104 protein-coding genes and 2 riboswitches (1 of these 106 only partly in view) are annotated in these 114,369 nt (G+C 72.2%); of the genes, 37 read left to right on the top strand and 67 right to left on the bottom strand.

Annotated features, from left to right (window positions below):
* Window positions 1-1,110, bottom strand: partial view of a histidinol-phosphate transaminase gene (locus tag ACF08W_RS08180; protein ID WP_392278791.1) — the 5' portion only. Its footprint begins 12 nt before the window's first position; only the first 1,110 of its 1,122 coding nucleotides appear in the window; the start codon lies at window positions 1,108-1,110; its stop codon lies off the left edge, out of view.
* Window positions 1,107-2,429, bottom strand: coding sequence for a histidinol dehydrogenase (gene hisD, locus ACF08W_RS08175; protein WP_392278790.1), 1,323 nt, complete (start codon window positions 2,427-2,429; stop codon window positions 1,107-1,109). The genes ACF08W_RS08180 and hisD overlap by 4 nt, the downstream gene beginning before the upstream one ends.
* A gap of 138 nt (window positions 2,430-2,567) precedes the next feature.
* Between hisD and ACF08W_RS08170 the strand changes: the two genes are divergently transcribed.
* From ACF08W_RS08170 to ybaK, 4 genes are all read left to right on the top strand, one after another.
* The gene (locus ACF08W_RS08170; protein WP_392278789.1) at window positions 2,568-4,169 is read left to right on the top strand and encodes an oxidoreductase; all 1,602 of its coding nucleotides are present in this window, start codon (window positions 2,568-2,570) and stop codon (window positions 4,167-4,169) included.
* 233 nt (window positions 4,170-4,402) lie between these two features.
* Entirely contained in the window at window positions 4,403-5,443 is a 1,041-nt protein-coding gene (locus tag ACF08W_RS08165) for a hypothetical protein (RefSeq protein WP_392278788.1), read from the top strand.
* 5 nt (window positions 5,444-5,448) lie between these two features.
* A complete protein-coding gene (locus ACF08W_RS08160; protein ID WP_352274925.1) occupies window positions 5,449-6,192 on the top strand; it encodes an LON peptidase substrate-binding domain-containing protein in 744 nt (247 codons plus the stop codon).
* A gap of 18 nt (window positions 6,193-6,210) precedes the next feature.
* Window positions 6,211-6,717, top strand: a complete 507-nt coding sequence (ybaK, locus tag ACF08W_RS08155) for a Cys-tRNA(Pro) deacylase (protein WP_392278787.1) — start codon at window positions 6,211-6,213, stop codon at window positions 6,715-6,717.
* Between the two features lie 166 nt (window positions 6,718-6,883).
* On the opposite strand, the gene ACF08W_RS08150 is transcribed toward ybaK, so the two are convergent.
* The 4 genes from ACF08W_RS08150 to ACF08W_RS08135 form a co-directional block, all read right to left on the bottom strand.
* Window positions 6,884-7,618 carry an ABC transporter permease gene (locus tag ACF08W_RS08150; RefSeq protein ID WP_392278786.1) on the bottom strand — a complete coding sequence of 245 codons (735 nt, stop codon included), beginning with the start codon at window positions 7,616-7,618 and terminating at the stop codon, window positions 6,884-6,886.
* Window positions 7,619-7,652: 34 nt separating this feature from the next.
* Complete coding sequence (locus ACF08W_RS08145) at window positions 7,653-8,465, bottom strand: ABC transporter permease (protein ID WP_392278865.1); 813 nt, start codon at window positions 8,463-8,465, stop codon at window positions 7,653-7,655.
* Window positions 8,466-8,535: 70 nt separating this feature from the next.
* Window positions 8,536-9,510 carry an ABC transporter ATP-binding protein gene (locus tag ACF08W_RS08140; protein ID WP_392278864.1) on the bottom strand — a complete coding sequence of 325 codons (975 nt, stop codon included), beginning with the start codon at window positions 9,508-9,510 and terminating at the stop codon, window positions 8,536-8,538.
* Window positions 9,511-9,651: 141 nt separating this feature from the next.
* A complete protein-coding gene (locus ACF08W_RS08135) occupies window positions 9,652-10,938 on the bottom strand; it encodes an NYN domain-containing protein (protein WP_392278785.1) in 1,287 nt (428 codons plus the stop codon).
* 224 nt (window positions 10,939-11,162) lie between these two features.
* Here ACF08W_RS08135 and ACF08W_RS08130 point away from each other — a divergent pair, with 224 nt between their 5' ends.
* Window positions 11,163-11,342 carry a hypothetical protein gene (locus ACF08W_RS08130; protein ID WP_385211302.1) on the top strand — a complete coding sequence of 60 codons (180 nt, stop codon included), beginning with the start codon at window positions 11,163-11,165 and terminating at the stop codon, window positions 11,340-11,342.
* A 90-nt stretch (window positions 11,343-11,432) separates the two neighbouring features.
* Here ACF08W_RS08130 and dnaE read toward each other — a convergent pair whose 3' ends face one another.
* The gene (gene dnaE / locus ACF08W_RS08125; protein ID WP_392278784.1) at window positions 11,433-14,972 is read right to left on the bottom strand and encodes a DNA polymerase III subunit alpha; all 3,540 of its coding nucleotides are present in this window, start codon (window positions 14,970-14,972) and stop codon (window positions 11,433-11,435) included.
* 284 nt (window positions 14,973-15,256) lie between these two features.
* Between dnaE and ACF08W_RS08120 the strand changes: the two genes are divergently transcribed.
* The 5 genes from ACF08W_RS08120 to ACF08W_RS08100 all read left to right on the top strand — a co-directional run bounded on the left by ACF08W_RS08120 (window position 15,257) and on the right by ACF08W_RS08100 (window position 20,449).
* On the top strand, window positions 15,257-15,610 hold the full coding sequence (locus tag ACF08W_RS08120) for a hypothetical protein (protein ID WP_385211296.1): 354 nt from the start codon (window positions 15,257-15,259) through the stop codon (window positions 15,608-15,610).
* Between the two features lie 245 nt (window positions 15,611-15,855).
* Window positions 15,856-16,515: a hypothetical protein gene (locus ACF08W_RS08115; RefSeq protein WP_392278783.1), complete on the top strand. Its 660-nt coding sequence runs from the start codon at window positions 15,856-15,858 to the stop codon at window positions 16,513-16,515.
* A 55-nt stretch (window positions 16,516-16,570) separates the two neighbouring features.
* A complete protein-coding gene (locus tag ACF08W_RS08110) occupies window positions 16,571-17,389 on the top strand; it encodes a thioredoxin domain-containing protein (protein ID WP_352274917.1) in 819 nt (272 codons plus the stop codon).
* 98 nt (window positions 17,390-17,487) lie between these two features.
* A complete protein-coding gene (locus tag ACF08W_RS08105) occupies window positions 17,488-19,161 on the top strand; it encodes an alkaline phosphatase D family protein (protein ID WP_392278782.1) in 1,674 nt (557 codons plus the stop codon).
* Between the two features lie 325 nt (window positions 19,162-19,486).
* Window positions 19,487-20,449, top strand: coding sequence for a zinc metalloprotease (locus ACF08W_RS08100; protein WP_352275099.1), 963 nt, complete (start codon window positions 19,487-19,489; stop codon window positions 20,447-20,449).
* Between the two features lie 61 nt (window positions 20,450-20,510).
* Here ACF08W_RS08100 and ACF08W_RS08095 read toward each other — a convergent pair whose 3' ends face one another.
* The 6 genes from ACF08W_RS08095 to ACF08W_RS08070 all read right to left on the bottom strand — a co-directional run bounded on the left by ACF08W_RS08095 (window position 20,511) and on the right by ACF08W_RS08070 (window position 25,689).
* The gene (locus ACF08W_RS08095; protein WP_352274915.1) at window positions 20,511-21,089 is read right to left on the bottom strand and encodes a dienelactone hydrolase family protein; all 579 of its coding nucleotides are present in this window, start codon (window positions 21,087-21,089) and stop codon (window positions 20,511-20,513) included.
* Window positions 21,090-21,106: 17 nt separating this feature from the next.
* Window positions 21,107-22,693, bottom strand: a complete 1,587-nt coding sequence (locus tag ACF08W_RS08090; RefSeq protein WP_352274914.1) for a Na+/H+ antiporter — start codon at window positions 22,691-22,693, stop codon at window positions 21,107-21,109.
* 180 nt (window positions 22,694-22,873) lie between these two features.
* Complete coding sequence (locus ACF08W_RS08085) at window positions 22,874-23,356, bottom strand: GNAT family N-acetyltransferase (RefSeq protein WP_352274913.1); 483 nt, start codon at window positions 23,354-23,356, stop codon at window positions 22,874-22,876.
* A complete protein-coding gene (locus ACF08W_RS08080; RefSeq protein ID WP_392278781.1) occupies window positions 23,353-24,294 on the bottom strand; it encodes an RluA family pseudouridine synthase in 942 nt (313 codons plus the stop codon). The genes ACF08W_RS08085 and ACF08W_RS08080 overlap by 4 nt, the downstream gene beginning before the upstream one ends.
* Window positions 24,295-24,317: 23 nt before the next feature.
* Window positions 24,318-24,920, bottom strand: coding sequence for a signal peptidase II (gene lspA, locus ACF08W_RS08075; protein ID WP_385211286.1), 603 nt, complete (start codon window positions 24,918-24,920; stop codon window positions 24,318-24,320).
* Between the two features lie 58 nt (window positions 24,921-24,978).
* The gene (locus tag ACF08W_RS08070; RefSeq protein WP_392278780.1) at window positions 24,979-25,689 is read right to left on the bottom strand and encodes a TraR/DksA family transcriptional regulator; all 711 of its coding nucleotides are present in this window, start codon (window positions 25,687-25,689) and stop codon (window positions 24,979-24,981) included.
* A gap of 528 nt (window positions 25,690-26,217) precedes the next feature.
* Here ACF08W_RS08070 and ileS point away from each other — a divergent pair.
* On the top strand, window positions 26,218-29,367 hold the full coding sequence (gene ileS / locus ACF08W_RS08065; protein ID WP_392278779.1) for an isoleucine--tRNA ligase: 3,150 nt from the start codon (window positions 26,218-26,220) through the stop codon (window positions 29,365-29,367).
* A gap of 175 nt (window positions 29,368-29,542) precedes the next feature.
* On the opposite strand, the gene ACF08W_RS08060 is transcribed toward ileS, so the two are convergent.
* From ACF08W_RS08060 to rsmH, 16 genes are all read right to left on the bottom strand, one after another.
* A complete protein-coding gene (locus ACF08W_RS08060; protein ID WP_392278778.1) occupies window positions 29,543-30,661 on the bottom strand; it encodes a DivIVA domain-containing protein in 1,119 nt (372 codons plus the stop codon).
* 49 nt (window positions 30,662-30,710) lie between these two features.
* Window positions 30,711-30,995, bottom strand: a complete 285-nt coding sequence (locus ACF08W_RS08055; protein ID WP_352274907.1) for a YggT family protein — start codon at window positions 30,993-30,995, stop codon at window positions 30,711-30,713.
* A gap of 71 nt (window positions 30,996-31,066) precedes the next feature.
* Window positions 31,067-31,672, bottom strand: coding sequence for a cell division protein SepF (locus ACF08W_RS08050; protein ID WP_392278777.1), 606 nt, complete (start codon window positions 31,670-31,672; stop codon window positions 31,067-31,069).
* Window positions 31,673-31,798: 126 nt separating this feature from the next.
* Window positions 31,799-32,518, bottom strand: coding sequence for a YggS family pyridoxal phosphate-dependent enzyme (locus ACF08W_RS08045; RefSeq protein WP_352274905.1), 720 nt, complete (start codon window positions 32,516-32,518; stop codon window positions 31,799-31,801).
* 3 nt (window positions 32,519-32,521) lie between these two features.
* Window positions 32,522-33,265, bottom strand: coding sequence for a peptidoglycan editing factor PgeF (gene pgeF, locus ACF08W_RS08040; protein ID WP_392278776.1), 744 nt, complete (start codon window positions 33,263-33,265; stop codon window positions 32,522-32,524).
* The gene (ftsZ, locus tag ACF08W_RS08035) at window positions 33,262-34,479 is read right to left on the bottom strand and encodes a cell division protein FtsZ (protein ID WP_392278775.1); all 1,218 of its coding nucleotides are present in this window, start codon (window positions 34,477-34,479) and stop codon (window positions 33,262-33,264) included. The genes pgeF and ftsZ overlap by 4 nt, the downstream gene beginning before the upstream one ends.
* 277 nt (window positions 34,480-34,756) lie before the next feature.
* Window positions 34,757-35,545: a cell division protein FtsQ/DivIB gene (locus tag ACF08W_RS08030; RefSeq protein ID WP_392278774.1), complete on the bottom strand. Its 789-nt coding sequence runs from the start codon at window positions 35,543-35,545 to the stop codon at window positions 34,757-34,759.
* A 59-nt stretch (window positions 35,546-35,604) separates the two neighbouring features.
* On the bottom strand, window positions 35,605-36,690 hold the full coding sequence (gene murG / locus ACF08W_RS08025; protein ID WP_352274901.1) for an undecaprenyldiphospho-muramoylpentapeptide beta-N-acetylglucosaminyltransferase: 1,086 nt from the start codon (window positions 36,688-36,690) through the stop codon (window positions 35,605-35,607).
* 6 nt (window positions 36,691-36,696) lie between these two features.
* The gene (ftsW, locus tag ACF08W_RS08020) at window positions 36,697-38,160 is read right to left on the bottom strand and encodes a putative lipid II flippase FtsW (protein WP_385211265.1); all 1,464 of its coding nucleotides are present in this window, start codon (window positions 38,158-38,160) and stop codon (window positions 36,697-36,699) included.
* Between the two features lie 83 nt (window positions 38,161-38,243).
* Window positions 38,244-39,662 (bottom strand): UDP-N-acetylmuramoyl-L-alanine--D-glutamate ligase, encoded by a 1,419-nt coding sequence (gene murD, locus ACF08W_RS08015; protein ID WP_392278863.1) that lies wholly within the window; start codon window positions 39,660-39,662, stop codon window positions 38,244-38,246.
* Window positions 39,659-40,729 carry a phospho-N-acetylmuramoyl-pentapeptide-transferase gene (mraY, locus tag ACF08W_RS08010; protein WP_352274899.1) on the bottom strand — a complete coding sequence of 357 codons (1,071 nt, stop codon included), beginning with the start codon at window positions 40,727-40,729 and terminating at the stop codon, window positions 39,659-39,661. Before mraY ends, murD begins: the two co-directional genes overlap by 4 nt.
* Window positions 40,726-42,132, bottom strand: a complete 1,407-nt coding sequence (gene murF, locus ACF08W_RS08005) for a UDP-N-acetylmuramoyl-tripeptide--D-alanyl-D-alanine ligase (protein WP_352274898.1) — start codon at window positions 42,130-42,132, stop codon at window positions 40,726-40,728. The genes mraY and murF overlap by 4 nt, the downstream gene beginning before the upstream one ends.
* A gap of 4 nt (window positions 42,133-42,136) precedes the next feature.
* Window positions 42,137-43,864 carry a UDP-N-acetylmuramoyl-L-alanyl-D-glutamate--2,6-diaminopimelate ligase gene (locus ACF08W_RS08000; RefSeq protein WP_385211261.1) on the bottom strand — a complete coding sequence of 576 codons (1,728 nt, stop codon included), beginning with the start codon at window positions 43,862-43,864 and terminating at the stop codon, window positions 42,137-42,139.
* 17 nt (window positions 43,865-43,881) lie between these two features.
* Window positions 43,882-45,861: a penicillin-binding transpeptidase domain-containing protein gene (locus tag ACF08W_RS07995; protein WP_392278773.1), complete on the bottom strand. Its 1,980-nt coding sequence runs from the start codon at window positions 45,859-45,861 to the stop codon at window positions 43,882-43,884.
* Window positions 45,862-45,865: 4 nt separating this feature from the next.
* Window positions 45,866-46,441: a septum formation initiator family protein gene (locus tag ACF08W_RS07990; protein ID WP_392278772.1), complete on the bottom strand. Its 576-nt coding sequence runs from the start codon at window positions 46,439-46,441 to the stop codon at window positions 45,866-45,868.
* A 34-nt stretch (window positions 46,442-46,475) separates the two neighbouring features.
* Window positions 46,476-47,441 (bottom strand): 16S rRNA (cytosine(1402)-N(4))-methyltransferase RsmH, encoded by a 966-nt coding sequence (gene rsmH, locus ACF08W_RS07985; RefSeq protein WP_352274894.1) that lies wholly within the window; start codon window positions 47,439-47,441, stop codon window positions 46,476-46,478.
* Window positions 47,442-47,822: 381 nt separating this feature from the next.
* Between rsmH and ACF08W_RS07980 the strand changes: the two genes are divergently transcribed.
* From ACF08W_RS07980 to ACF08W_RS07965, 4 genes are all read left to right on the top strand, one after another.
* Entirely contained in the window at window positions 47,823-48,362 is a 540-nt protein-coding gene (locus ACF08W_RS07980; RefSeq protein ID WP_352274893.1) for a carbonic anhydrase, read from the top strand.
* Window positions 48,363-48,606: 244 nt separating this feature from the next.
* Window positions 48,607-49,656 (top strand): AAA family ATPase, encoded by a 1,050-nt coding sequence (locus ACF08W_RS07975; protein ID WP_392278771.1) that lies wholly within the window; start codon window positions 48,607-48,609, stop codon window positions 49,654-49,656.
* A complete protein-coding gene (locus tag ACF08W_RS07970) occupies window positions 49,656-51,032 on the top strand; it encodes a DUF58 domain-containing protein (RefSeq protein WP_392278770.1) in 1,377 nt (458 codons plus the stop codon). Before ACF08W_RS07975 ends, ACF08W_RS07970 begins: the two co-directional genes overlap by 1 nt.
* Window positions 51,029-53,521 (top strand): DUF3488 and DUF4129 domain-containing transglutaminase family protein, encoded by a 2,493-nt coding sequence (locus tag ACF08W_RS07965; protein ID WP_392278769.1) that lies wholly within the window; start codon window positions 51,029-51,031, stop codon window positions 53,519-53,521. Before ACF08W_RS07970 ends, ACF08W_RS07965 begins: the two co-directional genes overlap by 4 nt.
* Window positions 53,522-53,691: 170 nt before the next feature.
* On the opposite strand, the gene ACF08W_RS07960 is transcribed toward ACF08W_RS07965, so the two are convergent.
* The 3 genes from ACF08W_RS07960 to ACF08W_RS07950 all read right to left on the bottom strand — a co-directional run bounded on the left by ACF08W_RS07960 (window position 53,692) and on the right by ACF08W_RS07950 (window position 55,763).
* Window positions 53,692-54,081, bottom strand: a complete 390-nt coding sequence (locus tag ACF08W_RS07960) for a DUF3040 domain-containing protein (protein WP_352274889.1) — start codon at window positions 54,079-54,081, stop codon at window positions 53,692-53,694.
* A 291-nt stretch (window positions 54,082-54,372) separates the two neighbouring features.
* Entirely contained in the window at window positions 54,373-55,131 is a 759-nt protein-coding gene (locus ACF08W_RS07955; protein WP_385211244.1) for a class I SAM-dependent methyltransferase, read from the bottom strand.
* A 104-nt stretch (window positions 55,132-55,235) separates the two neighbouring features.
* The gene (locus ACF08W_RS07950; protein ID WP_385211241.1) at window positions 55,236-55,763 is read right to left on the bottom strand and encodes an SAV_6107 family HEPN domain-containing protein; all 528 of its coding nucleotides are present in this window, start codon (window positions 55,761-55,763) and stop codon (window positions 55,236-55,238) included.
* Window positions 55,764-55,931: 168 nt separating this feature from the next.
* Between ACF08W_RS07950 and ACF08W_RS07945 the strand changes: the two genes are divergently transcribed.
* The 5 genes from ACF08W_RS07945 to ACF08W_RS07925 all read left to right on the top strand — a co-directional run bounded on the left by ACF08W_RS07945 (window position 55,932) and on the right by ACF08W_RS07925 (window position 61,967).
* A complete protein-coding gene (locus tag ACF08W_RS07945) occupies window positions 55,932-56,732 on the top strand; it encodes an ATP-binding cassette domain-containing protein (RefSeq protein WP_392278768.1) in 801 nt (266 codons plus the stop codon).
* Complete coding sequence (locus ACF08W_RS07940; RefSeq protein ID WP_392278767.1) at window positions 56,704-58,791, top strand: YhgE/Pip family protein; 2,088 nt, start codon at window positions 56,704-56,706, stop codon at window positions 58,789-58,791. Before ACF08W_RS07945 ends, ACF08W_RS07940 begins: the two co-directional genes overlap by 29 nt.
* A 29-nt stretch (window positions 58,792-58,820) precedes the next feature.
* A complete protein-coding gene (locus ACF08W_RS07935; protein WP_352274884.1) occupies window positions 58,821-59,432 on the top strand; it encodes a TetR/AcrR family transcriptional regulator in 612 nt (203 codons plus the stop codon).
* 366 nt (window positions 59,433-59,798) lie between these two features.
* Window positions 59,799-60,419, top strand: coding sequence for a DUF4126 domain-containing protein (locus ACF08W_RS07930; RefSeq protein WP_385211217.1), 621 nt, complete (start codon window positions 59,799-59,801; stop codon window positions 60,417-60,419).
* A gap of 30 nt (window positions 60,420-60,449) precedes the next feature.
* A complete protein-coding gene (locus tag ACF08W_RS07925; RefSeq protein WP_392278766.1) occupies window positions 60,450-61,967 on the top strand; it encodes a phytoene desaturase family protein in 1,518 nt (505 codons plus the stop codon).
* A gap of 13 nt (window positions 61,968-61,980) precedes the next feature.
* Here ACF08W_RS07925 and ACF08W_RS07920 read toward each other — a convergent pair whose 3' ends face one another.
* From ACF08W_RS07920 to ACF08W_RS07900, 5 genes are all read right to left on the bottom strand, one after another.
* On the bottom strand, window positions 61,981-62,874 hold the full coding sequence (locus ACF08W_RS07920; RefSeq protein ID WP_392278765.1) for a hypothetical protein: 894 nt from the start codon (window positions 62,872-62,874) through the stop codon (window positions 61,981-61,983).
* 50 nt (window positions 62,875-62,924) lie between these two features.
* Window positions 62,925-63,842, bottom strand: coding sequence for a methylenetetrahydrofolate reductase [NAD(P)H] (gene metF, locus ACF08W_RS07915; protein ID WP_352274880.1), 918 nt, complete (start codon window positions 63,840-63,842; stop codon window positions 62,925-62,927).
* Window positions 63,843-63,942: 100 nt separating this feature from the next.
* Window positions 63,943-64,596 (bottom strand): thiamine phosphate synthase, encoded by a 654-nt coding sequence (thiE, locus tag ACF08W_RS07910; RefSeq protein WP_392278764.1) that lies wholly within the window; start codon window positions 64,594-64,596, stop codon window positions 63,943-63,945.
* 104 nt (window positions 64,597-64,700) lie between these two features.
* Window positions 64,701-65,066 (bottom strand): Rv2175c family DNA-binding protein, encoded by a 366-nt coding sequence (locus ACF08W_RS07905; protein WP_352274878.1) that lies wholly within the window; start codon window positions 65,064-65,066, stop codon window positions 64,701-64,703.
* Window positions 65,067-65,128: 62 nt separating this feature from the next.
* Window positions 65,129-66,388, bottom strand: coding sequence for an NAD(P)/FAD-dependent oxidoreductase (locus ACF08W_RS07900; protein ID WP_392278763.1), 1,260 nt, complete (start codon window positions 66,386-66,388; stop codon window positions 65,129-65,131).
* Window positions 66,389-66,472: 84 nt separating this feature from the next.
* Window positions 66,473-66,585: riboswitch (TPP riboswitch) on the top strand.
* Between ACF08W_RS07900 and thiO the strand changes: the two genes are divergently transcribed.
* From thiO to ACF08W_RS07875, 5 genes are all read left to right on the top strand, one after another.
* Window positions 66,583-67,797: a glycine oxidase ThiO gene (thiO, locus tag ACF08W_RS07895; RefSeq protein WP_392278762.1), complete on the top strand. Its 1,215-nt coding sequence runs from the start codon at window positions 66,583-66,585 to the stop codon at window positions 67,795-67,797. (Overlaps the previous riboswitch by 3 nt.)
* Window positions 67,794-68,024 (top strand): sulfur carrier protein ThiS, encoded by a 231-nt coding sequence (gene thiS, locus ACF08W_RS07890; protein WP_385211202.1) that lies wholly within the window; start codon window positions 67,794-67,796, stop codon window positions 68,022-68,024. Before thiO ends, thiS begins: the two co-directional genes overlap by 4 nt.
* 2 nt (window positions 68,025-68,026) lie before the next feature.
* Window positions 68,027-68,821: a thiazole synthase gene (locus ACF08W_RS07885; protein ID WP_392278761.1), complete on the top strand. Its 795-nt coding sequence runs from the start codon at window positions 68,027-68,029 to the stop codon at window positions 68,819-68,821.
* A 108-nt stretch (window positions 68,822-68,929) separates the two neighbouring features.
* Window positions 68,930-70,846 carry a Stk1 family PASTA domain-containing Ser/Thr kinase gene (gene pknB / locus ACF08W_RS07880; protein WP_392278760.1) on the top strand — a complete coding sequence of 639 codons (1,917 nt, stop codon included), beginning with the start codon at window positions 68,930-68,932 and terminating at the stop codon, window positions 70,844-70,846.
* A 6-nt stretch (window positions 70,847-70,852) separates the two neighbouring features.
* The gene (locus ACF08W_RS07875; RefSeq protein ID WP_392278759.1) at window positions 70,853-71,713 is read left to right on the top strand and encodes a deoxyribonuclease IV; all 861 of its coding nucleotides are present in this window, start codon (window positions 70,853-70,855) and stop codon (window positions 71,711-71,713) included.
* Window positions 71,714-71,741: 28 nt separating this feature from the next.
* Here the strand turns inward: ACF08W_RS07875 and ACF08W_RS07870 are convergent, their stop codons facing one another.
* On the bottom strand, window positions 71,742-72,374 hold the full coding sequence (locus ACF08W_RS07870) for a sulfite oxidase-like oxidoreductase (protein ID WP_385211189.1): 633 nt from the start codon (window positions 72,372-72,374) through the stop codon (window positions 71,742-71,744).
* 154 nt (window positions 72,375-72,528) lie between these two features.
* Here ACF08W_RS07870 and bfr point away from each other — a divergent pair, with 154 nt between their 5' ends.
* Entirely contained in the window at window positions 72,529-73,008 is a 480-nt protein-coding gene (bfr, locus tag ACF08W_RS07865) for a bacterioferritin (RefSeq protein ID WP_352274871.1), read from the top strand.
* Between the two features lie 22 nt (window positions 73,009-73,030).
* On the opposite strand, the gene ACF08W_RS07860 is transcribed toward bfr, so the two are convergent.
* Together ACF08W_RS07860 and ACF08W_RS07855 are read right to left on the bottom strand one after the other, a co-directional pair.
* A complete protein-coding gene (locus ACF08W_RS07860) occupies window positions 73,031-73,252 on the bottom strand; it encodes a bacterioferritin-associated ferredoxin (protein ID WP_385211185.1) in 222 nt (73 codons plus the stop codon).
* A gap of 166 nt (window positions 73,253-73,418) precedes the next feature.
* Complete coding sequence (locus tag ACF08W_RS07855; RefSeq protein WP_385211181.1) at window positions 73,419-74,771, bottom strand: class II 3-deoxy-7-phosphoheptulonate synthase; 1,353 nt, start codon at window positions 74,769-74,771, stop codon at window positions 73,419-73,421.
* 98 nt (window positions 74,772-74,869) lie between these two features.
* On the opposite strand from ACF08W_RS07855, the gene ACF08W_RS07850 reads away from it, so the two are divergent.
* Together ACF08W_RS07850 and ACF08W_RS07845 are read left to right on the top strand one after the other, a co-directional pair.
* On the top strand, window positions 74,870-74,926 hold the full coding sequence (locus tag ACF08W_RS07850; protein ID WP_078513512.1) for a trp operon leader peptide: 57 nt from the start codon (window positions 74,870-74,872) through the stop codon (window positions 74,924-74,926).
* Window positions 74,927-75,019: 93 nt separating this feature from the next.
* The gene (locus tag ACF08W_RS07845) at window positions 75,020-76,924 is read left to right on the top strand and encodes an anthranilate synthase family protein (RefSeq protein WP_392278758.1); all 1,905 of its coding nucleotides are present in this window, start codon (window positions 75,020-75,022) and stop codon (window positions 76,922-76,924) included.
* A gap of 21 nt (window positions 76,925-76,945) precedes the next feature.
* On the opposite strand, the gene ACF08W_RS07840 is transcribed toward ACF08W_RS07845, so the two are convergent.
* The 4 genes from ACF08W_RS07840 to ACF08W_RS07825 all read right to left on the bottom strand — a co-directional run bounded on the left by ACF08W_RS07840 (window position 76,946) and on the right by ACF08W_RS07825 (window position 80,803).
* Entirely contained in the window at window positions 76,946-77,950 is a 1,005-nt protein-coding gene (locus ACF08W_RS07840) for a 2-hydroxyacid dehydrogenase (RefSeq protein ID WP_385211175.1), read from the bottom strand.
* 144 nt (window positions 77,951-78,094) lie between these two features.
* Window positions 78,095-78,787 carry a response regulator transcription factor gene (locus tag ACF08W_RS07835; RefSeq protein ID WP_352274866.1) on the bottom strand — a complete coding sequence of 231 codons (693 nt, stop codon included), beginning with the start codon at window positions 78,785-78,787 and terminating at the stop codon, window positions 78,095-78,097.
* On the bottom strand, window positions 78,784-80,007 hold the full coding sequence (gene macS / locus ACF08W_RS07830) for a MacS family sensor histidine kinase (RefSeq protein ID WP_385211172.1): 1,224 nt from the start codon (window positions 80,005-80,007) through the stop codon (window positions 78,784-78,786). Before macS ends, ACF08W_RS07835 begins: the two co-directional genes overlap by 4 nt.
* A 52-nt stretch (window positions 80,008-80,059) precedes the next feature.
* Window positions 80,060-80,803, bottom strand: a complete 744-nt coding sequence (locus ACF08W_RS07825) for a lysophospholipid acyltransferase family protein (RefSeq protein WP_352274864.1) — start codon at window positions 80,801-80,803, stop codon at window positions 80,060-80,062.
* 213 nt (window positions 80,804-81,016) lie between these two features.
* Between ACF08W_RS07825 and ACF08W_RS07820 the strand changes: the two genes are divergently transcribed.
* Complete coding sequence (locus ACF08W_RS07820; RefSeq protein ID WP_385211168.1) at window positions 81,017-81,796, top strand: alpha/beta hydrolase; 780 nt, start codon at window positions 81,017-81,019, stop codon at window positions 81,794-81,796.
* Window positions 81,789-82,469: a hypothetical protein gene (locus ACF08W_RS07815; RefSeq protein ID WP_385211166.1), complete on the top strand. Its 681-nt coding sequence runs from the start codon at window positions 81,789-81,791 to the stop codon at window positions 82,467-82,469. Before ACF08W_RS07820 ends, ACF08W_RS07815 begins: the two co-directional genes overlap by 8 nt.
* Window positions 82,470-82,482: 13 nt before the next feature.
* On the opposite strand, the gene ACF08W_RS07810 is transcribed toward ACF08W_RS07815, so the two are convergent.
* The 6 genes from ACF08W_RS07810 to ACF08W_RS07785 all read right to left on the bottom strand — a co-directional run bounded on the left by ACF08W_RS07810 (window position 82,483) and on the right by ACF08W_RS07785 (window position 87,525).
* Complete coding sequence (locus ACF08W_RS07810; RefSeq protein WP_392278757.1) at window positions 82,483-83,241, bottom strand: endonuclease/exonuclease/phosphatase family protein; 759 nt, start codon at window positions 83,239-83,241, stop codon at window positions 82,483-82,485.
* 80 nt (window positions 83,242-83,321) lie between these two features.
* Window positions 83,322-84,263, bottom strand: a complete 942-nt coding sequence (locus ACF08W_RS07805) for an ROK family glucokinase (protein WP_385211163.1) — start codon at window positions 84,261-84,263, stop codon at window positions 83,322-83,324.
* Window positions 84,264-84,335: 72 nt separating this feature from the next.
* Window positions 84,336-84,809: a DUF5304 domain-containing protein gene (locus ACF08W_RS07800; protein ID WP_392278756.1), complete on the bottom strand. Its 474-nt coding sequence runs from the start codon at window positions 84,807-84,809 to the stop codon at window positions 84,336-84,338.
* Between the two features lie 82 nt (window positions 84,810-84,891).
* A complete protein-coding gene (locus ACF08W_RS07795) occupies window positions 84,892-86,160 on the bottom strand; it encodes an ArsA family ATPase (protein WP_392278755.1) in 1,269 nt (422 codons plus the stop codon).
* A 5-nt stretch (window positions 86,161-86,165) separates the two neighbouring features.
* Entirely contained in the window at window positions 86,166-86,612 is a 447-nt protein-coding gene (locus ACF08W_RS07790; protein ID WP_352274857.1) for an SRPBCC family protein, read from the bottom strand.
* A gap of 109 nt (window positions 86,613-86,721) precedes the next feature.
* Complete coding sequence (locus ACF08W_RS07785) at window positions 86,722-87,525, bottom strand: metallophosphoesterase family protein (protein WP_352274856.1); 804 nt, start codon at window positions 87,523-87,525, stop codon at window positions 86,722-86,724.
* 458 nt (window positions 87,526-87,983) lie between these two features.
* Here ACF08W_RS07785 and ACF08W_RS07780 point away from each other — a divergent pair, with 458 nt between their 5' ends.
* Window positions 87,984-89,780 carry an AMP-dependent synthetase/ligase gene (locus tag ACF08W_RS07780; protein WP_385211154.1) on the top strand — a complete coding sequence of 599 codons (1,797 nt, stop codon included), beginning with the start codon at window positions 87,984-87,986 and terminating at the stop codon, window positions 89,778-89,780.
* Window positions 89,781-89,842: 62 nt separating this feature from the next.
* Here ACF08W_RS07780 and ACF08W_RS07775 read toward each other — a convergent pair whose 3' ends face one another.
* Window positions 89,843-90,985: a glycosyltransferase family 4 protein gene (locus ACF08W_RS07775; protein ID WP_352274854.1), complete on the bottom strand. Its 1,143-nt coding sequence runs from the start codon at window positions 90,983-90,985 to the stop codon at window positions 89,843-89,845.
* Between the two features lie 108 nt (window positions 90,986-91,093).
* On the opposite strand from ACF08W_RS07775, the gene ACF08W_RS07770 reads away from it, so the two are divergent.
* Window positions 91,094-92,326 carry a glycosyltransferase 87 family protein gene (locus ACF08W_RS07770; RefSeq protein WP_392278754.1) on the top strand — a complete coding sequence of 411 codons (1,233 nt, stop codon included), beginning with the start codon at window positions 91,094-91,096 and terminating at the stop codon, window positions 92,324-92,326.
* Between the two features lie 7 nt (window positions 92,327-92,333).
* Here the strand turns inward: ACF08W_RS07770 and ACF08W_RS07765 are convergent, their stop codons facing one another.
* From ACF08W_RS07765 to ACF08W_RS07745, 5 genes are all read right to left on the bottom strand, one after another.
* Window positions 92,334-93,524: a hypothetical protein gene (locus tag ACF08W_RS07765; RefSeq protein WP_392278862.1), complete on the bottom strand. Its 1,191-nt coding sequence runs from the start codon at window positions 93,522-93,524 to the stop codon at window positions 92,334-92,336.
* Between the two features lie 103 nt (window positions 93,525-93,627).
* Window positions 93,628-94,659, bottom strand: a complete 1,032-nt coding sequence (locus ACF08W_RS07760) for an NlpC/P60 family protein (protein ID WP_385211148.1) — start codon at window positions 94,657-94,659, stop codon at window positions 93,628-93,630.
* A 239-nt stretch (window positions 94,660-94,898) separates the two neighbouring features.
* Window positions 94,899-95,927 (bottom strand): NlpC/P60 family protein, encoded by a 1,029-nt coding sequence (locus ACF08W_RS07755; protein ID WP_352274850.1) that lies wholly within the window; start codon window positions 95,925-95,927, stop codon window positions 94,899-94,901.
* Between the two features lie 294 nt (window positions 95,928-96,221).
* Complete coding sequence (locus ACF08W_RS07750) at window positions 96,222-97,586, bottom strand: NYN domain-containing protein (RefSeq protein WP_352275096.1); 1,365 nt, start codon at window positions 97,584-97,586, stop codon at window positions 96,222-96,224.
* Between the two features lie 37 nt (window positions 97,587-97,623).
* Window positions 97,624-97,866 carry a hypothetical protein gene (locus ACF08W_RS07745; RefSeq protein WP_030933560.1) on the bottom strand — a complete coding sequence of 81 codons (243 nt, stop codon included), beginning with the start codon at window positions 97,864-97,866 and terminating at the stop codon, window positions 97,624-97,626.
* 162 nt (window positions 97,867-98,028) lie between these two features.
* Here ACF08W_RS07745 and ACF08W_RS07740 point away from each other — a divergent pair, with 162 nt between their 5' ends.
* A complete protein-coding gene (locus tag ACF08W_RS07740) occupies window positions 98,029-98,781 on the top strand; it encodes a rhomboid family intramembrane serine protease (protein WP_352274849.1) in 753 nt (250 codons plus the stop codon).
* Window positions 98,778-99,059: an Lrp/AsnC ligand binding domain-containing protein gene (locus ACF08W_RS07735; protein ID WP_352274848.1), complete on the top strand. Its 282-nt coding sequence runs from the start codon at window positions 98,778-98,780 to the stop codon at window positions 99,057-99,059. The genes ACF08W_RS07740 and ACF08W_RS07735 overlap by 4 nt, the downstream gene beginning before the upstream one ends.
* A 66-nt stretch (window positions 99,060-99,125) precedes the next feature.
* Here ACF08W_RS07735 and ACF08W_RS07730 read toward each other — a convergent pair whose 3' ends face one another.
* The 6 genes from ACF08W_RS07730 to ACF08W_RS07705 all read right to left on the bottom strand — a co-directional run bounded on the left by ACF08W_RS07730 (window position 99,126) and on the right by ACF08W_RS07705 (window position 106,230).
* Complete coding sequence (locus tag ACF08W_RS07730) at window positions 99,126-100,502, bottom strand: aminotransferase class V-fold PLP-dependent enzyme (RefSeq protein ID WP_392278753.1); 1,377 nt, start codon at window positions 100,500-100,502, stop codon at window positions 99,126-99,128.
* Window positions 100,503-100,679: 177 nt separating this feature from the next.
* A riboswitch (SAM riboswitch) is annotated at window positions 100,680-100,797 on the bottom strand.
* Window positions 100,798-100,879: 82 nt separating this feature from the next.
* A complete protein-coding gene (gene trpD / locus ACF08W_RS07725; protein WP_352274846.1) occupies window positions 100,880-101,944 on the bottom strand; it encodes an anthranilate phosphoribosyltransferase in 1,065 nt (354 codons plus the stop codon).
* 122 nt (window positions 101,945-102,066) lie between these two features.
* A complete protein-coding gene (locus tag ACF08W_RS07720) occupies window positions 102,067-103,692 on the bottom strand; it encodes a ubiquinol-cytochrome c reductase cytochrome b subunit (RefSeq protein ID WP_352274845.1) in 1,626 nt (541 codons plus the stop codon).
* Complete coding sequence (locus tag ACF08W_RS07715; protein ID WP_352274844.1) at window positions 103,689-104,741, bottom strand: Rieske 2Fe-2S domain-containing protein; 1,053 nt, start codon at window positions 104,739-104,741, stop codon at window positions 103,689-103,691. Before ACF08W_RS07715 ends, ACF08W_RS07720 begins: the two co-directional genes overlap by 4 nt.
* Window positions 104,738-105,547 carry a c-type cytochrome gene (locus ACF08W_RS07710; protein ID WP_352274843.1) on the bottom strand — a complete coding sequence of 270 codons (810 nt, stop codon included), beginning with the start codon at window positions 105,545-105,547 and terminating at the stop codon, window positions 104,738-104,740. Before ACF08W_RS07710 ends, ACF08W_RS07715 begins: the two co-directional genes overlap by 4 nt.
* A gap of 62 nt (window positions 105,548-105,609) precedes the next feature.
* Window positions 105,610-106,230, bottom strand: coding sequence for a heme-copper oxidase subunit III (locus ACF08W_RS07705; protein WP_352274842.1), 621 nt, complete (start codon window positions 106,228-106,230; stop codon window positions 105,610-105,612).
* A gap of 187 nt (window positions 106,231-106,417) precedes the next feature.
* On the opposite strand from ACF08W_RS07705, the gene ACF08W_RS07700 reads away from it, so the two are divergent.
* Window positions 106,418-106,819: a hypothetical protein gene (locus ACF08W_RS07700; RefSeq protein ID WP_352274841.1), complete on the top strand. Its 402-nt coding sequence runs from the start codon at window positions 106,418-106,420 to the stop codon at window positions 106,817-106,819.
* Between the two features lie 47 nt (window positions 106,820-106,866).
* Here ACF08W_RS07700 and ACF08W_RS07695 read toward each other — a convergent pair whose 3' ends face one another.
* The 4 genes from ACF08W_RS07695 to coxB all read right to left on the bottom strand — a co-directional run bounded on the left by ACF08W_RS07695 (window position 106,867) and on the right by coxB (window position 111,327).
* Complete coding sequence (locus ACF08W_RS07695; RefSeq protein WP_385211135.1) at window positions 106,867-108,123, bottom strand: Ig-like domain-containing protein; 1,257 nt, start codon at window positions 108,121-108,123, stop codon at window positions 106,867-106,869.
* 116 nt (window positions 108,124-108,239) lie between these two features.
* Entirely contained in the window at window positions 108,240-108,638 is a 399-nt protein-coding gene (locus ACF08W_RS07690) for a cytochrome c oxidase subunit 4 (protein WP_352274839.1), read from the bottom strand.
* Window positions 108,635-110,368: a cytochrome c oxidase subunit I gene (gene ctaD, locus ACF08W_RS07685; protein ID WP_392278752.1), complete on the bottom strand. Its 1,734-nt coding sequence runs from the start codon at window positions 110,366-110,368 to the stop codon at window positions 108,635-108,637. The genes ACF08W_RS07690 and ctaD overlap by 4 nt, the downstream gene beginning before the upstream one ends.
* The gene (gene coxB / locus ACF08W_RS07680; protein ID WP_352274837.1) at window positions 110,365-111,327 is read right to left on the bottom strand and encodes a cytochrome c oxidase subunit II; all 963 of its coding nucleotides are present in this window, start codon (window positions 111,325-111,327) and stop codon (window positions 110,365-110,367) included. Before coxB ends, ctaD begins: the two co-directional genes overlap by 4 nt.
* Before the next feature lie 259 nt (window positions 111,328-111,586).
* Between coxB and ACF08W_RS07675 the strand changes: the two genes are divergently transcribed.
* Window positions 111,587-112,966 (top strand): cysteine desulfurase/sulfurtransferase TusA family protein, encoded by a 1,380-nt coding sequence (locus ACF08W_RS07675; RefSeq protein ID WP_392278751.1) that lies wholly within the window; start codon window positions 111,587-111,589, stop codon window positions 112,964-112,966.
* Window positions 112,967-112,980: 14 nt separating this feature from the next.
* On the opposite strand, the gene ACF08W_RS07670 is transcribed toward ACF08W_RS07675, so the two are convergent.
* Entirely contained in the window at window positions 112,981-113,955 is a 975-nt protein-coding gene (locus ACF08W_RS07670) for a carbohydrate kinase family protein (protein ID WP_352274835.1), read from the bottom strand.
* A gap of 158 nt (window positions 113,956-114,113) precedes the next feature.
* On the opposite strand from ACF08W_RS07670, the gene ACF08W_RS07665 reads away from it, so the two are divergent.
* On the top strand, window positions 114,114-114,311 hold the full coding sequence (locus ACF08W_RS07665) for a hypothetical protein (protein ID WP_385211128.1): 198 nt from the start codon (window positions 114,114-114,116) through the stop codon (window positions 114,309-114,311).
* Window positions 114,312-114,369 lie beyond the last annotated feature (58 nt).

The raw sequence follows: 114,369 nt of genomic DNA, 5'->3' as shown, positions 1-114,369 counted from the left end.
CTCCTTCTTGAGTTCGCGTACCGCATCGAGGAACGCGTCGTTCTCCGCCGGGGTGCCCGCGGAGACCCGCAGCCATCCCGGTACGCCGTTGTCCCGGACCAGGACGCCCCGGTCGAGGATGCGCTGCCAGACGGTGTGGCTGTCGGTGAAGCGGCCGAACTGGACGAAGTTCGCATCCGATTCGGTCACCTCGTAGCCGAGGGCGCGCAGTTCGGTGACGATCCGGTCGCGCTCGCTCTTGACCTGCGCGACGTATCCGAGCAGCGTATCGGTGTGCTCCAGGGCGGCGAGCGCGGTGGCCTGGGTGATCGAGGAGAGGTGGTACGGCAGCCGCACCAGCTGCACGGCGTCCACCACGGCCGGGTCGGCGGCCAGGTAGCCCAGGCGGAGCCCGGCGGCGCCGAACGCCTTGGACATGGTGCGCGAGAGGACCAGGTTCGGGCGGCCCTCGATCAGCGGGAGCAGCGAGGGGTGGTGGCTGAACTCGCCGTACGCCTCGTCGACGACGACCATCGACGGGCCGGCCGCCTGGGCGGCCTCGTACAGCGCGAGGACGGTCTCCGCGTCGACGGCGGTGCCGGTGGGGTTGTTGGGGGAGGTGATGAAGACGACGTCGGGGCGGCGCTCGGCGACGACCGCGCGGGCGGCCTCGACGTCGATGGTGAAGTCCTCGTTGCGCGGCCCGGAGATCCAGCCGGTGCCGGTGCCCCGGGCGATGAGGGCGTGCATCGAGTACGAGGGCTCGAAGCCGATCGCGGTGCGGCCGGGGCCGCCGAAGGTCTGCAGCAGTTGCTGGAGGACCTCGTTGGAGCCGTTGGCCGCCCAGACGTTGGCGAGGGAGACCTCGTGGCCGGCGGTGCGGCTGAGGTAGCGGGCGAGCTCGGTGCGGAGTTCGACGGCGTCCCGGTCGGGGTAGCGGTTGAGGTCGCGGGCGGCCTCGCGGACCCGCTCGGCGATCCGGTCGACCAGCGCCTCGGGCAGCGGGTAGGGGTTCTCGTTGGTGTTCAGCCGCACCGGTACGTCGAGCTGGGGCGCCCCGTACGGGGACTTGCCGCGCAGTTCGTCGCGGACGGGGAGGTCGTCGATGCGGGTGGGACGGGCGTGCGTCACTGCTGCGGTACCTTCCAGCCGAACCTGGCCTTGAGCGCGGCACCGTGGGCGGGGAGGTCCTCCGCCTCGGCGAGGGTCACGACGTGGTGGGCGACCTCGGCGAGCGCGTCGCGCGTGTAGTCGACGATGTGGATGCCGCGCAGGAAGGACTGCACCGACAGGCCCGAGGAGTGGCAGGCGCAGCCGCCGGTGGGCAGCACGTGGTTGGAGCCCGCGCAGTAGTCGCCGAGCGAGACCGGGGACCAGGGGCCGACGAAGATCGCGCCGGCGTTGCGGACCCGGGCGGCGACGGCGGAGGCGTCGGCGGTCTGGATCTCCAGGTGCTCGGCGGCGTAGGCGTCGACGACCTTGAGGCCGGCCGCCAGGTCGTCGACGAGGACGATCGCGGACTGGCGTCCGGCCAGCGCGGGCTCGATCCGGTCGGTGACGTGCTTGGTCGCGGCGATCTGCGGCGCCAGCTCGGCCTCGGTGGCGGCGGCCAGCTCCGCGGAGTCGGTGACCAGGACGGCGGCGGCCATCGGGTCGTGCTCGGCCTGGCTGATCAGGTCGGCGGCGACGTGCACCGGGTCGGCGGTGCCGTCGGCGAGGATCGCGATCTCGGTGGGGCCCGCCTCGGCGTCGATGCCGATGCGGCCCTTGAGGAGGCGCTTGGCGGCGGCGACGTAGATGTTGCCGGGGCCGGTGACCAGGTTGACCGACGGGCAGTCGGCCGTGCCGTACGCGAACATCGCGACCGCCTGGGCGCCGCCGGCCGCGTACACCTCGTCGACGCCGAGCAGGGCGCAGGCGGCGAGGATCGTGGGGTGCGGCAGGCCGCCGAACTCCTTCTGCGGCGGGGAGGCGACGGCGATGCCCTCGACGCCCGCCTCCTGGGCCGGTACGACGTTCATGACCACGGACGAGGGGTAGACGGAGCGCCCGCCTGGGACGTACAGCCCGACGCGCTCGACCGGCACCCACTTCTCGGTGACGGTGCCGCCGGGGACGACCTGGGTGGTGTGCGTGGTGCGGCGCTGCTCGCGGTGGACGAGCCGGGCGCGGCGGATCGACTCCTCCAGGGCGGCCCGGACGGCAGGATCCAGCCGCTCGGCGGCGTCGGCGATCGCGGCGGCCGGGACCCGCACGGACCCGACCCGTACGCCGTCGAACTTCTCGCCCCACTCGATCACTGCCTCGGAGCCTCGATGGCGTACGTCCTCGCAGATGGGCCGCACCGTCTCCAGAGCGGCTTCCACGTCGAACTCGGCACGGGGCAGCAGGTCGCGCAGGGCTCCACCCTCGGGAAGGGCGGTGCCGCGCAGATCGATTCGAGAGATCACACCGCAATTCTCGCAGACCGCCCGCGCCGCCCGAGCGCCCGTATCACTGGCTGATACATGCCTTGGATGTCACTGGTGACCAATAGCTTTCACCAGGTCACTCAGAGGGAAGAACAGCTCCGAGCGGAAGGGGCACCCGTGACCGAGCCGCACGATGGCGATTTTCCGGACGGTCTGAGCGCTGCCGAGCTGGGCATGTGGCAGAGCTTCCGGAACGGCAGTACCTACGATCTGCGCGCCCGCGACCCCGCGCAGGACGACCCGTTCGCCCCGGTGGTCTGGGGACCGGAGCGCAGCGTGGACGGGCGTGTCGTCGCCCGACTGCTGCTCTCCGGCCCGCCGCCGAGGCCCGGCCGGGTCGCGGCGCTGAAGCTCCGGGGCGTGCGGATCACCGGAACGCTCGACCTCGCGGGCGGGCGGGTCGCGCCGTACGTGGAGATGACCGGCTGCCGCTTCGAGCGCGAGGTGGTGCTGCCGGAATGCCACTTCACGACGTTGCGGATCGTCGGCTGCGCGATGCCGAGGCTGGAGGCGGCGCGGCTGCGCACCGAGGGCGATCTGCATCTGCCGCGCTGCCGCATCCCGTACGGCCTCCGGCTCACCGACGCCCAGATCGGGACCGATCTGCTGCTCAGCCAGATCGAGCTGGGCCCCGACCGCACCGGGCGCGCCCTGGCCGCGGACGGGATGTCGGTCGCCCAGGACCTCCAGGCGGAGTTGGTCGAGGCGCGCGGCGAGCTGAGTCTGCGCGGGGCGAAGGTCGGCGGTTCGCTGAGCCTGCGCGGCAGCCGGCTGCGGAGCACCGAGGGGCGGCGCGCGCTGAACGCCCCGCAGCTCTCGGTGGAGCGCACGCTGTACATGAGCGAGGCGTGGGTGAGCGTCGACACCGGCGTCCAGGGCACCACTCCCCCGTACGGCACGCTCATGGCGTCGACGCCGGCGAGCGGGACGCGTTCGCAGATCCTGGAGTGCCGGGGCGGGGTGCGGCTCGACGACGGGCGGTTCGGCGACGCGGTCGACCTGCACCGGGCGCGGTTCGTGCTGGGCCGGCACGAGGAGCTGTCGCTGCGCAGGATCGTCACGCCGGAGCTGCGGTTCAACGCGGAGCGGCCGGAGGAGGGCCGGGTCGTGCTGAACGGCGCCCGGGTGGTCACGCTGATCGACGTGTCGACCAGCTGGCCGGGGCCGGGCGGGCTGGCCATGGGCGGCTTCGTCTACGAGAACCTCGTCCCGTACGGGCACTTCCCGCTCTCCCGGCGCCTGGAGTGGGTGGCGGCGGCGACCCCGGAGTACGTGCCGGAGCCGTACGAGCGGCTGGCGACGGTGCTCCGCAACTGCGGGGAGGACGCGGACGCCCGGGAGGTGCAGCTGGCCAAGCAGCGGCGGAGACGCGAGACGCTGCCGCTCGCCGCGAAGCTGTGGGGCTACCTCCAGGACTGGACGGTGGCGTACGGCTACCGGCCGGGGCGGGCCGCTTTGTGGATGGCGCTGCTGTGGGCGGCGGGGACGCTGGCCTTCATGCAGCAGGTGCCGGAGGCGATCAAGCAGGACGAGCATCCGGACTGGAACCCCGCCCTGTACGCGCTCGATCTGCTGATCCCGGTGATCAATCTGGGCCAGGACGGGTACTGGCGGATGGAGGGCGGCTGGCAGTGGGGTTCGGCGGTGCTCATCCTGCTCGGCTGGATACTCGCCACGACCGTCGCGACGGGCGCCTCGCGGCTGCTCCGCCGGGGCTGACGTGATCCGGCCATTCCGGGGCGGGTGGTGGCCGCACCGCCCGTTCCGGGAACACCGTCGAACGGCCGCCCGAGCCGCGTCCGGGCGGTCGGGCACCCTTGGCCCGAGCAATGACATCCAGCCATATTCCGCGCATTCCTTTACCTCTTCTTGACTCGCGCGGATGCAACCCCTCCACTCGGCACCAAAGCTTCACAGCGCCCCTCTGGCGCCGCCCCCACCAGCGCTTTTCAATGGTCTGCACCATGCCAATCCTTCGTGCTCTGCTCCGCGCCGCGGGTACGGCCCGGCGCCCTCCGCGGGAGACGTCCACCGGACTGCCCGCAGACGACGAGGTGCTGCTCGACGCCCCCGACGAACGGCTCTCCCCGGCGCTGGTCGCCGCGGCCCTCGGCGAGTACGGCCCGGCCGCCGCTCTTCTCGCCGCCACCCGGGACCGCGCCGAGTGGGAGAACCGCGACCGCTATCTCGGCCGGCTCGTCACCTTCGCCCGCAGCCGCGACGACTGGCTGGCCGCCTGGCTCACCGACGCCCCGCACGACCCGGACGCGGCGCTGGTCAAGGCCGAGCTGTCGGTCCGCCGGGCCTGGGAGTCGCCCGCCCGCGCCGAGCAGCTGCGCGAGGTCGGGCCGCTGATCACGGCGGCGGCCGAGGGCGACCCGCGCGATCCGGTGCCCTGGCGCCTGGCCCTCGACCACGCGCGCGGCACCCACGCCACGCACACCGTGTTCGAAGCCCTGTGGGAACAGGCGGTGCGCCGCTCCTCGCACCACTACGGCTGCCATGTGTCGGCGCTGCGCTACCTCTCCGCCGCCTGGTACGGCTCGCACCGCGAGTGCTTCGACTTCGCCGAGCGGGCCGCCGAGGACGCGCTGCCCGGCTCGCTGGTGCAGGCGCTGCCGCTGCGGGCCGCCTTCGCCCTGCTGGCCGACGGACCGAGGGCGCGGCCCAACTCGGTGCAGGAGGCCCGGATCGACACGGCGGCGGACCTGGGCATCGCGCTGTCCGCCGGGTACCCGCCGGGCGGGCCCTGGCTCGCCGAGGCGCGCAATCTCCTGGCGTTCGTGCTGATCGCCCGGGGCCGCTGGGCGGAGGCGCTGGAGCAGTTCCGGCGGATCGGGCCGTACGCCGCCTCGTTCCCGTGGTCGTCGGTGGCCGAGGATCCGCTCGGCGGCTTCCTCGCGGCACGGGACGACACCCGGGTCCGGGCGGCCTGTACCGCACCGTTCCCGGGACGGACCGGCCGGGGACGGCCCGGCGGCCATTACGCTTGACCGCTGTGACCACCGCCCGACTGCCCCTGTTCCCGCTGAACGCGGTGCTGTTCCCCGGCCTCGTGCTGCCGCTGAACGTCTTCGAGGAGCGATATCGCGCCATGATGCGCGAGCTGCTGAAGACCGACGAGGACGAACCCCGCCGCTTCGCCGTCGTCGCGATCCGCGACGGCCACGAGACCGCCCGCACCGGGACCGGGATGCCCGACGCCCTGAACGGCCCCGCCGAACGGGGCCCGGCGGAGGGGTTCGGCGCCGATCCGGCGCGGACCTTCCACGAGATCGGCTGCATCGCCGACGCGGCGAAGATCCGGGAGCGGCCGGACGGCACCTTCGAGGTCCTGGCGACCGGCACCACCCGGATCAGGCTGCTCTCCGTCGAGACCGGCGGCCCCTTCCTGACGGCCGAGGTCGAGGAGCTGGCCGAGGAGAGCGGCGAGGAGGCGGGCGCGCTGGCCGAGGGCGTCCTGCGGGCCTTCCGCACGTATCAGAAGCGGCTGGCCGGGGCGAGCGAGCGGTCCCTGACGACCGGTGCGGAGCTGCCGGACGACCCGGCCGTCGTCTCGTACCTGGTCGCGGCGGCGGCCGTGCTCGGCGTACCGGCCAAGCAGCGGCTGCTCCAGGCGCCCGACACGGCGAGCCGGCTGCGCGAGGAGCTGACGCTGCTGCGCACCGAGACCGCCGTCATCCGCCATCTGCCGTCCCTGCCCGCGGTGGACCTGACCCGCGCGCCGACCCACCTCAACTGATCCGAGGACCTCTCCCCCGTGGCGAAGAAGCCGAAGAAGCAGCAGCAGTCCGGCGGCACCCCGGCGACGGTCGCCCTGACCGCGTCCGGCACCCCGTTCACCGTCCGCTCCTACGAGCACGACCCGGCCGCCGCCTCCTACGGCGAGGAGGCGGCCGAGGCCCTGGGCGTCTCCCCCGACCGGGTCTTCAAGACGCTGGTCGCGGAGGTCGACGGCGCGCTGACCGTGGCGGTCGTCCCGGTGGCCGGCACGCTGGACCTGAAGGCGCTGGCCGCCGCGGTGGGCGGCAAGCGGGCCGCCATGGCCGACCCGGCCGCCGCCGAGCGCACCACCGGCTACGTACGGGGCGGCATCTCCCCGCTGGGCCAGCGCAAGCGGCTGCGCACGGTGCTGGACGCCTCGGCGCGCGACCACGGGACGATCTGCGTCTCGGCGGGCCGCCGCGGGCTGGAGGTCGAACTCGCCCCCGAGGACCTGGCGGCGCTGACGGGGGCGGTGTTCGCGGAGATCGGCCGGGGGGACTGAGCCGTAGGGCCTGTCCGCGGCTCGGGGCGGGCACCGGTGCGGTGCGTCGCGGGGCGCAGGAGCGTTCTCCCCGGGGTCTTTTCCTGCTCGAACGGGGCGGAGGGCCCGGGGAAGGAGCCACACCGTGCCGGAGCCGCGACCCCGGCCGTGATCCGGCGGACCCGCCCTACGGCTGCGCGGGGCCCTGCGGCGTCCGGCCGTCCACGGGCGCGCCGGGCGGCGCGGGCGTCCCGGGCGCCGGGGGCCACGGCGCGGGCCCGCCCGGGAACACGCCCCACTCCGGCTCCGGGTCGCGCGGCCCGAACAGCCCGGTCAGCCCGAGGTGGACCGCCATCGCGCCCACCGGCGCCGCCAGCAGCGCCACCTTCGACCGCAGTTCGAGCGGCGCGTCGAAGACCACGCCCTTGCCGACCGCCCGCGCGTGCGCGACCACGTCCGAGGTCGGCCCGAGAGCCACCCCCAGCCACCAGGCCACCAGCGAACCGAGCAGACCGCCCACCGCGAGCGCCACCACCAGCGCGATGCCGCCGCTGCGCCGGAACCAGAAGACCAGGGCCGCGGAGACCGCCCCGAAGGCCAGCCCCAGCAGCACGAACGTGCCGTCGGCGCCGATCGCCTCCTCGCCCTCGCTGTCGTTCAGGAAGACGGCGGTGCTGTCCGAGATCAGCGGCACCCGGGGCGCCAGCCAGAGCCAGAGCAGCCCGAACGCCACGCCGAGGACGGTGACGAGCAGGGCGACGACCGCCGCCTGCGCCAGTTCCTGGGCGAGCCCCTTCTCCCCGGGCGCTTTCGGGTCGCCCGTCCCGGCCAGGTGGGATCCCCCGGGGCCGCCCCCGTCCGGCGGGGTCTGCCAGGGGTCGTTCGGCGAGGGCTGGTGAGGCGGCGTCAGGGGTGCGGTCACCGTGCCATCGTGCCAGGCGTCCCTGGGCCGCGCCTCACCGGACCGCCGCCCTGCGGTACGCCCAGGTCGCCACGGCCAGCGAGAGGACCCCGACGACGGCGCAGACGGCGAGGTCCAGCACGACGACCGCCCAGTCGGGCCGGGCGTCGAAGGACCGCGCGAGCGCCTCCACCCCGTACGTCGAGGGCAGCAGGTCGCGCGCCCAGCCGACCGGTGCGGGCAGCCGGTCCGCCGGGAGCACCCCGAGCAGCAGCGCCGCCGACATGCCCAGCTGGCCCAGGAGCGTGGCCAGCTCCTGCCGGGGCGCGAGCAGCCCCAGCGCCGCGCCCAGCCCGGCCAGCGCCGCCCCGGCGAGCGGGATCACGGCGACCAGCACCCACAGATGGGCCAGCGGCAGCCCGAAGAGAACGCTGCCGGCGACCGCCGTGACCACCGTGCCGGGCACGGTGAAGGAGGCGTACGCCCCGGCCGCCCCGAGCACCACCGCGGCCGGCGGCACCGGCAGGGTCGCGTAGTGGTCGAGCCCGCCGCCGGCCCGCAGCTGCCCGAAGTACTGGGCGAGGAGGTTGAGCGCGACGAAGGCGACCACCAGCACCGCCGATCCGGCCACGACGGCCCGGGACTCCGCCTCCCCGTCGACGACCCCGCGCATCAGGACCATGATCCCGACCGACTGGAACGTCGCGACGAAGAGCAGCGGGATCCGGGCGACCCTGGCCCGGGAGAGCTGGGCGCGGTAGACGGCCGCGAGCGCGGGGAACAGCCGGGCCCGGGGCGCGAGCGGCGCGGGCTCCCCGCCGTGGGCCGGGCGGTCGTCCGGGCCGGTCACCGCGTCCGCGGGCACGATGCTCGTCACCTGGTGCTGCTCCTGTTCGTTCGCTGCCCGGCCGCGCGGACGCGCCCGGGGGTCCCGCCGGTCATGCCTTCACCAGCCCGGCGGTGGTGTCCCCGCCGAGCGCGAGGTAGACGTCCTCCAGGCTGGGCGTGGCCACGGCGAAGTCGTCGAGCGCGGCGAAGGCGGTGGAGCCGGTCACTGCGGCGACCGCCGCCCGCGCCCGGTCGGGGCCGAGCCGGAGCACCCAGCGCCGCCCGGACTCCTCGGCGAGGGGGCGCAGCGCGGCGACCTCGGGCACGTCCAGCGGCGCCCGCTCCCGCCACACCAGCTCGACGCGGACCTCGCCCGCGACGCGTTCCTTCAGCCCGACCGGGGTGTCGCAGGCGATGACCCGGCCGTGGTCGATCACGGCGACCCGGTCGAGGACCGTCTCGGCCTCGATGACGTTGTGGGTGACGAGCAGCACCGTGGCGCCGCGCTCGGCCCGGCGCCGGTCCACCGCCGCCCAGACGGCGCGCCGCGCCACCGGGTCCATGCCGGTCGTCGGCTCGTCCAGCACCAGGACGGGGCGCTCGCCGACCAGGGCCGCGGCGAAGCAGGCGAGCCGCCGCTGCCCGCCGGAGAGCTTCTTCAGGGGGCGTCCCGCGATCCCGGTGAGCCCCAGTTCGTCGAGGACGGCGTCGCGCTCGGCGCGGGCGTCCGCCGCCGCGAGGCCGCGCAGCCGCCCGGTGGTCTCGGCGGCGAGCGCGACGGTCAGCTCGTCCAGCGCGGTGGACTCCTGCCCGAGGTAGCCGATCAGCCGGGCCGCCCGGTCGGGGTGGCGGACCAGGTCATGGCCCAGCACCGTCACGGCGCCCGAATCGGGGCGCATCAGTCCGGTGAGCTGGCGTACCAGGGTTGACTTGCCGGCGCCGTTGGGGCCGAGGAGGCCGAAGATCTCACCGCGCCGGATGTCCAGGCTGATCCCGTCGGTGGCCCGCACCTCGGGGGTGGCCGGTGTGCCCCGGCGGCCGCGTGCGGCGGGATAGGTCTTGACCAGATCACGCACCGCGCACACGGTTCCGGCCGCCTGCTGCGCCTGTGCTGTGCCCGTACTCACGAGGTACGAGGGTACGGGGTCGGACGCCCCCGGCCGCGCCCGGGGCCGGGCCGGGCGGGTGCCGGGGAGCGGGTCCGCGGCGGTCGGGCGGGACGGCCGTCAGCCCGCGGACGGGCCGGTCCGCTCGGCGGCGGGGGTGTGCTCGGCGGCGGCGCGCACGTCGATCTCCCGCCAGAATCCCGCCCGGATCGCGTACCGGTCGTGCTCGTCGATCTGGTCGTCCTTGTGGGCGAGCAGACCGAACCGGGCCGCGTACCGCAGCAGCTCGCCGTCGATGCGGTGCGGGATGCGCGGGTACATGGTGGAGAGCTGCTGGAGGTGGGCGTTCTCCGGGAGCCGTTCCAGCCAGCGGCGGGCGAAGACCTGGCCGACCTCGAAGGGGTCGCCGCCGACGGTGGTGATGTCCTCCTCGCGGTCCGCCCAGCGCTGCTCGGCGCTGGTGAGCTGGGCGAGCGTGGGCAGCGAGGCGGTCTCGGCGGGCTCGCCCAGGGGGCCGCCGCGGTCCGTCCAGCTCTTGTCGGAGGACCAGCGCAGGGTGGCACCGGCCTGGGTGGGCTGCGGGAGGTGCCGCTCGGGCGGGGCGGCGGGGACGGGGCCGCGCAGGCTGCCCGCCAGGTCCTTGGGGGTGGGTACGGCGCGGCCGCCGGGCACCGGCCGGTCGGGGGCGGTGGCCCCCTCGGGCGGGGCGGCGGTGCCGTTGGCCGCGGCGGCGCGGGCCTCGGAGGCCCGCTCGGCGGAGGCGGCGAGGGCGGCCTCCGGGAGCGGCGCGGAGAGGATCGCGGCGATCTCCGGGCGGGGGACGGGCGGCGGGGCGCAGACGCCGCCGGTCTCCTTGGCGCGTACGGCCTGGGTGATCCAGGCCCGGTCGAGGACCCGGCGTTCGTCGGCCTCGGCCACCAGGTCCTCGGACTGGTTGTAGTCGCCGTCGGCGGCCTGGACGGCCCACAGATGGACGGCGACGCCGTGCTCCTTGGCGGACATCAGGCCGGGCAGCAGGTCCCCGTCGCCGGTCACCAGCACCACGTCGGAGCAGGCCCGGTTCCGGGCCAGCTCGGTGAGCTCGGCGTGCATCGCGGCGTCGACGCCCTTCTGCGCCCAGCGCCCGTCGCTGCGGGTCAGCGCGCCGAGCCGGACGGTCACCCGGGGCATCACGCGCAGTCTGCGGTGCTCGGGCTGGGGCACCCGGTCGGGGGCGCCGTCGAACCAGTAGATCCGCAGCAGCGGCTGCTCCGTGTCGGCCTCGGCCCGCTCGCGCAGCCCCCGGACGAGGGCCGTGTGGTCGACCGTGATGCGGGACCGGGCGGGTTCCCCGGCCAGCAGGCTCGCGGCCGCGCCCAGCAGATAACCGGCGTCCACCAGGACGACGCAACGGTCCACGCGATCCACCCTCTTCCAGAAGTTCGGGTGCGGTCCTTGCCATGGGTTTGCTCCGAGTCTGCCCGACCCTGCGGGGCTTGACGTCCGGAACTCGATCATCGGCGTGGCGGAACGGAAGAACGACGCGTCTCCTACCCCCGCTACGCACGGTAATGATCCAACATGCACGGTTTATACCGTCATGTGAATCTGAACGCGGTCCTGGCCCCGAGAGTCCCCACAGGAGGAAGACCATGGCCAAGAACAAGAACCGCAAGCAGGGCGGCCAGCAGAACCGCGCGGCGGGTCCGCAGCGCGGCGCGGAAGAGACGCGTTCGACCGGATACGAGTCGCAGATACAGCCTCAGTCGCAGGCCCAGGGCAGCCCTGCCGATGTTGCGCGTAAGCACCAGCGGCGGTTCGGGCACAACTGACCCGGGCGCCGTCGGCCCGGTGACGGGCCGGTTGGCACGAGGGGGCGCACCGCTTTCGCGGGGCGCCCCCTCGTCGTGTCCCGGCTCGGGTCAGCCGGCCAGGCAGGACGGGCCGAGCAGCACCTTCAGGTCACCGTAGAGGGCCGGGTCGGCCTTGACCCGGTGGCGGTCGAGCCGGAGCACGGTGGTCTTGCGGGGGCCCTGGAGCCTGATCCGTACCTCGGTGTCGCCCCGGTGGCTGGCGAGGACCTCGCCGAGGCGGCTGACCATGGGCGGGGTGATCTTGACGGTGGGGATGGTCAGCACCACGGGGGCGTTGGTGCCCGCGTTGGAGATGTCGGGCACCTGCATCTCCATGGCGACGAGCCGGGGCACGTCCTCCCGCTTGTCCAGCCGGCCCTTGACGAAGACGACGGTGTCCTCGACGAGCTGGGTGGAGACCAGCTGGTAGGTGGCCGGGAAGAACATGCACTCGATGGAGCCGGCCAGGTCCTCGACGGTGGCGATGGCCCAGGCGTTGCCCTGCTTGGTCATCTTGCGCTGGAGACCGGAGATGATGCCGCCGACGGTGACGACCGCGCCGTCGCTGTGCTCGCCGCCGGTCAGCTGGGAGATCGAGGCGTCGGCCTTGTCCGAGAGCACGTGCTCCAGGCCGAAGAGCGGGTGGTCCGAGACGTACAGGCCGAGCATCTCGCGCTCCTGGGCGAGCAGGTAGGCCTTCTCCCACTCGACGTCGGAGAACTCCACGTCCAGCCCGAAGCCCGGCTCGTCGCTCTCCTCGTCGCCCATACCGCCGAAGAGGTCGAACTGCCCCTCGGCCTCCTTGCGCTTGACCTGCACCACGTTGTCGATCATCGGCTCGTGGTGGGCGACCAGGCCCTTGCGGGTGTGGCCCATCTCGTCGAAGGCGCCGGCCTTGATCAGGGACTCGACGGTGCGCTTGTTGCAGACGACCGCCTCGACCTTGTCCAGGAAGTCGGGGAAGGAGCTGTACTTCCCCTTCGCCTTGCGGCACCGGATGATCGAGTCGACGACGTTCTGGCCGACGTTGCGCACGGCGGTGAGACCGAAGAGGATCACGTCGTCGCCCTGGGCCGCGAAGTTCGACAGCGACTCGTTGACGTTGGGCGGGAGCACCTTGATGCCCATGCGCCGGCACTCGTTGAGGTAGACGGCCGACTTGTCCTTGTCGTCCTTGACCGAGGTGAGCAGCGCCGCCATGTACTCGGCGGGGTAGTTCGCCTTGAGGTACGCGGTCCAGTAGGTGACCAGGCCGTACGCGGAGGAGTGCGCCTTGTTGAAGGCGTACCCGGCGAACGGCACCAGCACGTCCCACAGGGCCTTGATCGCCTCGTCGGAGAAGCCCTTCTTCTTGGCGCCCGCCTCGAAGAGGACGAAGTTCTTCGCCAGCTCCTCGGGCTTCTTCTTGCCCATCACGCGGCGCAGGATGTCGGCCTCGCCGAGCGAGTACCCGGCGACGATCTGGGCCGCCTTCTGCACCTGCTCCTGGTACACGATCAGGCCGTAGGTGAGGCCGAGGACCTCCTTGAGGGGCTCCTCCAGCTCCGGGTGGATCGGGGTGATCTCCTGGCGGCCGTTCTTGCGCTCGGCGTAGTTCGTGTGCGAGTTCATTCCCATCGGGCCCGGCCGGTAGAGGGCCGAGACGGCGGAGATGTCCTCGAAGTTGTCGGGCTGCATCTGGCGCAGCAGGGAGCGCATCGGCCCGCCGTCGAACTGGAACACGCCGAGCGTGTCGCCGCGGCAGAGCATCTCGTAGGTCTTGGGGTCGTCCAGCGGGAGGGCCAGCAGGTCCAGCTTGACGTGTTTGTTGGACTCCACCATCTTCACGGCGTCGTCCATGATGGTGAGGTTGCGCAGGCCCAGGAAGTCCATCTTCAGCAGGCCGAGCGACTCGCACTGCGGGTAGTCCCACTGGGTGATGGTGACGCCGTCGGTGTGCCGCACCCAGATCGGGGCGTGGTCGACGATCGGCTCGCTGGACATGATGACGCCGGCGGCGTGCACGCCCATCTGGCGGACCAGGCCCTCGACGCCCTTGGCGGTGTCGATGACCTTCTTGACGTCCGGCTCGTTCTCGTACATCCCCCGGATCTCGCCCGCCTCGCTGTAGCGCGGGTGCTTGGGGTCGGTGATGCCGTTGAGGTCGATGCCCTTGCCGAGGACGTCGGCGGGCATGGCCTTGGTGAGCCGGTCGCCCATCGCGTACGGGTAGCCGAGGACGCGGGCGGAGTCCTTGATGGCGTTCTTCGCCTTGATCTTTCCGTACGTGCCGATCATGGCGACCTTGTCGGCGCCGTACTTCTCCGTCACGTACCTGATCACCTCGACGCGCCGACGCTCGTCGAAGTCGATGTCGACGTCGGGCATGGAGACGCGCTCGGGGTTGAGGAACCGCTCGAAGATCAGCCCGTGCTCGATCGGGTCGAGGTCGGTGATGCCCATCGCGTACGCCACGATCGAACCGGCCGCGGAGCCCCGGCCGGGGCCGACGGCGATGCCGTTGTTCTTGGCCCACATGATGAAGTCGGCGACGACCAGGAAGTACCCCGGGAACCCCATCTGGATGATGATGTCCATCTCGTACTCGACCTGCTTCTGCCGGTCCTCGGGGACGCCGCCCGGGAAGCGGCGCTCCATGCCGGCCCGGACCTCCTCCTGGAACCAGGTGATCTCCGTGTAGCCGTCCGGGATGTCGAACTTCGGCATCAGGTCGCGCTTCTCGAACATCCCGGTGGTGTCGATCTGCTCGGCGACCAGCAGGGTGTTGCGGCATCCCTCCTGCCAGGCGTCGGAGGAGTCGACGGCGTACATCTCGTCGGTGGACTTGATGTAGTAGCCGGTGCCGTCGAAGCGGAAGCGGTCCGGGTCGGAGAGGTTCTTGCCGGTCTGGATGCAGAGCAGGGCGTCGTGCGCGGTGGCCTCGTGCGCGTAGGTGTAGTGCGAGTCGTTGGTCACCAGCGGCGGGATGCCGAGCTTCTTGCCGATCTCCAGCAGTCCGTCGCGGACCCGGCGCTCGATCTCGATGCCGTGGTCCATCAGCTCCAGGAAGTACCTGCCCTCGCCGAAGATGTCCTTGTAGTCGGAGGCCGCCTGGACCGCCTCGTCGAACTGGCCGAGCCGCAGCCGGGTCTGGACCTCGCCGGAGGGGCAGCCGGTGGAGGCGATCAGCCCCTCGGACCACTGGGCGATGGTCTCCTTGTCCATCCGGGGCCACTTCTGGAGCCAGCCCTCGGCGTACGCGTCCGAGGACAGCTTGAAGAGGTTGTGCAGCCCGGTCACGTTCGACGCCCAGATCGTCTTGTGGGTGTAACCACCCGAACCGGAGACGTCGTCGCGCTTCTGGTGCGGCTGGCCCCACTGGATCTTCCGCTTGTGCTTGCGGGACTCGGGGGCGACGTACGCCTCGATGCCGATGATGGGCGTCACGCCCGCCTTCTGCGCCGAGTGGAAGAAGTCGTAGGCCCCGTGCAGGTTGCCGTGGTCCGTCATCGCGATGTGGGACATGCCCATCTCGTTGCAGGCGGCGAACATGTCCTTGAGCCGCGCCGCACCGTCCAGCAGCGAGTACTGGGTGTGGACGTGCAGGTGCGTGAAGGGCGGCTTGGTCACGGCGCTGTTCCTCCGGAAGAACGGACGACGGCTGGGTGGGGGGACAGCGTGGAAGTCTACGTCTCCGGGCGGCCGGACGAGGGGGCTCGCCGACCACGGTCACACACGGTCGCCGTGATGGACGTCACCGCGACAAAACATGACACCCCGCACCATCCCCCTCGGGAATATGGCGATTTTCCTGAATCCTGATTCCCGCCCGCATCCGTTAACCCATTGCCCCGCCTCCCGACAGGCGTTAGCATCCCCTCGTTCCGAAATAGTGAAGGAAATCGGTGGGGGATATGAACGTCAAGAAGGCTCTGGTTTCGATAGCCGCCACGACCGCGGTCCTGGGGGGCTTCACCATCGGTACCGCGTCGTCCGCGAGCGCCGCCGGCTACGGCTGCGGGAGCGTCGGCCACAACAACTCCGACGCCGTCCACAAGGTCGTGGTCGGCCACCTGCGCAACGGACCTGCCGAAACGTGCGCCCAGACCCTTTCGGTGGTGCCCGGCACCACGTTCTACGCCTGGTGCGGCGTCTACAACAAGTACGGGAACCTCTGGGTGTACGGACGTCTGGCCGGGGGCGAGACGAAGGGCTGGATCTACTCCAAGAACCTGACCCTGGAATCCGGTTCCGTAAAGATTTGCTGACCCGCCCCGGAAAAGGTCCGCCCGAATAAAGGCGGGCCTTTTCCAATTCCACATCCTTGATTCACGCCGTAATGCGCACGGGTTTCGATCCGCGTCTCCCGCGCATCGGCGCCACCCCGGACGCGACACGACTTCACACCTCCCAGACATCGGTAATTTCGGCGATTTCAGCCACGATCCGGGCAACTGAATCCCTACCGCCGGGCCCTCTGTCCTCCGGGAACCGGCATGGCAGAATTACCGCGATGGACACGCAGACGACCGGCCTCCGGGCGGCACGGGCAGCGCTCTTCACCGCGCTGTGCCTCACGCTGTCCACGGGCGCCCACGTCCTGCTCTCCTCGGTACCGCTGCCCCTGTCGCTGATCGCGCCGATCGGCGTGGCCGTCTTCGTGCTGGCCTTCGCCCTGGCGGGCGGGCGCGAGCGGGGCTTCTGGCCCATCGCCGCGCTGCTCGTCCCGCTCGAACTCGCGGCGGACACGGTGTTCACCAGCGGCCAGCACGCCTGCTACGGCCCGGAGGGCGGGCCCGTGGCGGGGTCGTTGCGGTCCATGGGCTGGGACCTGATCTGCGGCGGCGAACCGCTCGGTACGCCGTTGACGCATGTCGCCGCGCCCGGCGCCGGTTCCGCGTCGGCGACCCCCTGGCTGCTGCTCGCCGCGCACGTCTCGGTCGGGCTCCTCGCGGCGGCCTGGCTGTGGCGCGGCGAGGTGGCGCTCGCCCGGCTGCTGCGCGCGGTGGCCGCCGCCACGTTCCGGCCGCTGCTGATCGCCGTCGCCGCGGTCACGGCCCGCCGGGAGCCCGCCCGGCTCCGCCAACGCCCGGCACCGCGCGCGCCCGTCCTGCGCGGCCGCCTCCTCGCGTACTCCGTCGGTCTGCGCGGACCGCCCTGCCGGGTCCACTGACCCCCGAGCACGGCAGTCCCACCCCTTCACCAGATCCACGGAGAGTCGATCCATCATGAGCAAGCGCAACACTCAGCAGGCGAAGACCGCGGCCCGTGAGCGGCTGCGCGCCGAACGCGAGCGCCAGGCCAAGCGGGACAAGACGCGGCGGCAGGCCATAGTCGCCGGTTCGGTCGTCGCCGTCCTGGCGATAGCCGGCGGCGCGGGCTACCTGGTGATGCAGAGCCTGAAGCCCTCCCAGTGGGAGGCCGCGAAGGACAAGGCGCTGGTCGCCCCCAAGAACACCACCGGCAAGAACCACACGACGGTCACCCTCGGCGAGGAGACCGCCAAGAAGACGATCATCGCGTACGAGGACCCGCGCTGCCCCATCTGCGCCACGTTCGAGCAGACGATCGGCCCGACGATCACGAAGGACCTGAAGGACGGCAAGTACAAGGTCCAGTACGTGGGGGCCACCTTCCTCGACAACAACCTCCCCGGCGAGGGCTCCCGCAACGCGCTCAGCGCGCTCGGCGCCGCCCTCAACGTCTCCAAGGACGCCTTCTCCTCCTACAAGGAGGCCCTCTACTCGGCGAAGTACCACCCCGAGGAGACGGACGACAAGTTCAAGGACGACTCGTACCTCATCGAGATCGCGGACACCGTCTCCGAGCTCAAGAACAACAAGACGTTCCAGAAGGACGTCAAGGACGGCACCTTCGATCGCTGGGCGATCGAGATGTCGAAGAACTTCAACGACAACAAGTACGACGTCCAAGGCACTCCGTCCTTCGTCATGGACGGCAAGAAGATCACCGGTCCGGACGGCAAGAACGCGCCGATGACCGTCGAGGACTGGAACACCGCCGTCGACAAGGCCCTGAAGGGCTGACACGGCGCGCGGGAGCGTAAGGACGCGGCGCGAAAGAGCGGGTGAACTCTTCGGATTCACCCGCTCTTTGAGCGTACTAGTCAGTAGTCTGATCGCCTGTGACCAGTCGCATACCTTCAGACGCCCGGCCGGACCGCTCCGGCCCCCACGCCCCGCGCCGTCGCACGGTCGTCAAGGCCGCCGCGGCCGGCGCCGTGCTCGCCGCCCCGCTCCTCTCGGCGGCCACCGCGCACGCCTCCGACGACGACCCCGCCTTCCTGCACGGCGTCGCCTCCGGCGACCCGCTGCCCGACGGCATCCTGCTCTGGACCCGGGTGACGCCGGACGCGACGGCGGTCCCCGGCTCGGGCAACGGCCCCGACGTACGGGTGGACTGGGAGATCGCCCAGGACAAGGAGTTCCGCACGGTCGTGGCCCGCGGGACGGCCACCGCGAGCGCCGCCCACGACCACACCGTGAAGGCGGACGTGCGGGGGCTCGCCCCGGCGAGCACGTACTACTACCGCTTCGCGGCGGGCACCGCCCTCTCCCCCGTGGGCCGCACCCGGACGGCCCCGGCGGCCGGCGCCGCCACTCCCGGGGTGCGGTTCGGCGTGGTCTCCTGCGCCAACTGGGAGGCCGGCTACTTCTCCCCCTACCGCCACCTCGCCGCCCGCGCGGACCTCGACGCGGTCCTCCACCTCGGCGACTACATCTACGAGTACGCCTCCGGCGGCTACCCGGCGGCGAAGTACACCGTGCGGCCGCACGAGCCGAGGCACGAGATCCTCACCCTCGCCGACTACCGGCTCCGGCACGCCACGTACAAGACGGACGCCGATCTCCAGGAGCTGCACGCGGTCCACCCGGTCATCGCGATCTGGGACGACCACGAGTTCGCCAACGACGCCTGGTCGGGCGGGGCCGAGAACCACACCCCGGGGACGGAGGGCGCCTGGGCGGACCGGGTGGCCGCCGCCAAGCAGGCGTACTTCGAGTGGATGCCGGTCCGCGCCTCCACCGAGGGCACCGTCTACCGGCGGCTGCGCTTCGGCAGGCTCGCCGAGCTGCACCTCCTGGACCTGCGCAGCTTCCGCTCCCAGCAGGCGTCGATCGGCAGCGGCGCGGTCGACGACCCGGAGCGCACGATCACCGGTCGGGCACAGCTCGACTGGCTGAAGTCGGGGCTGGCCGCGTCGGACGCGGCCTGGAAGCTGGTCGGCACCTCGGTGATGATCTCGCCGGTCGCCTTCGGCTCCCTGCCCGCCGAGCTGCTGGCACCGCTGGCCAAGCTGCTCGGCCTGCCCCAGGAGGGGCTGGCCGTCAACGTCGACCAGTGGGACGGCTACACCGACGACCGCAAGGAGCTGATCGCCCACCTGCGGGACCGGTCGATCACCAACACGGTCTTCCTGACCGGTGACATCCACATGGCGTGGGCCAACGACGTGCCGGTGAAGGCGGCGACGTATCCGCTCTCCGCCTCGGCCGCCACCGAGTTCGTGGTGACGTCGGTGACCTCGGACAACGTCGACGACATCCTGCACGTGGCCCCGCAGACCGTCTCGCTGGTCGCGGCCGCGGCGGTCAAGGCCGCCAACCGCCACGTGAAGTGGGTCGACATGGACTCGCACGGCTACGGGGTCCTCGACGTGACCGCCGAGCGCTCGCAGATGGACTACTACGCCGTCTCCGACCGGACGAAGCGGGACGCCACCGCCACGTGGACGCGCTCGTACCGGACGCTCAACGGAACGCAGAAGGTCGAGCGGGTGAACAGCCCGGTGCTCTGAGGAATCACTTTCGGCCACCCCGTCATTCACTGACGGTTCATCACATCACTACGGCGGGTGGCGTGTTCCGGACCCCAAAGGGGACACACCACCCGCCGGGGTGACTCCCGCGCACGCACCGCCGTCCCAAACTCCTGGACCACCGAAAAGATTCGTCCTGGTTCCACCCCTTTGACACGTGCCGGATCGGGCTTGATCATTCCTCTTCCAGGAATGACATGCACACGTAATCTCCTGGTGGCGGGCGAGGGCCCGCCTCACCCTCACACCCGGAGGAGTCCCCGTGCGCGCTCTCGGCCGTATATCGCCGCGTCTGCGAAACCGGATGCTCGGCACCGCCGCCCTGGCCGGAACCCTGGCCCTGGCACCGCTCACCGCCCCGTCCGGCGCCTCCGCCTCGGCGGCTCCGACGGCCGCCCGGACGTCCGCCGCCCAGAAGTGCGCGGACGGTACGAGCGCGGGCACGAGCGCCACGGCGCGCGAGGCCCGTCCCTCGGGCAAGGCGCACGCCGCCGACCCCAACGAGGTGACGCCGGCCCGTGCCAAGGCCATGGAGGAGCAGCTGAAGCAGAGACTCGCGGAGCGCCGGACGAGCGGCCCCGCGCTCGCCGCGGGCGCGACCATCCCGGTCTACTTCCACGTCATCCACTCCGGGACGACCGGAAAGCTCAGCGCGTCCGCGATCAGCAACCAGATGAACGTGCTGAACGCCGCCTACGCCGGACAGGGCTCGGGCAACACCAGCACCGGCTTCCAGTTCACGCTGGCCGGCACGGACTACACGGACAACAGCACCTGGTACAACGTCTCCCCAGACACCACCACCGAGAAGACCATGAAGTCCGCGCTGCGCAAGGGCGGGGCGAACGCGCTCAACATCTACACCGCCAACCTCGGCGGCGGGCTGCTGGGCTGGGCCACCTTCCCCAGCTCCTACAAGTCCAGCCCCTCGAACGACGGGGTGGTCATCCTCGACGCCTCGCTGCCCGGCGGCTCCGCCACCAACTACAACCAGGGCGACACCGCCACCCACGAGGTCGGCCACTGGATGGGGCTTTACCACACCTTCCAGGGCGGCTGTAACGGCAACGGCGACTACGTGGCCGACACCCCGGCCGAGGCGAGCCCCGCGTACGAGTGCCCCACCGGCCGCGACTCCTGCACCACCAAGACCGGGCTCGACCCGATCCACAACTTCATGGACTACACCTACGACTCGTGCATGACCCAGTTCACCCCGGGCCAGGTCCAGCGGATGAGCGACAGCTGGACCGCCTACCGCGGCTGACCCCGCGCGACGTACGGCACGAAGGGCCCCGCGGCCGACACCGCGGGGCTCTTTCCGCCGTCTACAGGGTGGCGAGGAAGCCGAGCCCGACCTTCCAGGCCAGCTCGGCCGACGCCTGGTCGAAGTCCGGGAGTTCGGGATCGGTGAAGAGGTGGCCGGCGCCCGGGTAGCGGTAGATCTCGACGTCGGCGCCGGTCCGCTGCATCCCGAGGTACCAGGAGTTCAGCCAGTCGTGCGTCTCGAACGGGTCCGGGTCCGCGACGTGCAGCTGTACGGGCAGCTCGTCCACCGAGGCGTTCTCGGCGATGTCCGAGGTGCCGTGGAACATCAGCAGACCGCGCGCCTTCTCGTCGCCGAGCGCCAGGGTCTGCGCGGTCGAGGCGCCGAAGGAGAAGCCCGCGTAGACCAGGCCGCGGTCCGAGTAGGGCGCGGCGGCCAGCACGGCCCGCCTCAGCAGCTCGTCCTTGCCCACCTCTTCCTTGAAGGCCAGCCCCTTCTCGGCGGTGTCGAAGGTGCGCCCCTCGAACAGGTCGGGCACCTGCACCTCGTGTCCGGCGGCGCGCAGCCGGTCGGCCGCCGCGTGCACCGCGGGGCGCAGCCCGTACGTCGAGTGGAAAAGGATGATGTTCATGAGGTCCATGGTGCCAGCCGGCCGGCTCAGCGCAGGCTGCGGACGTCCAGCTGCCGCAGGACCCGGTCGACGATCTCCGGGTCCGATCCCGCCTCGTTGCGGGCCGACAGCACCGCGTGGCGGGCGGCCGACATCATCTCCCGCTGGACCCGGCTGATCGCCCGGAAGCGCTCGGCCCGCTGGGCGTAGGCCTCGCGCCGCTCGTCGTCGACCATGTCGGGGCTGATCCGCGCCCCCATGTCGTACGCGAGCCGCTGGAGCCGCTCGGTGACCTCGTCCGGGAACTCCTCGACCTCCTGGATCTCCTTCAGGCGCTGCTTGGCGGCCCTGGCGGCGCGGATCGCGAGCTCCTTCTCCAGCGCCTCCTCGGCGTCGGTGTCGGCCTTGACCCGGAGCTTGCGGACCAGCCAGGGCAGGCTGAGCCCCTGGACGACGAGGGTGGCCATGATCACGGCGAAGGCGATGAAGACGATCTCGTCCCGGCCCGGGAAGGGCTTCCCGTCGTCGGTCGTCAGCGGGATCGCCAGGGCCAGCGCGACCGAGGCCACCCCGCGCATCCCGGACCACCACATGACGACGGTCTCCCGCCAGCTGGTGGGGATCTCCTCGCTGACGTCGCGCCGGGTGTGCAGCCGCTTGGCGAGCCAGGTGGCGGGCAGCAGGTACAGCAGCCGCACGCCGACGACCACCACGACCACGGCGAGCCCCCAGCCCAGCATCTCCAGCTCGCGGCCGTCGGCCGTCCCGAAGACGTTGTGCAGTTCGAGGCCGATCAGCCCGAAGGCGATCCCGGTGACCAGGGTGTCGACGATCTCCCAGAAGGTACGGCCGGTGAGCCGCCCGAGGACGTCGTCGGCGTCGGCGGTGTGCTCGGCGAGGAAGAGCGCGGTGGTGAGGACGGCGAGCACGCCCGAGCCCATCAGCTCCTCGGCGAGGACGTAGCTGACGAACGGCACCAGCAGCGTGAGGCCGACCTGGAGCGTGGCATCGCCCAGCATCCCCATCAGCTTGATGGTCAGCCAGCCGAGCACCAGTCCCACCACCACGGCCACCACGGCGGAGAGGATCAGCAGCCCGAAGGCCTCCGGCAGCGAGAAGCTCCCGCTCACCGCCGCGGCGATCGCCACGTGGTAGAGCACGATCGCGGTGACGTCGTTGAACAGCCCCTCGCCCTCCAGGATGGAGACGAGCCGGCGCGGCAGCCCGACCGAACCGGCGACGGCCGTCGCGGCGATCGGGTCGGGCGGGGCGACGAGCGCGCCGAGCGCCACGGCGGCCGCGATGGGCAGCCCGGGGACTATCGCGTTGGCGACGGCGGCGACGGCCGCGGTGGTGACGAAGACCAGCGCCACGGCCAGCAGAAAGATCGGGCGTTTATTCGCGGCGAACTGCCGCCAGGAGGTCCGCTGCACCGAGGCGTAGAGCAGCGGCGGCAGCAGCGCCGGAAGAATGATCTCCGGCGGGATGTCCACGTTCGGCACGAAGCTGAGGAAGGCCAGCCCGACCCCGAAGAGTGTCATCAGCACCGGCGCGGGAAGCCCGAGGCGCTGGCCCAGGGGGACCGTGACCACAGCCCCGAGCAAGAGCAGGAGGAGCAGTGCCATTTGGTCCACGGGATGCCTTCCGGAGCGCGGCGCGCCGATCCGGGTGATCGACGGACGGGGACCACAGCCTGTCACGCAAGCTGGGCAATCCAGACAACACCCCCCTCGTCCCCACCCCCGCGGCCGTCACTCCTCCGATGTCCGCGGGGTCGGTGACGCCGTCACGGGAAGAGCCGGGCCGCCGCCCGGTCAGTCCCGCAGAGTGCGGCGCATCGCCCGGTGCGGCATCCCCGCGTCCGGGAACTCGGGGCCGTACGCCACGTAGCCGAGGCGCTCGTAGAAGCCGAGGGCATGGGTCTGGGCGTGCAGGTCCACGGCGTCCAGACCCAGCCCGCGGGCCGCGTCCTCGATCGCCCGCACCAGCGCCGCGCCGACCCCGAGGCCGCGCGCGGCCCTGATCACCGCGAGCCTGCCGAGCGAGCCGACCCCGGCGTCGCCGCCGGTCCTCGCCGCGGCCGCGGGGCCGTGCAGCAGCCGGCCGGTGCCCAGCGGACCGCCGTCCGCCGCGACGGCCAGCACATGCAGGGCGCCCGCGTCGTACGCGTCGTACTCGATCTCCTCCGGCACCTCCTGCTCGCCGACGAAGACCTCCTTGCGGACCTGGAAGCAGGCCGCCAGATCCTGCTCCCCGACGGCGGTACGGGTGGTGAACGGCTCCGGACCGGTGGTCACCGGCTCTCCGCCGCGATGGTGTCCAGGGCGTGCCGGAGGTCGGCGGGGTAGTCGCTGCCGAACTCCACCCAGCTCCCGTCGGACGGGTGCTCGAAGCCGAGCCGGACGGCGTGCAGCCACTGCCGGGTCAGGCCGAGGCGCTTGGCCATCGTCGGGTCGGCGCCGTAGGTGAGGTCACCGACGCAGGGATGGCGGTGGGCGGCCATGTGCACCCGGATCTGGTGGGTGCGGCCGGTCTCCAGCTTGATGTCCAGGAGACTGGCGGAGCGGTACGCCTCGATGAGGTCGTAGTGGGTCACGGAGGGCTTGCCCTCGGCCGTGACGGCCCACTTGTAGTCGTGGTTGGGGTGGCGCCCGATGGGGGCGTCGATGGTGCCGCTCATCGGGTCGGGATGGCCCTGCACCAGCGCGTTGTACTTCTTCTCCACGACCCGGTCGCGGAACTGCGCCTTCAACAGCGTGTAGGCCCGCTCGGACTTGGCGACGACCATCAGGCCGGAGGTGCCGACGTCCAGGCGGTGGACGATGCCCTGGCGCTCGGCGGCGCCGGAGGTGGAGATCCGGTACCCGGCGGCGGCCAGGCCCCCGATGACGGTCGTGCCCGTCCAGCCGGGGCTGGGGTGGGCCGCGACGCCGACCGGCTTCACGATCACGACGATGTCGTCGTCGTCGTGGACGATCTCCATGCCCTCGACGGGCTCGGCGACGATCTGCACCGGAGCGGCGGCCTGCGGCATCTCGACCTCCAGCCAGGCACCGCCCCGCACCCGCTCGGACTTCCCGACCACCGCACCGTCCACCTGCACCTTCCCCGAGGCAGCCAGTTCGGCGGCCTTGGTGCGGGAGAAGCCGAACATGCGGGAGATGGCGGCGTCGACGCGCTCGCCCTCCAGGCCGTCGGGTACGGGCAGCGTGCGGACCTCGGGATACGTACTCACCTGTCGAGTATGCCTTGGACCGCTCAGTCCTTGTGCACGGTCCCGTCGGGGTCCAGGCCCTTGAAGGAGAGGATCACGATCAGGACGCCGCCGCAGCAGATCGCGGAGTCGGCGAGGTTGAACACGGCGAAGTGCGCCGGCGCGATGAAGTCCACCACCGCGCCCCGGAAGACGCCCGGCGACCGGAAGATCCGGTCGGTGAGGTTGCCGAGCGCCCCGCCGAGCAGCAGCCCGAGCGCGATGGCCCAGGGCAGGCTGTAGAGCTTGCGGGCGAGCCGGGAGATCACGACGATCACCACCGCCGCGATGCAGGTGAAGATGACCGTGTACGCCTCGCCCATGCTGAACGCGGCACCGGAGTTGCGGATCGCGGTGAACTGGAGCCAGTCGCCGATGACCTTCACCGGCTCGTGGTGCTCCAGCTTGGCGACCACGATCATCTTGCTGATCAGGTCGAGGAGGTAGGCGAGGACGGCCACGACGGCCAGCGCCATGATCTTCCGCCGGCCCCGGGCCGGAGCGGCCTCACCGGCCCGCGCCTCGGACCGCTCCGTGTCCCCGTCCCCCTCGGTCCCCGCAGCATCGGGGATGTCCGGCGTACCGATGATGCGCTCCGCCTCTGCCACGTGAGCCCCTCGACCTAGGTTCCTGACTGAGGACGAGGGTACGGCACACCGCCGCGGATCAGCCGCGTCGCTCCTGCTTCTGCTTGTCCTCGACACAGAGCGTGGCGCGCGGGAACGCCTGCATCCGCGCCTTGCCGATCGGCTTGCCGCAGATCTCGCAGAGCCCGTACGTCCCGGCGTCGAGCCGGGCCAGGGCCCGCTCGGTCTGGTCCAGCATCTCCCGGGCGTTGGCGGCGAGCGACATCTCGTGCTCGCGGGTGATGTTCTTGGTGCCGGTGTCCGCCTCGTCGTCGCCCGCCCCGTCGCCGGAGTCGCGCATCAGGCCGGCGAGGGCGGCACCGGCGGCCTCCAGCTCGCTGCGCAGCCGCAGGGCCTCGCTGCTGAGCACGGCACGCGCCTCGGCGACCTCCTCCGGGGTCCAGGGATCCTCGCCGGGCCGGACCGCCAGCTCGCCGGGGACGGCCCCGCGGGCCGGGGGGACGGGCGCCGTGTCCGTACCGGCCGTACGGGTCCGGGCCGCGCTCTTCTTGGCTGCCACCGTGTGGTCTCCCGTCTTTCCGGCGGCTGCGGCCGCCTCCTCGGCCGCGGGCGCGGCCTTCTTCGACGCCTTCCCCGGCGTGCTCTTCCGCGCCGCCGCCTTCTTCGCCGGCGCCTTGCGGGCCGTCGGTTCCCCGGCCGCGGACCGCTTCGCCGCGCTCTTGCTCCCGGCCGCCGCGCCCGTGGACCCGGTCGACGCCGTCTTCTCTGCGGCGGTCTTCTTCGCCACCATGGCCGCGGCCCCTTCACATATTGTGATCTTGCACGCGAATCGTGCTGGGACGATAAATCGGCCCCAGCGCCGCGGCAACGGGGCACGCCGCCGAACCACCCCTCCCCACGCCCTCGGTCCGCCCCGCCCCCATCCGTTGTGCCCAGCTCACCGGCGGGTAATCCGCCCTCCGGACCCCGCGCCCCGGCACCGGACCATTCGGGTCATGTCCGGGCCCCCGGAAAATCCGGTCGGCCCCCGCCCGTACGGGCCCGTACACTGGGGCCAGCGAGAGGCGTGGATGGGACGAGTAGCGTCGTACGCAGCCAGGAGCGACCCGGGGACGGTGGAAGCCCGGGGGCGAGCGCGTCGTGAAGATCACCCGGAGCCGCCGGAAGAACGCCGCACGGCAAGTAGAACCGGCCTCGCGACCCCAATGAGGGGGCAACGGGCGCATGCCCGGGGCCAAGGAGGGTGGTACCGCGGGAGCCGACGAGGCCCTCGTCCCTCCGACGGAAGTGGAAAACGTCCGCCGGAGGAAGTCCGCCCATGACATCGCCGCAGTACCGCCAGGTACCCGCCCAGGTCGACCTGCCCGCGCTGGAGCACACCGTGCTCGATTTCTGGCGCGACAACAAGGTCTTCGCCAAGAGCCTCGAACAGTCCGAGGGCCGCCCCGAGTGGGTCTTCTACGAGGGCCCGCCCACCGCCAACGGCATGCCGGGCGCCCACCACATCGAGGCCCGCGTCTTCAAGGACGTCTTCCCGCGCTTCCGCACCATGCAGGGCTACCACGTGGCCCGCAAGGCCGGCTGGGACTGCCACGGCCTGCCGGTCGAGCTCGCGGTCGAGAAGGAACTGGGCTTCAACGGCAAGAAGGACATCGAGGCGTACGGCATCGCCGAGTTCAACGCCAAGTGCCGCGAGTCCGTGACCCGGCACACCGACGCGTTCACCGAGCTCACGACCCGGATGGGCTACTGGGTCGACCTCGACGACGCGTACCGCACGATGGACCCCGAGTACGTCGAGTCGGTGTGGTGGTCGCTGAAGGAGATCTTCAACAAGGGCCTGCTGGTCCAGGACCACCGGGTCGCCCCCTGGTGCCCCCGCTGCGGCACCGGCCTCTCCGACCACGAGCTGGCCCAGGGCTACGAGACGGTCGTCGACCCCTCGGTCTTCGTCCGCTTCCCGCTCACCTCCGGCCCGCTCGCCGGCACCGCCTCGCTGCTGGTCTGGACGACCACCCCCTGGACGCTGGTCTCCAACACCGCCGTGGCCGCCCACCCCGAGGTCACCTACGTCGTCGCGACCAACGGCGAGGAGAAGCTGGTCGTCGCCGAGCCGCTCGTCGAGAAGGCCCTGGGCGAGGGGTGGGAGACCACCGGCGAGACCTTCACCGGCCGCGAGATGGAGCGCTGGAACTACGAGCGCCCCTTCGAGCTGGTCGACTTCCCCGCCGAGGCGCACTACGTCGTCAACGCCGAGTACGTGACCACCGAGGACGGCACGGGACTGGTCCACCAGTCCCCCGCCTTCGGCGCCGACGACCTCCTGGTCTGCAAGGCGTACGGCCTCCCGGTGGTGAACCCGGTCCGCCCCGACGGCACCTTCGAGGAGGCGCTGCCGCTGGTCGGCGGGGTCTTCTTCAAGAAGGCCGACGAGATCCTCACCGAGGACCTGGACGCCCGGGGCAGGCTCTTCCGGCACGTCCCGTACGAGCACAGCTACCCGCACTGCTGGCGCTGCCACACCGCGCTGCTCTACTACGCGCAGCCGTCCTGGTACATCCGCACGACCGCGGTCAAGGAGCGGCTGCTCCAGGAGAACGAGAAGACCAACTGGTTCCCGGACTCGGTCAAGCACGGCCGCTTCGGCGACTGGCTGACCAACAACGTCGACTGGGCCCTGTCCCGCAACCGCTACTGGGGCACCCCGCTGCCCATCTGGCGCTGCGAGGACGGCCACCTGACGTGCGTGGGCTCCCGCGCCGAGCTGGGCGAGCTCACCGGCACCGACCTCTCGGGGCTGGACCCGCACCGCCCGTTCATCGACGAGGTCACGTTCACCTGCTCCCACGAGAACTGCCAACTGGAGGCGTACCGCGTCCCCGAGGTCATCGACGCCTGGTACGACTCGGGCTCGATGCCGTTCGCGCAGTGGGGCTACCCGTACAAGAACAAGGAGCTCTTCGAGTCCCGCTACCCGGCGCAGTTCATCTCGGAGGCGATCGACCAGACCCGCGGCTGGTTCTACACGCTGATGGCGGTCGGCACCCTGGTCTTCGACAAGTCCAGTTACGAGAACGTGGTGTGCCTGGGCCACATCCTCGCCGAGGACGGCCGCAAGATGTCCAAGCACCTGGGCAACATCCTCCAGCCCATCCCGCTCATGGACCAGCACGGTGCCGACGCGGTGCGCTGGTTCATGGCCGCCGGCGGCTCCCCCTGGGCGGCCCGCCGCGTCGGCCACGGCACCATCCAGGAAGTCGTCCGCAAGACGCTCCTCACCTACTGGAACACGGTCGCCTTCCAGGCCCTGTACGCCCGCACGTCCGACTGGGCGCCGTCCGCGGCCGACCCGGCCCCGGCGGACCGCACGGTCCTGGACCGCTGGCTGCTGAGCGAGCTGAACACCCTGGTCGACCAGGTCACGCAGGCCCTGGAGGGATACGACACCCAGCGCGCCGGCAAGCTGCTGTCCGCCTTCGTCGACGACCTCTCCAACTGGTACGTGCGCCGCTCGCGCCGCCGCTTCTGGCAGGGCGACAAGGCCGCGCTGCGCACCCTGCACGAGGTCGTCGAGACGGTGACCCGGCTGATGGCCCCGCTCACCCCGTTCATCACCGAGCGGGTCTGGCAGGACCTCGTCGTCCCGGTCACCCCGGACGCCCCCGAGTCGGTGCACCTGGCCGGCTGGCCGAAGGCCGACCCTGCGGCGAGCGACCCGGCACTCTCCGGGCAGATGGCGCTGGTCCGCCGCCTGGTCGAGCTGGGCCGGGCCACCCGCGCCGAGTCCGGCGTCAAGACCCGCCAGCCGCTGTCGCGGGCCCTGGTGGCGGCGAGCGGTTTCGAGGCGCTCTCCCCCGAACTGCGCGCCCAGATCACCGAGGAGCTGAACGTCTCCTCGCTGGCCTCCCTCTCCGAGGTCGGCGGTTCGCTGGTCGACACGGTGGCGAAGGCCAACTTCCGGGCGCTCGGCAAGCGCTTCGGCAAGGGCGTCCAGGCGGTCGCCAAGGCGGTCGCGAACGCGGACGCGGCGGCCCTCTCGCTCGCGCTGCGCGAAGGCACGGCCTCGGTCGAGGTGGACGGGGAGACGGTCACCCTCGCCCCCGACGAGGTCATCATCACCGAGACCCCGCGCGAGGGTTGGTCGGTCGCCTCCGACTCGGGCGCCACCGTCGCCCTGGACCTGGAGATCACGCCGGAGCTGCGGCGAGCGGGCCTGGCCCGTGACGCGATCCGGCTGATCCAGGAGGCCCGCAAGAACAGCGGCCTGGACGTCGCCGACCGCATCGCCGTCCGCTGGTCGTCCTCCTCCGAGGCCACGGCCGAGGCGCTGACCGAGCACGCGACCCTGATCGCGGACGAGGTGCTGGCCCTGGACTACGCGCAGGGCGAGGCGGACGGGACGTACGGCGAGCCGTTCGAGGACGAGGGCCTGGCCCTGACGTTCCGGCTGCGGAAGACGGAGCGGTAAGCCGCCCCACCCGCATCGCGAGGGGCCCGTCCGGATCGCTTCCGGACGGGCCCTTCGCCGTACCCGGCCACCGTCGGCCCCGCCACGGCGCATGCGAAAGGGCCGGGCCCCGGGGAATCCCCGGGGCCCGGCCCTCAGCCTGCCGACGGCTACGCGCTCAGCGCGCGCACCGGGCTCAGTTGTCGTCCTCGTCGATCAGGAAGCCGCGCATCGGCGAAGGAGCCTGCTGCATCGGCTGCGGTGCCTGCGGCCGCACCGGTGCCATCGGCTGGGTCATCGCCGGGGCCATCTGCTGCTGACCACCGTAGGAGGGAGCTCCGCCCATGGACGGGGCGCCGCCCATCGGCTGGCTGCCGTGGTTGCCACCCATGGAGTGGCCCATGGCACCCGCGCCGGCCGGGGCCAGCGAGGGCGACGGCGGCAGCGAAGCGGCCGCCGGGGTCCGCGGCGGGGCCAGCGAGTCGTCCGCCTGGGTCTCCAGCTGACGCAGCTGGCTCTCCAGGTAGGACTTCAGGCGGGTCCGGTACTCACGCTCGAAGCCGCGCAGGTCCTCGACCTTGCGCTCCAGCGTCGCGCGGGCCGACTCCAGCGAGCCCATCGCCACGCGGTGCTTCTCCTGCGCGTCCCGCTCCAGGGCGTCGGCCTTGGCACGGGCGTCCCGCTCCAGGCCCTCGGCGCGGCTGCGGGCCTCGCCGACGATCTTGTTGGCCTCGGAACGGGCCTCCGCGATCGCCTGGTCGGCGGTCTGCTGCGCGAGCGAGAGGACGCGGGCGGCGCTGTCGCCACCGGGGCCCTGACCGGGCTGCTGCATCTGCGGCGGCTGCATCTGCTGCATCTGCTGCTGCGGGGCGTGACCGCCCATGGGGCCGCCCATCGGGCCGCCCAGCATCGGGCCGGGGCCGTGCGGGCCCTGCGGACCGGGGCCGTGCGGGCCCTGGGGACCAGGACCGTGACCACTGGGACCGGCGGGCAGCTGCGGAGCACCACCGGGCAGCTGGGGCGGACCCATCTGCGGCGGCTGCTGCTGGACCGGCGGACCCGATATGGCGGCGGGCACAGGCGCCCCGGGCCGGTCCTGCGGCTCCGGCTTGCGCATGCCCTGCTGCTGGTTCTGCGCGGCGGCACGCGTGGCGGCGGCCAGCTTCGCGCGCAGGTCCTCGTTCTCACGGAGCAGGCGGGTCAGCTCGGACTCGACCTCGTCGAGGAAGGCATCGACCTCGTCCTCGTCATAGCCTTCTCGGAGGCGGACGGTCGTGAACTGCTTGTTCCGCACGTCCTCGGGAGTCAGCGGCATCTCTTCTTCACCTCTACGTAGTCGTCGGCAGTCGGCAAGACCGTATCGCTCACAGCCTGGTCACAAGGTTGATCAGGATGTAGACGATGATCATCAGAACGAAGAAGGACAGGTCGAGTGCCACGCCCCCGAGACGCAACGGCGGGATGAGCCGCCGAAGGAGCTTGAGCGGTGGATCGGTGACAGTGTAGGTGGCCTCGAGTATGACCACCATCGGCTTGCCTGGCTGCCATGAACGCGCGAACTGGAAGACGTAGTCCATGACCAGCCGGAAGATCAGCACGATGAGGAAGCACATCAGCGCGACATAGACAATCTGCACTGCGACGCCCATTTCGTGCTTCCCTCTCCCCTGGCTCTCGTAGCTCCGGCCTCGCGGCCGGGGTTGTTCCCGGTGTCGTGTTCTCAGCTCTGGTTGAAGAATCCGCCCTCAGCGATGCGGGCCTTGTCCTCCGCCGTGACATCGACGTTAGCAGGCGACAACAGGAACACCTTCTGCGTCACACGCTCAATGCTGCCATGGAGTCCGAAGACGAGTCCCGCGGCAAAGTCGACAAGTCGCTTTGCGTCCGTGTCGTCCATCTCCGTGAGATTCATGATCACCGGAGTGCCCTCACGGAAGTGTTCCCCGATGGTACGGGCCTCGTTGTAGGTCCTCGGGTGCAGCGTGGTGATGCGGTAGGGCTCCCGCTCGGACACGACCTTGGGCATGATCACCGGTGCGTTCTTCTCCATGTTCGGGCGTTCAGGTGTGATGGATGCCACGGGTGCGATCCGGGCGGGTCGCTCTCGTTCCGCCGGGATCTGCACCGGCTCCCGCTGCGCGGGCGGCTGCACCGCCCGCACCGGCTCCTCGCGCTCCCGCTCCGGATGCGCGGGCTGCCGCCGCCGGTCGCGCTCGGGCTCCGGCTCGGGTTCGAATTCGTCGTCGGGGTCGAACCCCGGACCGTCGTACCCATCGTCCTCCACGAGGCCGAGGTAGACCGCCATCTTGCGCATCGCGCCGGCCATGCTCCGAGTCCTCCGCTCTGTGGTGGATCGGCGTCTGTCACCAAGTGCCCCGCGATCCACTGAGGTCTGCCCGCTGTGAGCGGGAATGACCATATTTTCTGCTGTGGTCCGACCTGCTTGGCGACGTTACCCGAGCCCGGGTCGGACTCCGAGTACCGCCGTACCGACGCGCACATGTGTCGCCCCGGCCGCAACCGCGTCCTCCAGATCCGCACTCATCCCCGCCGAGACCATGTTCGCAGCCGGATGGTCCCGGCGCAGGCGGGATGAGAATTCCATCAGCCGGTCGAAGGCCGCCCGTTGCCGTCCCGCATACGGTCCGGCCAGCGGTGCGACGGTCATCAAACCGTCGATCCGCAGCCCGGGCGCGTCGGCCACCGCGGCGGCCAACTCCCCGATCCCGTCCGGGGCGACCCCGCCGCGCTCGCCCCGCGCGCCGCTCTCCGCGTCGAGCGCGACCTGGACGAGACAGCCCAGTTCGCGCCCCTGCCGCACGGCGGCCGACGAGAGCGCCGTGACGAGTCGGAGCCGGTCCACCGACTGCACGACATCGGCATAACCGGCCACGGAACGAACCTTGTTCGTCTGCAATTGACCGACAAAATGCCACGTGAGCGACAGATCCGCACATTCCGCAGCCTTGGGCGAAGCATCCTGATCGCGGTTCTCCGCGACATGACGTACACCCAGTTCATGCAGAATCCGCACATCGCTCGCGGGATACGTCTTGGTGACGACGATGAGCGTCACCTCTTCCCGCGCGCGGCCGGCGGCGGTACAGGCGGAAGAGATACGTTCCTCCACCCGGGCCAGGTTTTCGGCGAGTTGAGCCTTACGGTCCGTCATGCCCTATCCGTCCAACCAGACATATCCGGCGAGCCGCCCGGTGACGCGGTCGCGGCGGTACGAGAAATGATCGCCCGATTCGAGGGTGCAGACCGGCGAGGCCCGCCGGTCCACGACGCCGAGCGCCTCCAACTGGGCATGGACCCCGGCGGTGACATCGACGGCCGGGGTGCCCCAGCTGGTCTCGGACCAGGCCGCCGGGACGGTCCGCGCGACATCCGTGCGCATCCCGGCCGGGACTTCGTAGCACCGCCCGCAGACGGCCGGGCCGGTACGGGCGACGATCCGGAAGGCCTCGGCGCCGAGCCCCACCATGGCCTCGACCACGGCGGGGACGACCCCGGCGACCAGGCCGGGCCGGCCCGCGTGCGCCGCCGCCGCGATCCCGGCGACCGGGTCGGCCAGCAGGACGGGGGTGCAGTCGGCGGTGAGCACGGCGAGCGGAAGTCCGCGGCGCGCGGTCACCACCGCGTCCACCGCGGGGATCTCCGCCGCGTCGCCCCACGGGCCGTCGACGACCGCGACGTCCCGCCCGTGCACCTGGTTCATCCAGACGACCCGGGCCGGGTCCAGGCCCCGGGCGCGGGCGGCGCGCTCGCGGTTGGCGAGAACGGCGGCGGAATCGTCGCCGACCGCACCGCCGAGGTTGAGCTCCTCGTACGGAGCGGCGCTCACCCCTCCCCACCGGTCGGTGAAGGAGAAGTGGGCGCCGCCCGCCGAAGACCGTTCGTGGTGCTGGACTATCACTTCAAGAAGTCCGGAACGTCCAGCTCTTCGGCCTGCGAGTCCTGGTAGGGACGGGTCGGCTGCGGGACGTGCGGCGTCACGATCGGCGGCAGGTGGGTCTCGCTCACCGCCGGCGCGGGCTCCGCCGGGGCCGACGGCTCCTCACGGGTGGGCACCGAGCCCAGTCCGCCGCTCTGCCGCACGGGCTCGGGGGTCCGGACCGGAGCGGCCGGCTCCTCGCGCTTGACGGAGCTGGTGCCCAGGACGTTCTCCCGGCGGGCCGGCGGCTGTCCGCCGTCGAAGCCCGCGGCGATCACGGTGACCCGGACCTCGTCGCCCAGCGCGTCGTCGATGACCGCGCCGAAGATGATGTTCGCCTCCGGGTGCGCCGCCTCGCTCACCAGCTGGGCGGCCTCGTTGATCTCGAAGAGACCGAGGTCGCTGCCGCCGGAGATGGAGAGCAGCACCCCGCGGGCGCCGTCGATGGACGCCTCCAGGAGCGGCGAGGAGATCGCCATCTCCGCGGCGGCCACCGCGCGGTCGTCGCCGCGCGCCGAACCGATGCCCATGAGCGCCGATCCGGCCTCGGACATGACCGACTTGACGTCGGCGAAGTCGAGGTTGATCAGACCCGGGGTGGTGATCAGGTCGGTGATGCCCTGGACGCCGGAGAGCAGGACCTGGTCCGCCGACTTGAAGGCGTCGAGGACGCTGACCTGACGGTCCGAGATGGACAGCAGGCGGTCGTTGGGGATGACGATGAGGGTGTCGACCTCTTCGCGGAGCTCGGCGATGCCGTCCTCCGCCTGGTTCGCGCGCCGACGACCCTCGAAGGTGAACGGCCGGGTGACCACACCGATCGTCAGGGCGCCCAGCGAGCGCGCGATGTTGGCGACGACGGGCGCGCCGCCGGTGCCGGTGCCGCCGCCTTCGCCGGCGGTGACGAAGACCATGTCGGCCCCCTTGAGGACCTCCTCGATCTCCTCACGGTGGTCCTCTGCCGCCTTGCGACCGACTGCCGGGTTGGCGCCGGCGCCGAGTCCGCGGGTGAGTTCGCGGCCGACGTCGAGCTTGACGTCGGCGTCGCTCATCAACAGGGCTTGCGCATCCGTGTTGATCGCGATGAACTCGACGCCCTTGAGGCCGACCTCGATCATTCGGTTGATGGCATTGACACCACCGCCGCCGACACCGATGACCTTGATGACTGCGAGGTAGTTCTGCGGTGCTGCCACGTCGAAGGCCTCTCGCCTCGAGTTACGTGTCGTCGCTTCACGGATGTACCGCCGCGACGACGGATGCCGATGGGGACGGTCCGGAACGCCGACCCAAACCCTAACGTTCAAGTTTAGGGTTACCAGTGTGTCTGTTTCATGGACTCTTCCGAACAGGACACTAAGTCGACAAGTGGCGCGTGTTCAACGAACACGCCGAACCTCCCGTTTTTCTTTTCACCCTATGTGATCACCCGTAGCGATGACCAACCAGGGTCCTGGCCAGGCCCGATGAGCGTCAACTGCCGGACACGGCCGGGGCGGTGGGAGCACTCACGTCGAAGTGTCCCGCTTTGGGGGCGGATTTCATGAGGGCGGTGAGGACCTTGGCCTTCACCGGACCTCCTTCACCACTGCCCCAGAAAACCGTGCGCCCCCGGGTGAGCTCCAGGGAGATCGAGTCGTACGAGACGACCCGTACGACCCGGGTCTCCGCGGCGACACCGCGCGGCAGTTCACCCGCCACCCGGACCGCCTCCCGCACCAGCCGGTCGCCGCCGAAGCGGCGCAGGCTGGCGGAGCGTTCGGGCTTGAGCTCCAGCAGCGGCACCTGCCCGGGCGCGCGGTCCACCGTGGCGAAACGCACGCCTTTCGCGTCCACTTCGATGAACTTCGTGCCCTTTTTGATGAGCAGAACCGGCTGCCGTTCCGTCACCTTAAGTCCGATTCCGTGCGGCCATGACCGAACGACATCCACGGAGTCGATACGAGGCAACTTTTGGCGCAACCGGGCGGCGATGGCGTCGGTGTCCACGGAGATCAGCGGGGACCCGACCGGAACCGCGGCGGCGGCCTCCACCTCGGCCCGGCTCAGCACGTCGACGCCGGTGGTCCTGACCTTCTCCACCCGCAGCCAGTTCGAGCCGTAGAGCGCCCAGACGGTGCCGGAGACGAGCAGCACGACCAGTACGCCGACCACGATCAGCGTGCGGCGGCCGGGCAGTACGCGCCGTCGCGGTTGCGGCGGGCGGGCCGGGGATTCCTGCTGCTGTCCTGATCCGCGCTGGGCGGTCGTCGGTCCGGCCACGCTCGCTCCTTATGCCGGGTCCGGGGGCACCGCCCCCGGACCCGTCGGCCGTACGCGTCTCAGCGTGCGGCGATCGCCTCGTACACCATGCCGACGAGCAGGTCGTCGGCGTCCCGGCGGCCGAACTCGGCGGCGGCGCGGGACATCTCGTACAGCCGGTGCGGATCCGCGAGCACCGGGAGGACGTTGCCCTGCACCCACTCGGGGGTGAGCGCCGCGTCGTCCACCAGCAGACCGCCGCCGGCGTTGACCACCGGCTGGGCGTTGAGCCGCTGTTCGCCGTTGCCGATCGGCAGCGGGACGTAGGCGGCGGGGAGCCCGACGGCGGAGAGTTCGGCGACGGTCATCGCGCCGGCCCGGCAGAGCATCATGTCGGCCGCGGCGTACGCGAGATCCATCCGGTCCACGTACGGTACCGGGATGTAGGGCGGCATCCCGGGCATGTTGTCGACGCGCGGCAATTCGTTCTTCGGGCCGACCACGTGCAGGATCTGGATGCCGGAGCGCTGGAGCAGCGGAGCGACCCGCTGGACCACCTCGTTGAGATGGCGGGCGCCCTGCGAGCCGCCGGAGACCAGCAGCGTCGGCAGGTTGGGGTCGAGTCCGAAGGCGGCGCGCGCCTCGGGGCGGACCCGGGCCCGGTCCAGGGTGGCGATGGTGCGGCGCAGCGGGATGCCGATGTAGCGGGCGCCGCGCAGCTTGCTGTCCGGGGTGGAGACGGCGACGCCGTGCGCGTACCGCGAACCGATCTTGTTGGCCAGCCCGGGGCGGGCGTTGGCCTCGTGGACGACGATGGGCACCCCGGCCCGCTTGGCGGCGAGGTAGCCGGGCAGGGCGACGTAGCCGCCGAAGCCGACGACGCAGTCCGCCCTGGTGCGTTCCAGGACCTGCTCGGCGGCCTTGATGGTGCCGCGCAGCCGGCCCGGGACGGTGATCAGCTCCGGGGTGGGCTTGCGCGGCAGCGGTACGGCCGGGATGAGGGCGAGTTCGTACCCCCGCTCGGGTACGAGCCTGGTCTCCAGCCCGCGCTCCGTGCCGAGGGCGGTGATGCCCACGGTCGGGTCCTGCCTGCGCAGGGCGTCCGCGAGGGCAAGCGCGGGCTCGATGTGGCCGGCGGTCCCCCCACCGGCGAGTACGACATGCACCGAAATTCACCGCTCTCCGGACGGACGCTTCTTGACGCGCCGTCTCATCGTCTTCCAACTCACCCCGGGCCTCCGCACGGCCAGGGCCGCCTTCGCCGCGGGTTCGTCCCGCGCGAACGCGATCAGCAGCCCGACGGCGAACATGGTCGGCAGCAGGGCCGATCCTCCGTAGGAGAACAGCGGGAGCGGGACACCGGCGATCGGCAGCAGGCCGAGCACCGCACCGATGTTGATCACGGCCTGCGCCATGATCCAGGTGGTCACACCTCCCGCGGCGTACCTCACGAAGGGGTCCTCCGTGCGTCCGGCCACGCGGATACCCGCATAGCCTAGAGCCGCGAAGAGGGCGAGCACCGACAGCGTCCCCGCCAGCCCCAGTTCCTCCCCGGTGATGGCGAAAATGAAGTCGGTGTGCGGTTCAGGCAGTTGACCCCATTTTTCCACACTTGCACCAAGTCCGGAACCGAACCATCCGCCGGACGCCAGAGCATAGATGCCGTGCACCGCCTGCCAGCAGGAGTCCCCCGGTCCGGGTTCGCTGGCGCCGAGGCATCCGAGCCGGGACATCCGGTTCGGGCTGGTCTTGATCAGTAGGAAGGCGAGGAGGGCGGCGACGCCGAGCACCCCGGCGAAGAGCCGGGTGGGCGCCCCGGCCAGCCAGAGCAGCCCGAACAGGATCGCGGTGAGGATGATCGCGGTGCCCATGTCGCCGCCGAGCATGATCAGTCCGAGGAGCATGAAGGCGCCCGGGACCAGCGGCACGAGCAGGTGCTTCCACTGCGCCAGCAGCCGCTTCTCCTGTTTGCGGGCGAGCAGATCGGCTCCCCACAGGATCAGGGCGAGCTTGCCGAACTCGCTGGGCTGGAGCTGGAAGGGGCCGCCCAGGGAGAGCCAGTTCTGGTTGCCGTTGACCGACATCCCGATGCCGGGCACCTGGACCAGCGCCATCAGGAAGACGGTCCCCATGAGCAGCGGGTAGGCGCACGCCCGGTGCAGTTTGGTGGGCATCCGGGTGGCGAGCGCCATCAGCCCGGCCCCGATGACGGCGGCGAGGAACTGTTTGCGGAAGAAGAAGCTGCCCGGCTTGTCCAGCTCCAGCGCCTTGATCATCGAGGCGGAGTAGACCATCACCAGGCCGAGCACGGTGATCAGCAGCCCGGCGCCCAGGATCAGGTAGTACGCGGTCAGCGGCCGGTCCCAGGCCCGGCACAGCCGCTCGTACGCGCCCCGGAGGCCGCCCCGGGGCGTGCGCGGGGGCCGTGGGCCTCCGGTGGAGCGCCCCTTGGTGCGGGACGCCGAGGGGCGCCGGGGGCCGGTGGCCGAGCGGACCCTCAGGGCGGTCCCGGGCGAGGCCCAGGCCGCCGCTCCGGCCCCCGCGAGCAGGGGCCGGGCGGCGGAGGCCCGACGGGTCGCCGACGGTCCCCGTGGGCAGCCCTCACGGGGTCCTGCGGAGCTTTCTTCGGCCGGCATGGTCGCTGTCCCCTCCACTGCTCGTGCCCGAGACGGCCGCCGGGGCCGGCGGCCGCACCGGTACGGCGCGGGGTCCGGGCCCGTCAGTCGGTCTCGGCGGCGAGCGCGCGGACCGCGTCCGCGAACGCCTCGCCCCGCTTGTTGTAGTTGGCGAACATGTCCATCGAGGCGCAGGCCGGGGCCATCAGTACGGTGTCTCCCGGCCGGGCGAGCCGTGCCGCCTCGCGGACCGCCTCGGACATCGCCCCAGTGTCGGTCCGGTCGAGGTCGACCACCGGGACCTCGGGGGCGTGTCGCGCGAGGGCTTCGCGGATCAGCTCCCGGTCCCGGCCCATCAGGACGGCGCCCCGCAGCCGCCCGGCGGCCGCGCGCACCAGCTCGTCGAAGGTCGCGCCCTTGGCGAGGCCGCCGGCGATCCAGACGATCGGGTCGTAGGCGGCCAGGGACGCCTCGGCGGCGTGGGTGTTGGTGGCCTTGGAGTCGTCCACGTACGCCACCCCGGCGACGTCCGCGACGTGCTCGATGCGGTGCGGGTCGGGGCGGAAGGCGCGCAGCCCGTCGCGGACCGCCCGGGGCTCGACGCCGAAGGCGCGGGCCAGGGCGGCCGCCGCGAGGGCGTTGGCGATGTTGTGCGGGGCGGGCGGGTCGACGTCCTTGACCTCGGCGAGCTCCTGGGCCTGCTTCTGCCGGTTCGCCACGAAGGCGCGGTCGACGAGGATGCCGTCGACGACACCGAGCTGGGAGGGGCCGGGGGTGCCCAGGGTGAAGCCGATGGCCCGGCAGCCCTCCTCGACGTCGGCCTCGCGGACCAGGTCCTCGGTCGCCGGGTCGGCCGCGTTGTAGACGCAGGCGACCTGGTTGCCCTCGTAGACGCGGCCCTTGTCGGCGGCGTACGCCGCCATGGAGCCGTGCCAGTCGAGGTGGTCGGGGGCCAGGTTGAGGACGGCGGCGGAGTGGGCGCGCAGCGAGGGCGCCCAGTGCAGCTGGTAGCTGGAGAGCTCGACGGCGAGCACGTCGTACTCCTGGTCGCCGACGACGGCGTCCAGGAGGGAGACGCCGATGTTCCCGACGGCCGCGGTGCGCAGCCCGGCCGCCTCCAGGATGGAGGCGAGCATCCGTACCGTCGTGGTCTTGCCGTTGGTGCCGGTGACCGCGAGCCACGGGGCCGCCCCGGGGCCCCGCAGCCGCCAGGCGAGCTCGACGTCGCCCCAGACCGGGACGCCCGCCCCGGCGGCCGCGGCGAAGAGCGGCTTGTCGGGCCGCCAGCCCGGGGCGGTGACGACGAGCTCGGTGGACTCGGGCAGGGTCGCCCCGTCGCCGAGGCGCACGGCGATGCCGAGCGCCTCCAGCTCCGCGGCCTGCGTACGGGAGCCTTCGTCGTCCCCGTCGTTGACCACCGTGACGACGGCCCCGAGGCCGTGCAGCACCTTGGCCGCCGGGATGCCGGAGACGCCGAGTCCCGCGACGGTGACGCGCTTGCCCTGCCAGTCCTGATCGGTCACTTGTCGGCTGCCCATCCCGCGTAGAAGAGTCCGAGTCCGACGATCACGCACATGCCCTGGATGATCCAGAAGCGGACCACAACAAGGACTTCGGACCACCCCTTGAGTTCGAAGTGGTGCTGGAGCGGTGCCATCCGGAAGACCCGCTTGCCGGTCATCTTGAACGAACCGACCTGGATGACCACGGACATGGTGATCATCACGAAGAGGCCGCCGAGGATGGCGAGCAGGAACTCGGTGCGGGAGCAGATCGCCAGACCTGCGAGCGCGCCGCCGAGGGCCAGCGAGCCGGTGTCGCCCATGAAGATCTTGGCGGGCGAGGTGTTCCACCACAGGAAGCCGAAGCAGGCGCCCATCAGGGCGGAGGCGACGACCGCGAGGTCGAGCGGATCTCGTACCTGGAAACAGGCGTTGGGATTGGTCAGGGCCTCCGCGTTGACGCAGGACTCCTGGAACTGCCACAGCCCGATGAAGGTGTACGCGCCGAAGACCATGACCGACGCCCCGGTGGCCAGGCCGTCCAGACCGTCCGTCAGGTTCACGCCGTTGGACATGGCGAGGATCATGAAGAGCGCCCAGACGACGAAGAGCACCGGGCCGAGCGCCCAGCCGAAGTCCGCGACGAACGAGAGCTTGGTGGACGCCGGGGTGTTGCCCTGGGCGTCGGCGAACTGGAGCGAGAGCACCGCGAAGGCGATGCCGACGATCAGCTGGCCCGCCATCTTCGCCTTGGCCCTCAGGCCGAGCGAGCGCTGCTTGACGATCTTGATGTAGTCGTCGAGGAAGCCGACGAGCCCCATCCCGGCCATCAGGAAGAGCACCAGCACACCGGAGAAGCGCATCTCCTCGCCGGTGATCAGCTTCGCCGCGATGTACGCGACGATCGTGGCCAGGATGAAGGCGATGCCGCCCATGGTGGGCGTGCCCTTCTTGGACCCGTGGGTCCGCGGGCCGTCGTCCCGGATGAACTGCCCGTATCCCTTGCGGGCCAGCAGCTTGATCAGCAGCGGAGTTCCGACCAGGGTCAGAAAGAGCCCGATGGCCCCCGCGAAGAGGATCTGCCTCATCGGCCGGCGACCTCGCCCTCGGACGCGTTCTCCAGCAGTGCCATGGCGACCTGCTCCAGGCCGACCGACCGGGACGCCTTCACCAGCACGACGTCTCCCGGGCGCAGTTCACTGCGCAACAGGTCGACCGCAGCCTGTGCGTCGGACACGTGCACCGACTCCTCACCCCACGAACCCTCGTTGTATGCGCCCAGTTGCAGCCAGGAGGCCTCTCTGCCCCCCACCGCGACGAGCTTGCTGACGTTGAGTCGGACGGCGAGCCGCCCGACCGCGTCGTGCTCGGCGAGCGAGGCGTCGCCGAGCTCGGCCATCTGGCCGAGCACCGCCCACGTACGGCGCCCCTTCCCCATGGCGACCAGCGCGCGCAGCGCGGCCTTCATGGATTCGGGGTTCGCGTTGTAGGCGTCATTGACGAACGTCACGCCGTCCGGTCGCTCGGTGACCTCCATGCGCCAGCGGGAGAGGGTGCCCGCCTCGGAGAGCCCTTCGGCGATCTCGTCTGCGGACAGGCCCGACTCATGGGCGACGGCGGCCGCGGCGAGCGCGTTCGACACGTGGTGCTCACCGTACAGGCGCATGGTCACATCGCTGCACCCGGTGGGTGTGTGGAGCGTGAAGGCGGGGCGTCCGTCGTCGGTGAGACGTACGTTCTCGCCCCGTACGTCCGCTTCTTCGGACTCGCCGAAGTACAGCACCCGGGCCTTCGTGCGGGAGGACATGGCGCGGACCAGCGGGTCGTCGGCGTTGAGCACGGCGACGCCGTCCTCGGGCAGCGACTCGACCATCTCGCCCTTGGCCTGGGCGATCTGCTCGCGGCCGCCGAACTCGCCGATGTGGGCGGTGCCGACGTTGAGGACGAGGCCGATGCGGGGCGGGACGAGGCCGGTGAGATAGCGGATGTCACCGATGTAGCGGGCGCCCATCTCCAGGACGAGGTGGCGGGTCTCCTCGGTGGCGCGCAGCGCGGTGAGGGGCAGCCCGATCTCGTTGTTGAGGTTGCCGGCCGGGTAGACGGTCGGCCCCTCGCGTTCGAGGAGCTGGGCGATGAGGTCCTTGGTGGACGTCTTGCCCGCGGAGCCGGTGAGCGCGACGACGTTGGTGCCCAGGCGGCGCACGACGGCGCGGGCGAGCGCCCCGAGCGCCGCCACGACGTCGTCGACGACGATCGCGGGAACACCGACGGGGCGGGCGGCCAGAACGGCTGCCGCGCCCGCCTCGACGGCGCGCTGCGCGTAGTCGTGGCCGTCGACCCGTTCGCCCGCGAAGGCGGCGAACAGGCTTCCCGGCTCCACCTTCCGGGAGTCGATGACGACCGGTCCGCTGACGGTTGCTGCCGGATCGGGTATGTCGTGCGACTGCCCGCCGACGATTTCGGCGATCTCGGCGAGGGAAAGGGTGATCACTTGGTCATCCCTGACTGTTGTTCTCGTGGGTGTGGGCGCGGTGGCCGGCGCTCTCGGTGCGCCCGTGCCCCGGGGAACGTTCGATGGCCGCGCGCAGGACCACGCGGTCGTCGAAGGGGCGTACCACGCCTTGGATGTCCTGGCCCTGCTCGTGGCCCTTGCCGGCGACGAGCACCGTGTCACCGGGCTCGGCGCGGGCGACGGCGGCGGCGATGGCGGCGGCCCGGTCGGCTTCGACCAGGACGTCGCCCCGCTCGTCGGCGGGCACCTCGGCGGCGCCCGCGAGCATGGCCGCGAGGATCTTGAGGGGGTCCTCGGAACGGGGGTTGTCGGAGGTCAGTACGGCGGTGTCGGCGAGCCGGGCCGCGGCGGCGCCCATCGGGCCGCGCTTGGTCGTGTCGCGGTCGCCGCCGCAGCCGAGGACGATGTGCAGCCGGCCCTTGGTGACCTTCCGCAGGGAGCGCAGCACGGACTCGACGGCGTCGGTCTTGTGCGCGTAGTCGACGACCGCCAGGTACGGCTGTCCGGCGTCGACCCGCTCCAGCCGGCCGGGCACGCCGGGCACGGCGGCGACGCCGTCGGCGGCGGTCCGCGGGTCGACCCCCGCGACGGCGAGCGTGGCGATCGCGGCGAGGGTGTTGGCGACGTTGAAGGGGCCGGGCAGCGGCGCCCTGGCGGCGATCCGCTCGCCCCCGGGGCCGACGGCGGTGAACGTGGAGTCGCCGGGCCCGGTCTCGACGCCCTCGGCGCGCCAGTCGGCCTCCGGTCGGCCCTCGGCGGAGAAGGTGACGACCGGGACGGTCGCCTCGGTGGCGAGCCGACGGCCGTACGCGTCGTCGATGTTGACGACGCCCCGGCGGCTGCGCCGGGGGGTGAAGAGCTGCGCCTTGGCCTGGAAGTAGTCCTCCATCCCGGAGTGGAACTCCATGTGCTCCGGGCTGAGGTTGTTGAAGACCGCGACGTCGAAGACGCAGCCGTCGACCCGGCCGAGGACCAGGGCGTGGCTGGAGACCTCCATGGTCACCGCGGAGACGCCGCGCTCGCGCATGACGGCGAACAGGGCCTGCAGGTCGGTGGCTTCCGGGGTGGTGCGCTCGGACTTGATGCGCTCCTCGCCGATCCGCATCTCCACCGTGCCGATCAGGCCGGTGGCGCGCCCGGCGCCGCGGAACCCGCCCTCGACGAGGTAGGCGGTGGTGGTCTTGCCGGAGGTCCCGGTGATGCCGATCTGGAGGAGGCCGTCGCCGGGGCGTCCGTAGATCTCGGCGGCGAGTTCGCCCATCCGGCCGCGCGGGTCCTCGGTGACCAGCACCGGGAGTCCGGTGGCGGCCGCCCGGTCGGCGCCGGCGGGGTCGGTGAGGACCGCCGTCGCGCCGAGTCCGGCCGCCTGGGCCGCGAAGTCGGCGCCGTGGAGGTGGGCGCCGGGCAGGGCCGCGTAGAGGTCTCCGGGGCGTACCGCCCGCGAGTCGTGGGTGATGCCGGTGACTTCGCCGTCTCCCGGCGGCTCGGCTCCCAGCCGGGCCGCCAGTTCACCGAGCGCGATCGGCCCGGTCCGGTCCGGGCGGGGTGCTCCCGGGTAATTCATCGGGGCGGCCTTCTGAGTGGTTTGGAACTGATCAGCGTGGGGCACGGCGGTGAGCGTACCGGTCGCACCCGGCCTCTCGCGAAGCGAGGGGCCGGGGCCCCGGTGGTCTCCGGCGCGGTTCCCGGGATCGGGCGTGATGGTTGTCACTGGTGGTTTCCCCGAGTTCACTCGCCGGGTTTGAAGGACACCGGCAGCCGGGCTGGGGCGCTGCCGGAGGGCGGGGTCTGGAGGGTCTTGAGCGCGAACTCCATGACCTGCTTGTAGATCGGCCCGCAGATCTGGCCGCCGAAGTAGCTGCCGCTGGTCGGGTTCTGGATGGCGCAGTAGACGGTGATCTGCGGGTCGTCGGCGGGGGCGAAGCCGGCGAAGGACGCGGTGTAGCCGTGGTAGCCGCCGCGTACCGGATCGACCCGGTTGGCCGTACCGGTCTTGCCGGCCACCCGGTAGCCCGGGATCTTGGCCTTCGTCCCGGTGCCCTCCTCGTCGCCGACCACCGACTCCAGCATGGTGGCGAGCGTGCGGGCGGTCTTCGCGCTGACCACCCGGGTGCGCTCGGGCGGTGCGGCGGGCTCGAAGGTGCCGTCGGCGCTCCGGGTGCCGCGTACGAGGGTGGGGGCGACGCGGACCCCGCCGTTGGCGATGGTCGAGTAGATCGAGGCGGCCTGCATGGCGTTGAGCGAGAGGCCCTGGCCGAACGGGATCGTGTACTGCTGCGAGGTCGACCAGTCCTGGGGCTTGGCGAGGATGCCGGAGGTCTCCCCCGGGTAGCCGAGCCCGGTCGGTGAGCCGATCCCGAACTTGCGCAGGTAGGAGTAGAGCACCCTGTTGGCCTGCGGTTGCGTCTTGCCGAGCTCGCCGGTGGCCAGGATGGTGCCGATGTTGCTGGACTTGGCGAGTACGCCGTTGAGCGTCAGGTACCAGGTGGGGTGGTCGATGTCGTCCTTGAAGAGCCGGTCGCCGCGGTGGAGCCGGTTGGGGACGGTGACATGGGTGCCGGGGGTCGCGACGCCTTCCTCCAGGACGGCGGCCATGGACATGACCTTGCTGGTGGAGCCGGGCTCGTAGGCGTCCTGGAGGGCGGCGTTGCCGAGCGAGGCGGCGTCGGCCCGCGCGAGGTCGTTGGGGTCGAAGCCGGGCGCGTTGGCCATGGCCAGGACCTCGCCGGTACGGGCGTTCTGGACGATCACGTAGCCGCGGTCGGCCTTGGACTGGGCCACCTGCTTGCTGATGGCCTGCTGGGCGGCCCACTGGATGTCGCGGTCGATGGTCAGCTCGATGTCGGAGCCGGGGACGGCCGGGACCTCCTTGGTGCCCGCGGTGGGCACCCGGCGGCCGCCCGACTGGGCGTAGCTGATCTTGCCGTCCTCGCCCGCGAGCTCCTTCTCCAGCTGGGATTCGAGGCCGCCCGCGCCCTTGCCGTCGGCGTTGACGTAGCCCAGTATCCCGGCGGCGAGCTGTCCGTTGGGGTAGACCCGTCGGGTGGTCTTCTCCTGGAAGACCCCGGCCAGCACGTTGGTGCCGGGGCCGCCGCGTGCCCGGTCCTTCTCCGCCTTCTCGGCGAAGGCGGACCTGAGGTCCTTGATCTGGTTCCAGACCTGCGGCGTCTGGAACCGGGCCAGGACGACGTAGCGGCCCTTCGCGGACAGCTTGCGGGTCAGCCCGGCGGCGTCGGTGCGCAGGATCGGGGCGAGCAGGGCGGCCGCCTGCGCGGGCGCGTCGGGCGCCTTGCTGAAGGCGGGGGTGAACATCGAGGGGTCGGCGGTGATGTTGTACGCGTCGACGCTGGTGGCCAGGGCGGTCCCGCCGCGGTCGGTGATCTCGCCGCGCTCGGCGGAGATCGTGTAGCTGAGGTAGCGGTTCTCCTGGGCCTTGGCGGCGTACGCGTCGGCGTCGACGGCCTGGACCTGGAGCAGCCGGACCACGAACACGAGCATGACCAGCGTCAGACCGAGGCCGACCAGGCGGAGCCGGGGGCGCGGGCTGCCGAGCCGCAGGGCGCTCCCGCTCTGCGCGCGCGGCCTGCCGGGGCGCGGGGCCGGGGCGGACGGACGGCGCGCGGCGGAGCGGGGCCGCCCTTCCCCGGCCGGGCCGCGTCGGCGTACGGGGCCGGGAATCCGGCGGCGCGGTGGTTCCTTGGACGGCACAGCGTCACCTGCCGGTGCTGGTCGGGGTCTGGTCTGCCGGGGGGAGCGTCCCGGTGGGCGGGGTGGCGGCCGGGGCGCCGGTGGCCGTCGCCGGGGAGGGCTGGACCGGGGCGGTGGCCGGGGACGGGGCGCCGGTGGCGGGGGCGCCCGCGGGCGGTGCCGTGGCCGGGGCACCGGTCCCCGGCGGCTGGGCGGCCGGCGGGGTGGGATCGGCGGTGGCCTCGGCGGGTACGCCGCGGACCGTACCGTCCGGGTTCAGGAAGACGGGGCTGCCGCCGGGCACCATGCCCAGCTCGCGGGCGCGCCGCTCCAGCGCGTCCGGCCGGGAGAAGTTGTCGACGTCGCGCTGGAGGGCCTGCTGCTCGTCGGTCAGCTCCGTGGTCCGCTTCTTCAGCTCGCTCAGCCGGAACGAGCCCTCGTTGAGGGCCGAATTGAGCACCAGGAGGGTGATCAGGCCGCCGCCGAGCAGCACCACGACCAGCAGGACGAAGGGGGTGCGGGCGGCGTTGTGGGCCCCGGACGGCATCAGCCGGGCGAGCCGGGCGGCCCGCCCCTTCAGCTGCCCGGCCGGTCCGCTCACCGCGCCGCTCCGGAGGTCCGGGCTCCCCGGCCGTTCATCGCTCCTCCTCGCGGATGCGCTCGGCGCCGCGCAGCCGGGCGGGGGCGGCGCGCCGGTTCTCGGCGACCTCCTCCTCCGTGGGCAGCTCCGCGCCGCGGGTCAGCAGTTTCAGCCGGGGCTGGTAGCGCTCGGGCACGACCGGCAGTCCGGGCGGGGCCGTGGTGGCCGCCCCCGCCGCGAAGACCTGCTTGACCAGCCGGTCCTCCAGCGAGTGGTACGAGAGGACGGCGATCCGGCCACCGACCGCGAGGGCCCCCACCGCGGCCGGGATGGCCCGCTCCAGGACGGTGAGCTCGCCGTTGACCTCGATGCGCAGCGCCTGGAAGGTGCGCTTGGCGGGGTTGCCGCCGGTGCGCTTGGCGGCCTGGGGCAGGGCGTCGCGGATCAGCTCGACCAGCCGGGCGCTGTTGCTGAACGGTTCCTTCTCGCGCTCGCGGACGATCGCGGAGACGATCCGTTTGGCCTGCTTCTCCTCGCCGTACGCGCGCAGGATGCGGACCAGTTCGCCCGGCGGGTAGGTGTTGAGCACCTCGGCCGCGCCCATGCCGGTCGTCTGGTCCATCCGCATGTCGAGCGGGGCGTCCTGGGCGTACGCGAAGCCGCGGTCGGCCTCGTCCAGTTGCATGGAGGAGACACCGAGGTCGAAGAGGACGCCCTGGACCTTGGGGACGCCGAGGCGGTCGAGCACCTCGGGCAGCTCGTCGTAGACGGCGTGCACCAGGGTGGCCCGGTCGCCGTACGGGGCGAGCCGCTCCCCGGAGAGCCGCAGCGCCTCCTTGTCCCGGTCCAGCGCGATCAGCCGGGCGGCCGGGAAGGCGGAGAGCAGCGCCTCGCTGTGCCCGCCGAGGCCGAGGGTGCAGTCGACGACCACGGGCGCCTGCGGTCCGGGCGCCTCCAGAGCCGGGGCCAACAGGTCCAGGCACCGCTGGAGCATCACCGGGACGTGACGGGTCTGGCTCATGCGCCCTCTCAGGCTCAGGTCCCGTGGGGCCGCACGTACGGCCTGGTCCCCGCCCGCTCGGAAGGGGAGGTCGACGGGCGCCGGGGAAGGGGCGTCAGCCGACCGGCGAGCGGGAGAGGGCCGGGCCCGTACGTACGCCGCGCACACAGGGGAAATCTACGGAATGTGCAGGGTGTCGGTAACTTCCCGTCACTTTAGTCCACCCTGCCATTCGATCGATTCCCGATCAATGAACCCGGCTGCGAGTCGCCCCTCCCCCGGTTCACCCGCTCGACGCAACGGCCGGGCGACTTGTGGGTTACCTCACAACAAGGCTCGTTGACGTTCTTTGTCCCTTCCCGCAGCACGCCGGGGAGGGGTGCGGGAGCTAACGTCGTAGCCATGTCGACTTCCGCGCACTCCCCCGCCGCCCCCGCCGCCACCGGTTCGGTCACCGACCGCCTCGTCGAGGCGAACGCCCGTTACGCCACCGGTTTCGAAGACCCGGGCATGGACGCCAAGCCGGTCCTGCGCGTCGCCGTGGTCGCCTGCATGGACGCCCGGCTCGACCTGCACGACGCGCTCGGCCTGTCGCTGGGCGACTGCCACACCATCCGCAACGCCGGCGGTGTGGTCACCGACGACGTGATCCGCTCGCTGACCATCAGCCAGCGGGCCCTGGGCACCCGCAGCATCATCCTGATCCACCACACCAACTGCGGCCTGGAGTCGATCACCGAGGAGTTCCGCCAGGAGCTGGAGGCCGAGGTCGGCCAGCGCCCGGTCTGGGCGGTCGAGGCGTACAAGGACGCCGACCAGGATGTACGGCAGTCGATGCAGCGCGTGCGCACCTCGCCGTTCCTGCTGCACACCGACGACGTCCGCGGCTTCGTCTTCGACGTGACCACCGGCCTGCTGCGGGAGATCCTCCCCGCCTCCTGACCCCCCCCGGCACCGCCCGCCGAGGAGCCGAAAACCCCACCGAAACCGGCATATCGCCCCGGGTTGTCCACAGGCGAGTGACACGAAGCCGTGACGGCAACAAGAATGCCCGTGTGGCATCCCGCCGGGCGTTCCCGGCGGGACGCCCGTTTTCGGGGTGGGTCCGGCCGCCGTGCGCGCCGGCCCGTGATTTGGGGAATCCCCGGGCTCCTTCGTGGGCGCGGGGCAGGGCCGAGGAGGGCCGGTGACGACCTATGACGATCGAGCGAGCCTCACAGATCTGACCACGACCGCGGAGCGGGTACGCAGGTCGGTGGAGAGCGTGATCGAGGGCAAGCCCGAGGTCGTACGGCTTTCGCTGACCGTGCTGCTGGCGGAGGGGCACCTCCTCATCGAGGACGTGCCCGGGGTCGGCAAGACCATGCTGGCCAAGGCGTTGGCGCGGTCGATCGACTGCTCGGTGCGGCGCATCCAGTTCACGCCGGACCTGCTGCCTTCGGACATCACCGGCGTGTCCATATTCGACCAGCAGCGGCGTGAGTTCGAGTTCAAGCCCGGCGCGATCTTCGCCCAGATCGTGATCGGCGACGAGATCAACCGCGCCTCGCCGAAGACGCAGTCGGCGCTCCTGGAGTCGATGGAGGAGCGCCAGGTCACCATCGACGGGCACAGCTACGAGCTGCCCGACCCGTTCATGGTGGTCGCCACCCAGAACCCGGTGGAGATGGAGGGCACCTATTCGCTGCCCGAGGCCCAGCGCGACCGGTTCATGGCCCGGGTGTCGATCGGCTATCCGAGCGCGGACGCCGAGTTCCGGATGCTCGACGTGCACGGCGGGCTCCCGCCGCTCGCCGACCTCCAGCCGGTGGCCCATGCCCACGACATCGTGAAGCTGATCGACGCGGTGCGCACGGTCCATGTGGCCGACGCCGTGCGGCGGTACGCGGTGGAGCTCGTCGCGGCCACCCGTACCCACCCCGATCTCCGGCTCGGCGCCTCGCCCCGGGCCACCCTGCATCTGCTGCGCGCGGCACGGGCCTCCGCCGCGCTGGGCGGCCGGGACTACTGCCTTCCGGACGACGTGCAGGCGCTGGCGGCCCCGGTCCTGGCACACCGGCTGCTGCCCACGGCGCAGGCCCAGCTGAACCGCCGTACGGCCGAGCAGGTGGTGCTGGAGATCGTCCGGGCGACACCGGTGCCGACGGCGGACGGCGGCACCACCCGGGCCAGGACCCCTCAGCAGCCGGGCGGTCCGGCGTACGGCCGGCCGCAGTCCGGCGCGCGGCGGGTCTGATGGCCGCCGGGGGGCCGGCCGCGATGCACGACGGTGACGAGAAGGGCGGCCTGCGGGCCGCGCTGGGCGGGCTGACCACGCGGGGGCGGTCCTTCCTCGCGGCCGGGATCGCCGCGGCGGTCTGCGCCTATGTGCTCGGGCAGACGGACCTGCTGCGGGTCGGGCTGCTGCTGGCCGTGCTGCCGCTGGTCAGTGCGGTGGTGCTCGTCCGTACCCGCTACCGGGTCGCGGGCAGCCGGCGGCTCGCGCCGTCCCGGGTGCCGGCGGGCGCGGAGGCCCGGGTCCACCTGCGGGTGGAGAACGTGTCGCGGGTCCCCACCGGTCTGCTGATGCTCCAGGACCGGGTGCCCTACGTGCTGGGGCCGCGCCCCCGGTTCGTACTGGACCGGGTGGAGGCGGGCGGCCACCGCGAGGTGTCCTACCGGGTCCGCTCCGATCTGCGCGGGCGCTATCCGCTGGGGCCGTTGCAGCTGCGGCTGAGCGATCCGTTCGGGATGTGCGAGCTGACCCGTTCGTTCAGCGCCCACGACACCCTGGTCGTCGTCCCGCGGACGGAGCCGCTGCCCGCGGTCCGGCTGGCCGGCGAGGCCCCGGGGTACGGCGAGGGCCGGCAGCGCTCCCTGGCGCTGGCCGGGGACGACGACGTGATCCCGCGCGGCTACCGGCACGGCGACGATCTGCGCCGGGTCCACTGGCGGTCGACCGCCCGCTACGGCGAGCTGATGGTGCGGCGCGAGGAGCAGCCGCAGCGGGCCAGGTGCACGGTGCTGCTGGACACACGGCGGCTCGCCTACAAGGGGGCGGGGCCCGATTCCGCCTTCGAATGGGCGGTTTCCGGGGCGGCCTCGGCGCTGACGCACATGCTGGAGCGCGGATTCTCCGTCCGGCTGCTGACCGACGACGGGGCCGCGGTCCCGGGCGAGGGGGCGGGCGGCTTCGCCGGGTCGTCGCAGGAGTCCGCCGAGCAGGCGGGGCTGATGCTGGACACCCTGGCGGTGGTCGACCACTCCGGGGGCGGCGGCCTGTCGCGCGCGTACGACGCGCTGCGCGGCGGCAACGAGGGGCTGCTGATCGCGTTCCTCGGCGATCTGGACGAGGAGCAGGCGGCGGTGGTGGCGCGGATGCGGCGGAGCAGCGGGGGCGCCGTGGCGTTCGTCCTGGACAGCTCGGACTGGGCGCAGGGCGACGTCCCGCCCGCGGGGGCCGGGGCGGCCTTCGAGGAACGGTTGCGGCTGCTGCGGGCCGCGGGCTGGACGGCCCTGGCGGTCCGGCCCGGGACGGGGCTGGCCGACCACTGGCGGCAGGCGGGGCACCAGGGGGCGGCCCGGTCCGCCGCCGGGGGCGGGACGACGGATCTCTCCGGGGGATGGTCATGAGCGGTCGTGGTCGGCTGGCACTGTGCGCCTTCGCGGCGACGCTGATGGCGGCGGCCTCGATGCTGCCGCTGGTGGAGCCGGCCGGATGGTTCGTGCAGGCGGTGTTCCTGCTGGCGGTGCAGAGCGGGGCCGGGGTGCTGATGCGCCGCGCTCCGGTGCCGCGCGCGGTGGCCGTCGCGGGGCAGGTGCTGGTCACCCTCGTCGTGGTGACCGTGGTGTTCGCCAGGGCGCAGGCGGTGGGCGGGCTGCTGCCGGGGCCGGAGGCGGTGCAGCGGCTCGCCCAGTTGCTGGCCTCGGGTGCGCAGGACGTCGGGCGGTACGCGGCCCCGGCGCCCGTGACGGACGGCATCCGGCTGATGCTGATCGGCGGTGTGCTGCTGGTCGGGCTGGCCGTGGACGCGCTCGCGGTGACGTTCCGCAGCGCGGCCCCGGCCGGGCTGCCGCTGCTGGCGCTCTACTCGGTGGCCGCCGGACTGTCCGGGGGCGGCGCGGGCTGGCTCTGGTTCCTGCTGGCGGCCGGAGGCTATCTGATGCTTCTGCTGGCCGAGGGGCGGGACCGGCTCTCGGCGTGGGGGCGGGTCTTCAGCGGTGCGGCCGGACGGCCCGCCGACGGGCCGGCGGTCGGCGCGGCGCTGTCGAGCGGCCGGCCGACGGCCCCGGTCCGGACCGGGCGCCGTATCGGCACGCTGGCGCTGGGCGTCGCGCTGGTCGTCCCGGCGGCGCTGCCCGCGCTCGACGGCGGGCTGCTGTTCGGCCCGGGCGGCGGCGGGAGCGGCAAGGGGGGCGGCGGCACCATCTCCGCGGTGAATCCGCTGGTCTCGTTGCAGGACGACCTGAACCAGCCGGAGAACCGCGAGGTGATCACCTACCGCACCAACGCGGAGTCCTCCCCGGCCTTCTACCTCCGGATCCTCGCCCTGGACCAGTTCACCGGCGGCGAGTGGCGGCCCTCCACCCGAAGGCTCCAGGACGTGCCGAAACAGCTCCCGGACCCGGCGGGCCTCTCCCCGGACGTGGCGGTCACGGAGATCCGGACCAACTTCTCCGCGTCCCGTTCCTACCGGCAGACCTATCTGCCGCTCCCCTACCCCGCGACCGAGGTCCGGATCGACGGGCGCTGGCGGTACGAGCCGGCGGGCCGGACGCTCGTCGGCGACCGCAAGCAGACGACCGGCGGCGAGCAGTACCAGGTCACCAGCCTGGAGGTGGAGCCGACCGCCGGGCAGCTCGCCGCGGCGGGCCCGGCCCCGGCGGCCCTGCTCCGTGAGTACACCCGGGTGCCCGGCTCGCTGCCGGCGGAGGTCGCGGCGCTCGCGAAGCAGAAGACCAGGGGCGCCGCCAACGACTACGAGCGGGCGGTGAAGCTCCAGGACTACTTCGCCTCGACCGGCGACTTCACGTACGACACCTCGGTGAACTCGGGCACCGGGCCCACGGCGATCAGCCGGTTCCTCAAGGACAAGAAGGGCTTCTGCGTCCACTTCTCCTTCACCATGGCCGCGATGGCCCGGACCCTGGGCATACCGGCCCGGGTCGCGGTGGGCTTCGCTCCCGGCACGGTGCAGCCGGACGGTTCGGTCTCGGTGGGGCTGCGCGACGCGCACGCCTGGCCCGAGCTGTACTTCGAGGGCGTCGGCTGGACCCGGTTCGAGCCGACGCCGACGCGGGGCGACACCCCCGCGTACACCCGGCCGGACGTCGCCCCGGGGGACGCGGAGGCCCCGCCCCGGCCCGAGCAGGGTGCCTCGGCCGTCCCCTCGGCCGCGCCGTCCACCTCCGACGACTGCCCGGCGCAGCTGCGCAAGCAGGGCGAGTGCGGGCAGACCGCGGCGCCGGGGGCGGCGGCTCCGACCGACTCCGGGACGCCGACGGGCACCGTCGTCGGACTCGTCCTGCTCGGTGCGGTGCTGCTCGCGCTGCCGCTGCTGCCGTCGCTGTGGCGGCTGCGGGCCCGCCGGCGCCGACTGGGCACCGGCGCCCGGCGCCCGGCGCCCGGCGGGCCGGGCGCTCCGGACGCGGAGCCGGGGCCCGGCGGCGAACCGGGCCTCCGTGCGCCGTCGGCGGCGACGGGCGGGACGCTCGCGGCCTGGCAGGAGGTCACCGACAGCGCCTGGGACCACGGCATCGAGCCGGACGAGTCCCTCACCCCGCGCAAGGCGGCGGTCCGGATGGAGCTGCTGGGGCGGCTGGGGCCCGAGGCGAGGGACGCGGTGCACCGGCTCGCCGGTGCGGTGGAGCAGACGCTCTACGCCCCGCACCCCCCGGCGGCCACCGGCCTGGCCCAGGACGTGGCGGCGGTACGGAGCGGTCTGCGCGCCTCCGTCGGACGGCGAGCCCGGATCCGGGCGGTCGTCGCGCCCCGCTCGGCCGTTCGGGTGGTGTGGGCGGCTTCGGACCGCTGGACGGTGGCCACCGGCCGGTGGCGGGCACGGTGGGAGCGGGTCCGGTGGACGGGGTGGCCGCGCCGCCCCTCACGCCAGGAGGGCTGACCCCCGGGTGGGACGTCCCCGGGGCGGGGCGGCCCCGGGGGCGGCTGCCGGGGTCGTCCCACCGGCGCCGGGCGACGGCGTGTCGCGGGGTACGGGCACGGCCCCGGGCATGCGTGAGGGGCGGCCGCGTCGCCCGCGGCCGCCCCTCACCCGAAGTTTTCGTCCGGGGCCTAATGCCCCTGCTCGTCGCGGCGGCGCTGCCACCGCTGCTCGATGCGGTTCATCACCGTACGGCGCTGCCTGGTCCGGGCGGGCCCGGACGCCGCGGCGGCCGGTTGCTCACCCGGCTTGGGCGCCTTGCGCCAGCCGGTGACCGCGAGGACCGCACAGCCCAGCATGACGAGGAACCCGACCACGCTGATCCAGATCACCGTGGTGACCATTCCCGCCATGAGGAGCGCGATACCCACCAGGAAGCCTGCGACCGCCTGGTAGACCCGTCGCCGGGTGTACGTACGCAGCCCGTTTCCCTCAAGCGCTGTCGCGAACTTGGGATCTTCGGCGTACAGCGCTCGCTCCATTTGCTCGAGCATTCGCTGCTCGTGCTCCGAGAGCGGCACGGAGTCCTCCTCGTCGTCGGCCGCGGGGGCGACCGGTATGCGGCCCTTCCAGGATAGGCAGGGATTCGCCCCCGTGAAACCCGCCTTCGTGCCCATCAGTCAGTCCGGGCCACCACGACGGCTCGGCTGTCGAAGCGTTGATTCCCCGACCTCCGATCCGTCATGCCGGATGGTGTCCCCCGATCATACGGGCAGAAGCCCCCGATCGGGGGGCCCGGTGCGTACTCCGTCTGCTGCTGCGCCGCTGATCAGCCGCGCCGGGGCCGGTCAACCCGCCGAAGCGGACCACGGTCAGGCGCGCTTGGTGCCCAGGACGTGCAGCTGTGTCGCGACCGCGTGGAAGGCGGGCAGCTCGGCCACCGCGGCCTCCAGCTTGAGCAGCGCGTCCATGGCCCCGGGCTCCGTATCGACCAGGACCCCCGGTACGAGATCGGCGAAGACCCGTACGCCGTGGACCGCGCCGACCTCGACGTCGGCCCCGGCGACGAGCTCGACGAGCTGCTCCGCGGTGTAGCGGTGGGGCACCGGGTCGCCCTCGCCCCAGCGGCCCGCCGGGTCGTCGAGCGCCTGCCGGGCCTCGGTGAAGTGGCCGGCGAGCGCCCGCGCCAGGACCGCGCCGCCGAGCCCGGCGGCGAGCAGGCTGAGCGCGCCGGAGGGGCGGAGCGCCGCCACGGCGTTGCGCACCCCCTCGGCGGGGTCGTCCACGTACTCCAGGACTCCGTGGCACAGCACCGCGTCGTACCCGCCGCGCTCCACCACCTCGAACAGACCGTGGATGTCGCCCTGCACACCGCTGACCCGGTCGGCGACCCCGGCCTCCGCCGCGCGGCGCTCCAGCGCGAAGAGCGCGTTGGGGCTGGGGTCGACGACGGTGACGCGGTGGCCGAGCCGGGCGACCGGCACCGCGAAGTTCCCGGTGCCGCCGCCGGTGTCCAGGACGTCCAGGGCGTCCCTGCCGGTCGCCTTCACCCGGCGGTCGAGGGCGTCCTTGAGGACCTCCCAGACCACGGCGGTACGGAGGGAGGCGCGGGGGCGCAGCTGGTCCGTCACGGCAGATGACTCCTCGACACGGCGCCGCCGGGGTGGCGGAGCGTGAACAGTGCAGGTGGTAAAAGCGCTTCCCACCCTATTGCCTCGCGCCGCCGCCGCTGCCCTCATCCCGCCTCCGACCGCCCGCCGTCCGGCTGCGGGGGCACCGGGCGGAGCGCCAGCATCCGCTCGACCAGCCGCAGGAACATCGCCGCGTCACGGAGCAGGTCGTCCGCGTCCCGCCGGGTGGCGGCGCCGGGGATACCGGCTTCCGCCCGGGCTCTGCGGCGGGCGCCCGAGGCGAACAGCGCGCTCCATTCGGTCAGCTCGGGGGCGGTCTCGGGCAGCACCTCCCAGGCGCTGCGGATGCGCTCCCGGCGCTGCCGGGACGCCTCCGGGCGGCCCCGGACGGCGAGCACGGCGGCGGCGGTGCGCAGCGCCGCGAGGTGGGCGGTGGCGTACCGCTCGTTCGGCACGTCGAGATCGGCGGCCTCCGCCAGGCCCGCGCGGGCCTTGGCGAGGAGGTCGAGGGCGGCGGGCGGCGCCGGGGCGCGGCGCGGGACGGGGTGGACATCGCTTGCCGGACCGGTCAGTGAGGGGACAGGGCCGGTGGCGCGGCGCCGGGGTGCGGCAGCTGCGGACGAGTGGGCCATGACGAAACCTCCTGTCTCGTGTGACGACTCCGTGGCCGTATGTGTCCATCGTGAGGGGCACCACTGACAATCACCCCCGAATCGGGCACTGACCTGGGGTTTTGCTTCATCGGCAAGCTCGGGCTATCTTTTGAACTGACTGGTCAGTTCAAAACAAGGGGGGGACCTGTGGACAGCCCGCACGGGGCATCCGTCATCGCCGAGCACCTCGGCCTCAAGGGACCGCGCGGCTGGGCCTTCCGCGGTGTGGACGTCGATGCCGCCCCCGGCTCGCTGGTGGCGATCGAGGGCCCGTCCGGCTCGGGCCGCACCTGCCTGCTGCTCGCCCTCACCGGCCGGATGCGCCCCACCGAGGGGCAGGCCAGGGTCGGCGGTCTGCGGCTGCCCCGCAAGATGGCCGCCGTGCGCCGCATCGCCGCTCTGGGCCAGGTCCCCGGGGTGAGCGAACTCGACCCGGCCTTCACCGTGGCCGAGCACCTGCGCGAGCGGGCCCTGCTCCAGCGCCGCTTCGACGGCGCGCTGCGCGCCCTGCTGCGTCCGCGCGCCGAACGGGTCGCCACCGCCCAGGGGCGGATCGACGCGGCGCTGAAGGCCGCCGGTCTCGACCCGGAGACGCTGCCCAAGGGCGGCAGGACCTCCGTACGGGACCTGGAACGGCTGGAGGCGCTCCGACTCTCCCTCGCCCTCGCGCTGATCGGCGGCCCCCGGCTGCTCGCGGTGGACGACACCGACCTCAAGCTCTCCGACACCGAGCGCGCCGCGGCCTGGGACCTGCTGCGGTCCCTCGCGGACAGCGGTACGACCGTCCTCGCCGTCTGCAGCCAGGCGCCCGCGGACGCGATCACCCTGCGCACCGACGCCGCCGGCACCGCGAGCACCAGCACCAGCACCAGCACCAGCACCAGCACCGACGGGACCACGACCGAGAAGGGAACGGCCGATGCGTTCGCCGAGACTGGCCGCGCTTGAGCTCAAGCGTTTCGGCAGGGGGAAGCTGCCGCGCGCCGCGCTGGTCGCCCTGCTGCTCCTGCCCCTGCTGTACGGCGCGCTGTACCTGTGGTCCTTCTGGGACCCCTACAGCCGCCTCGACAGGATCCCGGTGGCCCTGGTCAACAACGACAAGGGCACCTCCCTGAAGGGCGAGCGCATCGCGGCCGGCGACGAGATCACCGGCAAGCTGCTGGACTCCCAGGTCTTCGACTGGCACGAGGTGAGCTCCGCCGAGGCCGACAAGGGCGTCGAGGACGGTACGTACTACCTCTCGCTCACCATGCCCTCGGACTTCAGTAAGCGGATCGCGTCCAGTTCGGGCGACTCCCCCGAGACCGGCGCCCTCCAGGTGCGGACCAACGACGCCAACAACTACATCGTCGGGCAGATCTCCCGGACCGTCTTCTCCGAGGTGCGCACCGCCGCCTCGACCAACGCCTCACGCGGCTTCTACGACCGGATCTTCATCAACTTCTCCGATCTCCACAACGCGACGGAGAAGGCCGCCAAGGGCGCCGACGACCTCAAGGGCGGCATCGGCAAGGCCAAGAAGGGCTCGCAGGACCTCGCGGACGGGCTGAAGGACGCCAAGGACGGCAGCGACCGGCTGGCCGGCGGGATCGTCCGGCTCAACAAGGGCGCGAGCGACCTGGAGACCGGCTCCCGGCAGGTGGCCGACGGCACCCAGCAGCTCGCCGACAAGGTGAACGGCGTGGCGGCCGACGTCCGCCCGTTCCTGAAGGACAACGGCAAGTCGATCGGCGACACCGCCCGGCTGGTCTCCGACACCGCCCGGACCGTGCGGGACAACCTCGACCTGCTGGTGAAGTCGGCACCCACCGCCGCCACCGCCGCCCGCACGGCCTCCGACGACCTGGCCGACCTCTACCGCACCAGCTGCGTGGACGAGCCGGACCCCGACGCCGCCCTCTGCCCGCCCCTGAAGCGCGCCAAGACCACCGCGGCCGATGTCGCCGCCGTCGCCGCCGACGTGAACGTGCTGGTCACCAACCAGAACGGCGACCTGAAGAAGCTGGGCACCCAGCTGAACACCCTTCAGCGGCAGGCCGACGACCTGGCCGAGCACGCCCCCAAGCTGGACGAGGACCTGGAGTCCGCCGTCAAGAAGGTCAACGCGCTCAACACCGGCGCCCACAAGGTCGCCAAGGGCGCCGGCGACCTGCACACCGGCCTGGTCACCGCCCGGACCGGCTCCGCCGACCTGGACTCCGGCGTGGGCAACCTCAAGAAGGGCGCGACCAACCTGGACGGCGGGCTGATCCGCCTCGCCGACGGCTCGACCACCCTCGCCGAGGGGCTCAACGACGGCGTCGGCAAGATCCCCGACTACGGCAAGAAGGACCGTGACGCCCGCACCGCGGTGATGGCCGACCCGGTCAAGCTGGCCTCGCAGTCGCTCCACGCGGCCCCCAACTACGGCACCGGCTTCGCGCCCTACTTCATCCCGCTCTCCCTCTGGGTCGGCGCGATGGTGGCGTACATGCTGATCCAGCCGCTCAACCGGCGCGCGCTCGCCGCCGGGGCCTCCGCCTGGCGGATCGCCCTCGCGGGCTGGCTGCCGGTGGTCGCCATCGGACTGCTCCAGGTGGGTGCCCTGATGGCCGTACTGCACTGGGCGCTCGGGCTCGAAATGGCGCGGGCCGCCGGGACGGTGGGCTTCCTGGCCCTGGTGACCTGCTGCTTCTCGGCGATCGTGCAGTGGCTGAACGCCCGGTTCGGAGCCGCGGGCCGCATCCTCGTCCTGGCGGTGCTGATGCTCCAGCTGACCTCGGCCGGAGGCACCTACCCCGTCCAGACCAGCCCCGCGTTCTTCAACGCGATCCACCCCTACCTGCCGATGAGCTACATCGTCGAGGGGCTGCGCCGACTGATCACGGGCGGCGGGCTGGGCCCGGTCTGGCAGGGCAGCGCCGTGCTGCTGGCCTTCACCGTCGGGGCGCTCGCCCTCACCGCCGTGGCCGCACGCCGCAAGCAGGTGTGGACGCTGGACCGGCTCCACCCGGAACTGAGCCTGTGAGCATGCCGGAACCTGTGAGAATCATCGCCATGGAAAGCAGCAGCACCACGCGTCGCCAGGCCACCCGGCAGAAGCTCTACGAAGCAGCCGTGACCCTCATCGCCGAGAAGGGGTTCTCGGCGACCACGGTGGACGAGATCGCCGAGCGCGCCGGGGTGGCCAAGGGCACGGTCTACTACAACTTCAAGAGCAAAACCGAGCTCTTCGAGGAGCTGCTGCGGCACGGCGTCGGGCTGCTCACCGCCTCACTGCGCTCCGCGGCCGAGGAGACCGCGGAGCGGGGCGGCACCCGGGTCGAGGGCCTGGACGCGATGATCCGGGCCGGCCTGGTCTTCATCGACCGCTACCCGGCCTTCACCCAGCTGTACGTCGCGGAGCTGTGGCGCACCAACCGGGCTTGGCAGGGCACCCTCCTGGTGGTGCGTCAGGAGGCCGTCGCGGTGGTGGAGGGAGTGCTGCGCGAGGGGGTGGCCGCGGGCGAGCTGAGCGAGGAGATCGACGTCCAGCTGACGGCCGCCGCCCTGGTCGGCATGGTGCTGGTGGCCGCGCTGGACTGGCAGGCGTTCCAGCCGGAGCGGTCGATCGACGACGTCCACTCGGCGCTGTCGCTGCTGCTGCACGGCCGGGTCAGCGGGCACTGAACCGCCGGGTGCCGCGACAGGCACCCGGCGGAAACACAAGGGCGCCGGTCCGGTGAGGCTCGATCCCCCCGAGCCTGCGCCGGACCGGCGCCCTTCGTACTGCCGGAGAGCTTCCCCCGTGGCCTCGTTCCCCCGTGGCCCCGCGCTCCCCGTCGTGCTCCCCCGTTCCGGAAGGAGCGCCGCGGCCGTTCCGCCGCCCCGTGCCGGCGGTGCCGGAGCCGCGCTCTCTCCGTGGGCTCCACTCTTCCGTCCGGACGGGCCGGAGCCCATCCGCGCACCTACTCATCTCTCCGCCTAGGTACGGATACTCAGCACCGCGCACGAACCCCTCCCCGGTTGTCACACCCTCTGGTTACCATCGCGTCCGTGTCCGTACTTCCTCTGGTCTTCACAAGCGGCTGGGCCAGCGGGATCAACGCCTACGCGGTGGTCCTGCTCCTCGGTGTCTTCGGCGCGACCGGCCTGAGCGACGAGGTGCCCGGTGCGCTACAGCGCACCGACGTCCTGGTGGTGGCCGCCGTGCTCTTCCTCTGCGAGGTGGTCGCGGACAAGATCCCGTACGTGGACTCGGTCTGGGACACGGTGCACACCGTGGTCCGGCCGGTCGCCGGGGCGGTCGTGGCCGCGCTGCTGGCGGGCGAGAGCGGTTCGCTGCCCGAGATCGCGGCCGCGGCGGTGGGCGGTTCCACGGCGCTCATGAGCCATCTGGTGAAGGCCGGGACCAGAATGGCGGTCAACTCCTCCCCCGAGCCGTTCAGCAACGTCCTGGTGAGCATCGCCGAGGACCTGGGTGTCGCCGGGATCGTCACCTTCGCGATATTCCATCCCGTGGTGGCCGCCGTGCTCGCGGGGGCGCTGCTGCTGGCGGGCATCGTGGTCGTGGCCTTCCTGGCCTCCCGGATCCGCCGCTTCCGGCGCCGCAGGGCCCAGCGGCGGGAGGAGAGACGGCTGGCCGGGACGGCGGGGTCGCGGTGGCCGACGGAGTGACTGCCGGTGGCGGCCGTTAAGGTCGCTGGCATGGCACGTATTGCGGTGATCGGCGCCGGGATGGGCGCGATGGCGGCGGCCGCCCGGCTCGCCGTGGCAGGCCACCGGGTGACGGTGTACGAACGGTCGGAGAGCTACGGCGGTTCGGTGGGCCGGTACGCCCGCGAGGGCTTCGCCTTCGACACGGGGCCGATGCTGCTCCATCTGCCCGCCGTCTACCGCGACCTCTTCGTGAAGACCGGCAAGGAGCCGCTGGAGCGGTGCGTCGAGATGACCCAGGTCGATCCGGCGAGCCGTCATCTCTTCGCGGACGGCACGGCGGTCTCGCTGCCGAACGCCTCGCGGGCCGGGGTCGTCGCCGCGCTCGACGGTGCGCTCGGTTCCGGGGCGGGCGCGGCCTGGGGGGCGTTCCTGGACCGGGCGCGCGAGGCCTGGGACCGCTCCCGTCGCCCGCTCCTGGAGGAGCCGCTGCGCCCGGACTGGCAGGTCCTCGGCCGTGATCCCTACCCCGCGCTCCGCCGGCGCCGGCTGCTGCGCCCGGCCCGGCAGGCGGACACGGTCGCCGGGATCGGCGCCCTGGAGCTGGCCGACCCCCGGCTGGCCGCCCTCCTCGACGGCTACGCCCTGTCGTACGGGCTGGACCCGGCGCACGCCCCGGCCGCGGCCGCCCTGCTGCCGTACATGGAGGAGACGTTCGGCAGCTGGTACGTGTCCGGCGGCATGCGGGCCCTGGCGCGGGCGGTGTACGAGCGGTGCCTGGCCCGGAAGGTGGAGTTCGTCCTCGGTGCCGAGGTGGTCCGGGTCGTCGAGAAGGACGGCCGGGCGGCGGGCGTCGAGCTGGCGGACGGGACGGTCGCCGAGGCCGACCGGGTGGTGCTGGGGGCCCCGCCGTGGGCCGGTCTGGTGCCCGGTCAGGAGCTGTGGCCGGAGGGCGGGGAGACGCCCCTGCCCCGGCCCGGGCAGGGGGTGGTGCCGGGCCGGTTCCTGGTGCTGCTCTCGCTGCGGGGGGCCCGGCCGGCGGACGCCGTGCACCGGACGCTGGTGCATCCGGCGGACGGTGCGGCGGAGCGCGCGGCGGTCTTCGGCGGGCGGCTCGCCGAGCGGCCCACGGTGACGGTGGTCCGCCCCGACGACCCGTCGACCCGCCCCGACGACGCGCACGAGGCGGTGACGCTGACGGCGACGGTCGCCCCGCACGGCGCGGTGGACTGGACGGACCCGGCGGTGCGCGAGCGGTACGCCGACGTGCTGATCGACACGGCCGCGGCGGCCGTCCCGGGGATACGGGAGCGGCTGCTCCACGCCGAGGTGCGCACGCCCGCGGAGACCGCCGCCGAGACCGGAGCCGAGGGCGGCGGTGTCCCCGCGCCCGCGCTGGCCGGGGCGGACGGCCGGTATCTGCACGCCGCGAACCTCACCGGGCTGCCGGGGCTGTACGCCGCGGGCGGCTGGTCGCACCCGGGCGGCGGGCTCGCCCACGCGGGCATGTCCGGGGCGCTGGTCGCCGGGCTGATCGTGGAGGGCGACGGCTTCCGGGGCTCGCGGTGAGCGCCGGGGCCCGTCAGTAGCGGTACTGCTGTTCGTCGTAGCCGCTGCCGTTGTTGTAGCCGTTGGGGAACGGGGCGGGCGGCTGCTCCGGCGGCGGGGGCGGGTAGGGCTCGCCCTCGCGCTGCTGGGGCACCCACACACCGCCCGGCGGCGTCTCGGGGGCGTACTGCTGGGCGTACGGGTCGGGGGCGTGGGCCGGGGAGCCGAAGCTGTCGTATCCGTTGCCGAAGCTGTCGTACGCGTCGTACGGGGCGCCGGTGGTGGCTCCGGTGCCCACGTACGGGTCGGAGTAGGCGGCGTACTGCTGGGGCGTGCCGTAGTCGTACTGGCCGGTGAGCGGGTCCTGGCCGGCGAAGGCGCCCTGGCCGGTGCCGTCGAACGTGGAGGGGGCGGCGTACGGTTCGTACCCGGCGAACTGCTGCTCGGGCTGCGGCTCCTGGGCGCCGGGCGCGCGGTGCTGGTCGGAGTAGACGCCGTACTGCCCGGTGTCGTCCGGCATGGGCTCGGGTTCGTAGACCGCCGCCATCGTCGCCGTGGCGTCCGTGTGGAGGGCGTCCGGGGCCTCCCCGACCGCCTCCAGCTCCGAGACCTGGAGGGCGGGGCCGCGTTCCTCGCGCGGGCCGCCGCCCCGGCGGCGCCGGCTCGCACCGGGCTTGCCCCCGAGGGCCCAGCCGGTGGAGAAGCCCCGCCGGAAGGAGAGCGTGACGTACGTCTGGCCGACCGCGAAGGCGATCGCCCCGAGGACGATGACGAGGATCGACGGAATCAACACGCCCACCACCACGAGGCTGAAGCCGCCGAAGGCGAGCAGTCGCCAGCGCAGGCGTGCCTTGTACTGCAGCAGTACCTCGCCGAGCAGCCACAGCGCGACGATTCCGAACGCGATGTAGAGGACCGTCCAGCCCATGCCCGCCCCCTCCTACGGCCACCGCCCCGGGTCACGGCGGGTGCGGCCGGTCACGACTGCCTGTGCAGTCCGAGATTCTCGTAGATTTCGAGCGTCGCCGTCGAGTTGTTGAGCGTGATGAAGTGCAGTCCGGGCACACCCTCGGATCGCAGCCTCGCGCAGAACCGCGTTGCGAAGTCGATACCAATGGAGCGTACAGCGGCGGGGTCGTCCTTGACCGCGAGGATGCTCTCTTTCAGCTCGGGAGGGAATGACGCGTTGCTGAGCTGAGCAAATCTCTCCAGCTGTTTGACGCTGGTCAGTGGCATGACCTCGGGAATGATCGGGGTTTCGCAACCCGCAGCGACCACGCGGTCACGCATACGCAGATAATCCTCCGGATTGAAGAACATCTGAGTGATCGCATAATCGGCACCGGCACGGCACTTGTCCACGAAATGCCGGATGTCGGTGTCCCAGTCGGTCGAGCGCGGGTGCATCTCGGGAAATGCCGCGACGCCGACGCAGAAATCGCCGGATTCCTTGATGAGCCGGACGAGATCGGCCGCGTACCTCACACCCTGCGGGTGCTTGACCCACTCGCCCATCGGGTCGCCCGGCGGGTCTCCGCGCACGGCGAGGATGTTCCTGATCCCGGCGTCCGCATACTGACCGACCATGTTGCGCAGCTCGGCGACGGAGTGGTCGACCGCCGTCAGGTGGGCGACCGGGGTGAGGGTCGAGTCGGCCGCGATCTGCTCGGTGGCGCGCACCGTCCCGGCACGGGTGGAGCCGCCCGCGCCGTAGGTCACGGAGACGAAGCTCGGCCGTACGGCCTCGACCCGGCGCAGCGCGTTCCAGAGGTTCCGCTCGCCCTTCTCGGTCTTGGGCGCCCAGAACTCGAACGAGTACGAAGGCTTGCCGGTCGCGAGGAGTTCACGCACCGTACGCGCGTGATCTGTCCTGGTGGATGGTGTGCCAAGGGCCATACCGGCAGGTTAACCAGGCCGCGCCCCCCAATGGACCGGACCAGGGTGAATTGCCGGAATTGACCGGTACTTTGTCCATCCTTCGGACACCCGGCCGACCTCACTCCGTGGCACGCGCCCTGATCCGCGCGGCCAGCTCGGCGGTGGCCGCGGCGGGGTCGGCGGCCTCGGTGATCGCCCGGACGACGACCACCCGGCGGGCCCCGGCGTCCAGCACCTCGTCGAGGTTGCCGGCGTCGATGCCGCCGATGGCGAACCAGGGGCGCGGCCGGGCGAGGGAGGCGGCGTACCGCACCAGGTCCAGGCCGGGGGCGTGGCGGCCGGGCTTGGTCGGGGTGGGCCAGCAGGGGCCGGTGCAGAAGTAGTCCACACCCGGCTGGGCCACGGCCGCGTCGACCTCGGACCGGGCGTGCGTGGAGCGGCCGATCAGCACGGTGTCGCCGAGGACGGCGCGGGCGGCGGGCACCGGCAGGTCGCCCTGGCCCAGGTGGAGCACGTCGGAGCCGCTCGCATGGGCGACGTCGGCGCGGTCGTTGACCGCGAGGAGCTTGCCGTGGCGGCGGCAGGCGTCGGCGAGGACGGCCAGGTGGTCGAGCTCCTCGGCCGCCTCCATGCCCTTGTCGCGGAGCTGGACGATGTCCACCCCGGCGGCGAGGACGGCGTCGAGGAACTCGGGCAGGTCGCCCTGGCGGCGCCGGGCGTCCGTGCAGAGGTAGAGCCGGGCGTCGGACAGCTGCGCGCGGGCCGTGGACATGGTGCGGTTCCCCCCGGGGAGTGCGTGGTGGAGCGGGCGCCGACGGGCTGCGAGGGGGCGGGCCGCGGGGCCCGCCCCCTCACCCGCTCACGCGGGGCCCGCGGTCAGACGGCGAGCGCCTGGGCGCGGCGCTTCACCTCCGTACCGCGATTCTCGCTCAGTGCCTGGGCCGGGGTGCCCGGCAGGGTCGGGTCGGGGGTGAAGAGCCACTCCAGCATCTCTTCGTCGTTGTAGCCGTCGTCCTTCAGGAGCGTCAGGGTGCCGGCGAGGCCCTTGACCACCTTGTCGCCGTCGATGAAGGCGGCGGGCACCTGGAGCGTCCGGTTCTCACCGCGGCGCACGGCGATCAGCTGGCCCTCCTTGACCAGCTGGCGCACGCGCGTCACCTCGACACCGAGCATGTCGGCGATGTCGGGCAGGTGGAGCCAGGCGGGTACGAGAGCATCGGTCTTCGCGTCAATCTCGGTCACAGGGACAAGCCTGCCATCCCGCACCGACAGCCGACACCCGGACTCCGCCCTTCAGGGCCGCGCTACCGCAGCGCCGCCGACTTCAGCGGTACGGCGGGGTCGGCCACCGCCCCGGGATCCAGCCGCGTTCCCGCCTCGATGAGCTTGCGGCCCTGCGCCAGGTCGCGGGGGCGCCCCACGGCGAGCACCGCGACCAGCACGCCGTCGCGCAGCCAGCACACCGACCAGGCGGGGCCGGCCGGATCGCCGCGCCACAGCAGGGTGTCGGCGCTCCCGTGGTGGCCCGCGTACTGGACGAAGCGGTCGAACTGCTCGGACCAGAAGTACGGCACCGGGTCGTAGACCGGCGGCGCGGGGGCGTCGTCCGAGGCCCCCGCGGCCAGGATGTGGGCGGCGGCCGTGCGCGGGCCCTGGAGGGCGTTGTCCCAGTGGTGGACGAGCAGGCGCTCGCCGTAGCGGGCGGAGGGGAAGGAGGCGCAGTCGCCGACCGCGTACACATCGGGCAGCGAGGTGCGCAGCGCCTCGTCGGCGGTGACCGATCCGTCGGGGCCGAGCGCGATGCCGGAGCCGGCCAGCCAGCCGGTGGCCGGGCGGGCGCCGATGCCGACGACGACGGCTCCGGCCGGGATCGTCCGGCCGTCGGCGAGGACCACCCGGCCCTGCTCGACGCGGTCGACGCGGGTGCCGGTGAGGAGTTCGGCGCCGCTGTGCGCGTACCAGGCGGCCATCGGGGCGGCGACCTCGGCGGGCAGCGCGCCGGCGAGCGGGCGGTCGGCGGCCTCGACGACGGTGACCGCGCAGCCGGCGGCGCGGGCCGCGGTGGCGAACTCGGCGCCGATCCACCCCGCGCCGACGATCACCACGTCGTGCTGCTCGTGGAGGACCGGCCGCAGCCGGGCCGCGTCGTCCAGGGTGCGCAGCAGGTGGACGCCGGAGACGCCCTCGGTGCCGGGCAGGACGACCGGTTCGGCGCCGGTGGCGATCACCAGGACGTCGTAGGGGACGGCGCCCGCCCCGGTGTCCAGCTCGTGCGCGTCCGGCCGCACTCCGGTGACCTCGACGCCCAGGCGCAGTTCGATGTCCAGCGCCTCGAAGTCGATGTCGAACGCGGAGCTCTCGGCCGTGCCGAGCAGGACCGCCTTGGACAACGGGGGCCGGTCGTAGGGCTGGTGGGGCTCGGCTCCGATCAGCACGACCGGGCCGGTGAAGCCCTGCTCCCGCAGGGCCACCGCGGTCTGCACCCCGGCCATGCCCGCGCCGACGACCACGACGCGGCGCCCGGTCCGCCCGTCCGGCTGCTCTGACTGCTGCTGCTCGCTCACCCGTGACACCTTACGCATCTGATGATCAGTCAGGAAGGGGCGGGTTCTCGGCCCCGGCCGGGACGGGGTCTAGGCTGACCCCCGTAGAGCACTCGCGGGAGCCCGGACGCACCGGGCTGAGAGGGAGGCTGGCCGGCCTCCGACCGTACGAACCTGATCCGGGTCATGCCGGCGAAGGGAGGGGCTGGAAGCCCATGCGTTCCCCTCGGAACGGAAGCGGTTACGACGTCCTCGTCATCGGGGGCGGGATCATCGGTCTGGTGACCGCCTGGCGGGCCGCCCAGCGCGGTCTGCGCACCGCGGTCGCCGACCCCGAGCCGGGCGGCGGGGCCGCCCGGGTGGCGGCCGGGATGCTGGCCGCCGTCACCGAGCTGCACTACGGCGAGGAGCTGCTGCTCGGCCTCAACCTCGCCTCCGCCGCCCGGTATCCGGCCTTCGTGGCCGAGCTGGAGGAGGCGAGCGGGCGGGAGACCGGTTTCCGCGCCTGCGGCACCCTGGCCGTCGCGCTGGACTCCGACGACCGCGCCCATCTGCGGGACCTGCACGCCCTGCAACGGCGTTCGGGGCTGGAGTCGGAGTGGCTCACCGGCCGGGAGTGCCGCCGGCTGGAGCCGATGCTGGCCCCGGGGGTGCGGGGCGGTCTGCGGGTCGACGGCGACCACCAGATCGATCCGCGCCGGCTGGCCGCCGCCCTGCTGACCGCCTGCGAGCGGGCCGGGGTGGTCTTCCACCGCGAACGGGCGGTGCGGCTGGCCGTCACGGGCGGCCGGGCCGCCGGGGCGGTGCTCTCCGGGGGTACGGAGCCGGCGGCCGACCAGGTCGTGCTGGCCGCGGGCAGCCTCAGCGGCCGACTGCCGGGGGTGCCCGAGGAGGCCGTGCCGCCGGTCCGGCCGGTGAAGGGCCAGGTGCTGCGGCTGACCGTGCCCGCCCGGTACGCGCCGTTCCTGAGCCGGACGGTCCGGGCCGTGGTCCGGGGCAGCCACGTCTATCTCGTACCGCGCGAGAACGGCGAGCTGGTCGTCGGCGCCACCAGCGAGGAGCTGGGCTGGGACACCACCGTCACCGCGGGCGGCGTCTACGAGCTGCTGCGGGACGCCCACGAACTGGTCCCCGGCATCACCGAACTGCCGCTCACCGAGACCCTGGCCGGTCTGCGCCCCGGCTCCCCCGACAACGCCCCGCTGCTCGGCCCCACCACCCTGCCCGGCCTCCACCTCGCCACCGGCCACCACCGCAACGGGGTGCTGCTCACCCCGCTCACCGGGGACGTCATGGCCGAGTTCCTCACCGGCGGCGAGCCGCCCGAGCAGGCCCGCCCCTTCACCCCGCGCCGCTTTCCGCCCGCCGCCTCCGGGAGCCCCGCCGCGGCTCCCGGAGCCTCCTCCGTACGTCAGGAGCAGCCCGCATGACCGAGCCCGTACACCCTTCCGCGCCGCTCTCCGTGTCGGTGAACGGCGCGCCCCGGCCCCTTGCCCCGGGCACCACCCTGGAGGCCCTGGTCGCCACGTTGACGGCGGCGTCCTCGGGGGTGGCCGCCGCCGTCAACGAGACCGTCGTCCCGCGAGGCCGGTGGGGCGCGACCGCGCTGGCCGACGGCGACCGGGTCGAGGTCCTGACCGCGGTCCAGGGGGGCTGACCGTGTCCGACGACGTCTTCGCCCTCGGTTCCGCCGTCCTAAGCTCCCGGCTGATCATGGGGACGGGCGGGGCGCCCAGCCTCGACGTGCTGGAGCGCTCGCTGATCGCCTCCGGCACCGAGCTGACCACGGTCGCCATGCGCCGCCTCGACCCGACGGTGGGGGGCTCGGTGCTCTCCGTCCTGGAGCGGCTCTCGATCCGGGTGCTGCCGAACACGGCGGGCTGCTTCACGGCGGGCGAGGCCGTGCTGACCGCCCGGCTGGCCCGGGAGGCGCTGGGCACCGACTGGATCAAGCTGGAGGTGGTGGCCGACGAGCGGACCCTGCTGCCCGATCCCGTCGAGCTGCTGGACGCGGCGGAGATCCTGGTGGACGAGGGGTTCACCGTTCTGCCGTACACCAACGACGATCCGGTGCTGGCCCGCCGCCTCCAGGACGTGGGGTGCGCCGCGGTGATGCCGCTGGGCTCGCCCATCGGCTCCGGGCTCGGCATCCGCAACCCGCACAACTTCCAGCTGATCGTGGAGCAGGCCCGGGTGCCGGTGATCCTCGACGCGGGCGCCGGGACGGCCTCCGACGCGGCGTTCGCGATGGAGCTGGGGTGTGCGGCGGTGATGCTGGCGTCCGCCGTGACCCGGGCGCAGGAGCCCGAGCTGATGGCCTCGGCGATGCGGCACGCGGTGGCGGCCGGGCGGCTCGCGTACCGGGCGGGCCGGATTCCGCGCCGCCACTTCGCCGAGGCGTCCTCGCCGGTGGAGGGGCGGGCGGTGCTGGACCCGGAGCGCCCGGCGTTCTGAGCCCCGACCCCTCCGTATTCCATGTCCCTGTCACGGCTCGGCTGCAGTACGGCCCCGGGACGGCCCGGACCGTGAGGGGTGTCCGTGGCGGCTCGTAGACTCGGCGTCGTGGATACGACCCTCCAGGACCCGCTCGTCGGGCAGCTGCTCGACGGCCGCTACCGCGTCGATGCCCGCATCGCCGTGGGCGGCATGGCCACGGTCTACCGGGCCATGGACACCCGGCTCGACCGGGTGCTCGCGCTCAAGGTGATGCACCCGACGCTGGCGGCCGACGCCACGTTCGTCGAGCGCTTCATCCGCGAGGCCAAGTCCGTGGCCCGGCTCGCGCACCCCAACGTGGTCGCGGTCTTCGACCAGGGCGCCCAGGGCCAGTACGTGTACCTGGCGATGGAGTACGTCGCGGGGTGCACCCTGCGCGACGTCCTGCGCGACCGCGGCGCGCTCCAGCCGCGCGCCGCCCTGGACATCCTGGAGCCGGTCCTCGCCGCCCTCGGCGCGGCGCACCGGGCGGGCTTCGTGCACCGCGACATGAAGCCGGAGAACGTCCTGATAGGGGACGACGGCCGAGTCAAGGTCGCCGACTTCGGGCTGGTGCGGGCGGTGGGCACCGCCACCGACACCACCGGGTCGGTCCTGGGCACGGTCTCCTACCTGGCCCCCGAGCAGATCGAGCACGGCACGGCCGACACCCGTGCCGACGTGTACGCCTGCGGCGTCGTCCTGTACGAGATGCTGACCGGGGCCAAGCCGCACGGCGGCGACACCCCCGCCCAGGTGCTCTACCAGCATCTCAACGAGGCAGTGCCGCCGCCCTCGGCCGCCGTGCCGGGGCTCCCGGCCGGGCTCGACGCCCTGGTGGCGGCCGCCACCGCGCGCGCCCCCGAGAGCCGCCCGTCGGACGCGGTGGAGCTGCTCGCGCGGACGCGCGAGGCCCGCGCCGGTCTCACCGACGCCCAGCTGGACGCCGTACCGCCGCAGGCCACGGCCGAGGCGCACGACGCCGCCGAGGACCGCACCAGCGTGATCCCCCGGCTGATCCCGGCCGGGCAGGGGGTCTCGCACCACACGAGCCGGCTGGAGACGCCGCCGCTGCCGCCCTCGGGCGGCGCCGCGCCGGGCCGGTCCCGGCGCGGGCCCAGGCGCTCCGTGCTCGCCGTGATCGCCGCCGTCCTGCTGGTGCTGGGCGTCGGCACCGGGGTCTGGTACATCAACTCGGGGCAGTTCTCCCAGGTGCCCTCGCTGCTCGGCAAGACGCAGAAGGAGGCCGAGAAGCGGCTCTCCGACGCCGGTCTGGAGCTGAAGGGCGTCCAGCGGTCCTACAGCGACACCGTGGAGCGCGGCCGGGTCATCGGCAGCGACCCGAAGTCCGGTGCCCGGGTCCGGGGCAACGACGCGGTGACGCTCGTCGTCTCGCGCGGGCCGGAGATCGTGCAGGTGCCCGACCTGCGGAACCTCTCGCTCGCCGACGCCAAGAAGGAACTGAAGAAGGTCGGCCTGGTGCCGGGCATGGTCACCAGGGAGTTCGACGAGGAGACGGTACGGGGCGACGTGATCCGCACCGACCCGGCGGCGGGCACCGGGCGCCACCCGGACTCGGCGGTGGCCCTCGTCCTCAGCAAGGGCGCCCCGGTGGAGGTCCCCGACGTCACCGGGCTCTCCGTCGTGGACGCCACCGCCGCGCTGGCCGAGGAGGGGCTGAAGGCGAAGGTGCTGCCCGGCCGGGTGCACGCGCCGGAGGTGGCGGGGGACATCGCGCGCCAGTCGCCCGGCGAGGGCGCCGAGGCCGCCGAGGGCGACACCATCGAGCTCACGGTCTCCAAGGGGCCGCGCATGATCGACGTACCGGACGTCGTCGGCAAGGACCTCGACGATGCCACGGCCGAACTGGAGAAGGCGGGCTTCGAGGTCAAGGTCGACCGCCCGTTCCTGTCCTTCAGCGACACCATCGCGAGCCAGTCCGTCAAGGGCGGCGACCAGGCCGCCGAGGGCAGCACCATCACCATCAAGACCAAGGGACTCTAGATCCACATGCGCAACCCAGTCGGCGGCCACGTCCCGGTGGCCGGGGGGCTCGCCAGGATCGGCCTCCCCTACGCCCGCGAGATGGGGGCGGAGGCCGTCCAGGTCTTCGTCGCCAACCCGCGCGGCTGGGCCACGCCGACCGGTGACCCGGCCCAGGACGAGCGGTTCCGCGCCGAGTGCGCCGCCGAGTCGATCCCGGCGTACGTCCACGCCCCCTACCTGATCAACTTCGGCTCGCACACGGCGGCGACCGTCGAGAGATCCGTGGAGTCGCTGCGCCACTCGCTGCGCCGGGCCCGGGAGATCGGAGCCCTGGGCGTGGTGGTGCACACCGGCTCGGCAACCGGCGGCCGCCCGCGCGAGGAGGCCCTCGCCCAGGTGCGTACGTATCTGCGGCCGCTGCTGGACGAGCTGACCCACGACGACGACCCGGACCTGCTGCTGGAGTCGACCGCCGGGCAGGGCGCCTCGCTCTGCTCCCGGACCTGGGACTTCGGCCCGTACTTCGAGGCGCTGGACGCCCATCCCAAGCTCGGCGTCTGCCTGGACACCTGCCACATCTACGCGGCCGGGCACGACCTCGCCGGTCCGGCCGGCATGGCGCAGACCCTGGATCTGCTGGTGTCCACGGTCGGCGAAGGACGGCTGAAACTGATCCACGCCAATGACTCCAAGGACGTGGTCGGGGCCCACAAGGACCGGCACGAGAACATCGGTTCCGGCCATATCGGCGAGGAGCCGTTCCGCGAGCTGTTCGCGCATCCGGCGACCGCGGGCGTGCCGCTGGTCATCGAGACGCCGGGCGGCAAGGAGGGCCACGCGGCGGACGTGGCACGGCTGAAGGCACTGCGCGGCCCGCGCGCCTGAGACGTCCGGCCCCGGAGGCTCCGCCGGGTCAGAGCTCGGGGCCCTCGCCGGGCTTCTCCTGGTAGGAGTACCGCTGCTCCCGCCAGGGGTCGCCGATGTTGTGGTAGCCGCGCTCCTCCCAGAAGCCGCGGCGGTCGGCCGTCATGTACTCGACGCCCCGGACCCATTTGGGGCCCTTCCAGGCGTAGAGGTGCGGCACCACCAGGCGGAGCGGGAACCCGTGCTCGGCGGTGAGCAGTTCACCGCCCTTGTGAGTGGCGAAAAGTGTTCGGTCCGCGGCGAAGTCGGAGAGCCTCAGATTGGAGCTGAACCCGTATTCGGCCCAGACCATCACATGGGTCACCTCGGGGGCGGGTGGCGCGAGCTCCAGCACCGTACGGGCCAGGACCCCGCCCCATTCGGCCCCGATCATGCTGAATTTCGTGACGCAGTGCAGGTCGGCGACGACCGAGGCGAAGGGGAGCGCGGAGAACTCCTCATGCCCCCAGCAGTGCTTCTCGCCGTCCGCGGTGGCCCCGAAGACCCGGAACTCCCAGCGGTCGGGCTTGAACTTCGGGACGGGCCCGTAGTGGGTAACCGGCCAGCCGCGCTGCAGTCGCTGTCCCGGGGGAAGCCCGGACTCCTCTGACGCGCGGTGTTCCCGGCTTTCCGGCTGGCCCATGCCTCCATGGTGACAGACGGGCGGGGATGGTCCCGACCAACCACGGGGCAATTCGGGCAACTCATAGTAAGCATGTACTTACTGGACGCTTTTGGGCTGCGATGACAGGATGCGGCCAACCTGCCCAGTCCATCGGTCGGAAGGAGCCTCTGCGATGCAGGGCGACCCCGAGGTCATCGAGTACCTGAACGAGCAGCTCACGGGTGAGCTGACAGCCATCAACCAGTACTGGCTGCACTACCGGATTCAGGACAACAACGGCTGGACGAAACTCGCGAAGTACACGCGGTCGGAGTCCATCGACGAGATGAAGCACGCGGACCGGCTCACGGAACGCATCCTCTTCCTCGACGCGCTGCCGAACTACCAGCGGCTCTTCCACGTCCGGGTGGGCCAGACGGTCACCGAGATGTTCCAGGCCGACCGGCAGATCGAGGTCGAGGCCATCGACCGGCTGAAGCGCGGCATCGACGTCATGCGCGGGAAGGGCGACGTCACCTCGGCGAACATCTTCGAGGACATCCTGGAGGACGAGGAGCACCACATCGACTACCTCGACACCCAGCTGGAGCTGATCGAGAAGCTCGGGGAGCCGCTGTACCTGGCGCAGCAGATCGAGCAGCCCGACAGCTGACGGAACGGGGCGGTCCGGGCGGTCAGGCCGCTTCGGGGAGCGAGGGCTCCTGCTTCTTCCGGGCGAGCAGCTCACGGCGCGGACAGGCACCGCGGCCCAGCACCGCCTGGATGGCCCGGACGCAGCCACCGCAGTCGGTGCCCGCCTTGCAGACGGAGGCGATCTGCCGGGGGGTGCAGGCACCGGCGTCCGCATGCTCCTTGACCTGCTTCTCCGTGATGCCGAAGCACGAGCAGACGTACACGCGGATTCACCTCCCGGGCGGGGCCGGCCGTTCTCTGCCACCCCGACTCTCGGTGAGGCATACCTAACCTTACCCGGCGCCGAAAGGTGCGGAAAGCCCCGGAACGCCCTGTGGGGCACGGATCACATCGATCCGTGCCCCACAGGCGTACGCCGGTACGCGGCGCTCACTGGTCCCGGTACATCTCCGCGACCAGGAAGGCCAGGTCGAGGGACTGGCTGCGGTTGAGCCGCGGGTCGCAGGCCGTCTCGTAGCGCTGGTGCAGGTCGTCCACGAAGATCTCGTGGCCGCCGCCGACGCACTCGGTGACGTCGTCGCCGGTGAGCTCGACGTGGATGCCGCCGGGGTGCGTGCCGAGAGCCTTGTGCACCTCGAAGAAGCCCTTGACCTCGTCCAGGACGTCGTCGAAGCGACGGGTCTTGTGGCCCGAGGTGGCCTCGAAGGTGTTGCCGTGCATCGGGTCGGTCACCCAGGCGACGATGGCGCCGGAGGCGGTGACCTTCTCGACCAGGGCCGGGAGCTTGTCACGGACCTTGTCGGCACCCATCCGGACGACGAAGGTCAGCCGGCCGGGCTCGCGGTCGGGGTCGAGGCGGTCGACGTAGCCGAGCGCCTCCTCGACCGTGGTCGTCGGGCCGAGCTTGATCCCGATGGGGTTGCGGATCCTCGACGCGAACTCGATGTGCGCGCCGTCCATCTGGCGGGTCCGCTCACCGATCCAGACCATGTGGCCGGAGGTGTCGTACAGCTCGCCGGTGCGCGAGTCGGTACGGGTCAGCGCCGACTCGTAGTCCAGCAGCAGCGCCTCGTGCGAGGCGTAGAACTCGACCGCCTTGAACTCGGCCGGGTCCGTGCCGCACGCCTTCATGAAGTTCAGCGCGTTGTCGATCTCGCGGGCGAGCGCCTCGTAGCGCTGGCCGGACGGGGACGACTTCACGAAGTCCTGGTTCCAGGCGTGCACCTGGCGCAGGTCGGCGTAACCGCCGGTGGTGAAGGCGCGGACCAGGTTCAGCGTGGAGGCGGAGGCGTGGTACATCCGCTTCAGCCGCTCCGGGTCCGGGACCCGGTCCGCCTCGGTGAAGGCGAAGCCGTTGACGGAGTCGCCGCGGTAGGTCGGCAGGGTGACGCCGTCGCGGGTCTCGGTCGACTTGGAGCGCGGCTTGGAGTACTGGCCGGCGATCCGGCCCACCTTGACGACGGGCACGGAGGCCGCGTACGTCAGCACGGCGCTCATCTGGAGCAGCGTCTTCAGCTTGGCGCGGATGTGGTCGGCGGACACGGCGTCGAAGGCCTCGGCGCAGTCGCCGCCCTGGAGCAGGAACGCCTCGCCCTTGGCGACGGCTCCCAGACGGGCACGCAGCTGGTCGCACTCGCCCGCGAAGACGAGCGGCGGATACGACGCGAGCTCCGCGAGTACATCGCGCAGAGCCTCGGCATCGGGGTACTCGGGCTGCTGCGCCGCGGGAAGGTCTCGCCAGGTGTTGCCACCGGCGACGGAGGTATTGGCGTTCACGGTCACGGGTCCCACACTACGGGGTCCGGCGGCGGCTCCCTTTCGAAAGCTCAATAGTTGAGACGGGTGCTCGTCCGGCGCGGGCGTCGGTTAAGGTTCCCTCCATGTTCGCGCAGACGACCCAGAACTGGTGGTGGACCGCTCATCCGGCGGCCCACTGACGATCGCGCGCACACAGACCACGCGAAGGCCGCCCGAGGGGCGGCCTTCTCCGCGTTCCGGGAGCCGTTCCTCCGTATCGGAAGGAACCTCCCATGCCCCACGTGTCCCGCACGCCCCACCGGTCCGCCGCCGTCCTCGACCGGTTGCTGCGCGACGACTGCCCGCCGTTCGCGCTGCTGCGCAGGCGCACCCCCGGCCGCGACCACGACACCGTCGAGGTGCTGATCGGCCGGGTGCGGGAGGCCGAACGGCTCGCCGGTCTCCCGGTCGGCCCGCTGCCCTCGCTGGCGCTGGTCCCGTTCCGGCAGATCGCCGAGCGCGGCTTCGACGTCCGCGACGACGGGACGCCGCTGTCCGTGCTGGTCGCCGACGAGACGTACGAGCTGCCGCTCGCCGAGGTGCTGGAGCTGCTCCCGGTGCGGGACGTGCGGGTCGAGGGCGGCGCGTTCGACGTCGGGGACGCGGAGTACGCGGAGATCGTCCGGCGGGTCGTGGCGGACGAGATCGGGCGGGGCGAGGGGGCCAACTTCGTCGTCCGGCGGACCTTTCGGGGCGAGATCCCCGGCTTCGGCCGGGCGGACGCGCTGGCCCTCTTCCGGCGACTGCTGGCCGGTGAGCGCGGGGCGTACTGGACCTTCGTGGTCCACACCGGGGCCAGGACGCTGGTCGGCGCCAGCCCGGAGGTCCACGTCCGGATGTCCGGCGGGACGGTGGTGATGAACCCGATCAGCGGGACGTACCGCTACCCCGCCGGCGGCCCGACCGCGGACGACCTGCTGGACTTCCTCGCCGACCGCAAGGAGACCGAGGAGCTCTCCATGGTCGTCGACGAGGAGCTCAAGATGATGTGCACCGTCGGCGACATGGGCGGGGTGGTGGTCGGGCCGCGGCTCAAGGAGATGGCCCATCTCGCCCACACGGAGTACGAGCTGCGCGGGCGGTCCTCGCTGGACGTGCGCGAGGTGCTGAAGGAGACCATGTTCGCGGCGACGGTCACCGGCTCCCCGGTGCAGAACGCCTGCCGGGTCATCGAGCGGTACGAGCCCGGCGGGCGCGGTTACTACGCGGGCGCCCTGGCGCTGCTGCGGCAGGAGCCGGGCGGGGCGCAGAGCCTGGACTCGCCGATCCTGATCCGTACCGCCGACATCTCGGCCGGCGGGGAGCTGAAGGTGCCGGTCGGGGCGACGCTGGTGCGCCACTCCGACCCGGACGGCGAGGTCGCCGAGACCCATGCGAAGGCGGCCGGGGTGCTCGCCGCCCTCGGGGTGCGCCCCGGCCGGCCGGAGGCGGAGGCGTCGCGGCCCCGGCTGGCGGCCGACCCCCGGGTACGGGCGGCGCTGGACGCCCGGCGGGAGGGCCTCGCCCCGTTCTGGCTGCGGATGCAGGAGCGCGCCCGGGACCTGTCCGGCCGGGCCCTGGTGGTCGACGGCGAGGACACCTTCACCGCGATGCTGGCGCATCTGCTGCGCTCCTCGGGGCTGGAGGTGTCGGTGTGCCGCTTCGACGAGCCGGGGCTGCGGGAGCGGGTGCGGGCGCACCGGGGGCCGGTCGTGCTGGGGCCCGGTCCCGGCAACCCGGGCGACGGTGCCGATCCGAAGATGCGGCTGCTGCGCTCCCTGGCGGCGGAGCTGGTCCGCGACCACCGGCACGGGCTGCTGGGGGTCTGCCTCGGCCATGAGCTGATCGCGGCGGAGCTGGGGCTGGAGATCGTCCGCAAGACCGTGCCGTACCAGGGCGCGCAGACCCGGATCGAGCTGTTCGGGCGGGAGGAGACGGTCGGCTTCTACAACAGCTTCACCGCCCGCTGCGACGCGGACGTCGTCACGGAGCTGGCGGCGCACTCCATCGAGGCGAGTACGGACGCGGCCACCGGTGAGCTGCACGCGCTGCGCGGGCCCGGGTTCGCCTCGGTGCAGTTCCACCCCGAGTCGGTGCTGACGCTGCGCGGGTCGGGGATCGTGGCGGAGCTGCTGGCGGGGCTGCCGGTGGCGGGCTGACGGGAGCGCGGCCCCGGGGGATCAGCCCGCCGGGGCCGCCGGGACCAGGACGTTCTCGCTGCGGCGGCCGGCCAGGTAGTCGGCGATGTTCCGTACGGTGGCGTCGATGATCTGGCCCACCGCGTCCTCGGTGTAGTACGCCTGGTGGGAGGTGACGACGACGTTCGGGAAGGTGACGAGCCGGGCCAGGGTGTCGTCGTCGACGCCCTCCAGCGACTTGTCGAGGAAGAAGAGCCCGGCCTCCGCCTCGTAGACGTCGAGCCCGACGCCCAGGAAGCGACCGGCGCGCAGTTGGGCGACGAGCGCGGTGCTGTCGATGAGGCCGCCCCGGCTGGAGTTGACCAGGATCGCGTCGTCCTTCATCAGGGCCAGGGCGTCCGCGTCGATGAGGTGGTGGGTGGCGGGCAGCAGCGGGACGTGCAGGCTGACCAGGTCGGCCTCGGCGAGCAGCCGCTCCTTGGGGACGTACGTCATGCCGAGGCTCGTGCAGGCGGGGTTCTCCGCGACGTCCCAGCCGAGCAGCCGCATGCCGAAGCCGTGGGCGATCCGGGCGAACGCCTCGCCGATGCTGCCGGTGCCGATCACGCCCGCGGTGCGGCCGTGCATGTCGCGGCCGAGGAGCCCGTCGAGCCGGAAGTCGAAGTCGCGGGTGCGGCTCGAGGCCCGGATGATCCGGCGGTTGACCGCCATCGCGAGGGTCCAGGCGAATTCGGCGACGGAGTACGGCGAGTAGAAGGAGACCCGGGCCACCCGCAGGGCCAGGCGCTCGGCGACATCGAGGTCGATGTTGTTGAAGCCGGTGGAGCGCTGGGCGATCATCTGGGTGCCGCCCGCCGCCAGGGTCTGCAGCACCCGGGCGCCCAGGTCGGCGTTGACGCTGGTGGAGATGGCCTCGTAGCCCGCCGCGATGGGGGCGGTGTCCCGGTTCAGGAAGACGTCCAGGCAGCGGACCTCGTGCTGCCCCGCGAAGGCCCGCTCGATCAGCGGCTTCTCGTCGGACTGCACACCGAAGGCCAGGATCTCCACGGCTTCTCCCGTTGGTCGCGCGGACCGGCTCCCGGGTGTCCCGGGACGGGGCCGGGGCCCGCAGGGTGCCGGTCCTCGCGAATATACGGTCCGCCGGGCCGCCCCGCCGCTCGGGCGGCGCGGCGGAAGGCCACCGGCGGGCTCTCAGGCGTCGTCGAGGCCGCGCTCGATGGCGTAGCGGACCAGCTCCACGCGGTTGTGCAGCTGGAGCTTGCCGAGGGTGTTCTGCACGTGGTTCTGCACGGTGCGGTGCGAGATGACCAGCCGCTCGGCGATCTGCTTGTACGAGAGCCCCTTGGCGACCAGCCGGAGCACCTCGGTCTCGCGGTCGGTGAGCCGGGGCGCGTCGGGCTCGTCGGGGGCGGCCGGCGCGGGGTCGGAGGCGAGTCTGCGGTACTCGCCGAGGACCAGTCCGGCCAGGCCCGGGGTGAAGACGGGGTCGCCGGCGGCGGTGGAGCGCACCGCGTCGGTCAGCTCCTGCGTACTGGCCGACTTGAGGAGGTAGCCGGTGGCACCGGACTTGACCGCCTCGAGCACGTCGGCGTGCTCGCCGCTCGCGGAGAGCACCAGCACCCGCAGCCCGGGGTGCGAGCCGACGAGTTCCTTGCAGACCTGGACGCCGGGCATTCCGGGCAGGTTCAGGTCGAGCACCAGGACGTCGGGGGCGGCGGCCTTCGCGCGGCGGACCGCCTGGGGCCCGTCACCGGCGGTCGCCACCACGTCGAAGCCGGACTCGGACAGGTCGCGGGCGACGGCGTCGCGCCACATCGGGTGGTCGTCCACCACCATCACCCGGACGGCGCGCTCCGGGCCGCCCCCGCTGGTCTCGGTACTCATCTCGCCGACTCCGCCTTCCCCCGTGAAACCTTCGGTACCTTCAGTTCGACCTCGGTGCCCTGGCCGGGAACCGAGAGCAGCTCGGCCGTGCCGCCCAGGTCGCGCAGCCGGCCGCGGATCGACAGGGCCACCCCCATCCGGCCCTCCCCCTCGGCCTGGGCGAGCCGCCCCTCCGGGATTCCGGGGCCGTCGTCGCGGACCGTCACGATCACCTCGTCCGGCCAGTCCTCGACGAGGATCCATGCCTGGGCATTGTCCCCCGCGTGCACCCTGACATTGTCCAGGGCGGCACCGACGGCGGCCGCCAGCTCCCGCGCGGCCGCCGGGGCGAGCAGCACCGGGGCGCCCGGCTCCGCGAAGCTGGTCCGGGAGCCGGCGTGCGGGGCGAGCAGCGAGCGCAGATCGCAGGGGGCCCCGTCGGGCGGCTCCTCTTCGGCCTCCACCCGGCGGACCACGGCGCCCTCGGCGGCGTCCTCGGAGACCCGGTCGGCGGCGACCAGTCCGCTGGAGACCAGGGTGCGCAGGGCGATCTCCTGCTCCCCGGCGAGGCGGCCCAGCTCGGCCGCCTCGCCGCCGAGCGCGGTGCCCCGGCGCTGGACCATCGCGAGGACCTGGAGCACGCTGTCGTGGATGTCGCGGGCCAGCCGTTCCCGTTCGCGGGTGGCGGCCTCGATCTCCAGGGCGCGGGCGAGGGTGCGCTCACTGGCGCGGGCGACCTCGACGACGTAGCCGATCGCTATGGAGGCGACCCAGACCAGCAGCACGTTGTGGAAGGTGTCCCGGCTGGGGTCGCCGCGTTCGACGATGTTGGCGACGGCGACGAAGGTGGAGGCGACGGCCGCCCAGCGCCAGCCGCCCTTGATGGCGAAGGCCAGCACCGAACCCGCGGTCCAGATGGACGGCAGCGTCGGGCCGTCGACCTGCTGGGCCTCGAAGTCGGCGAGCGGGGTGAGCAGTATCCCGACGAGCGCGATCGTGAGGTCGGCGCCGAGGAACCGCTTGGTGCAGGCGGCGGCGCCCGCGACCTTCGGGAGGGTGGCGAGCGTCCAGACCACCATCACCGCCAGGAAGACGACGGCCACCCACGGCCGGTCGTACTTGGCCCGGCCGAAGACGGAGAGCAGCACCGCGTAGATCATGGTGAGAATGCGGTACGCGGTCAGCGCGCGCCACAGCGGCTGCTCGACCGACATCCGTACGACGCGCACGCGCCCAGCCACTTCCCCACGCCCCCTGGACGGCACCGGCGCGCGCACGCGCCGTACCGTTCCTTCAGCCCTGTGCCCCGGTCTCGCCGTTCCCCTGCTTCTGCGCCTCGGCCCGGCGCTTCGCGTCCTCGGCCATCTGCCGCTTGGCGGCCGTCGCGTAGATGTCGACGTACTCCTGGCCGGAGAGCTTCATGATCTCGTACATCACCTCGTCGGTGACCGAGCGCAGGATGAAGCGGTCCCCGTCCATGCCGTGGTAGCGGCTGAAGTCGAGCGGCTTGCCGATCCGGATGCCCGGGCGCATCAGCTTGGGCACCACCTGGCCGGGCGGCTGGATCTTCTCCGTGTCGATCATCGCGACGGGGATGACCGGGGCGCCGGTGGCCAGCGCCACCCGGGCCAGTCCGCCGGGCTTGCCCCGGTACAGGCGGCCGTCGGGCGAGCGGGTGCCCTCCGGGTAGATGCCGAACAGGCCGCCGCTCTCGATCACCTCGATACCCGCCTTGATGGCCGCCTCACCGGCGCCGCGGGTGCCCGAGCGGTCCACCGGGAGCTGGCCGACGCCCTTGAAGAAGGCCGCGGTCAGCTTGCCCTTCACCCCGGTGCCGGTGAAGTACTCGGACTTGGCGATGAAGGTGACCTTGCGGTCCAGGACGGCCGGGAGGAAGAAGGAGTCGGAGAACGACAGGTGGTTGCTCGCGAGGATCGCCGGTCCCTGCGCGGGGATGTTCTCCAGGCCCTCCACCCACGGCCGGAAGGCGAGCTTCAGCCCCCCGCCGATGGAGAACTTCATTGCGCCGTAGATCAACTCGGGTGCCTCCTGTGTGCTGTCGGACAGACCATATCCCGTGTGCGGCCCGGCATGGAGCCGTTGCGGCGGCCCGTGCCGGTGGCGGCCCTGGTCGCTGTCGGCCCGGGCCGGTGACGGCCCTGGTCGGTGTCAGCCCGGTCGCGTACGGTGAAGTAATCCTCTGCACTCCCCCCTGCGCTCCCCCGCGAGCCTCACGAACAGGAGACCTTGGTGCCGGTCCTTCCCGGAGCCGAGCCGTTCCGCCACGAGGGCGGAGAGGTCGGCGTCCTCCTCTGCCACGGATTCACCGGTTCCCCGCAGTCGCTGCGCCCCTGGGCCCGCTATCTGGCGGAGCGCGGCCTGACCGTCTCGCTGCCGCTGCTGCCGGGGCACGGCACCCGCTGGCAGGACATGCAGCTCACCGGCTGGCAGGACTGGTACGCGGAGGTGGACCGGGAGCTGCGCGCCCTGCTGGAGCGGTGCACACAGGTCTTCGTCTTCGGGCTGTCCATGGGCGGCGCGCTGACGCTGCGGCTGGCGGCCAAGCACGGCGACGCGATCAGCGGCCTGGTGCTCGTCAACCCGGCGAACAAGGTGCACGGCCTGGCGGCGCACGCGCTGCCGGTCGTCCGCCATCTGATGCCCACCACGAAGGGGCTGGTCAGCGACATCGCCCTGAAGGGGTCCGACGAGGTCGGGTACGACCGGGTCCCGCTGCACGCGGCGCACTCGCTGCGGAAGTTCTTCCGGCTCGTCGACGCCGAGCTGCCGCAGGTCACCCAGCCGATCGTGCTGCTGCACAGCCCGCAGGACCATGTGGTGCCGCCCGCCGACTCGGCGCGCATCCTGAGCCGGGTGTCGTCGACGGACGTCGAGGAGATCCTGCTGGAACAGAGCTACCACGTGGCGACGTTGGACCATGACGCGGAGCGGATCTTCGACGAGAGCCATCGGTTCATCGGCCGCCTCGCCCCGAGCGTCGGCAAGAAGGGGAGCACGTCAGGTGGCTGAGCACGACGCGGAGCGCGCGGGCAGCGAGGAGGAGCGCGAGCCTCTTCCCGCCGAGGGCGCGGCCGTGCCCGACGACGGCACGGGCCAGGAGGAGTCCGCTTCCCGGAAGGCGGCGCCGGGCGGCGAGGGCGGCCGGGAGGGTTCGCCGGTCGACGAGGACGCCGCGTGGCGGGCGATCGTCGCGGGGTACGGCGAGGAGCCGCCGGACCCGCCGGGCGCCAAGCCGTTCCGTTCGGTCGAGGACCTCGCGCTGCTGGAGGACGACGGGCCCGCCGGCCCCGAGGTGGACAAGGGGCTCGGCAAGAAGCTCCCGAGGCCGCCGGAGAAGCCGCTCGGCAGCTCGGTCGTCTTCGCCCCCGGGGTGATGGGGCCGCGCGACTACGGGCTCGCCGAGCCGAAGGACGACGACCTCGACGAGAACGACGAGGGGCACTTCGTCCCCCCGGAGCCCCCGCCGCTGCCGGAGGCCGACGCCACGGCGAAGTTCGCCTGGCTCGGGGTGGTCGGCGGCCCGGTGCTGATGCTGCTCGCGGTGGTGCTGGGCTGGGAGATGACCTGGTGGTTCACCACGGTCTGCGTCGTCGGTTTCCTCGGCGGCTTCGTCACGCTGGTGGCCCGGATGAACGACGACGGGGAGGACGACGAGGACCCCGGGCGCGGCGCGGTGGTCTGACCGGGCACGGCCCTCAGGGCTTCAGGGCGGGGACCCGCAGCGCGGCCAGCACCGGAAGGTGGTCGGTGGCCGCGCGCAGGTCCGCGTCGCCGACGCCCGGCAGCCCGGCGGGGACGCCGCAGCCGAGGACCTCGATCCCGGGCGTCGCGAAGACCGCGTCGATGCGGCGGTCCGGGCGGGCGGCCGGGTAGGTGTGCTCGCCGCCCCAGGGCCGTACCGTCCGGCAGTCCTGGAGCCGCCCGGCCAGCCGGCCGAAGGCGGCGCCGGACGGTACGTCGTTGAGGTCGCCGGCCGCGACGGCGTGCTCGACGCCCATCTCGTCCATCCGCTCCAGCACCGCCCCGGCCTGGGCGAGGCGCTCCTCGCGCTGGAGGCTCAGATGGAAGCTCACCAGCCCGATGCGGGTGCCCGCGATCCGTACCACCGAGGTGGCCAGGCCCCTGCGGTGCAGCCCGGGGGTGAGCGGGAGCAGGACGTCCTCCGTGCGCTCCACCGTGGCCCGCAGCGAGCAGAGCAGCAGCGGGCCGGCCGCCGTGGCGCCGCCGCCGAGGACGACGAGGCCGGTGCGGGCCGCGAGCCAGGCGGCGCGCTTGCGCCAGCGGAAGAAGCGCGGGGCCTCCTGGATGAAGACCAGGTCGGGGGCGCAGGCCCCGATGACGCGGGCCAGCGCCCCGGGGTCGTCGCGCATCGACCGGATGTTGTAGCTCAGCGCGCGGACGACGGCCGAACCATCCGGCTCGGTACGGGAGTCGGGCAGTGGCGTCAGGACCATGCGCCTCACGATACGACGGACGCCCGCCGCTCCCCCAGGGGGCGCGACGGGCGTCCGGCCGACTCGTGCCGGGGTGCGGTTCAGCCCTGGCGGGCCAGGTCCGCCGCGCCGACCAGCCCGGCCTCGCCGCCGAGGCGGGCCGCGAGGACCTGGGCGTGCGGGCGCCACTCGCCGCCGATCAGCCAGCGCCGGAAGGACTTGCGGATCGGGTCGAGGACCAGCTCGCCCTCGTCCGAGACACCACCGCCGACGATGAACGCGGACGGGTCGAAGAGCGAGGCGAGGTCGGCGAGTCCCGCACCGGCCCAGCGGGCCAGCTCGCGGAAGGAGTCGATCGCCACCGGGTCGCCCTGCCGGGCGGCCTGGCTGATGTGCTTGCCCTCGATGCCGTCCACCGTGCCGTCGCCGAGCGACAGCAGGACCGCGGCGCTCGAAGGAGTGGCGTTGGCGCGCTGCCGGGCGTAGCGGACCAGGGCCCGGCCGGAGGCGTACTGCTCCCAGCAGCCCTGGCTGCCGCAGCCGCAGAGCAGACCGTCCGGGACGACCCGGATGTGGCCGAACTCGGCGGCCACGCCGAAGCGTCCGCGGCGCAGCTTGTTGCCGATGATGATGCCGCCGCCGAGCCCGGTGCCGAGCGTGATGCAGATGACGTCGTCGTGGCCCTGGCCGGCGCCGAAGCGGTACTCGCCCCAGGCGGCGGCGTTGGCGTCGTTCTCCACGACGACCGGGAGGCCGACGCGCTGCTCGACCTTGTCCTTCAGCGGCTCGTGGCGCCAGTTGATGTTCGGGGCGAACAGCACGGTGGCGCGCTTGTCGTCGACGTATCCGGCGGCGCCGATGCCGACGGCCTCGATGCTCCGGCCCTCGCTCGCGCCGGACACGGCCGTCGCGATGGCGTCCACGATGCCTTCGGCGGTCGGCGGGGTCGGCACCTTGTGCGTGGAGAGGATGTGGCCCTCTTCGTCGACCACGCCAGCTGCGATCTTCGTGCCGCCGATATCGACGCCGATGGTGAGTCCCATGAATCCCTCAGTTCCGGTCGTGCCCCGCTGGGGCAACCGTACCCGAGCCGGGGGGCCGCCCAGCGGCGCCGGTCAGTCGAGGTCGATCTGCTCGCCCGCGGCGGGCGGCTCGTCGCGCGGGTCGCTCGGGTCCCCGGCCCGCTTCTCCGCACCGGTGCCGTCCGCACCGGCCTCGTCGGCGGCGGTGCGGGTCCAGCGGCGCTCCTGGCCCTCGACGGCGGAGCGGTAGGCGGCGAGGAGTTCGCCGCTGGCCGCGGCGAGGTGGTCGAAGACCTCCGGGTTGCGCTCGATGACCGGCTCGACGGCGGACCTCGCCTGCTTGATGATCTGCTGCACCGTGCCCTGCGCCGTGGCGCCGAGCAGCGGTGTCTGGAAGGACGCGACCTTGTCGGCGACGGCGTCGACCAGCTTGCGCAGCTCCTCGGCGGCGGAGCCGGGCGGCGGGCCGTGCTGGGCGCGGCGGCGGGCCTTCTCCGCCTCCAGGTCCTCCGCGCAGGCGCTCGCCCACGCGTCGTCGTCGGCGGGACGATCGGTGGCATCGCTCATGGCGGACTCCTGCGACGTGGCGTACGGCGGCCCGGCGTCCCGGGCGCCCGCTTCCGACGTTACCCGAACGGCGGGGCGGGGTTCAGCCCGTCCGGGGCCAGAGGTCGGGGTCCGGGGTGAAGCGGACCCGGAGCAGCCCGTCGGTGAGCGAGGCGCCCGAGACGGTGCAGCGGCGCAGCCCGGACTCAAGCGGCACGGTCCGGTGGTACGGGCCCACCGTGAGCAGCAGTTCGTCGCCCCGGCGGACCAGCCGCAGGTCCTTCTTCACGGCGCCGGGCAGCGGCAGGCACCAGGCCAGGACCGGTACGTCGTCGCCGTCCCCGTCGGGTGCGGTGCGCACGATCCGGCTGCCGGGGAGCAGGGCGCCCAGGCCCTCCGGGGCGTCGGGCACCTCGATCCACCAGGGGTCCTCGGCCCGGCCGGGGCCGGGTACGCCGTGGTCCGGGGCGGGTGCGGTGTGCTCGGCGAGGCGGTCGAGGTCGTCCAGGCCACGCGGGTCGCGGCCCAGGTGGGGCAGCTCGCGCAGGGCGGCGTGCGGCGCCCACTCGTCCCGCCAGCGGTCGACGGTCTTCTCCTGCTGTGCGGCGAGCGCGGCGAACCAGGGGTCGGCCGAGTGCCGGGGCAGCAGGCGGTTGACCGCGAGGCTGTCGACCCGCAGCCCGTGCAGGGCGAGGCCGGTACGGGCGGTGCGCAGGGCCTCCTCGGCGGCCGGGCCGGGCTCGGCGACCAGCCGGAGCGTGGTGCCCGCGTCCTCGATCAGGGCCTGGACGGCGGCCAGCTCGGCGTCCTTGCGGGCGGCCGCCTCGTACAGCCACTGGGCGGGCATCGGGACCCCGGCGAGCTGGGCGAGCATCGGGCGCAGGGCGCGGGCGGCCTGCCGCTCCGGCGGCAGCAGCCGGCGCAGGTAGCGGCGGAGCCGGGCGGGGAGGGAGAGCAGGTCGAGGGCCTCGCCCAGCGGCGGCAGGTCGACGACCAGGAGGTCGTGGCCGCGGCGCGACCAGTCGCCCTCGGCGGCCCGGCGCAGGCTGTGCAGCAGGGCGAGCTGGGTACTGCCGGGGAGTTCGGTGATCTCCTCGCCGTCCAGCCGGGCCCCGCCGAGCAGGTCGAGGACGCCGGACGCCCGGTCCTGGAGGGCGAGGAACTCGCCCCGGAAGTGCTCGGCGGAGTCGATCCGGGCGGCCCACAGCCCGGCGGTGACCTCGGTGGGGCCGGTGTCCCGGGGGAAGCCGGGTATGGGGTCGGGGGTGAGGAGCAGGGCGCTGCCGCCGCGCCGGGCGGCGGCGAGCGCGGTGGCCGCCGCGACGGTGGTACGGCCCGCGCCGCCGGGTCCGGTGACGAGGACCGTACGCATCCGGCTCAGACCTTCGGGACGGATTCGACGCGCTTCTTCAGGCCGGCCAGGGCCCGGTCGATGATGACCTTCTCGGCCTTGCGCTTGATCATGCCGAGCATCGGGATCTTGACGTCGACGGTCAGCCGGTAGGTGACCTCGGTGCGGCCGCCGCCGAGGTCGGTCAGGGCGTAGGAGCCGTCGATGGCGCGCAGCATCTGGGACTTGACGAGCGTCCAGCTGACCTCGTTCGCACCGGTCCAGGTGTAGGCGAGGGTGTGGTCGTCCTTGATCGCCCCGGCGTCGAGGACGAGGCGGACCTGCTCGGCGCGGCCCTGCGCGTCGGTGGCGAGGACCTCGGCCTCCTTGACCTCGCCGGTCCACTCCGGGTAGCGGGCGAAGTCGGCGATCACGCCCATGACGTCGGCCGGTGCCGCCTCGATCGTGATGCTCGACCTGGTGTGTTCAGCCATCGCTGTGGCTCCTCCAGTGCGGTGTAACCGGTGCGTCGGCAGAGACCCTGCCGTCAGAAGGCTATCGCGTGCGCGGGACGGTTCGTCCCGGGGTCCGGTGCCGGTGGGCTCACCACTCCAGGGCCCACGGCCTGCCGGTGGACGCGAAGTGACCGACGTTCACACACTCGGTGGCGCCGATCCGCATCCGGCGCACCAGGGGCTGGTGGACGTGGCCGAAAAGGGCGTACCGGGGGCGGGTCGCGCGGATGGCGTCCAGCAGCGCCCGGCTGCCGCGCTCGAAGCGGCGCGCCACGGTGTCGTAGGTCAACTCCGGGACCTCGGGCGGGATGTGGGTGCAGAGCACGTCGACCGGGCCGAGCGCCTCGATCTTCGCCGCGTACTCCTCGTCGTCGATCTCGTACGGGGTCCGCATCGGGGTCCGCAGCCCGCCGCCGACGAAGCCGAAGACCCGGCCGCCGATCTCGGTCCGCTGGCCGTCGAGGACGGTGGTGCCGGGGTGGGCGTACTCGGGCCAGAGGTCCGGGATGTCGACGTTGCCGTAGGTGGCGTACGTGGGCGCGGGGAAGGCGGCGAAGAGTTCGGCGTACTGCCTGCGCACCGCCGAGACGATGGCGGCGTCGCGGTCGACGCCCTCCCACAGGCTCCGGTTGAACGCGCGGGCCTCGTCGAAGCGGCGGGCGGTGCGCAGGGCGACGATCCGGTCGGCGTTCTCCACGCCGAAGAGGTCGGGGAAGATGCCGCGCGAGTGGTCGGCGTAGTCGAGGAAGAGCACCAGGTCGCCGAGGCAGACCAGCGCGTCGGCCCCGTCCCCGGCCCGGGCCAGCGCCTCGCTGTTGCCGTGCACATCGCTGACGACATGCACGCGCGTGCGCTTACCCGTGCCCGCCCCGGACCGCTCTTCCGCTGCCATGCCGATCACCCTAGGCCCTGCCTTCAAAGTGCCGCCGTCCGGCCGGAGGCCGGGCCGTGCGGTGTCCGGTGCGTGCGATCGCAAGGCGGAGGGTCACCCCGATACTGGATGTATCGGGGCAGTCCCGACAACGCGCCTGCCGTGCGTGCCGGGCGCCGCACGGCAGGCGGCAGTTTGAAGGCAGGGCCTAGAACTCCCTCCGTCACCTGGGTAGGGCCCGCTGGACCTGCGGTTATCCCTGTCCGGTCACGGAGGTGGACTACTGTGCGCCCAAGGATCACCGTGATGTGTGACGCATAAGACATCTGGCCGGGACCCCCTATCCGGAACCATGTACTGGTGGGTAACGTCCGGGCGAGTCCAGTTGTGCTCACCCCACTGAGCACGAGCCAATCCTGGACCGCAGCCGGTGCGTCACACAGAGCCGTGGCACCGGAGCCCGATGAGGAGCAGCAGTCTTGCGCGAGTTCAGCCTTCCGGCCCTGTACGAGGTCCCCTCGGACGGCAACCTGACGGATCTCATCCGCCGCAATGCCGCTCAGCATCCCGATGTCGCGGTGATGAGCCGCAAGGTGGCGGGCGTCTGGACCGACGTCGACGCCCGGCAGTTCCTGGCCGAGGTCAGAGGGGTCGCCAAGGGGCTGATCGCGGCGGGCGTCGAGGCCGGCGACCGGGTGGCCCTGCTCTCGCGGACCCGCTACGAGTGGGTGCTGTTCGACTTCGCCATCTGGAGCGCGGGCGCGGTCACCGTCCCGGTCTACGAGACCAGCTCGCCCGAGCAGATCCAGTGGATCCTCGGCGACTCCGGAGCCGTGCTGTGCGTGGTGGAGTCCGCCGGGCACGAGGCGTCCGTGGAGTCCGTCCGGGGCGGCCTGTCCGCGCTGAAGAGCATCTGGCAGATCGAGGGCGACGCGGTCCGCCGGCTCACCGAGAGCGGTGCGGACGTCTCCGACGAGACGCTGGACCGGCGGATGGCGACGGCCAAGGCGGACGACCCGGCCACCATCGTGTACACCTCGGGCACCACCGGCCGCCCCAAGGGCTGCGTGCTGACGCACCGCAGCTTCTTCGCCGAGTGCGGCAACGTGGTGGAGCGGCTGAAGCCGCTGTTCCGTACCGGCGAATGCTCCGTACTGCTCTTCCTCCCCGCCGCGCACGTCTTCGGGCGGCTGGTCGAGGTGGCTGCGGTGATGGCGCCGATCCGGCTGGGCTGCGTACCGGACATCAAGCACCTGACCGAGGAGCTGGCGTCCTTCCGGCCGACGCTGATCCTGGGTGTGCCGCGGGTCTTCGAGAAGGTGTACAACGGGGCGCGCGCCAAGGCGCAGGCCGACGGCAAGGGCAAGATCTTCGACCGGGCCGCCGACACGGCGATCGCCTACAGCCACGCGCTGGACACCCCGCAGGGCCCCTCCTTCGGGCTGCGGGTGAAGCACCGGATCTTCGACAAGCTGGTCTACGGCAAGCTGCGCGCGGTGCTCGGCGGACGCGGCGAGCACGCGATCTCCGGCGGTGCCCCGCTGGGCGCGCGGCTGGGCCACTTCTACCGGGGCATCGGCTTCACCGTCCTGGAGGGCTACGGCCTGACGGAGTCCTGCGCGGCCACCGCTTTTACCCCGTGGGACCGGCAGAAGGTCGGCACGGTCGGCCAGCCGCTGCCCGGCTCCGTGGTGCGGATCGCCGACGACGGCGAGGTGCTGCTCCACGGCGAGCACCTGTTCACCGGTTACTGGAACAACCCGGCGGCGACCGCCGAGGCGCTGGCCGACGGCTGGTTCCACACCGGTGACATCGGCACGCTCGACGAGGACGGCTACCTCACGATCACCGGCCGCAAGAAGGAGATCATCGTGACGGCGGGCGGCAAGAACGTCGCCCCGGCGGTGATCGAGGACCGCATCCGCGGGCACGCCCTGGTCGCCGAGTGCATGGTGGTCGGCGACGGGCGGCCGTTCGTGGGCGCGCTGGTCACCCTGGACGAGGAGTTCCTGGACCGCTGGGCCCGCGAGCACGGCAAGCCGGCCGGTTCGACGGCCCGGTCGCTGCGCGAGGACCCGGAGCTGCTGGCCGAGGTGCAGCGGGCGGTGGACGACGGGAACGCGGCCGTGTCCAAGGCGGAGTCGGTCCGCAAGTTCCGCGTCCTGGACGCCCAGTTCACCGAGGAGGCGGGCCACATCACGCCCTCGCTGAAGCTGAAGCGCAATGTGGTGGCGAAGGACTTCGCGGACGAGATCGAGGCGATCTACCGGGGCTGATCCGCGACCGGTACGCGAGAGGGGCCCGCACGGCACGTGTGCGGGCCCCTCTCGCGTCCGGATCAGAGCAGGGTCCGCAGCCGCTCGGCCAGCAGGTCCCAGCGCCACTTCTCCTCGACCCAGGCCCGGCCGCGCTCGCCCATCCGCCGCCGCAGCTCCGGGTCCTGGAGCAGCGCGACGATCCGTTCGGCCGACTCCCGCGCGCTGTCGCCGCGCACCACCCATCCGGTCTCGCCGTCCAGCACCGCGTCGGGCGCGCCGCCCGAGTCGCCCGCCACCACCGGCAGCCCGGTCGCGGACGCCTCCAGGAAGACGATGCCCAGGCCCTCCACGTCGAGGCCGCCGCGCCGGGTGCGGCACGGCATGGCGAAGACGTCGCCGGCGCCGTAGTGCGCGGGCAGCTCCGCCCAGTCCACCGGCCCGGTGAACCGCACCGCGTCGGCGACCCCGGTCTCGACGGCCAGCCTCCGCAGGTCCTTCGCGTACGGGCCGCCGCCGACGATCAGCAGCACCGCGTCCGGGACCCGCGCCAGGACCCCGGGCATCGCGCGGATCAGGGTGTCCTGGCCCTTGCGCGGCACGAGCCGGGAGACGCAGACGACGACGGGCCGGTCCGTGAGGCCGAGCGCGGCCCGCACCCGCTGCCCACCCGAGTCCGGGTGGAAGGTCTTCTCGTCGACGCCGGGCGGGAGCTGGACCATCCGCGCCGCGGCCCCGGGGGTGAGCGCGGGGGCGATCCGGGAGCGGGTGTACTCCCCCAGATAGGTGATGGTGTCCGTGGACTCGCCGATCCGCCGCAGCAGGTGCCGGGCGGCGGGGAGCTGGGCCCAGCCCGCCTCGTGGCCGTGGGTGGTGGCGACCAGGCGGCGGGCACCGGCCCGGCGCAGCGCGGGGGCCATCAGCCCGAGCGGGGCGGCGGCGCCGAACCAGACGGAGGTGCAGCCGTGCTCGCGCAGCAGCCCCACCGCGCGCCGGGTGGTCCGGGGGGTCGGCAGCAGCATCGTGGTGGGGTCGCGCACGACGGTGAAGGGCTGTTCGGCGTCGAAGGCGGCGGTGGCCGCGACGCCCTCGGCGCTCAGCTTCCAGGTGGAGGCGTAGACGACGATCCGCCCGGGGTCCAGGCGCAGCGCCATGTTGTGCAGGAATGCCTGGATGCCGCCGGGGCGGGGTGGGAAGTCGTTGGTCACGATCAGGGTCTTGTCCATCCCGGCCGACAGTACCGGGACCGGTCCGATGGATCCGGCACCGGCCGGGCGGGCATCATGGCTGCTCGTACCCGTCGGCGGGTACGCGGAACGGACGGACGGAGCGGCATGACGGGATCGACGGGTGCGCGGTTCGCCGTCGCGGTGTGGGCGCTGACGAGGGTGGCGCTGCTGCTCTGCGTCACCAAGGCGGTCACCCTGCCGGGACCGGACGTGACCAGCGACGTCTCGGCGATCTACCACGGCTGGTCCGAGGTCCTGAGGAGCGGGACCTACCCCCGGGAGGACGTCACCTGGCAGTACCCGCCGCTGGCCGCGCTCGCGGTCCTCTCCCCCGGGCTGCTGCCGATGCTGGACTACACCTCGGCGTTCTTCGTCCTCGTCTGCGGCTGCGATCTGCTGGTGCTGGGGCTGCTGCTGTACGCGGGCCGGGGCGGGGGCCGGTCATGGGCGGGCGCCTGGGTGTGGGTGGCGGGGGTGCCGCTGCTCGGTACGACCGCGTACGCCCGGTACGACGTGATGGTGGTGGCGGTGGCGGTGGCGGCGCTGCTGGCGGGGGTGCGGCATCCCCGGGTGCTGGGGGTGCTGGCGGCGGTCGGCGCGCTGCTGAAGGTGTGGCCGGCGCTGCTGCTGGCGGGTACGGAGCCCGGTCGGCGGACGCGGCTGGCGTGGGGCGCCGCGGCGGTGGCGGCGGCCGGGCTGCTGGCGGGGTGCGTGCTGGCGGCGCCGGGGGCGCTGGCCTTCCTCGGCTTCCAGCGGGACCGGGGCACCGAGGTCGAGTCGCTGGGCGGGCTGGTCTTCCATGTGGCGCGGCAGTTCGGCTGGTCGGGCCGGGTGGAGCTGCACTACGGCTCGCTGGAGTTCCTGGGGCCGCACGTGGAGCTGGTGAGCACGCTGGCGCTCGGGCTCTCCGTCCTCGCGCTGGGCTGGCTGGTTCTGTGGCGGCTGCGGGCGCGGGACTTCTCGGTGAGCACCCCGGCGGACGCGGCGTTCGCGGCGGTGCTGCTGTTCACGACGACGAGCCGGGTGATCAGTCCGCAGTACCTGCTGTGGCTGGTCGGTCTGGCGGCGGTCTGCCTGGTGTTCCGGGGCGGCCGGATGGTGCTGCCCGCCGTGCTGGTGCTGGTGGCGACGGGGATCACCCAGTGGGAGTTCCCGTTCGGCTTCGTCCACGTGGTGTCCAGCGACGCGACCGGGGTGACGCTGATGTTCCTGCGCAACGGGCTGCTGGTCGCGGCGACGCTGACCGCCTGCCGGCGGCTGTGGCGGCAGACGGTGCCCCGGTCCGCGTCCGCGGTGCCCTCGGCGGCCGGCCGGGCGGTGGAGCCGGTGGGTTCCTGAGCGGGGCTCAGCCGAGGTGGGCGCGGAGCCAGTCGTGCCAGAGCCCGGTGAACTCCGCCGGAGTGGTGCCGAGCACGTCCCGCAGGGCCTGTTCGACCGCGCCGTCCCGCTCCCGGTGCGCGCCGACGGCCCGGTAGAGGGCGAGGAGTTCCGGCTCGCCCCAGCGGTCGGCGATCATCCGGCAGGCCGCCCAGCCGCCTTCGTACGCCCTGGCCAGGCGCTCCGGATCGCCGGTGAAGCCGAAGTCGGTGTCGGCGGGGAGGGCGGCGGGGAGTTCGCCGCGCCGGACGGCGGCGGCCAGTTCGGGGGCGACGCGGTCGGGGGCGCGGTCCTCGGCGCGGTAGGCCGCCCAGTCCGCGAAGCCCTCGGAGAGCCAGGTCGGGGTGGCGGCGGAGGTGCGGGCGCGGGTGGCGACGTGGGTGGTCTCGTGGGTGAGGACGACGCGCTGTCCGAAGGCGTCGAGCGTGTCGTACGCCTGCGGGTTGACGATCACCCGGTCCGCCGGGTTGGTGCCCGGTGCGCCGGTCCTGCCGGAGGTGACGGCGGCGACGCCCCGGTAGTCCGCCGAGGAGCCGAGCAGCGCCGCCAGGTCCGCCGTGCTCCGGGGCACCAGCACCACCACCCGCCCCGCCCAGCGCTCCGGCCACGCGCCGGAGACCGCGGGCACCGCGCGGTCCGTGGTCCGGGCGATCGCGCGCAGCTCCCGGCCGGTGCGGCCGACGCCGAGCACCAGGCTGTGCCCGCCGCGCACCACCCGTACCGCGCCCTGCTCCCAGAGCTGGCGGACGCTGTCGGCGCCGGGCCGGTCGCCGGTGACGTACCAGCGGCCGTCCGCCCGGTCCCGGCGCAGTTCGACGACCCGGTCCGCGGTGACCGGGGCGGGGTCGTAGGCGGTGATCCGGTAGCGCAGCTCGACATCGGCGGTGACCCGGTCGGCGCCCCGCGGGGTCGTCCGGACCAGGTGGTACTCCCAGGTGCTCAGCGGTACGTCGGCGAGGTTGCCGAGCTCGCGGCGCTGGGCGGCGCGCAGGGCGGCGGCCCCGGGGTCGGTGGTGGCGAGGTAGGCGGCCGGGTCGTGGTGGAGCACGGCGGCGGCCCGGCGGTCCAGGGTGGCGCGGACGGCCCGGTCGGCGCTGTCGGCCGGGGCGTCGCCGTCGGGGGCCGAGCAGCCGGCGAGGAGCAGCGGCCCGGCGAGCAGCACAGCGACGCCGCCCCACGCCCGCCCGCGCCGTCCACGTCCGTCGTTCACCCGATCGAGGGTACGGGCTGTCCCGCGCTCCCCGGTGGAGCGGCGTGCGGCGTCAGACGCGGGTGACGGAGGAGACCGGCATCATGCCGACCGGGTCGTAGCGCACCGAGGCGCCGGGGTACGGGGCGTGGATGACCTGGCCGTGGCCGACGTACATGGCGATGTGGCTGGCGTCCGCGCGGTAGGCGACCAGGTCGCCGGGGCGGGCCTCGGAGAGCGGCACCATGCGGCCCGCGTACCGCTGGGCCTGCGAGGTGCGCGGCAGACCGACCCCGGCCTGGGCGTACGCCCACTGCATCAGCCCGGAGCAGTCGAAGCCGGACGGCCCGTTGGCGCCCCAGACGTACGGGTGGCCCAGGGCCCGGCGGACGGCGATGACGGCGGCGGCCGCACGCGCGGAGCCGGCCGGCAGATCGGCCAGGTCCGGGAGGCCGATGTCCCGGCCGGAGCGGGAGGCCCGCTCGAACTCCGCCCGGTCGGTGCCGGTCAGGGTGGTCAGCAGCCGCTTCGCCTCGGCGAGTTTCCGGGTGACGATCCGTTTGCTGCGGGTGGCCGCCGCCCGTTCGCGCTCCAGCTCGGCCAGGGCGCGGGAGGCTTCCGCACGGGTCTGCGCCAGTCCGCGCCGGGCCTGCTGGAGCTGGTGGAGCCGGGCGGTCTGAAGGTCCGTCACCCGCTCCAGCGCGGCGGCCCGGTCCAGATAGCCGTCCGGGTCGGAGGAGAGCAGCAGGGCCAGCGAGGGGTCGATGCCGCCGGAACGGTACTGGGCGCTCGCCGCCGCCCCGAGCTCCGTGCGCATCCGGTTGACCCGCTCCTGCTCGCGGGCGGCCCGGTCCTGGGCGCGGGCGATCTCGCCGCGCAGCCGCTGGGCGTTCTCACCGGCCCGGTCGTAACTCTGGGTGGCCCGTTCCGCCTCGGTGTACAGCCGGTCCACGCGGGCCTGGGCGGTACGGGGCGCGCCCTGCGGGTCGGCGGAGGCGGCGGAGGCCCCGAGGGCGGCGGCCGCGGTCGCCGCGGCGGCCGTCAGAACGGTGGCCCGGACGGCCGGACCCGGGCCGGGCTGTGTGGAACGGCGATGGGACACCACAGGACGCCGCACTCCCTTCCGCTGTACGCAGACGCACGCGGCCCCCTGCCGCCCGGGACGGGCGGACCGACGACCGGGAGCCGCACGGCAGACAGACAGTAGTGGGGTGATCACCCGTCGACCACGGGCCGCGCCGGTCGGGAGCGGGCCGGAAACGACGGCGTCCCGCCGGTGACCTTGCGGTCTCCGGCGGGACGGGGTGTCTGCGCGGGCGCGGGAATTCGCCCGTTCGGGCGTTCTCAGCCGACGCGTACGCCGAACTGGAAGCTGCCGATGGTGTTCATCGACTCGTAGCGGACGACCGTGCCCGGGTACGGGGCGTGCAGGACGGTGTTGTTGCCCGCGTAGAGCGCCACGTGCGAGGTGTTGTTGAAGAACACCAGGTCGCCCGGCTTCAGGGCGCTGCGGCCGATCCGGACACCGTCGTTGACCTGGGTGTAGGTGACCCGGGAGATCTGGACGTTGGCCTGGGCGTAGGCCCACTGGGTCAGCCCGGAGCAGTCGAAGGTGCTGGGGCCGGTGCCACCGCGGCCGTACGGCTTGCCGACCTGGGTGGAGGCGGCCTGGAGGGCGGCGGCGCCCCAGGCGGAGGCGGGGGCCTCGTTGCCGAGCTCGACGCGGGCTCCGGCGTCGCGGCTGGCGCGCTTCTCGTCCTCGCGCATCTTCGTGCGCTCGGCGGCGGTCAGCGAGTTGAGCATCTGCTGGGCCTTGGCCAGCTTGGTCTGGAGTTCCTTCTTCTTGACGCCGAGCGTCTTGCGGACGTCCTCCAGGTCACCGAGCTTGGCCTGGGCCTCCTTGCGCTGCTGCGCGAGGACCCGCTGCTTCTCCTGGATCTTGCCCAGGGCCTCGGTCTGCTTGGCCGTCAGCTGGTCGAGCGCCGACGCCTCGTCGAGGTAGGTGTCCGGGTTGGACGAGAGGAAGAGCTGCACCGAGGGGTCGATGCCGCCGGAGCGGTACTGCGCGGCGGCGAGCGAACCGAGGCCGTTGCGGAGCTTGTTGATCTCCGCCTGGCCGCGGGCCACCTTGTCCTGCAGCGCGCTGACTTCCTTCTCCAGCTTCTGCTGCTTCTCCTTGGCGCCGTAGTACTGCTCGTTGGCCTCGCCGGCGTCGTGGCTGAGCTTCTCGACCTTGGACTTGACCTCGTCCTTGGACGGCTTGGGGTCGGCCTGGGCCGCCTGGGAGGACAGAGCTACGGCAGCGGTGGCGGCCGCGGTGATCACGGTCACACGGGCTCGGCTCGGCTGCTTGGGACGACGGTGGGACGCCACGAAGGCGAGCTCCTTCTTCCTCCAGCCGCCTACCGGGCTGTGGGGGATGCGAATTCCCCGGCTCCGTGCACGTCACGGACTCGGCGGTTCCTTCGCCGTCACCCCGGATGGGTGATCAACCGAGCGAAGGTTCGAAGGCCGACCCTAGTGACCGAGTTGTGATCAGTTCAAATCCTCGCGCCAAAAATCTCGTCACACCGCGCACTTCTTTACCCGTGACGCACGGGGCGTAGCGGTGAATTGACGGTCCGTTCCCCGATTCCGTCCGAGAACCGGCAAGCGGAACGAGTGGGACTAGACACGCGAAAGGCGCTTCAGGAGCAAGACGGACGCGACGGGCCGGGCGCCCGCCTTGGCCACCCCGTCCGCGACCTCGCGGTCGGTGGAGACCACCACGACGGGCCGGCCCGGGGGTTCGGCCCGCGCGAGCTGGCGGATCAGCTCGTCGGCGGTCACCCCGGGCTTGCTGAACAGCACCCGGACCCCGCGCGGCGGCGCCAGCAGCACCGGGGCCGCCAGTTCGGCACCGTCGAAGACACAGGTCACCTCGGCACCGGTCTGCGCGGCGAGCATCGAGAGCCCGCCCAGCAGCCTCAACCGCTGCTTCTCCAGGGGGAGTTGGGGATAGCCGGTCTTGGTGACGTTGTAGCCGTCGATGATCAGGTGCGCCTGCGGCAGCGCGAGCAGCTGGTCCAGCAGGGCCGGGTCGGTCTCCGAAAGGGCCCTGGCCGCGATGTCCTTGGGCGACATCCGGCCCGGCTCCACCGCGTCCACCCCGTCGGCCGGGCGCATCGTGGAGGGTGGCAGGGCCAGCTCCCGCCGGAGCCCGCTCGCCGCGTCGAGCACCGTGTCCAGCAGCAGCCGCAGCCGCATGTCCTCGACCGAACGACCCTCCCGGGCGGCCCGGCGGCCCGCCTCCACGGCCGCCTCCGCCTCCGCGAGCCGCGCCTTGAGCCGACGGGTCTCGCTCTCGGCCGCCGAGACCTGGGCGGCCGCCTCGGACCGTACGGTGTCGGTCTCGGCCCGGCTGCGGCGGAGCGCCGCCTCACCGCGCTTGACCTCGTTGGCGGCGCTGCGCAGCTTGCGCTGGAGGGCGTCGGCCTCCTTGCGGGCCGCGTCCAGTTCGGCGCGGAGCCGCTCCGTCTCGTCCCTCGTGTGGGAACGGGCCCGTTCCAGCTCCTCGCGGAGCCGCTCCAGCTCGCGGCGGCCCTCCTCGTCGGCCCGCTCGGCGTCCGCCCGCTGGACCTCCTCGCCCGCGGCGGCGACCAGCTTCACCCAGCCCGCCGGGCGCAGCACATAGGCGGCCGCGGCCACGTCGACGGGGTCGGCCGCGGCGGGCGGCGCACCGGCCTCCAGCGCGGCGGCCAGCTCCGGCTGCCCGTCCCTGAGCCGCTCACCGATGCGCTGGCGGAACAGCGCGTCGCTCTCCAGCGCGGCCGCCATGGCATTCCCGGCGAACTTGGCGCGCCGGGTCGGGGTGAAGCGGGCGTACTGGCGCAGCTGGGCCGGGAGTTCGGTGACCGTCAGACCGCCGAACGCGTCCGCCACCAGCGCGACGACCCGCCGCCGCACCCCTTCGGGCAGCGGGCGGTCGAGCACCTCGGCGGCGGCGTCGCCGGCCGGCTCGGCCGCGCCGGCGCCGCTCGCGGGCTGCTCCACCATCCGTCACCCCAAAAAGTCTGTGGGTGCGGCTCCGTCAGGAGTCGGCACCCGGCCTGTCCACCAGTTCGATCTGGTCCACCGCGTTGCACCAACGGCAACGCACCGACTCGATGGTCTCACTGACCACCTCGCGTTCCTCGACGGTGGCCTCACCGGCCAGGTCGAGATGGACGTACTCGACGACCTTCGAGGAGCGCGTCACGTCGAAGCGGGTCAGATTTCCGCAGAGCGTGCAGCGCCAGCGGGTCCCGTCGGTCGGCTGGGGAACCGTCGTCATCGTTGCGTCCTCTTTCGTCGAGCCTCGTGCCGCTTGCTTCAAGGATCTCGCGGTGCGCCGTCGAACTGCGGATGTCCTGCCGTAACCCTACGGCCTCGGTGCGTCCCCCCGACACGGCGAGGCGCTCTGTCCCGTTCCTTCCCTGTACGTCATGATCTGTTCATGATCGATCCGCGAGCCGTGGCGGGCCGGGTGACCGGCGGGGTGCTCCGTACGGTCACCTCCGGCGGCCCGCTGGTGACCCATTCCCTGATCGCGGTCTGCGTCCTGGTCTTCGCGCTCAGCCCGCTCTCCGGGCTCCGCGCGGTCCACGGCACCGCCGACGCCGCCCTCGCCGCCCAGGCCGGGTACTTCGAACGCTGGGGCGTGATCCCCAGCGAGCTGTGGGAGGGGTCCGCCCACGCCCTGCTCACCCCGCTCACCGCCCTCTTCGTGCACGGAAGCTGGATCCACCTGCTCGGCAACATCCTCTTCCTGTACGTGTTCGGGGCGATGGCCGAGGAGCGGATGGGCCGGATCGGGTTCGCCGCCTTCTACGTCATCAGCGGCTACCTCGCCCTGATGGCCTACGCCGCCGCGCACGCCACCTCCGACCAGACGCTGGTCGGCGCCTCGGGGTCGATCTCGGCGGTGCTCGGGGCCTTCCTCCACCTCTTCCCCCGCGCCCGGGTCACCAGCCTCTTCCCGTTCCTCTTCTTCCTGCCGCTGCGCTTCCCCGCCTGGATCGTGCTGGTCTTCTGGTTCGTCCTCCAGTGGCTGGCGGTGCGGGGCGCGGGGAACGGGGGCCCCGGCGTGGCCTACCTGGCCCATGTGGTGGGGTTCCTCCTGGGCTTCCTCTACGCATGGGGGCGCTTCCGGCGTACGGATAGAGTGAAGGAACCAGCCGCGGCCACCGAGGGAGAAAGCCAGCCGTGATCAGCGCGATCGTGCTCATCAAAACCAGCGTGGACCGGATCCCCGAGATCGCCGAGGCCATCGCCGCGCTGGACAGCGTCAGCGAGGTCTTCTCGGTCACCGGTACGTACGACCTGATCGCCATGGTCCGGGTGGCCCGGCACGACGATCTGGCCGACATCATCCCGGGCCGGATCAGCAAGATCCCCGGGGTCGAGGCCACCGACACGCACGTGGCCTTCCGCACCTACTCGCAGCACGACCTGGAGGCCGCGTTCGCCATCGGCCTGGACTCGTAGCCGCCCTCCCGCAACAACACGTCGGCGGGGTACGGACACACGGTCCGCACCCCGCCGAAGGTCTGTTCAGAGCTGTGCCGCACCCCGGTCCGGGACGCAGCGGCCGCCCTCGGTCCGGTACTTCCACTGGGCGCCCTCGCTCACCAGCTCCTTGACCGCGCGGACGAAGCGCTCGATGTGCTCCTCGGGCGTACCGGCGCCGAAGCTCACCCGGATCGCGTTGAGCGACCTCTCGCCCGGCTCGGCCTCGGGCGCGCCGCACTCGCCGACCTGCTCCGGGTCGCTGCCCAGCAGGGTGCGGACCAGCGGGTGGGCGCAGAAGAGGCCGTCGCGGACGCCGATGCCGTACTCGGCGGAGAGCGCGGCGGCGAAGTGCGAGCTGTTCCAGCCCTCCACCACGAAGGAGATCACGCCGACCCGCGGGGCGTCGTCGCCGAACAGCGACAACACCTTGACCTGCGGAACCTCGGCGAGCCCGGCCCGCACGGCGGCCACCAGCGCCTGCTCCCGGGCGACCAGGTTCTCGAATCCCGCCTCGGTGAGCGCCTTGCAGGCGGAGGCGATGGAGTACACGCCGATCACATTGGGGGAACCGGCCTCGTGGCGGGCGGCGGTGGAGTGCCACTCGACGTCCACGCCACCGTCGGCGCGACGGGCGACCTTGCGCGAGGCGCCGCCGCCCGCGAGGTAGGGCTCGGCCTCCCGGAGCCAGTCCGCCCGGCCGGCGAGGACGCCCGAGCCGAAGGGCGCGTACAGCTTGTGGCCGGAGAAGGCGACCCAGTCGACGTCCAGCTCCGCGATGTCCACCGGGTGGTGCGGGGCGAGCTGGGCGGCGTCCAGCACGATCCGGGCCCCGTGCGCGTGCGCGGCGGCGGCCAGCTCCTTCACCGGCCACAGCTCACCGGTGACGTTGGAGGCGCCGGTGACGCAGACCAGCACCGGGCCGTAGGGCTCGCGGTCGGCGAGCGCCCGCTCCAGGGACTCGACCGCCTGGGCGGGGGTGCGCGGGGCGTTCAGGTACGTCACCCGGGCGTCGCGCCACGGCAGCAGCGAGGCGTGGTGCTCGGTCTCGTAGACGAAGACCTGGCAGTCGGCCGGAAGGACCGCGGCCAGCAGGTTCAGCGAGTCGGTGGTGGAGCGGGTGAAGACCACCTGGTCGTCGGCGCGGCAGCCGAGGAACTCCGCGACGGTGGCCCGGCTGTTCTCGAAGAGGTCGGTGGAGAGCTGCGAGAGGTACCCGGCCCCGCGGTGGACGCTGCCGTAGTACGGGGCGTACGCGGCGACGTCGTCCCAGACCCGCTGGAGGGCGGGGGCGCTGGCGGCGTAGTCGAGCGCGGCGTACGTGACCTCACCGCCGGTCACCAGCGGGACCCTGACATCCTCGCCCAGAACCGGCAGAGGGGCACAAAGCGACTGGTCGGCGGCAGCGGTGAAGACGGACATGGCGAACTCCCGTAAGAGGCAGGCGAAATCCGTGCGCCGGCGGGTACGCGGCAGCGCAGCGGAGAGAAAGGAGAAAGGGGGTGCGGAAAAGGGCCGACGGCCCTATCGCATTCGCGTGCTCACAAGAGGCTCCCTAGGGACCAGGACCCCGGGGGTTGGCATGCTCCGATGCCGAGGGGCCCGCGCTTGCCGCAGACCTCGCTGCCTACGGCCTGGTCTTCACCCGGGGCACCCCGCCACGGACGGAGGGTTGCCGGACAGCGGGCCGGGGCCGTAGTCGCTGTCACTCATGACCTGCCTGCATCTTGCCATACGCATGGGACGCGCAAGGGCGCGGTCCACCATCCGGACCGCGCCCCGTGTCCGCACCCGCCTGCTCAGGCGTTGCTGACGGCCACCCAGCGTTCCAGCACCCGGGCCGCCGCGCCCGAGTCGATGGACTCGGCGGCGCGGGCCATCCCGGCCGCGAGCCGCTCGTTCAGCGTGCCGTCCGCCGGGTCCAGCGCCGTCAGCGCCGCCGCCGAGTTGAGCAGCACGGCGTCGCGCACCGGCCCCCGCTCACCCGCCAGCACCCGCCGGGCCACATCCGCGTTGTACGAGGCGTCCGCGCCGCGCAGCGCCTCCACGGGCACCAGCTCCAGGCCGACGTCGCGCGGGTCGAACGCCTCCTCGCGGACGGCCCCGTCCCGCACCACCCAGACCCGGGAGGTCGCGGTCGTCGTCAGCTCGTCCAGACCGTCGTCGCCGCGGAAGACCAGCGCGGAGTTGCCCCGTTCGGCCAGCACCCCGGCGACGATCGGCGCCATCTTCGGGTCGGCCACCCCGACGGCCTGGGAGCGCACCCGGGCCGGGTTGGTGAGCGGGCCGAGGATGTTGAACGTGGTCGGCGTCCCGAGCTCCTTGCGGGCCCTGGCCACATGGCGCAGGGCGGGGTGGAAGCGCACCGCGAAGCAGAAGGTGATGCCCGCTTCCTCGGCCACCTCGACGACCCGCTCCGCGGAGAGGTCCAGGTTGACGCCGAGCTTCTCCAGCACGTCGGAGGAGCCGGACGCCGAGGAGGAGGCGCGGTTGCCGTGCTTGACGACCTTGGCGCCGGTGCCGGCGATGACGATCGCCGACATGGTGGAGATGTTGACCGTCTTGGCGAGGTCGCCGCCGGTGCCGACGATGTCGACCGTGCGGCCGGGCACCTCGATGGTGCGGGCGTGCTCGTACATCGCCCGGACCAGGCCGGAGACCTCGTCGACGGTCTCGCCCTTGGCCCGCAGCGCCACCGTGAATCCGGCGATCTGCACATCGGTGGCCTCACCGCTCATGATGCGGTCCATCGCCCAGGCGGTGGCGTCGGCGCCGAGGTCCTCGCCACGCAGCAGGGCGTTCAGTACGGCGGGCCAGGAGTGGGCCGCCACGCTGTCGCCGCCGATCGGGGTCACAACGTTCATGGTCCGCTCCAGGGTCCACACTCGGTACAGGGGTCGATCACACCCTATCGACCGCCGGGCACGGCAAAGAGCCCCGTCCATCGAATGGACGGGGCTCCTGCCGTGGCGATCAGTTCAGGCGATCAGTGGTGACCGTGGCCGCTGGTGATCTCCTTGTACTCCTCGGCGGTGGGCTTGGCGATCTGGTTGTCCTCGCCGTAGAGGCCCTTGCTCAGCCGGGCCCGCAGCTTCTGCAGGACCGAGACCTTGCGCTCGACACCGTTCTCGTCGACCGTCGGGCCGAGTTCGAGCGGCTTGTACTGCTCGTGCGCGGTGAGCGTGTGGAGCTGCTCGGGCTTGAGCGGCTCGTGGATCTCGACGAACTCACCGTGCGGCAGGCGCTTGATGATGCCGGACTCGCGTCCGTGCAGCACCTTCTCCTTGTCGCGGCGCTGGAGGCCGAGGCAGATCCGCCGGGTGGCGACGAACGCGAGGACCGGGCCGACGAAGATGAAGATCCGTACGAACCAGGAGATGGCGTTGATCGACAGGTGGAAGTGCGTGGCCCACAGGTCGTTGCCACCGCCGATGAAGACGATGACGTACTCGGTGATCCAGGCGACACCGAAGGCGGTCCGGGTCGGGGCGTTGCGCGGGCGGTCCAGGATGTGGTGCTCGCGCTTGTCCCCGGTGATCCAGGACTCGATGAACGGGTAGACCGCGATGATCGCGAGGACCACCCCGAAGGCCATCAGCGGGATGAACACACCCAGGACCAGCGTGTGGCCCCAGAGGTTGATCTCCCAGCCCGGCATGACACGGATCAGACCCTCGGCGAAGCCCATGTACCAGTCGGGCTGGGCGCCGGTGGACACCTGGTCCGGACGGTACGGGCCGATGTTCCACACCGGGTTGATCGTGGCGATCGCCGCGATGACCGCGATGATGCCGAAGACCAGGAAGAAGAACCCGCCGGCCTTCGCCATGTACACCGGCAGCAGCGGCATGCCGACGACGTTCTTGTTGGTACGGCCGGGACCCGCGAACTGCGTGTGCTTGTGGTAGAAGACCAGGATCAGGTGCGCCACCAGCAGGCCGAGCATGATGCCCGGCAGCAGCAGGATGTGGATCGAGTAGAACCGGGCGACGAAGTCGTGGCCGGGGAACTCTCCGCCGAACAGGAACATCGAGATGTACGTGCCGACGATCGGCATCGACAGGATCGCGCCCTGGGTGAAGCGGATACCCGTACCGGACAGCAGGTCGTCCGGGAGCGAGTAGCCGGTGAAGCCGGTGAACATGCCCAGCACGAACAGCAGGAAGCCGAACAGCCAGTTGATCTCACGCGGCTTGCGGAACGCACCCGTGAAGAAGACGCGCATCATGTGCACGAACATGCCGGCCAGGAAGATCAGCGCGGCCCAGTGGTGGATCTGGCGAACCAGGAGACCACCGCGGACGTCGAAGCTGATGTCCAGGGTCGAGGCGTACGCCTCGGACATCCGGATGCCCTGCATCGGCTCGTACGAGCCGTGGTACACGACCTCGTTCATGCTCGGGTGGAAGAACAGCGTCAGGTACACACCCGTGAGGATGATGATGATGAAGCTGTAGAGGCAGATCTCACCCAGCATGAAGGACCAGTGGTCCGGGAAGATCTTGCGCATGTTGGCCTTGGCCAGGGAGTAGATCCCGAGCCGGCCGTCCGCCCAGTCGGCTACCCGCTCGCCGGCGGGCGCCTTGCGCTTGGTGTCCGTCGCAGTACTCATCCGCGCTCCCAGAATGCAGGACCGACGGGCTCTTCGAAGTCACCGAGCGCTTCGAGGTTGCCCTCGCTGTTCACGCCGATCCGCAGCTGCGGGAGGGCGTGACCGGCCGGACCGAAGATGACGCGGGCGCCGTCGGAGAGGTCGAAGGTGGACTGGTGGCACGGGCAGAGCACGTGGTGCGTCTGCTGCTCGTACAGGCTGATCGGGCAGCCGACGTGGGTGCAGATCTTCGAGAAGGCCACGATGCCCTCGTGGGCCCACTCGCGCTCGCGCTTGTCCTTGATGTTCTCCGGCTGGATCCGGACGATCATCAGGGCGGCCTTGGCGATCTGGTTGTTGAAGTCCTCGGCGCTCTCCTCCAGGCCCTCGGGCATGGCGAAGGTCAGCGAACCGACGGCGACGTCCTCGGGACGCAGCGGCTCCATCGTGTTCATGTTGATGAGCTGCTTGCCCTTGGCCCACAGCGTGCTGCGGAGCTTCTTCTCCGGCAGCGGACCGAGGTCGCGCAGGAGCACCACGCCGGAGAGCGGCACCAGGGCCAGCGCGCCGAACATGGTGTTGCGGATCAGCTTGCGGCGGCCGAACCCGGACTCCTCGGCACCCGCCGCGAAGTCGGCCATGACCTTCGCCTTGACCTCGGGCGACGCCTCGATCGGGTGACGGTCGTCGGCGACCTCCACGTCGGACATCAGCGTGCGCGCCCAGTGGACGGCGCCGGCGCCGATCGCGAAGAGGGCCACGCCCAGCGTCAGACCCAGCGAGAAGTTGAGCGCGCTCACATGGCCGAACGGCCAGATGTACACGATCTTGTCGACCGGGAAGATGACGTACGAGGCGATGAAGCCGACCGTGGCCAGCATCGAGAGCGTGAACAGGAAGGCGACCACGCGCTCGGAGCGCCTGGCGGCCCGCTCGTCGATGTCCTGGATGCGCGGCTTGTGGGCCGGCAGCCCCGGGTCCGCGAACGGGTCGTCCGCGCCCTCTACCGCGCCGTGCGCGGGGACCTGCGCTTCGGGCAGGTTCTCTTCTGGAATCTCTTGGCTACTCATGACTTCTTGGCCTTAGCGGTGTGGGCCGCGACCCAAACGGCAACTGCGATCAGTGCGCCGAGTCCGAAGATCCAGGCGAACAGGCCCTCGCTGACCGGCCCCAGGCCGCCCAGCTTCAGACCACCCGGGTTCTCCGACTGGGCGCTGTTCACGGTCTGGACGTACGCGATGATGTCCCGCTTCTGCTTCTCGGGCATCGTGGTGTCCGGGAAGGACGGCATGTTCTGCGGGCCGGTCTGCATGGCCTCGTAGAGGTGCTTCGGGTCCACGCCCTCGAGGCTGGGCGCGTACTTGCCGTTCGTCAGCGCGCCGCCCTCACCGGTGAGGTTGTGGCACTGCGCGCAGTTGGTACGGAAGAGCTCGCCACCCTTGGCGACGTCCGCGCCGGAGGGGTCGTAGTCCTTCTTGGTCGGCGTGATCGGACCGGCGCCGAGCGACGCGACGTACGCGGCCAGCTGGTCGATCTGAGCCTGGCTGTAGATGACCTTCTTCTTCGGCACCTGGGCGCCGGGCTGCTGCGCCGGCATACGGCCCGTACCGACCTGGAAGTCAACGGCGGCGGAGCCCACGCCGACCAGGCTCGGCCCGTCGGTGGTGCCCTGACCGCCGGTTCCGTGGCAGCTGGCGCAACCGACGGAGTACAGCTTCTTGCCCTCCTCGATGGCGAGGGACTGGGCGGTTTCGTCGGCCTGTGCCTTACTCGCGGGCGCGAAAGCGGCGTACAGCCCCCCAGTGGCCGCCAGCGCGAGGAGTAGTACGACGACCGCCGCCAACGGATGGCGTCGTCGTGCGGAGAGCTTTTTCACGGATTACCCCGGTGTCAGGATCTTCTGCGTCGATGCTGGATGTGGTTCGGGTTCGAGCCCGATTACTTGATCATGTAGATCGTGGCGAACAGGCCGATCCACACGACATCGACGAAGTGCCAGTAATAGGACACGACGATGGCGGAGGTCGCCTGTTCGTGGGTGAACCTCTTGGCTGCGTACGTCCTGCCCAGAACGAGCAGGAAGGCGATGAGGCCGCCTGTCACGTGCAGACCGTGGAAGCCGGTGGTCAGGTAGAACACCGAGCCGTACGGGTCGGAGGACAGCGAGAGGCCGTCCTTCTTCACCAGCTCGGTGTACTCGAAGACCTGGCCTCCGATGAAGATCGCACCCATCACGAAAGTGATCACGAACCAGGTACGGAGCTTCTTCACGTCGCCCCGCTCCGCGGCGAAGACGCCGAGCTGGCAGGTGAGTGAGGAGAGCACCAGGATCGTGGTGTTCGTCGCGGAGAACGGGAAGTTCAGGGCCGAAGCCATTTCCTTCCAGTGCTCCGGTCCCGTCACCGATCGCAGGGTGAAGTACATCGCGAAGAGGGCCGCGAAGAACATCAGCTCGGAACTCAACCAGATGATGGTTCCGACGCTGGTGAGGTTCGGTCGATTGACCGACGGGTGCGCGTGCCCGGTTTCTACTGTCGTTGCTGTCGCCACGACCGACATTATGTCGGTCGCTTATCCCGCCCTCACCCCGGGGGGTGCCGTTCGGTGTGTCAGGTGGGTGTGTCCGCCCCGAACGGCCCAGGGAACAGCTCTCCGAAGCGGTGCTGACGGGGCGTCCGGCGGAGTACGATCCGCGCATCGGTTCATGCCCGGAAAGCCCCGAAGACACGGATGTCACGGAGGAACAATGCAGCCGACCGCCACGGTCCTGGTCTACAGCGACGACGCCAACACCCGTGAGCAGGTGAGGCTGGCGGCCGGGCACCGGCCCGCCGCCGACGTGCCACCGGTGGAGTTCCTGGAGTGCGCGACGCTGCCCGCGGTCCTGGAGGCGCTGGACGCGGGCGGCGTCGACGTCTGCGTACTGGACGGCGAGACGGCGCCCGTGGGCGGCATGGGCGTCTGCCGGCAGATCAAGGACGAGATCTTCCGGTGCCCGCCGGTCCTGCTGCTGATGGGGCGCCCCCAGGACGCCTGGCTGGCCACCTGGAGCCGTGCGGACGCCGCGGTGACGCTGCCGGTCGAGCCGGTCGAGTTCGCCGAGGCCCTGGCCGCCCTGCTGCGCGACGGGGACCGCGTCAGCGCCTGATCCCGCACCGGCTCCCTCCGAAGGGCAGCGCACCCCGGCCCGGGCTCTCAGACCTCGGGGCGCAGTCGTGCCGCCTGGACCGTCCCCGTACGGTCCGGCGCGGTGCTGTTCTGCAGGGCGCTGCCCTTCAGCCATTGGGCCCAGGAGAGGTTCCAGTCGCCGAAGCCGTTGTCGAACGGCGTCATCGTCTCGCCCTGGCTGCCCACCACCGTGACGAGGTCCCCGGGGCGCACGGTGTTGTAGAACCACTCGGCCTGGCCGGTGCTCATGCCCGTGCAGCCGTGGCTGACGTTCGCGGACCCCTGCGAGCCGGTGGACCAGGGGGCGGCGTGCACGTACTCGCCGCTCCAGGTCACCCGGGTCGCGTAGTAGACCGGCAGGTCGTACGAGTCCGAGGAGCCCTGGGCGATGCCGATGGTCTCCCCGCGCATACGTACGTAGTACTCCTTCTCCAGCACGACCTTGACACCGTTTCGGGTGGCGAAGCCGGGCTTGCCGGTGGTGACCGGAATGGTGTTGATCACTTTTCCGTCGCGTTTGACCGTCATGGTGTGCGCCACGGCGTCGGTGAGGGCCTCGACGCGGGCGCCCGTGGTGAGCCTGAGGGCCTTCGTGGGGGCGCCGTAGAGGGTGTCGGTGAGCTTGACGCCCGCCAGGGCGCTGCTGACCTCGATGGAGGCCCTGGCGGGCCAGTACTCCTGGGGGCGGTAGTGCAGGGTCTGGTCGTCGACCCAGTACCAGGAGCCGGTCACGGCGGGGGTCGAGCGGACCCGCAGGCCGCGCTCCACGCGGGCCCTGGACGCCTTGTCGGCGACGGGGGCGCTGAGTTGCGCGGTGAGGGGCTGCCCGACGCCGTAGGTGCCCTTCTGCGGGCCGAAGGAGACCTCCAGCAGCTCTTTGGCCGTGGTGGTTCCGAACGAGAGCGTACGGGCGCCCGGGGCGCCGTCCTCGTCCTCCGTGCTGACCCGGACGGTGTACTTGACTCCGGCGGCGAGCGGCATCGTGGAGTGCCAGCGCCGGCCGTCGGCGTCGAGTTCGCCCGCCAGGTGGCGGCCGGTGGTGTCGACGGCCGACACGTCCGTGATCCGGCCGTCGTCGCCCTTGACGGTGACCTCCAGCGGCCGGCCGGGGACGACCTTCGCGTCGCCGTCGCGCGCGGTGGAGGAGATCTCGTCCACGGCGTCGTACGGCTTCTCCGCGAGCGGGTGGTCCCCGGAGGCTCCGCAGGCGGTCGCGGCCGCGACCAGGGTCATGGCCAGCAGGGTGCAGCCCACTGCGGGGCGGATGCGGGACGTGCGGTTCATGGGGCCACGTTAAGAAGGCCGGACCCGATCGGCGCGTTCTGTACGTACGAACGGGGGCCCGCGCCTCTCCGGGTGGAGAGGTGCGGGCCCCCGTCAGGTGGAGCGGTGACGCGAGGTCACTGGGTGCGGTTCTCACCGCGGTAGTACTCGAAGACCCAGCCGAAGAGGCCGATCAGGATGATCGGGGTCGAGAAGTACAGCAGCCACCAGCCGAAGATGACGCCCATGAAGGCCATGGCGCCGCCGATCGCCAGGGAGAGCGGCTGCCAGCTGTGCGGGGAGAAGAACCCCACTTCGCCGGCCTCGTCCGCGACGTCGGCCTCCTTGTTGTCCTGCGCCATGGCGTCGACCCGCCGGGCCGTGAAGGCCAGGTAGAAGCCGATCATGAGGCTCAGGCCGAAGGCCAGGGCGAGGGCGGTGGTACCGGCCGGCTCCTTCGACCACACGCCGTACGTGACGGCGATGGCCAGAATGAAGACGCTCAGCCACAGGAACATCTTGCCCTGGATCTTCACTTGCCGGCCTCCTTGCCACCAGCGAGGGCCTTGTCGTCAGCGTGGTGCTCGAGCTGTTCGAGGGCCGCGATCTCCGGGTGGTGCAGGTCGAACGCCGGGGATTCGGAACGGATCCGCGGCAGGGTGAGGAAGTTGTGCCGCGGCGGCGGGCAGGAGGTCGCCCACTCCAGCGAACGGCCGTAGCCCCACGGGTCGTCGACCTCGATCTTCTTGCCGTACTTGGCGGTCTTCCAGACGTTGTAGAAGAACGGCAGTATCGACAGACCGAGCAGGAACGAGGAGATCGTCGAGATCGTGTTCAGCGCGGTGAAGCCGTCCGCGGCGAGGTAGTCCGCGTAACGACGCGGCATGCCCTCGGCACCCAGCCAGTGCTGCACCAGGAACGTCCCGTGGAAGCCCACGAACAGCGTCCAGAACGTGATCTTGCCGAGCCGCTCGTCGAGCATCTTGCCGGTGAACTTCGGCCACCAGAAGTGGAAGCCGGAGAACATCGCGAACACCACGGTGCCGAAGATGACGTAGTGGAAGTGCGCGACCACGAAGTACGAGTCCGAGACGTGGAAGTCCATCGGCGGCGAGGCCAGGATGACGCCGGTCAGACCACCGAAGGTGAAGGTGATCAGGAAGCCGACGGCCCAGAGCATCGGTGTCTCGAAGGACAACGATCCCTTCCACATCGTGCCGATCCAGTTGAAGAACTTCACACCGGTCGGTACCGCGATGAGGAATGTCATGAACGAGAAGAACGGCAGGAGCACACCGCCCGTGACGTACATGTGGTGGGCCCACACGGTCACGGAAAGACCGGCGATGGCAATCGTCGCGGCGACCAGACCGATGTAACCGAACATCGGCTTCCGGCTGAATACCGGAATGACCTCGGAAATGATTCCGAAGAATGGCAGCGCGATGATGTACACCTCTGGATGGCCGAAGAACCAGAAGAGGTGTTGCCAGAGCAGTGCGCCACCGTTCGACGCGTCGAAGATGTGCGCGCCGAATTTACGGTCGGCCTCCAGCGCGAAGAGCGCGGCGGCGAGAACCGGGAAGGCCAGCAGGACCAGCACACCGGTCAGCAGGACGTTCCAGACGAAGATCGGCATGCGGAACATCGTCATGCCGGGAGCGCGCATGCAGATGATCGTGGTGATGAAGTTGACCGAACCGAGGATCGTGCCGAAGCCGGAGAAGGCCAGACCCATGATCCACATGTCGGCGCCGACACCCGGCGACCGGACCGCGTCCGACAGCGGGGAGTAGGCGAACCAGCCGAAGTCGGCCGCACCCTGCGGGGTGAGGAAGCCGGCCACCGCGATCAGCGAGCCGAAGAGGTACAGCCAGTACGCGAACATGTTCAGCCGCGGGAACGCCACGTCGGGCGCACCGATCTGCAGCGGCATGATCCAGTTCGCGAATCCGGCGAACAGCGGCGTCGCGAACATCAGCAGCATGATCGTGCCGTGCATCGTGAACGCCTGGTTGAACTGCTCGTTCGACATGATCTGCGTGCCGGGACGGGCCAGCTCGGCGCGCATGAAGAGCGCCATCAGACCGCCGATGCAGAAGAACGCGAACGACGTGACCAGGTACATCGTGCCGATCGTCTTGTGGTCAGTGGTGGTCAGCCACTTGACGACGACGTTTCCCGGCTGCTTTCGCCGGACCGGCAGCTCGTCCTCGTACGAGTCGTCTGCTGCCGCGGCACCCTGAGGTTCGTTGAGGATGCTCACAGTTTGTTCGTCTCCGCATTCCTGGCCGGGTCAGTCTGCTCGATGCCGGCCGGCACGTAGCCCGTCTGGCCCTTCTTGGCCAGCTCCTCCAGGTGCGCCTGGTAGCGCTCCGGGGAGACCACCTTGACGTTGAAGAGCATCCGGGAGTGGTCGACGCCGCAGAGCTCGGCGCACTTGCCCATGAAGGTGCCCTCCTGGTTGGGAGTCACCTCGAAGGCGTTGGTGTGGCCCGGGATGACGTCCTGCTTCATGAGGAACGGCACCACCCAGAAGGAGTGGATGACGTCACGCGAAGTCAGAACGAAACGGACCTTCTCACCCTTCGGCAGCCACAGGGTCGGACCCGGGTTGCCGTTCTGCGGGTTCCGCGTTCCCGGAACTCCGAAGTCGTAGACGCCCTCGGCATTCTTCGGGAAGTCCTTGCGGAACCGGTCGGGGATGGCGTCGAGCTCCTTGGGGATCTCGTTGCCCGTGGCGGTCGAGCCGTCCACGTTCTCGATGTAGTTGAAGCCCCAGCTCCACTGGTAGCCGACCACGTTGATGGTGTGGGCCGGCTTGTCGGAGAGCGAGAGGAGCTTCGTCTCGTCGCGCGCGGTGAAGTAGAACAACACCGAGACGATGATCAGAGGGACCACGGTGTACAGCGCCTCGATGGGCATGTTGTACCGGGTCTGCGGAGGAACCTCGACCTTGGTGCGGCTGCGCCGGTGGAAGATGACGCTCCACAGGATCAGACCCCATACCAGCACGCCCGTGGCGAGCGCTGCCGCCCACGAGCCCTGCCAGAGAGAGAGGATCCGTGGTGCCTCTTCCGTAACCGGAGTCGGCATTCCAAGGCGGGGGAAGTCCTTGTATGTGCAACCGGTGGCGGTTACAAGGATCAGGCCCGCAGTCAGCACCTGCGGCAGCTTCCGCCGCATCGGGCGCCGCGACGAGCGGTCGGAGCCGTTGGGACTCACGTAGCGCCTTCCCGAGAGTCTCGCCCACGCGGTCGGCGCGGCCGTCTTTCCGGTCGGTCGCCGCCCTGACGCGGACAGGGGTTTGGATGTTTATGCGGACCAAACCCTACTGGACGCTATTTGGGGTCGCGCGGGGAGGGTGCCCAACGCGCCGTCCGACTCCCCGAAGGGGTGGAATACGGCCCTCCGAACGTCTTCTGACGCCCCCTCTCCCGGCCCGGCCCCCGCTCCGTCCCCCGGCGCGGGCTAGCGTGGCCGGATGCCCTACTTCGACGCCGCCTCCGCCGCTCCCCTGCATCCCGTCGCACGTCAGGCGCTGCTTGCCGCGCTGGACGAGGGCTGGGCCGATCCGGCCAGGCTCTACCGCGAGGGGCGGCGGGCCCGGCTGCTGCTGGACGCCGCCCGGGAAGCCGCCGCGGAGGTGGTCGGCTGCCGGCCGGACGAGCTCACATTCACTCCTTCGGGGACCGCCGCGGTCCATTCGGGGATGTCCGGAGCCCTTGAGGGGCGTCGGCGTGTCGGCCGCCATCTGGTCGTCTCCTCGGTCGAACACTCGTCGGTGCTCCATTCGGCCGCCGCCCACGAGGCACGGGGCGGGTCGGTCTCCGAGGTGCCGGTGGACCGTACGGGGGCGGTGGCTGCGGCGGCCTTCGCGGGCGCGCTGCGCGAGGACACCGCGCTGGCCTGCCTCCAGTCCGCCAACCACGAGGTCGGCACCGAGCAGCCGGTGGCCGCCGTCGCGGAGGAGTGCCGGGCGGCGGGGGTGCCGCTGCTGGTGGACGCGGCGCAGTCGCTGGGCCGGGGGCCGGTGCCGGAGGGCTGGTCGCTGCTGACCGGGAGCGCCCACAAGTGGGGCGGGCCGTCGGGCGTGGGGCTGCTCGCGGTGCGCAAGGGGGTGAGGTTCGCCGTGCCGGGGCCCGCCGACGAGCGGGAGGCGGGGCGGTCGGCCGGGTTCGAGAACCTTCCGGCGATCGTGGCGGCGGCGGCGTCGCTGCGGGCGGTCCGGGCCGAGGCCGGCGCCGAGACCGCGCGGCTCCGGGCGCTGGTGGACCGGATCCGGGCCGTGGTGGCGGAGTCGGTGCCCGACGTGGAGGTGGTCGGCGACCCGGTGCGGCGGCTGCCGCATCTGGTGACCTTCTCCTGTCTCTATGTCGATGGGGAGACCCTGCTCCATGAGCTGGACCGGGCCGGTTTCTCCGTGTCGTCCGGTTCGTCCTGCACCAGCAGCACGCTGACGCCGAGCCATGTGCTCCGGGCCATGGGGGTGCTGTCGGAGGGGAACGTACGGGTGTCGCTGCCGGACGGTACGGCGGAGGCGGACGTCGACCGCTTCCTGGAGGTGCTGCCCGGGGTGGTGGCGGAGGTGCGCCGGCGGCTGGGCGCGGCCGCCCCGGCCGCGGCCCCCGCTCCGGCCGACGCCCTGGTGGTCGACGCGCTGGGCAGGCGGTGCCCCGTCCCGGTGATCGAGCTGGCGAAGGCGATCGGGCGGGTCCCGGTGGGCGGGACGGTCACGGTGCTCGCCGACGACGAGGCGGCACGGCTGGACATCCCCGCCTGGTGCGGGATGCGTGAGCAGGAGTACGTGGGCGAGGAGCCGGCGGACCGCGGTTCGGCCTATGTGGTCCGCCGGCTCTTCTGACCCGGTGTTCCGCCCTACGCGAGGTGCGCGCGGACCTCGGCGGCGGCGTCGTGGCCGTACGCCTTGGTGAAGCGGTCCATGAAGTGGGCGCGGTGCAGCGTGTACTCCTGGGTGCCGACGGTCTCGATCACCAGGGTGGCCAGCATGCAGCCGACCTGGGCGGCGCGCTCCAGGCCGACGCCCCAGGCGAGGCCGGAGAGGAAGCCGGCCCGGAAGGCGTCGCCGACGCCGGTCGGGTCGGCCTTGACCGTCTCCTCCGGGCAACCGACCTCGATCGGCTCCTGGCCGGCCCGCTCGATGCGGACGCCGCGGGCGCCGAGGGTGGTGACCCGGTGGCCCACCTTGCCGAGGATCTCCTCGTCGCTCCAGCCGGTCTTGGACTCGATGAGCCCCTTCTCGTACTCGTTGGAGAAGAGGTACGTGGCGCCCTCCAGGAGGATCCGGATCTCGTCGCCGTCCATCCGGGCGATCTGCTGCGAGAAGTCCGCGGCGAACGGGATGCCCCGGGTGCGGCACTCCTCGGTGTGGCGGAGCATCGCCTCGGGGTCGTCGGCGCCGATCGAGACCAGGTCGAGGCCGCCGACGCGGTCGGCGACGGCCTTCAGCTCGATGAGCCGGGCCTCGCTCATCGCCCCCGCGTAGAAGGAGCCGATCTGGTTGTGGTCGGCGTCCGTGGTGCAGACGAAGCGCGCGGTGTGCAGGACCTCGGAGATCCGCACCGATCCGGTGTCGACCCCGTGGCGGTCGAGCCAGGCGCGGTACTCGTCGAAGTCGGAGCCCGCGGCGCCGGCCAGGATCGGTTCCGTGCCCAGCAGGCCCATGCCGAAGCAGATGTTGGCGGCGACACCGCCCCGGCGGACTTCGAGGTTGTCGACCAGGAAGGAGAGCGAGACCGTGTGCAGCTGGTCCGCGACCAGCTGGTCGGCGAAGCGGCCGGGGAAGGTCATGAGGTGGTCGGAGGCGATGGAACCGGTGACTGCGATGCGCACGGGGAAACTGCTCCTGCGGGGGTAGGGGGGAACGGTCGCGTGTTCCCTGGGCGGCGTGACAGTTCACGCTACCCGTTCGCCGGACCGGCCCTGAAGAGGCGGAAACTACCCGATAGTAGGGCTTTCCTGCTGTGACCCATGGTGCTTACGGTGCCGACATGTCGAACCACATCGCCCTGCGCGAGTCCGAGATGAGCCTGGCCGAGCTGCGCGGGGACTGCGCGCGGATGGCCCCGCACTGGACGGCCCACCCGAAGTCCGCCCCCGCCCAGGTCGCCCCGTCCCGCATCCACGGGGTCACCGTTCCGGCCGCGTCCGCCCGGCTGATCGACGCGATGGAGGACTACGCCGGCTGAGGGGGGGGGGGGGGGGGGGGGGGGGGGGGGGGGGGGGGGGGGGGGGGGGGGGGGGCGT

It is taken from the genome of Streptomyces sp. NPDC015144 (genome assembly GCF_043079735.1).
Classification (GTDB): domain Bacteria; phylum Actinomycetota; class Actinomycetes; order Streptomycetales; family Streptomycetaceae; genus Streptomyces.
Note: the sequence above shows the minus strand (reverse complement) of the source record. Positions and strands in the feature narration are given on the sequence as shown.

What these genes read in the sequence shown, in the direction of transcription:
- ACF08W_RS08165 (WP_392278788.1), top strand. Translation starts at nt 4,403, where the DNA reads ATGGTCTGCACCATGCCAATCCTTCGTGCTCTGCTCCGCGCCGCGGGT.
- ACF08W_RS08130 (WP_385211302.1), top strand. Translation starts at nt 11,163, where the DNA reads ATGGCCAAGAACAAGAACCGCAAGCAGGGCGGCCAGCAGAACCGCGCG.
- ACF08W_RS08120 (WP_385211296.1), top strand. Translation starts at nt 15,257, where the DNA reads ATGAACGTCAAGAAGGCTCTGGTTTCGATAGCCGCCACGACCGCGGTC.
- ACF08W_RS08115 (WP_392278783.1), top strand. Translation starts at nt 15,856, where the DNA reads ATGGACACGCAGACGACCGGCCTCCGGGCGGCACGGGCAGCGCTCTTC.
- ACF08W_RS08110 (WP_352274917.1), top strand. Translation starts at nt 16,571, where the DNA reads ATGAGCAAGCGCAACACTCAGCAGGCGAAGACCGCGGCCCGTGAGCGG.
- ACF08W_RS08100 (WP_352275099.1), top strand. Translation starts at nt 19,487, where the DNA reads ATGCTCGGCACCGCCGCCCTGGCCGGAACCCTGGCCCTGGCACCGCTC.
- ACF08W_RS08095 (WP_352274915.1), bottom strand. Translation starts at nt 21,089, where the DNA reads ATGGACCTCATGAACATCATCCTTTTCCACTCGACGTACGGGCTGCGC.
- ACF08W_RS08070 (WP_392278780.1), bottom strand. Translation starts at nt 25,689, where the DNA reads ATGGTGGCGAAGAAGACCGCCGCAGAGAAGACGGCGTCGACCGGGTCC.
- ileS (WP_392278779.1), top strand. Translation starts at nt 26,218, where the DNA reads ATGACATCGCCGCAGTACCGCCAGGTACCCGCCCAGGTCGACCTGCCC.
- ACF08W_RS08060 (WP_392278778.1), bottom strand. Translation starts at nt 30,661, where the DNA reads ATGCCGCTGACTCCCGAGGACGTGCGGAACAAGCAGTTCACGACCGTC.
- ACF08W_RS08055 (WP_352274907.1), bottom strand. Translation starts at nt 30,995, where the DNA reads ATGGGCGTCGCAGTGCAGATTGTCTATGTCGCGCTGATGTGCTTCCTC.
- ACF08W_RS08050 (WP_392278777.1), bottom strand. Translation starts at nt 31,672, where the DNA reads ATGGCCGGCGCGATGCGCAAGATGGCGGTCTACCTCGGCCTCGTGGAG.
- ACF08W_RS08045 (WP_352274905.1), bottom strand. Translation starts at nt 32,518, where the DNA reads ATGACGGACCGTAAGGCTCAACTCGCCGAAAACCTGGCCCGGGTGGAG.
- ftsW (WP_385211265.1), bottom strand. Translation starts at nt 38,160, where the DNA reads ATGCCGGCCGAAGAAAGCTCCGCAGGACCCCGTGAGGGCTGCCCACGG.
- mraY (WP_352274899.1), bottom strand. Translation starts at nt 40,729, where the DNA reads ATGAGGCAGATCCTCTTCGCGGGGGCCATCGGGCTCTTTCTGACCCTG.
- rsmH (WP_352274894.1), bottom strand. Translation starts at nt 47,441, where the DNA reads ATGAGCCAGACCCGTCACGTCCCGGTGATGCTCCAGCGGTGCCTGGAC.
- ACF08W_RS07980 (WP_352274893.1), top strand. Translation starts at nt 47,823, where the DNA reads ATGTCGACTTCCGCGCACTCCCCCGCCGCCCCCGCCGCCACCGGTTCG.
- ACF08W_RS07970 (WP_392278770.1), top strand. Translation starts at nt 49,656, where the DNA reads ATGGCCGCCGGGGGGCCGGCCGCGATGCACGACGGTGACGAGAAGGGC.
- ACF08W_RS07965 (WP_392278769.1), top strand. Translation starts at nt 51,029, where the DNA reads ATGAGCGGTCGTGGTCGGCTGGCACTGTGCGCCTTCGCGGCGACGCTG.
- ACF08W_RS07950 (WP_385211241.1), bottom strand. Translation starts at nt 55,763, where the DNA reads ATGGCCCACTCGTCCGCAGCTGCCGCACCCCGGCGCCGCGCCACCGGC.
- ACF08W_RS07940 (WP_392278767.1), top strand. Translation starts at nt 56,704, where the DNA reads ATGCGTTCGCCGAGACTGGCCGCGCTTGAGCTCAAGCGTTTCGGCAGG.
- ACF08W_RS07935 (WP_352274884.1), top strand. Translation starts at nt 58,821, where the DNA reads ATGGAAAGCAGCAGCACCACGCGTCGCCAGGCCACCCGGCAGAAGCTC.
- ACF08W_RS07925 (WP_392278766.1), top strand. Translation starts at nt 60,450, where the DNA reads ATGGCACGTATTGCGGTGATCGGCGCCGGGATGGGCGCGATGGCGGCG.
- ACF08W_RS07920 (WP_392278765.1), bottom strand. Translation starts at nt 62,874, where the DNA reads ATGGGCTGGACGGTCCTCTACATCGCGTTCGGAATCGTCGCGCTGTGG.
- metF (WP_352274880.1), bottom strand. Translation starts at nt 63,842, where the DNA reads ATGGCCCTTGGCACACCATCCACCAGGACAGATCACGCGCGTACGGTG.
- thiE (WP_392278764.1), bottom strand. Translation starts at nt 64,596, where the DNA reads ATGTCCACGGCCCGCGCGCAGCTGTCCGACGCCCGGCTCTACCTCTGC.
- thiO (WP_392278762.1), top strand. Translation starts at nt 66,583, where the DNA reads ATGCGTTCCCCTCGGAACGGAAGCGGTTACGACGTCCTCGTCATCGGG.
- thiS (WP_385211202.1), top strand. Translation starts at nt 67,794, where the DNA reads ATGACCGAGCCCGTACACCCTTCCGCGCCGCTCTCCGTGTCGGTGAAC.
- ACF08W_RS07875 (WP_392278759.1), top strand. Translation starts at nt 70,853, where the DNA reads ATGCGCAACCCAGTCGGCGGCCACGTCCCGGTGGCCGGGGGGCTCGCC.
- ACF08W_RS07870 (WP_385211189.1), bottom strand. Translation starts at nt 72,374, where the DNA reads ATGGGCCAGCCGGAAAGCCGGGAACACCGCGCGTCAGAGGAGTCCGGG.
- bfr (WP_352274871.1), top strand. Translation starts at nt 72,529, where the DNA reads ATGCAGGGCGACCCCGAGGTCATCGAGTACCTGAACGAGCAGCTCACG.
- ACF08W_RS07845 (WP_392278758.1), top strand. Translation starts at nt 75,020, where the DNA reads ATGCCCCACGTGTCCCGCACGCCCCACCGGTCCGCCGCCGTCCTCGAC.
- ACF08W_RS07835 (WP_352274866.1), bottom strand. Translation starts at nt 78,787, where the DNA reads ATGAGTACCGAGACCAGCGGGGGCGGCCCGGAGCGCGCCGTCCGGGTG.
- ACF08W_RS07810 (WP_392278757.1), bottom strand. Translation starts at nt 83,241, where the DNA reads ATGGTCCTGACGCCACTGCCCGACTCCCGTACCGAGCCGGATGGTTCG.
- ACF08W_RS07805 (WP_385211163.1), bottom strand. Translation starts at nt 84,263, where the DNA reads ATGGGACTCACCATCGGCGTCGATATCGGCGGCACGAAGATCGCAGCT.
- ACF08W_RS07800 (WP_392278756.1), bottom strand. Translation starts at nt 84,809, where the DNA reads ATGAGCGATGCCACCGATCGTCCCGCCGACGACGACGCGTGGGCGAGC.
- ACF08W_RS07795 (WP_392278755.1), bottom strand. Translation starts at nt 86,160, where the DNA reads ATGCGTACGGTCCTCGTCACCGGACCCGGCGGCGCGGGCCGTACCACC.
- ACF08W_RS07790 (WP_352274857.1), bottom strand. Translation starts at nt 86,612, where the DNA reads ATGGCTGAACACACCAGGTCGAGCATCACGATCGAGGCGGCACCGGCC.
- ACF08W_RS07785 (WP_352274856.1), bottom strand. Translation starts at nt 87,525, where the DNA reads ATGGCAGCGGAAGAGCGGTCCGGGGCGGGCACGGGTAAGCGCACGCGC.
- ACF08W_RS07775 (WP_352274854.1), bottom strand. Translation starts at nt 90,985, where the DNA reads ATGGACAAGACCCTGATCGTGACCAACGACTTCCCACCCCGCCCCGGC.
- ACF08W_RS07770 (WP_392278754.1), top strand. Translation starts at nt 91,094, where the DNA reads ATGACGGGATCGACGGGTGCGCGGTTCGCCGTCGCGGTGTGGGCGCTG.
- ACF08W_RS07745 (WP_030933560.1), bottom strand. Translation starts at nt 97,866, where the DNA reads ATGACGACGGTTCCCCAGCCGACCGACGGGACCCGCTGGCGCTGCACG.
- ACF08W_RS07740 (WP_352274849.1), top strand. Translation starts at nt 98,029, where the DNA reads ATGATCGATCCGCGAGCCGTGGCGGGCCGGGTGACCGGCGGGGTGCTC.
- ACF08W_RS07730 (WP_392278753.1), bottom strand. Translation starts at nt 100,502, where the DNA reads ATGTCCGTCTTCACCGCTGCCGCCGACCAGTCGCTTTGTGCCCCTCTG.
- trpD (WP_352274846.1), bottom strand. Translation starts at nt 101,944, where the DNA reads ATGAACGTTGTGACCCCGATCGGCGGCGACAGCGTGGCGGCCCACTCC.
- ACF08W_RS07720 (WP_352274845.1), bottom strand. Translation starts at nt 103,692, where the DNA reads ATGAGTACTGCGACGGACACCAAGCGCAAGGCGCCCGCCGGCGAGCGG.
- ACF08W_RS07715 (WP_352274844.1), bottom strand. Translation starts at nt 104,741, where the DNA reads ATGAGTAGCCAAGAGATTCCAGAAGAGAACCTGCCCGAAGCGCAGGTC.
- ACF08W_RS07705 (WP_352274842.1), bottom strand. Translation starts at nt 106,230, where the DNA reads ATGTCGGTCGTGGCGACAGCAACGACAGTAGAAACCGGGCACGCGCAC.
- ACF08W_RS07700 (WP_352274841.1), top strand. Translation starts at nt 106,418, where the DNA reads ATGCAGCCGACCGCCACGGTCCTGGTCTACAGCGACGACGCCAACACC.
- ACF08W_RS07695 (WP_385211135.1), bottom strand. Translation starts at nt 108,123, where the DNA reads ATGAACCGCACGTCCCGCATCCGCCCCGCAGTGGGCTGCACCCTGCTG.
- ACF08W_RS07675 (WP_392278751.1), top strand. Translation starts at nt 111,587, where the DNA reads ATGCCCTACTTCGACGCCGCCTCCGCCGCTCCCCTGCATCCCGTCGCA.
- ACF08W_RS07665 (WP_385211128.1), top strand. Translation starts at nt 114,114, where the DNA reads ATGTCGAACCACATCGCCCTGCGCGAGTCCGAGATGAGCCTGGCCGAG.